The organism is Sphingobacterium sp. UDSM-2020, from assembly GCF_016132525.1.
GTDB lineage: Bacteria > Bacteroidota > Bacteroidia > Sphingobacteriales > Sphingobacteriaceae > Sphingobacterium > Sphingobacterium anhuiense.
Genome location: NZ_CP066166.1, coordinates 2778023 through 2866315 on the forward strand (window position 1 = coordinate 2778023; position 88293 = coordinate 2866315).

Genomic DNA, 88293 nt, shown 5'->3' on the forward strand with positions numbered 1-88293 from the left:
CGACCAATCTTCCTTCAGGAGTAGTTTTTGCTGTGGGTGAAAGGATACTCCAGAAAAGGGAGTGATTATAATGACCGCCTCCATTATTACGCACCGCTGGACTGTATTTACTGATATGTTTAATTAAATCAGGAAGTTCCAGGTTTTTGATGTCGTCTTGTTCAAGTGCCTTATTTAAATTATCCACATATACTTGATGATGGCGACTATGGTGGATGGTCATAGTCTGGGTGTCAAAGTGTGGCTCTAGTGCTTCGTAGGTATAGAGAAGGGCAGGGAGTTCAAATTTGCTCATAGTATAACTGTTTTAATTAAATCCTTGAACAAATTTAAAGAGATTAACTTAATAAAGCAAGTTTAATCTTGTTTTATTATGGAGCTAGAAATTATGTTGATATAGGCTTCAATTTGGCACGTAAAAATTACAGCTTGTTGAGCAGCGAAGAAGAATTGCAACGATGTACCTATAGAAAAACTGTTCTTAAATTCAAGTATGGGTGCTCATGGCATGGAATATTCGGAGTTTAAAATCTTGAGGAAAGCAAATTTAAACGACAGTTTTTAGATATTATTAAAGGTATAATGTTTTATTTATCTTAATATAGATTGCTAAGTATAATTCAATAGATTTGGATTCACATTAAATTTAGTTGTTTTAGTCTATCAAAAGTTTCTGGGAATGATATTACTTGTTTAGCACTTGCTGTGGAAAAAATAAAGTTAAATATTTTTTTCAAAGCAAATGCTACTTGCGATACCTGTATATTGACCATAATTAGGAATAATAGTAAATGCATGTTTTTTATATAAACCAATGGCTTCAATCATCTTATCACCGGTTTCTAAAATACATCGTTTATAATCCAATTCTTTTGCCCAATGCTCCAATTCTTTTAATATTGTGCCGGCAATTCCATTTCCCCTTTGTTCAATAGAAACAAACATACGCTTAATCTCGATCGTGCTTTCCTCATATTCTTTTAATGCACCACACCCCACAGGTTCGTCATTTATATAAACAATGACAACATGCTTAATCAATTCTATTTTGTTGTACTGCGCAAAAAAATCATTTATATCACCATTTTTAATAGCGAGATCTTGGTCTAATTGGATTGTTAGAGTTTTAAAATCTTGATGATCTGAATTTGTTCTTAATATACTCCACATATGCTTGCTTATAATCTATAAATAACTATTATTTTCCTTTTAAATCTAACTTCTTAGTCTTTTAACTTATTTTAATGGTAAATTCCATCGCTTTTTTAGGCCGTATTGTAGTTGATATATAGCCGTTTTCAGGCTTTCTGATATAATCCAGATAGTCCTGCATAGAAGGCTGAAAGCCCTTGACATCATCGACTATAATAACTGCACCCTTTTTTAGATTTGGTTCCAATAACTTGAAAATAGGAAAAACAAGATCCGGCCATCCGTCAAGAAGTACAAAATCAATAGGTTCGTTTATGTTTCTTAAAGTTTCTCTAGCATCGCCCTCCCATATGTCTGCGTACTCGGATAATCCTGCTTCTTCAATATTTTGTCGCGCTATTTTGACTTTATGCGGCATATATTCTGTGGATATCACTTTTCCACCATTATCTTTTGCCGCTTTTGCAAGGTAGATCGTTGAAATCCCAAAAGAAGTTCCGAATTCGACAATGTTTTTGGCATTTAATGCCCTAGCCTGCATATATAAAAATGTACCTTGGTAAGGCAATATGGGGATATATTTGTCATCATAAAAAGATTCTTTTTCCGTTTTCCAATCAATTCCTTTTCCAAACATTTTGAATGCTTTTGGTAGGAAATGAAATACCATTGACCATCCTTGTTTCAATGCTTCTGTATATAGTCTGGAAAGTGTGGCTTCTATTTTTGAATCATCTAAAAAAGCGAATAATTCCGGTTTTACTTTAGGCATATTATTTTGGTTAAGCGTAAATATTGTTTTTCAATTAATGAAGCAGATTTCTTTAAATGCTAACTTTGATTTCTATACGTTTTTACGGAAATTTGTGCTCCGCTTGCTCATGGACATATTAAAGGTAGTTATTTTTATGACATGCGTTTACCTTATAAATTAATGCTAAATTGATTGAATTCGTTAATGTCGTGATAACCAAAAACTTTTATTTCAGGATTTTGAGCGACAAACTGACGTATGTTGTTTAATGTTGCTATTCTGAGCTCATTATTGTCGGCTCTATTTTCCGCGAGCTTACACACCGGATGAGTATCATCCTTTAACTCCTCTCGAAGATAATAGGCATCTGCAACGTAAAAAAGGCTACTCGAATCAAGATCTATTGCTATCCCGCAATGACCGTGGCTATGTCCAAACAAAGGGATGAACGATAAGCCTATTGAACCGACGTTGATGGGTCTGGATTCAAGCCCGTACCAATTACTTTCTGATGGCCCATAAGTTACGATCTTTGGATTATGGAGCAAGGGTGTTTGCAGATATCTCGGGTTTCCAGAATTGAAATTAATATATTCTTCTAAACCAACATGAACTGTTGCGTTCGGAAAGTCGGGAAGACCTCCAATATGATCGTTGTCCAAATGTGATATAATACAATCGGTAACTCTTGAAGGATCTAAACCTAACTTTTCGATTTGACGAATAGCAGTTTGAGATTCGTCAAACCGGTAGCCAACCATTTCAATAGCTTCTTTACCAATCCGTTCGATAGGATTTTGTATGTCAGCTAATCCAATTCCTGTATCGATCATTATGAGTCTATTTTTAGCTTCCAATAATAGGCAGTGACCTATAGCCCTAAGATCCATTGGAGACTGGATTTCTACACAATTTAGATGATGTATTTTTATTTTTTCCATTATGAGTTGTTCTATAAGACAAAGAAAAGGTCCCTGTTGCTGGTATCATAGAACTGTAGCGACATTATTGTTAATGTTTCATAATACGCAGTGGGCCTATATCTTCAATTTTGTCAGTTTCATAAGTATTTTTGGGCAATTGTAATTCTAAAAACTCTTTTGGAGAAAAGCTGGAAAATAATTTAAATTCTCTACAAAAATGTGAGTGATCTGCATATCCAAGTTTATATGCAATATCACTTAGTCTATTGTACTGCCCGTTTTTTAATAACTGCAGGGATTTCTGAAATTTAACAATTCTGAAATATGATTCAGGACTGACACCTACTTCTTCTTTGAATTTACGCTGAAATTGCCTTCTGGATAGACAATATTGCTGAGCCAATAAAGCGGAATCAATGTTACTTTCACAATTACGGATTCTATGGACACTTTCTTGGATGATGTGCTCCTTTTTTGCCCGTAAGAGCTTTTGATAAATTTCTTGACTGAATAACTCAACAAGATGCTGGACAGATCTAGCTTCTAATAATCTTTCGGTGAAGGTTTTTGAAAAAAAAATATTCATATCCACCAGTGAATCGGTCAGTTCGTAACTGTTAATCGAAAATAATTGTTTGACTGTGGCAGGTTGAAAACTGACGCCAAAGATGCTAGATTGTCCATGTATGAAGTTGGTACAAGGGCTGGCGCTCTTTTGACCGTACATAAAAGTAACGGGTAGCGGGACAGTATCCCTATATAAGTTTGAATTTCCGTTGTTATGCTGAAAAATTATACCAGGTGCTCCGTCAGCAAAGATTTTATAGGATTCAATAGCGGAAGAGGAATTAGGGACAACAGTGTGCCAGAATTCATAAACTACACTTCTTAGATCCGGTGGAGGTTGTATTTTTGATATTTTCATATTTTGACCTTTAAAATGAATTTGTTGTATTATGCATGGGCAAAAAGCATTTTAATATTGTCTATGCAATTCTACACTAACCAAATCTGAAATAAGGGGTGTTACAAGTAAATCACCCCTGTGATAATCATTTAACTAAGATAGTTATTGCATTCGTTTTTATCATTTTTCACTTTCATTTTCCTCATGTCTTTCTGTGGCCGATTTATCTTCTGCTACACCAGATTTCCAGTAGGAGTACGCATAAAGTTCTTCTTGTTTCCAGCCTTTTTCTTTTCGTAAATAATGACGTATTTCTTTCACAGAAGAAAATTCTGCCGCTACATAACCCGAGCGGGAGTGCTCTGGAAGTGATTGTTGTTTAACAACTGTTGCTATGTTACTACCTAATTGAGGACTGGAGTTGTAGAGCCAAATAAATTTGATATCCGCTTTGGTCGATAATTGCTGTTCATCCTCTTTGCTGTGTACTTCGATGATACAGATACCTTTAGCTGTCTCGGGCAGATCCTCTAATATTGCTCCAAGTACCGGAATGGCAGTTGCATCACCTACTAGGAGATAATTCGCTGCTTTACCGTATAATTCACTTTTACCATCTTTCATTAAAACACCCAGTAGATCACCTTTTTGAGCATGAATGGCCCAAGAAGATGCAGGTCCTTCATCACCATGTGCAACAAAGTCAATATAAATTTCTTTTTTTTGAAGATTGATACCCCTATGTGTGTAGGTTCGAACTATAGGGCGAATCTCATCGGGTTGGGGTTTCCACTGCTTTTTGTCATAATCAAATTCTGGAAAATAAACAGTGCCGATCCCCGCGGGAGGTATAAGTATCTTGTTATTGACTCCGATTGTCGTATTACTGAATGATGGAACACTTTCGCCCGTGAGGTATATGCGAATATAATGCGGTGTAATATATGCTTTACGGCTTACCGTTAATGTAGCCTGTAGGGGTTTGAAATTTTGTTTACTCATTTTATACGTTTAATTAACTTATTTGCTTAATGGTCTCTTGAAAATCTGCAACGTGATTATTCATTTTGGGCATCTGCATTTGATGGGAATAATGATAAGCCGAGCGTTGCATATTCAATCTTACTATTAAGAATAATTCTAAATAATTTATATATTTGTGCAAATATAAGAAGTTAATTACCGTAAAAAGGTCTGTGAAAAGGAATAAAAGATCCGCGAGAAGGAGAAACTGAATCAAAATTTAACATATAATGACGCTACGATTGTACAATACCGATATCTCTAATTTGCTTTTGGAAAAAGAGTATCCGGATGTTTTACCTGCATCGGATGGTGGAATACAGGAATATACAACTCATCTCGAACTTCCAATCGGAAAGGGATGTTACCGTGAAATATATTTTGAGGGAGTACATATTGGTTTTGGTGATGCTATTTTGTCCAACAATCTAATGCTGTACTTTGAAAGTGATTTTGAAACAGTAGAGATGCATTTTGCTCTAAAAGGTAAAAGTACTGCGATCACAGAGCATTTTAAAAAAGAGGTAAGTTTTGATTCTCACCAACATAATATCATATATGCCAACCAGCTACATGGGAAGATGAAATGGGAAAGTGATGTTTTTCAGTTATTTGAGATTAATTTGGCTCCGTCATTCTTTAAAAGATTTCTTCCGGAGGATACTCTTTTATTTGACAGATTTCGAAATGCAATTGAGAAGGGATATTCTGAGACAATAAATGTGGAAAATAATCGAATTAGTCGTCAGATGTATGAGATTATAGATGACATTATGAACTGTCAGAGAAAAAATGTTTTTAAAAGAATGTTTCTCGAGGCAAAGGTAATTGAGCTCCTATTGTTGCAGTTTGAACAACTGAGCGAAGTGGCTCACATCCATGTTTCTTTAAGAAAGGAAGATATTCATAAAGTGTATGCGGTGCGGGAGTTTATTATGAATAATCTCAATAATGCTTGTTCATTGATTGAGCTGGCACATCATGTGGGTACAAATGAGTTTACACTTAAAAAGGGTTTTAAAGAGCTGTTTGGAACAACAGTTTTTGGATTTTGGACGGATGCTAAAATGAATCAGGCTAAACTGATGATTACCGAACAGGATATGAGTATCAGTGAGGTTTCGGACAGTATAGGATATAAAAATCCACGTCATTTCTCGGCGGCTTTTAAAAGAAAATTTGGTGTTATCCCGAGCCAGTTTAAAAAGTAAACTACATCGGTCTCATTTTTAGCTGAATACCATCCTCACATAATGTGTTAAATTTATTCACTATTGTTAATAGTAAATAAAGGTTTAGCGTACAAATATGTAAAGCACCGATATCGTTTCTTATTATTTATTCTGTACCGCGGTTTGTCTTCTTCATTAATATTCTAGCTTTTCTTAATTGCATCGTGGCATGATGGAGTAATTTGGCATTATATAAAATCCATCCGCCTATCATTCCGATGACGCTTCCGATAAAAATATCGATCATACGTGCAAAAAAGATCTCGTTAGTGTCTTGAGTTAACTGTTTACCTGATTCGGAGAGGAAAATAGTTAGGATCGTAATAAAAACAACAGCAATTGCATAATTCCGTACGACTAAGAATTCTACGATGACTTGCAATAGGGTAATGCTTATGACCATAATAAGTGGCGTTGGATTTCCGGACGCAATTAGCCAGGTAATTCCAAGACCAACTAATGTTCCGGTTATACGCTGTGTTGCTCTGAGCCAAACATGCTTAGAGCTGCTTCCCTGCATTACCGCTAAGCAGGAGATGGGGATCCAATATGGTTTTTCAATGTTTAACGAAAATGCTACAGCTAAGGAGAAAGCCATAATGAGTCCAAAAATGAGAGATTCTATAATATTGGTGTAACTCGATTTACGATGAATGCTATTTTCGGGCTGATTATTCTTTTTTAGAGTCAGTAAACTATATATTAAGCCGATACCACAGGTTAATATGGTTCCCATTGCAACGTAACCAATTTTTTCGGCTATATTTTCAGGTTGAAAGGGAGAACAAATGGCAGTAGATGCCAGCATGATGAAGAAGAAATTGCCTGGAGGACGGGTAAGTTGAAGCTTATCCAGGGAGTAATGTACTCCGAAGGAGAAAAGACCCAATGCAATAGGAGCAATCATTGGGTTGAATGAAAATAACAATCCAACAGAAAAAGATAGCATAAGGCCAAAACAACAAGTCATCAGTAAGATCATGCGTTCGATAAGCTTATCCGATTGAATGTATAAGATTGATAGTCCAGCTAGAGATCCCAGCTTTCCAGCTTCAATGTTGTTCATATACCAGCCCAGAATCATAGGAATGCCTACACTTAATCCTGCGACGATAGGAAGATGCCATTGTCTATTTGTTTTGTTAAATTTAAAAAACGATTCCATGATTTCTTCTATTTGATCCGGTTTCTCTAACGAATTAGTTTTTCGCTCTAATGTGAAAACCAAACAAAGGTAATGATGTTTTTTATTTCTAATAATTTTCCATTCTCATATTAGTTTGTTGACTTTTTAAGCAAGAAACTGGAAATAGTAGCTTGTGTTCTAATTGAATATCTATAATGGAAAGCTCCTTGTTAGCCTGCTCTCTTTAGTTTATTTCCGATTATTAATAAAGTTAAACCTATACAGAGGGATAAGATAAAATAGCAGATCGCTAATGTCTGTTGGTCACCAACATTCAATATACTGACCAGGCTGTAGCTGGCAAAAGAAGTCACGATATAAGCCCCGCCACTGGTTAATCCTCCTGCTGCGCCAGCATATTGTGGGAACCGTGTCAAACAATAGGTGAAGTAGATATTGTACATAAATCCCATCAGGAAATGCATTAATAAGGCAAAAAACATCAGAGAAAATAAGCTGTAATACCAGAATGCTGTTGCAAACATTAAACAGGCTAATGTGGCTTGTCCGATTGTTGCTAGCCGTAGTTTTTTTAGCATAGGCTTTGCTAACATAGCTTTACTCAGTAGGCCTCCGAACAGTAAAAATAAGCCAGAAAGAAGAGACATATTTCCGGTCATGACAGGAGAAAAATTAAAATCATGCTCGATCATAAAAGGTGCAGACATCCCAAATACAATAGCCATAGCGTAACTGAATCCCAATAGCATGATGCCCATGCTGAAGTCTTTAGCGCTCAACATCACTTTAAAAGCATTAACTGTACCCGAAATGCGGTAGGGTTTTTGTTCTTTTAGTGTTTCTCCTGTAAACCGGTACTCCAATAAAAACATGATGAGTGCATAAATAGCAAGGAAATAAAAATTTCCTTTCCAGCCAACATAATTTTGCAGAAACCCGCCTAAGAATGGTGCAAGAATGGGGGCGGATGACCATACAATAGATAGTAATGAGGTGTAATTTTTTAATTTATCACCGTCATAAACATCCACGAGAAAGCTACGTTTGGATACCATAATAATAGAAATGACTAAGCCTTGGATGGCCCGCATACCGATTATAAAATAAATATTGGAAGAGTTGATCAGTAAGATATTGCTCAGGATAAATAGTACTAATGCTAACATGTTTAATCTGTAACGGCCATAACTGTCCACTAAACTTCCTAGAAGAAGTTGTCCCAGGCCATAAAAAATGAGATAAACTGTCAGGGTTAATCGGACACTTGATATGGAGGTTCCTAATGCGGTTACCATATCCGGAAAAGAAGGAATGTAAATGTCCATTGCAAAACCGGAAAGCGGTATAAGCATAAATGTCAAAATAGTACTGATACCCTCGTGTTTCTTTTCTTGTCTTCTCATCCTAAAATCATATTATCTTGGTCAGCCTGTTTCCTTAAGGCTGTCAGCAAAATTAAGGGAAGATTGATGTATTAAAAAGACAGGATTCAAAGTTATTTTTACGAAAATCAAACTTGTCTGATAAATCTTTCCCGGTGAATTTTGGGCGTAATAAGCGCATGCTTTTTAAAGAAGGAAGTAAAGTGTTGCGGATATTCAAAACCTAGACCCTGACCGATCTGTCCGATGGTCCAGTCGCTATTTTCCAATAGTTTTTTACCCTCTAATAATAAGCGTTCCTGAATATGCTGAGAAGTCGACTTTCCGGTCATTGCTTTAAGCAGATGGTTGAGATGATTGATATGGGTATTTAAACGATTGGCATAATCAGCAGGACTTTTTAAATACAGAATCTGTTGCGGTGACTCTAGAGGAAACTGATTGTTTAATAGGGTGAAAAACTGATGTACTAATCGATTGCCTGCCGGAATGCGCTGTCCATCGATGGTTTCGCGATGTACTTTGATTACGTTGTATATAATGAGACGCAGTAAGCTGTCAATGATTTCATTCTTAAACATAAGTCCATCCATATGTTCTGACGCAAGCCTTTCAAAATAAAAAAAGAGCTCCTGGAATTTTGCCTGATCGAGATGGATATAGGTAAACGGTTTCGCTATCATCTCTTCATGCACACGGTCGAATTCTAGTTTCATTTCTTTGGTTAAAAATGATTCATTGAAAAGACAGACGTAACCGTCCTGATTTGCAGCAAGTGGTTCCCAGCCATAATTGACTTCAGGGCGTGAGAAGAATATGGTGGGCCGGTCTACTTTAAGCTCACCCTGATCTGTAATTAAAATTCCGGGATTCTGTGTGAGTGTTATTTTGTAATAGTCTCTGCGTGCATAGGGGAGACTTAGCATACAGCTCTCCGTTTTGATGACATTGAAATGTAAAGCATTCCGTTGAGAATGTATGAGATCTAAAGGGATTTCTTTCTTTATATTGGTATAATAACCTAATAAATCTTCTGTTTGCATCGTTTTAATTAATTACATAATTCAAAGATAGTAAATTGTTTTTCGATGAGGAGAGAGTAGTTGAAATGTTGTAAATTTATTGCAGACGCTTTCATAGTTTAATTATTTTTTAGGAATTATTTCTATCCATTTTTTTTCCAAGTATAGGGGTGTTCCTTTGATTTTGGTGACATCTAAAAATGTGGCTTGAACAAAGTTTCCAGTGATATTTTTATATTGTAATTTTAGGCCTTTCTCATCCCACCGGAAGTTTCAGAATAGGCGCCTAATGGAAGTTTAAAGGGATTTTTTTTAACATGGTTGGTGAAAATGGATAGTAAAAAAATAGTCCTTTGCAATTGCTGTCAGGTTTTTCATAGCCAGATATACGGTGATCAAGTCTCATATTGGCGTGCAACGATGGGATGCCGCTTTTAACATGTAATGCTGGATAATTAATTTATTCAAGTGTTTTATTTGCTTCAAGTATTAAGTTGTTGATACTTTGATTTATAGAGCGGATAACGGCTTGTAACTGGTTGATCATAGCTGCTCTGGAGTGTAAATCATCAGCAAAGTAAATGCCTCCATCCGAAAATATAACAGAATGGTTTCCCTGATTTTCGTTGCTATCAAACTGATAATCGATCCATCGTGTTTTGAGATTGTGCAATAGTGAGCTATTACCATCGTTACTAAATTCTTTCTCACTCAGCATATACCAGATAAAAGGTGAAAAGCTTTGATCCGAATCATTTTCTGTCCACACATTTCGTAATAGGTTATGAGGATGAAAAAACTCAACCTTTTTTCCTTTGGGATTTAAGGTGAAAAAACCAAGGCCTCCACCAAGAACCCCACCTGTAATACCTACAGCATTATTGACATTATTATTGGTAATGAGAGCTCCGGCTATTGAGGCAGCCGCACCCAGTGCAATTGAGCCCACGACAAGTTTATTATTTCTTGAAGCATTGATATTATCTATATATCCAGCGACCTGATCGACGCGTTCTGCTTCACAATCTAGTTCGGCCGCTGCAGCATTGATATCTGATAGTGCTAGAAGCAGTGTTCGATTGACCTTATTGTTGATCGTTAGCTTACGTATTTCTGCACTAACACTAGTATTGCCTTTAAGTTTTTGTATTTCTTTTATCTCCTTGTTCAGTCCAAGAGCATAAAGCATAAGGATATTTTGCCTTGAGAATACACTGTTTAATTCATCGTTGACGGATAAAGAATCTATTGCGTCATTAGGTAATGTCTGCTCTGCCTTTAGAAAGTAGGTGGGTGGTATGCAATAACTATTTTTAAGGGTCAGCATAAATGCTGTATTCTTATTAACGGAGCAGGACGTCATAAGCCCCATAAATAAGGCCGTCATGATAATTTTCGATTTGGTTGCTAAAAACATAATGATGCTGATTTTGTATATTATTGGCTCAAATCACTATAATTCTGTACGGTTAATAATAACTGAATATACCGAATTTATTTTATTACTGTTGCTTATCGATAAAATATCTATCAGAAATTGTGTTTGTCATGAATATGGATTTAATATGTAGGTTGTTTTAGTTGAGTGATTTGGATGAAGTAAAAAGCAGATAGGCAGGTAAGTGGTATTAATAAAATGTGAATTTCAGGTTTCGTTATTTAATAGCAGGCTGCGTAATGCATGATATTTAATCACCATGATGATACATTTATTAGCTATAATCATATAGCATAAGAATTATTAGTTTTGGAAAAATAGGTTTACATTAGAGAAAGTGAAAATATTTCTGGGCTATTTGACCGATACATAAAATGAACGGTGTGAAAATTCAGTACGATGTGAATATCAACTGTGATTCGTATTGAAGATGAGTCATAAAACATAAAAATCAATGGAAAAAAGAAAAGTACTTGTATCAGGCGCTAGTATTGCTGGTCCGGCTTTAGCATTTTGGTTACATCGATTTGGTTTTGATGTAACTATCGTAGAACGTGCAGAAGAATTGAGGTTAGGAGGACAAAATATAGATGTTAGAGATGAAGCTCAGAAAGTAGTACAGTTAATGGGGCTCGAAGATGAAATCAGAGCCGCAAATACAGGTGAACTAGGAATTCGGTTCGTTGATGTCAACAATCATACTTTCGCTGAATTTCCTAAAACTAATGGTGGATTTGGAACAGCAGAACTGGAGATTTTGCGTGGAGATCTTGCACAGATATTTTTTAATGCGACGAAAGAAAATATTCCCTATATTTTTGGAGATCACATTTTAGCTTTAGTAGAAGATAAAGATAAAGTTAATGTCACTTTTAAAAATGGTGCTCCGCAATCTTTTGATTTGGTTATTGCTGCTGATGGTATTCGGTCGTCAACAAGGAAGCTAATGTTTGGAGATGAGCCCGTGATCAAATATATTGGAGTTTACTGCTCTTATTTGACTATTCCACGTATTGATTCTGACACGTCATGGGCTTATTGGTATAATGCACCAGAATCAAGGGTCTTAAACCTAAGACCAGATAATGTGGGAACCACCCGTGCATCATTTTCTTTTCTATCGCCAGAGAAAGGGTACGAAAAACTTAGTTTGCAAGAGCAGAAAGGAATCTTGAAGCAAAAGTTTGCTGATGCAGGTTGGCAGGTAACACGTCTGCTACAAGGATTGGAGGAAAGTAAAGATGTTTATTTTGATAGTATAAGTCAAGTGAAAGCACCTCGATGGACCAATGGAAGATGTGCTATGGTTGGGGATGCAGCTTATTGTCCAACTCCGATGTCAGGAATGGGGGCAAGTCTTTCTATAGTTGGTGCATATGTATTGGCTGGAGAATTGTCAAGACACCAGAATCATCGAGATGCCTTTGAAGCTTATGAAAAGTTAATGCGCCCTTATGTTGAAGATATTCAGAATCTACCCCCGGGAGTACCATGGCTAGCACATCCGAAAACAAAGTTTGGAATCAAAGTGTTCAATACTGTCCTAGGAATTGCATCAAGTAAATTAGTGAAAAAAATATCAAAGCTCTTTGGCGGAAAAGGGAAAAAAGAAATAAAAGAGCGTATCCAATTACCTTCTTATAACACGTAAATAGATTCGTATATAAGTAAATTAATTTTAAAGCTTTTATATATTTTATAATGAATAGAATTGTATCTAAATTTATGAAATCGCTTATAAAAATAAGGCATGATCAATGTGTAAATTGTTTTGAAGATAGACTCTTATATCCTGAAAACGAAATTTTTATTACGCATAAAGGGATACCACGATCTATGAATAGGTGAACGAAATAAGCGCTAATCGGGTTGATAGCAGAGCTTCCTTTAAAGATTGGAAGTTAGGGGTAAAAAAGAGCGGAAAAAGGATACTAATGTAGAGTGTAGAATTCGTTCAAGCATACTGATGAAGCTGACAAAATAGGATGCAGATGTCTCTTACTTTAATCAATAAAGAGACGCGAAAATTTAAAATATTTTATGATCAGGATAAGAAAATAAATTGTTTGCAGGATCTCAGTTATATAAATAAATATGAATTGACAGAGTTTGAAGGAGCGAACCTGCGATCTAGTGGTATAAAAAAATAGGTATTTTTAAGAGAACATAACTTCTTTTAAATATTAAGAATTGATACCGCTGCTATCTTTGTAGTGAGTTTGCCTAAAGTTATAGTCAGTTTAAAGGTCAAAGGAAAAAGAGCTAATTCATATCAATCTGATTTAGCTCTTTTTTGCTGTTGTACCTATGGTAAAGATCGGTGAATTGAGATATTTAACTGAATACTTACGAAAAAGTTATATCGTGAAAATCATCGTTATCAGCGATTGAAAATTCTTTTTTGAAATGATCATATTTATATAATGAAGTGCCATAATTCAACAAGGATCTGCCATTATCGTAATTGTTTTGGTAGAATATCGGCGCATAATATAACGTAATACCGATGTTTTTAAAATCATATCGTATACCAGTAGTGATATAAGTCAGAATCATTTTTTCTTTTTGATCACCGGTGAAGGGTTCTATTTCCATATAGCTATTTTCATTTTCCCAGTTTTCTATCTCTTTGACCAAAAAATTAGCATCATCACGGTTAAAAAAATGTCTTTTATACCCTAAGTTTTGAATATTTTCAGTCAATTCAATTTCAGCCACTATTTGTGGAGGCTCAGGATATTTTAAACGATAATCTTGAAGTTCTTGAGTGAATCGGTCATTTTTTTCCTTTTCCTTTTGCTCGAAGAATTCTTCTAGAGTAATGTTCTCAGCATCAAGTTTATCCTGAATTTCTTTTTTTAATCTTAATTTTGGCTTTCGGTTTTCTTCTTTATTCATAATACTGGTTATTTATAGGTAACTAAATTTTTGCTGTACCTCGGTGTATCAAAACTTTTCAATCATTAAATAAATGGCATATGATCGTGAATCCTTTATAAATCGAGTCATGAATCCTCTTATGATTCTCACACACCATGTGAAATATAAACTTTAACGTGTTTGTTAGATTTATTTTAAAAATAGTATATAATCGCATGGTTAATATACGAAATATAATTCAATGATTTATCTTATGATGTAATTATTGATACTTATTAGAAACTATCTATTTTGATTTTAAATTGTTGTACAGCGGTTTCTTTCAGGAATAATGATGTTCGTGCAAAAAAATGTCTTCTTTTTTATTTAAGAAAAATAAAAAGCTTATCTATTTATAGGATTTTCCAATCAATGTATCTCTGGTAATTATACTTCGCTGAATCTTAATTTATTAGGAAGATCTAAAGATGAGATAAATTTCATTTGATATTTTTTTTTGTTTAAATTTAGTTAATTGAGATAACCAAAATAGAACGTTAATTTTTGAAAAATTAGAAACCCATGGAAAACGAATTCAATGACATTAATAAGTGTCCATTCCATAATGGAACATTGCGTAAGGCTGTTGCTGGTGGAGGTACAACAAATCAAGATTGGTGGCCAAACCAGTTAAAAGTTAATTTATTGCGTCAACATGATGTAAAGTCTGATCCTATGGGTTTAGATTTTGATTATAAAAGAGAATTTGAAAGTTTGGATCTTGCCGCAATAAAAAATGATTTAAAGGAATTAATGACACAATCTCAAGATTGGTGGCCTGCGGATTTTGGTCATTATGGACCATTATTTATTCGTATGGCTTGGCATAGTGCAGGGACTTACCGTGTTGGTGATGGACGTGGGGCGGCAGGTCGTGGACAACAACGTTTCGCACCTTTAAATAGCTGGCCAGATAACGTGAGCTTAGATAAAGCAAGACGATTGTTATGGCCAATAAAACAAAAATATGGACGTAAGATTTCTTGGGCAGACTTATTGATTTTAACCGGGAATATGGCTTTGGAATCTATGGGCTTTAAAACTTTGGGTTATGCAGGAGGACGTGAGGATGTTTGGGAAGCAGATCAGGATGTATATTGGGGCTCAGAGAAAACATGGCTTGGTGGCGACGTTCGTTATGCAGATGGATCTGAGGGAGTAAAGGAAGGACATGGCGTATTGGTATCTGACGATAATGCTGACGGCAAGATTCATAGCCGAAATTTAGAAAACCCATTGGCCGCAGTTCAAATGGGTTTAATTTATGTAAATCCGGAAGGACCTGATGGTAATCCTGATCCTATTGCGGCAGCAAAAGATATTCGGGATACTTTTGGACGTATGGCCATGGATGATGAAGAAACGGTCGCATTGATTGCCGGTGGACATACGTTTGGTAAAACGCATGGAGCTGCTTCTGCTGATCATGTTGGTAAGGAACCTGAATCTGCTGGTTTAGAATCTCAAGGACTCGGGTGGGAAAATTCTTTTGGTACAGGGAGAGGTGGAGATACCATTACTTCAGGTCTGGAAGTGACTTGGACAAGTAGACCTACTGAGTGGACAAATCTGTTTTTTGAAAACTTGTTTGATTTTGAATGGGAGTTAACAAAAAGTCCTGCTGGAGCTCATCAGTGGGTAGCTAAAGATGCTGGTGATATTATTCCGCACGCGCACGATCCGAATAAAAGATTAAAACCGACTATGCTGACCACAGATCTGTCTTTGCGTTTTGATCCTGAATACGAAAAAATATCACGTCGCTTCAAGGATAATCCACAAGAGTTTGCTGATGCATTTGCTCGTGCCTGGTTCAAATTAACGCACCGAGATATGGGACCCCGTTCGCGTTATTTAGGTGCAGATGTGCCTCATGAGGAGTTTAAATGGCAGGATCCACTTCCTAAGGTTGATTATGCTGAGATTGATGAGACAGATATTCAATCTCTAAAAGCACAGATTTTAAATACAAGTCTATCAATTTCGGAACTGGTATCTACAGCATGGGCTTCGGCCTCAACTTTTCGTAATTCGGATAAACGGGGAGGAGGAAATGGAGCTCGAATCCGATTAGCTCCGATGAATACCTGGGAGGTCAATAATCCGATGCAATTAAATAAGGTATTAACAATATTAACAGACATTCAAACACGGTTTAATAATGCACAGTTTGGAGGGAAAAAAGTTTCAATTGCTGATCTGATTGTTTTATCGGGTGCTGCTGCTATTGAAAAAGCGGCACACCAGGCGGGTTACGATGTGGAAGTTCCTTTTATTTCGGGACGTACAGATGCTACTCAAGACCAAACTGATGTAGAGTCGATTGCCTTCTTAGAACCACTAGCAGATGCATTTAGAAATTATCGTAAATTAAAAAACAAAGCAGTATCTACCGAAGAATTATTGATCGATAAAGCGCAATTATTAAATCTTTCAGTTCCTGAAATGACTGTTCTAATAGGAGGTCTTCGTGTACTTGATATCAATTTTGACGAATCTAAACATGGTGTATTTACCTCACGTCCAGGACAGCTGACCAATGATTTTTTCGTAAATCTTTTAGATATGGCAACGCAGTGGAAACCAATGGATGAAACGAAAGAATTGTATTTAGGTACTTGCCGTAAATCGGGTCAACCGAAGTGGACTGCGACACGTGCTGATCTGGTATTTGGTTCGCACGCTGAACTCCGGGCTGTTGCAGAAGTGTATGCCGAGTCCGGCAATGAAAAGTCATTTGTGGATGCTTTTGTAAAAGCTTGGAATAAAGTGATGAATGCCGACCGTTTTGATAAAATGTTATAAATAAGGGTTTAATCTATACGCTTTAGAGCATATTGATTTGCTTTGGCTTGGATGAAGTCATTCAGTCACCGATATTATTTAATTCCTATTTATACAGAAAATCCTCTCATTTAATTTGGGAGGATTTTCTGTATAATGCTATTCGAAACCTTTTGCAGAAGATACGATACGGTATGCGCAACGTCTCGCGCCCGCTATGATATGATCGGTACGTTGTACGGAAACGGATTCGCCTAAGACGGATTGAAAAATCTGAAGTTCTGAAGCACAAAATCCTTGGCAGACTTTAGCCGCTGCACAAATAGGACAATGATTTTCTACTAGCAGATATCCCTCGTCATCTTCAGTATAATCTGCCATGTAGCCCTCCCGGGTACGAATGGAGACTAATCTTTCAATCTTAGACTTTAGATTGGGTAAAGGGTCGATCTCTTCGTGATATCTTTTTTTTCCTGTTGCTTCATTGACTTCAATGATCGTCTGTAAAGCTTCTGTCCCTATTGACTCTTTAATTATTGTCAATAATTTCACCGTTAACTCTGCATGGGTATCCGGAAATTTGCTGTTTCCGAGTTCTGAAATATTGAAATATTTTTGTGGCCGCCCGACTCCCTTTGATTCTGTCTCTACTTCAATCAAGCCTTCATCCATAAATTTAACCAGCTGTTGCCTAACACCTTCTTTGGTTATTTTTAATTCATGGGCAATGTCGAGTGCCGTTAACGGACCTCGCATTTTCAGTAACATTAAAATTCGGTTTGTCGTCATAAAATAATAAAACAAGTATTTGGTTGTTTTATTATTCAAAATTACTACTTTTGTCACACTTATCAAAATCGATACCTGTAAGTCTACTTCTTCTGATTATCAAATTTGGTAAATGCTAAGTAAGAATTGTAATAATTATTTTTATGTGGATAGATACACCAGAAATACACCGTCCGAAAAAGATTGCTCAGTCAGCATTTCTTGCCTTTACAACTATTGTTCCCTATTGGAATATACTGAAGAGGTAATTTCACTACTATAAAGATTAAAATCTCGTTTTTATCACTAGAAAAGAGTAAAAATATCCCCAAGCTAAATACAGGTTTGAGCGGGGAGCGGGATTCCTATGTCTAGTCTTTTGACGATAATATGTATGGAATCTCAGGCAAAAGCTCATGCCTAGTTTATTACTTATTGTTTCATTACTAAATTATTATCATGAAAAAAATGCACTTATATCTATTGTTATTTCTCGTCTCGGGAATGGTCTCCTGCGATTCAAAGAAAGAAACAGCAACAAGTGAAATAATTGCCTATCCTGTACTTACACTAAAATCTGAAAAAGCGACTCTGTCGGTAGAGTATCCAACGACGTTAGAAGGATTGCAGACAGTAGAGATTCGTTCAAAAGTAGATGGTTATATAGAGGAAGTCTTTATCGAAGAAGGCAGTCTTGTGCACACTGGGCAAAAGCTATTTAAAATAGATGCCAATCGATTTGTGCAGGATGTGAATCAACGAAAAGCGGCAGTATTAGCAATGGAAGCAGCCCTAGAAACGGCTAGTATTCAAGTGTTGAGAACGCAGTCTCTTGTGGACAAGAAAATCGTAAATTCATTTGAACTGACGACAGCGAAGAATGTAGAAAGGGTTAAAAAGGCTGAACTTAATCAGGCAAAAGCAGCATTGTCAGATGCACAATCACAACTAGCATTTACACAGATTGTTAGCCCAATATCAGGTATAGTAGGACGGTTGCCACTTAAAAAGGGCAGTCTAGTCAGTAGTACTTCTGAAACTGCTTTGACCACAATTGCGAATACGAAGGAAGTATATGCGCATTTTTCTTTGAGTCAGAAACAGCTTAATAGCTTTCTAAATCAATATCCAGGTAAGAGCATGGCTGAGAAGTTAAGGAATATACCTCAAGTTAATTTACGGACTGCTGATGGAAAAGATTACGGGTCTAAAGGAAAAATTCAGAGTCTGAGCGGGGTCATAAGTTTAGAAACCGGATCTGCAAATTTTAGAGCATTATTTCCAAATCCTGATGGTTTATTATGGAGCGGAGCGAGCGCAACTTTACAGCTCCCGACAACAATTGATGAAGCAGTGAAGGTTCCTAAAAAAGCGGTTTTTGAAATGCAGGGAAATCACTATGTCTACACGGTAGAGGCTAAAAATACCATACACCTTACCGAAATAAAGGTATTGCCGATAGCAACAGAACAACACTATGTGGTGCAATATGGGCTTGCGCCTGGTGATATGGTTATCACTGAAGGAATTGGAAACCTAAAAGATGGTATGCAAATTCAACCTAACCCTGTATCCACAAAATAATAGAGAAGAAATGCTGAAAAAATTTATAGAAAATCCCGTTCTATCGACGGTAATATCGATAATAATTGTGATGCTGGGAATCCTGGGACTGATGTCACTTCCTATTTCACAATATCCAGAAATTGCACCTCCGACAGTTGTTGTAACAGCCTCTTATCAAGGAGCAAACGCGAATGTTGTAATGAAAAGTGTGATTATACCCTTGGAGGAACAGATTAATGGTGTAGAGAATATGACTTACATGACTTCTACGGGTAGTAATAATGGTACTGCAACTATTACCATCTTTTTTAAACAGGGAACGAATGCAGATATGGCCGCAGTGAATGTACAGAATCGGGTCAGTAAAGCTACTAGCTTGCTACCAGCGGAGGTTATTAAAGCAGGAATTACAACAAGCAAGCAGTTGAGCAGTACGGCTTTTAGTTTTTTGCTTTACAGTAAAGATGGAAAATACGATAGGAAGTTTCTGGATAACTACCTGCGTATAAATATTATGCCTCAGATGAAAAGGGTTGAGGGTGTTGGTGCTACAGAGATTTATAGTGATCAGGAATACTCGATGCGTATTTGGTTGAAACCGGATGTTATGGCCACTCATGGTCTTATACCGGAAGACATTATGGCAGCATTAAGGGAACAAAATATTGAAGCTGCACCGGGAAAAATAGGTGAAAATAGCCGTCAATCATTACAATATGCATTGAAATATACGGGGCGCCTCGAAGATCCTGAACAATTTGAAAATATTATCTTGAAAAGTGGTGTTGCGGGCGATTACTTACGTTTAAAGGAGGTCGCAGATATTGAATTTGGCGCCCTGGATTATACGACATCGCTAATTACGCAGGGAAAACTTTCTTCCGGAGGTGCCATTAGCCAGATTTCGGGATCTAATGCAAGAGATTTGATCATTGCTTGTGAAAATATTTTAAAAGAAGCGTCAAAGGATTTTCCTCCAGGAGTGGAATATCATACTTTCTTGAATGCAAATGATTTTTTGGATGCTTCGGTTGAGAAGGTTATTTATACAATTATTGAAGCATTTATATTGGTTTTTTTAGTGGTCTTTCTCTTTTTACAGGATCTGCGTTCGACTTTGATTCCAGCGATCGCAGTACCGGTCGCCATTATAGGAACGTTTTTCTTTTTAAAGCTTTTTGGTTTCACCATCAACCTCCTTACTTTGTTTGCACTGGTGTTGGCCATAGGCATTGTGGTTGATGATGCTATTGTGGTGGTCGAAGCAGTACATGCAAAATTAGATCAAGGGGCTAAATCTGCCAAGAAAGCTACATTGCATGCCATGAGCGAAATCAGTGGTGCCATTATTTCAATTACTTTGATTATGTCGGCGGTTTTTGTACCAGTCACTTTCATTACAGGATCTGCTGGAGTATTTTACAAACAGTTTGGACTGACATTGGCAGTGGCAATTATTATTTCAGCAATAAATGCGTTAACATTAAGTCCCGCTCTATGTGCTTTACTCTTAAAACCCCATGTAGCAGATGTTGAAAAGCCAAAGGGTTTCTTGCCAAAGTTTTTTGCCAGTTTTAATGTGGCTTTTGAAGTAGTAACCAATAAATATATTGGTGTCGTACGTCTTTTAATCCGTTATAAATGGATTTCATTTGCAGGTATTGCAACATTTGCGCTGGTATGTTATTTCTTGGTAAAAACAACACCGACAGGTTTTGTCCCTAATGAAGATGGTGGTGCTATCTTTGGAAATGTGGTTTTACCGCCGGCATCTACTCTAGAACGTACGGAAAAGATTGCATTTGAAGTCGACAGTATTGCGCGCAGTATACCGGAAGTTGAATTATCTTCTACACTCTCAGGCATGGACTTACTGCACGGTACTGGAGGTTCCTATGGAGCATTGTTCATTCGGTTAAAACCCTGGAAAGAACGTGCCGGGAAAGAGCAAAGTGCCGCAGCTGTTGTACAGAAGTTATTTCAAAAAACTGCTCATATCAAAGAAGCAAATATTATTTTCTTTGCTGCACCGACATTGCAGGGGTTTGGTAATAGTAATGGTTTTGAGTTGCAGCTACAAGATAAAACAGGTGGAAATTATCTACAGTTTAATAAAAATATCGATACGTTCATTGGTGCTTTAAATCAACGCCCTGAAATCAATTATGCTACGAGTTCTTTTAATATTGGTTTTCCTGAGTTAGAAATTAATGTCAACGTAGCCCAATGTAAGGCCGCAGGTGTAAGTGTTAATACGGTACTGACGACACTTCAGGGATATTTTGGAGGTATCTACGCCTCTGATCTTAATCGCTTTGGAAAGCAATATCGTGTCATGATGCAGGCAGGAGCTGATTATAGAGCAAAAGAAGAAGATATTAATAAGATTTATGTGCGGACTTTTAAAGGCAATATGGCACCGATATCTGAATTTGTTACTTTGAAGAAGACGTATGGACCTGAATTTATTCAACGTTTTAACTTATTTACTTCAAGTACCATAACAGGGATACCGAATGAAGGATATAGCTCTGGAGATGCTATTAAAGCGATAGAGGAGACAGCAGCTCAAACCTTAGACCGTGGCTATACCTATGAGTTTTCGGGTTTGACCCGCGAAGAGCTGTCTAGCGGTAGTCAAACAGTATTAATATTTTCACTGTGTCTTCTTTTTATCTATTTCCTTTTAAGCGCTCAATATAAGAGTTACATCCTGCCACTTTCCGTTCTTTTATCATTGCCAATCGGTTTAGCAGGAGCTTTTATTTTTGCGAAGTTATTTTCGGTAGATAATAACATATTCTTACAGATCAGTCTCATCATGTTGATCGGTTTATTGGCTAAAAATGCGATTCTTATTGTGGAGTTTGCACTTTTGCATCGATTGAGCGGAAGAACTTTGGTGCAGTCCGCAATCTATGGCGCAAAATCAAGGTTACGACCTATTTTAATGACTTCCTTCGCATTTATTTTCGGATTGATTCCATTGATGTTAGCTACTGGTGCTGGTGCATTGAGTAATAAATCTATCGGAACTGCGGCTGTAGGAGGGATGTTGATCGGGACTGTATTTGGTGTGTTTGTTATTCCTATTTTATTTATTGTTTTCCAGGCATTACAGGAAAGACTATTTGGTGTAAAGGAGCCAAGCCATACACCTCGTATATTAGAAGATGAACATTAACATGCTAGATTTCGACTTATTCGGTCGCTTAATAAAATAAATAAAATTTTCGTGCTTAGCGCATATAGTCTTACGCTAGCTTCATATTGATCAAACAGAAAAAGGCTAGTGTGAAAATTTAAAAATTAAGATATGATACATTATTATAGTCAATTGAAAAAAAAATCCTATAGATTGGCATTCATGTCAATACTGGGACTTTTGACCTGGAGTTCTTGTCACGTAACCCGTCCCTATAGTTTGCCGGAAAATAAAGTTAAAGACAGCTTTCGGTCACCTACTTATAGTGCTCTTGATTCAGGTTATGTGAAGAATATAGCTCATGAGACGATCAATATAGCTACTGTGAAATGGTCTGATATGTTTACAGATACTATGTTACAGCAATTGATCACAGAGGGGTTACAAGCGAATATAGACATCAAAATTGCAGTTGAGCGGATTACGGAGGCGCAGGTAAATGTGCGATTAAAAAAAGCGGCATTTTTGCCTTCATTAGAAGCTAGTATCTCTGCCAATACACAACAGATGCCCGCTTTTCAGAGTTTTGGTTATCCGCGTAATAATACCCAATATGATATGCGATTATATACGGATTGGGAAATTGATATTTGGGGTAAACTTGGAAGCGCTAAACGTGTTGCGTTGTCACAGCTTTTAGCGACTGATGCCGCAAAGCGTGCGGTACAAACACAGTTAATTGCCAATATTGCCTCAGATTATTACGAATTACTGGCTCTGGATCAACAGTTGATGATAATTAAAAAAACTGCTGAGAACCGTGCTGAAGATGCGGCCGCAATAGCGGAACTTTTTGAAAATGCAATGCTTAATGGCGTAGCGGTAGTACAGAGTAAAGCAAACTATTATGAAGCAGAACTAGATGTGCCGGATATTGAGCAAAAGATTAAAGAAACTGAAAATAGGCTTAGTTTTTTAGTAGGCCGACATCCTGGTGCCATCCTCAGACAGTCTCTCATGCAACAACAGGTGAATTATGATTTAAATCCTGGAATTCCCGCACAATTGCTCGCGCACCGTCCTGATGTTCAAATGGCAGAATTTAATTTTAGATCGGCATTTGAGGAAACGAATATAGCACGTACATATTTCTATCCTGCATTATCTATAACAGCTGCTGGAGGTTTTTCAAATCTTGGTTGGAATCAGTGGTTTTCGAGTGCTAGTTTATTTGGTTCTATAGCAGGGGGGATTGCACAGCCTATTTTCAATAAAGGTGTCAATAAAGCAAGGCTGTCAACTGCTCAAGCAAGACAGCAACAGGCGTTGTATCAATTCGAGAAATCTCTATTGGTAGCCAGCAAGGAAGTTTCTAATGCGCTTTTTGAATATGATACGGCAATCAAAAAAATGAAATCCCGCAAAAAACAACTTGAAGCATTAACGCAGGCCGTTGCATTTAATAAAGAATTGTTTCTGAACCACCAGAACACCAATTATACCGATGTACTAACAGCAGAGCAAAATCTCTTACGTGCAGAATTGAAAAATATAGCAGATCAAAGTCAAAAATTGTATGCTGTGGTTCAATTGTATCGAGCCCTTGGCGGCGGTTGGAATTAACGGCTAATAATAAAGGGCTACCTGAGATAATGGTAGCCCTTATACTATTGACTGTAGGCTATTAAGCTCCTAAAAAGTCTTTTTCTAAATCTAAAGGGGCAATATAGCTTCCATTTTTGTATACGCGCATATTTCCACCTGAAATCTCGTCGATTAATAATAGATCTCCCGTAGCTTTATCTCTTCCGAATTCCAATTTGATATCGTAAAGTTCTAAATCTTTCTTTGCCAATTCTGTTTTTATAATTCCACAGATTTTTTTTGTTAAAGATTTTAATTCTTGATAATCTGCTTTTGATAAAATACCTAATAATTCCAAAGCATCATCCGAGATTGTAGGATCGCCTCTTTCGTCATCTTTAATTGTTACTTCCACAAAAGCATCTAGCGCATCACCTTCTTGGCAATAAGCAGCGTATCTTCTCAAGAAACTACCTACAGCACGGTATCTACAAATGACTTCCAATCCTTTCCCAAATGGAGTCGCTTCTTTAACCACCATACTAACCTCATCTAAATCAGCGGAGACATAATGTGTTGCAATACCCTGTTCAGCTAAACGCTCGAAGAAGAACTGGGTCATTTTAAGACCTGATTTTCCAGCACCATCAATGGTTAGCCCAACAGTATTTGCTCCAGGATCAAATACACCATTTTCACCAGTTACGTCGTCTTTAAATTTCAATAGTACTTGATTTTGTTCTAGACTGTAGACATCTTTGGTTTTACCCTTGTAAATTAAATTCATAAATAATAAGAATAGATCAATGTAATTAGCAAAAATAATGTAAATATTATAAAGAAAGTTGGTTCTAGATGATAATTATGAATACTGGAGGTTTTGAATTGATTAAAAGTCGATATACAACTTTAAGATTATATTTAATGCTATTATATTGCGGATGTAATCAAAATTATCTAAGTTTAGCATTTATAAACCTTTATAATCTTAAACTAATGTCACCTCTATTCAATTTAGTAAATAAGGAGCACTTTGTAAATATTGCCAAGAATGGGAGGGGACAGTGGAACTTTAATTTTATTGATTAAAAATTGAATTTATAACCTAATATTATTTACAAAGGCAGTGATCAGTTGTATGTCTCACTGTCCTTAAAAAAGAGGAATCTTAAAATATGTTAAAAACTATATTATTGATCAGTGCAGGGCTTTTAATAGGGCAATCTCTGTTTGCACAAGAATCTATCAAGTTGAAAGATCTGGATCTATCTCATGCTTGGCAGGAGTATGGTATTTTGCAGAAGGGAAGATCAGTTACAGGCGAACCTGTAACGATTAATGGGACAGTTTATGATGATGTGCTTGGAGTGCAAGCGAAAAGTATTATCAAGATTAAGTTGGAAAAAAATGCAACGCGTTTTGTTGCTCAAGTAGGTATAGCTGAATCTACAATTGATGTTAAAGATAAATCTTTGACCATTATACCATTAGTCGACGGTACCAAATTGCATTTCATTGAAAAGCAAGGACAGAAACAGTTTGTCGGTGTCACAAAAAGTAATCCTGTCTTAGAAAAAGGTTCCGTAAAATTTACTTTGAAAGGTGATGGTAAACCTATTTTTGTAAGTTCAGTAATTAAAGGAGGAGATCGTCCTCAGCAGATTGACGTTCCTTTAAAAGACGTTATGTATCTTGAACTTGTGGCCGAAACAACTGATGATGGTCCTAGTGGTGATCACGCCGTTTGGATTGCACCGAAGATTGATTATAAAACTATAAAACCCCAACTTGTTGACGTTGGAATAGTGGGCCCTGGTGCTAATATGGATGCTAGAATTAGTAAGAAACTTGCTGCGAAAATCAAAGCATTGCCACTAATGAAACAATTGTCATCAGATAAGACGGCATTTGATTGGTTAATTACTCCTCAGAAATCTAAAGCTGGAATTTACACTTCGGCAGATGGTAAAAATATCATAATAGCAAATGCGATGGTGTCACGAACTTTTCGGATTTTCCCTAATTTGGCGACGGTAGATATTACGAACCGTATGTTAGGGGAAAGCTTGATCAGGGCAGTAAGCAGTGAGGGAACGATACAGATTGACGGTAAAAAATGGAATATCGGCGGTTTAAATGGTCAAGAAGAAAGGGGATATCTTAAGAATGAGTGGTTAGATAAAATGACAACATTACCGGAATCGTTTATGGTAGAAGATTTCGAAATAAAACCACTGGAAGAACGAATCAAATGGGCCCGCAATCGCTGGGCACTTAATAAAGAACCGGTATCAGGTCAGCAACTTGTATTTACCCTTCGTGGTGAACGAGAGTTGAAGGATGTGAAAGTGAAGCTTTATTTTAGCATCTATGATCATATTCCGGTAATTAGTAAAAGAATGGAAGTGATTAATGAATCTACATTACCAATCAATATTGACTTCTTTCAATTGGAATATTTGGCATTCTCAGAACCTGAGTCACCCGGAGATGGTGATCCTTCAGTTTTTAGATTACCCAATATTCATGTTGAGAGTGATTTCGCCGCAGGAGGGGCCTTTACTGAGAAAACAACCGATATTACAGAAAAATGGGTGACAGATCCTGCTTACACCTCGCAACGTAATTATCTCCTGGAGACCCCTTGTGTATTGGATGTATCACCTAAGCTTGGTCCGAATTACAGCTTAGAAAGTAAAGGTACTTTCCAATCATTCACTGTTCATGAAATGCCATTTGATAGTGATGATCGGGAGCGTAAAGGATTGTTTACGCGTAAGATGTATCGGACTATAGCGCCATGGACTAGCGAGAATCCTATCTTTATGCATTTAACATCCACAGATCCTGAAGTGGTACATAGAGCCATAGATCAGTGCGATTCGACAGGTTATGAGATGATTATACTTAGCTTTGGTTCGGGGTTAAATGCGGAAGATATCTCCGATTCAAACATCGCGAAATTTAAGGGGTTTGTTGATTATGCACGTAGTAAAGGCATTGATATGGGATGTTATTCCCTTTTAGCCAGCAGATGGATCAGTGATGAGGTCGATGTGATTAATCCCGAGACAGGTAAACGTGGAGGTATGCGCTTTGGAAGTTCCCCATGTCTTGCTAGTGATTGGGGGTATGAATATTTTGAGAAAATAAAATACTTTTTTGAAAAGACAGGAATGAAGTGTTTCGAGCATGATGGTTCTTATCCAGGAGATTTCTGTGCTTCGACTACCCATGCACATCACGATGGTTTAGCAGATTCACAGTGGAAACAATTTCATAAGGTTACTGAACTTTATCACTGGATGTCTTCCCAAGGAATATATATGAATGTACCCGATTTTTACTTTTTGAATGGATCTAATAAAGTGGGAATTGGCTACAGAGAGGCTAATTGGTCTTTACCTCGCGATCGTCAGCTCATGCATGCACGCCAGTTAAATTATGATTGTACATGGGATAGAATTCCCTCTTCTTTATGGAGTTTTGTGCCCTTAGTAGAATATCAGGGAGGAGGAAAAGATGCGACTTTAGAGCCATTGAATGACTACCTTCATGAATATAAGATGCATATGATCCAAAATTATGGCGCAGGTGTGCAAGCATGTTACCGAGGGCCTCGTCTTTACGATACACCAAAAACGAAAGAAATGGTTGTCGATGTGATTAAATGGTATAAGCGTTATCGCAATATATTGAACAGTGATATCATCCATTTACGTAAACCTGATGCTCGGGACTGGGACGGAATGATGCACGTGAATCCTGATGAAAAAGAGAAAGCTTTTGCATTATTTTATAACCCTACAGATAAAGAAATCGTGCGTAAAATTCAAATACCACTTTATTATACCGGATTGTCCACAACAGCAAAAATTAGAGAACAAGAAGGTAATTTAATATCTTACAAACTGAACCGTGATTATACAGTAGAATTGACGGTTAAAATACCAGCAAATGGATATACTTGGTATGTGGTAGAATAACCTATTTTAATTAAAATTTGAGAGCGCTAAAGCAAGATCTCTGCTTTAGCGCTCTTTTTTATATACATATTTTTCTAAAATTAATGTGGCTTGTTAATTTACATTTTAGAGAGTTTGCGATAGGTCGAATTTTATATCAATTTTTAAACATTTTAAGAATAATAAGTAAAAGGATTCATTGATTTTTCCGATAATATAATGAATTTTTACAAATATAAGAGTAGTAGTACTTCTATATTTGTTCCATATTTAATACAATCAAATAGAATAAAATTCCAATGAAAAAATCAATTTTTATAGTGATCGTTGCAATAATGGGAGGTGCTTTTCATACTCAAGCTCAAAAGAACAGTAGGCACGAAGTAAGAATAGATTATAGTGATGCTACACCGCTGGTAATAGCAGATGTATTTACAAATGCTTTTGTAAGTGCAATATCGGGAAGCGAAAGTTCAAATGAAAAAGCATTTGGTATGTTATCTACGGGATATCGCTATGCGGTGAGTAATCGATTATCTATAGGAGCCGATCTGAGCTATGCTAATGCTTCATCAGATATGAAAAATAAAAGTACAAATGAGATTACCTACAGAAAGAGTAATTTCTATATGGTATTGCCTACTGCGAAATACTCTTATATAAAACGAGGAATAATTGATTTTTATGGTACAGTTGCTTCTGGAGCAATATTGACAAACGGAAGTGACAGAATCGATCAAGAAAAGACCACTACCAATGATGTAATCTTTGCTTTTCAGGTAAATCCATTAGGTTTGCGAATTGGTAAAAATTGGGGCGGTTTTTTTGAAGCTGGTTATGGTTTTAAAGGCATTGTTGCACTAGGTGCCAGTTACCGTTTCTAATGATGCATTTTTTACGAAATAAAGGCTATTTTCAAAAGAGAGTAGCCTTTATTTTTAGAGTTATGTTCTAGTAGAGATTGGAACTAATAATCAATTTCATCTTTACTTTTACTGTGCTATTTTTCTTATCTTGACCTGCTGATTTTTTAGACCATTTATCCAAAACCTTGATATTCATATGATGAATTCTTTTTTGACAGTTGTGTTTTTATTGATTTATTGTAATAATATATTTGCTATTGCTCCCCCTATTATTCTACCGACACCCCAAAAATGTGAAGTACTAACAGGTAAGTGTCCATTGTCTCAGATTAAAAATTTGAAACGTTTTCATGATGCAACAATTCCTGCAGAGGGATATCGTTTGAAGATAGAAAAAAAAGGTGTTAACATATGGTGTTCGGATGACAGTGGTTATATATATGCGAAACAGACGCTTAAGATGCTAGCGTTTCAGTATGCAACTATAGGTTATATACCGTGTTTGTCGATTGTAGATGCACCTCGAGTCAAGTGGCGTAGTTTTATGATGGATTCCGGCAGGCAGTACCAGCGGGTGAGTACGATAAAGAAATATATTGATATGATGTCTATTCTGAAATTTAACCGTTTTCATTGGCATCTGACGGAGGGACTTGGTTGGCGTCTAGAAATTAAAACTTACCCAAAACTAACTTCGATTGGTGCCTATGTTGGAAAAGAGAAGGAACAGCAGGGCTATTATAGTCATGAAGATGTACATGAAATCATAACTTATGCTAAGGAAAGAGCCATAACTGTCGTGCCGGAAATCGATATTCCAGGACATGCAGAAGCCGCCCTCAATGCCTATCCACATTTGGGTTGTTTTGGTGAAGTACCTTTGGTGCCAAAAGAAGGGTTTACCCAGCATATATTTTGTGCTGGAAAGCCTGAAACGATCAATTTTCTTAAAAATGTTATTGATGAAGTATGTGATCTTTTTCCTTCAGAATACATTCACTTAGGTGGTGATGAAGCTCCAAAAGGTAATTGGGATAAATGTTCAGATTGTCAAGGTCGAATTAAAGAATTGGGGTTAAAGGATAGCCATGATCTCCAACTATGGTTCTCGGCCGAGATGGCTAAGCATCTCAAAGCCAAGGGAAGGAAAGCAATCTTTTGGGGCGATGTTGTTTATACTAATGGTTACCCATTGCCTGATAATACCGTAATCCATTGGTGGAATTGGAGAGGTCACCAAGATCTTGCTTATCGCAATGCGGTCAAAGGCGGACATTCTGTTATCGCTGGCACAAATAATTATAGTTACCTTAATTTTCCGTTATCACCTTGGCGCGGGTACCATGCAGATCGAACTTTTGATATCGAGGATATTTACAGAAGTAATCCCTCTAATATAAAAGAAGGTGATGCGTTACTCATAGGTATGAGTGCAAGTCTATGGACCGATTATAATGTTACGGAGAGTATGATTGACCGTCGATTATTCCCGCGTATATTTGCTTTGGTACAACAGATGTGGTCACAAACGAATGATATATCTTTTGAACAGTTTTATGGAAATGTGAAGATGCTGAAGCCTTTCTTTGAAAAATTAAATTATGAATTTGGTCCAGGCCTTAAATCCGAAGTGCCAAGTAATTATAGTTGGGAATAGTTTGTAACTTATTTAATATATAACGCAGGTCAAGCGGCGCCTCTAAGTATGGTTTTTTCTATTAAAAACTATGTAGTATTTGAGCTCAGGTAAATTAACAGGCTTTTATATATAAAAACTAATAAAAAGGACTTACTAATTTATAAAAGTGCTCTCGCTTAGTCTGTTTGTGTCTCCTTTTATTTTTTATATCTTAGGAAGAGTAAACTAAATATGAACCTGAACTCAATTGTTTTATCATATCCTGATCCTTTAAGGTTAAATTATTCATTTTAATTGATGGGGATAGTTATAGGTAAACTTTTGTAATGGCAATCAACGCCTACATTATGATGAATAGACAAAAATTTATTAAAACCTCTACATTATTAGCGGCATCTGCATTATTTTTTAAAAGAACAAAGGTGTTGGCAGATTCAAAAAAAATACGCATTGGTGTAATCGGTGTAAATGGGATGGGATGGTCCAATCTCACCGCAATATTAAAAAATACAAATGTCGTATGCACTGCACTTTGCGATATCGATGAAAATGTTCTAAATAACCGTGTTTCCGAATTGAAAAAGCGTGATATAAACGTTAAGACATATATTGATTATAAGCAATTATTAGCAGATAATAATGTTGATGCTGTGATTATAGGAACTCCCGATCATTGGCATTGTTTGATGATGGTGGATGCCGTTACGGCGGGGAAACATGTCTATGTAGAAAAACCGATTGGCAATTCGATCAAAGAGTGTGAGCTCATGGTGGCCGCCGCTCAAAAGTATAATGCTATTGTTCAAGTAGGGCAGTGGCAACGTAGTCAACAGCATTTTGAGGATGCTATAAAATTTCTACATGCTGGTAGTATCGGTAAGGTAAGAATGGTTAAAGTATGGGCCTACTTAGGTTGGAAGAAAGATGTTCCAATTGTCCCGGATTCAGCAATTCCAGCAGGTGTACATTATGATAGATGGTTGGGCCCTGCTACAAAAAGGCCTTTTAATGTAAATCGTTTTCATTTTAATTTCCGTTGGTTTTGGGATTATGCCGGCGGTCTGATGACAGATTGGGGCGTGCATATGCTGGATTTTGCGTTGATCGGTATGAAAGTTTCGGATCCACGTTCGATCATGGCTGCAGGAGGAAAATTTGCTTATCCCGATGATGTTGAGGAGACACCAGATACTTTGACAACTTTATATGAGTTTGATGGGTTTAATGTGCAGTGGGAACATGCAATAGGTATTGATGGTGGACCTTATAACAAAGGCCATGGTGTGGCTTTTATCGGAAACAATGGTACTTTAGTACTGAACAGACAGGGGTGGGAAGTATTACCAGAAGGGGATCGAATGGCTGCGGTACCATTTCAAAAATCAAAAGATAATGGTTTGGAAAGGCATATGGACAACTTTGTTGAAGCAATTCTTACGCGAAATAAAAGTATTCTGAAAGCCCCTGTTGAAGCGGGTGCACATATCGCCATTTTATCTCAAATGGGAAATATTGCATACAGAACGGGTAAAAAATTGTACTGGGATAAGGACAAACGTCAGTTCTCAGATAAAGAAGCGAATAAGTATTTGGCAGCAAATTATCATAATGGTTATTCGTATCCTAAAGTGTAGATATTTAGGATTGCTAGTTACTGTTGGAAATAATATTGAAGAATTGTTCAATACTTGTTTGTGTTAGTCTATTATTCTTTTGTCAAAAAGGATTTTTTGAATTTCAAAAATAGCCATGAATGTAAAGTACTATTGGTTAATGTTTACATCATATTTTTCTTTATTAAAATCTAGTTGTTATATTTAGATCAACCAAATAATAAATTTTTGTAAAGTTTAATTCTAAACATGCTATGAAAACTCTCCAATTTAATGTGCCGACAACGCAAGGACAAAGTTTAACGATACAAGAAGATGTGATGGATTCATTTTATCCGCATTTGCACAGTCATCAAGAAGCACAATTAATGTGGATTAAAAAGGGTGAGGGCGTTTTGGTTGTCGAAGATACTTTGCACCCTTTTAAAGAAAATGATATATTTTTTTTGGGAGCCAATCAACCTCATGTATTTAAATCGATGTCTCAAGATGGCTTGTTCAATGAATCAAGATCAATTTCTATTTTCTTTGATCCGCACGGTAAGTTGAAGTCCTTGTTTTCATTAGGTGAGTTTGAATCCCTGAATCATTTTATTAACCGTAATTCATGTGGATTTAAAGTGCCAGAGGCTTATTTTAATCAAATTTCTGAAAGAGTAGTACAATTAAAGAGTGCTGATGAGCTGGATAAATTAATGCAGTTCTTTTATTTGTTACGCTCATTAGCTTCAATTTCTAAAGAAACAGTTCCACTTTGTGCTGAAAGAATTGAATCAGCTATCCAATCCAACGGAAATGTAAATCGAATGACTTTAGTTTGCAATTACATAAAAGAAAATTATAAAAAAGAACTTACATTGGAAGATGTCGCTAACCATGCCAATTTAACTCCGCAGGCCTTCTGTCGGTACTTTAAAAAACATTGCGGAATTACTTTCGTATCTTACTTAAACCGCATCCGCATAAAAGAAGTCTGCCATAAATTAAATGGAGATCACTTAGACAGTGTGTCGTTTATTGCTTTTAGCAGTGGTTTTAATAGTATAACTAATTTTAATCGCGTTTTTAAACAGATCATAGGATGTAACCCAAAGGAATATACAAACAACTACAGACAGACTATTTTTACAGAAATTTAAAAAATCTTTAGTTGTGAAGATCTTCTAATGATCTCCATAACCAACATCATCCAGTTTACCTTTAAACACTTTAAATTGAATAATGAAATAAACAATAACCAATACAGCGGCGATAGAAAACCAGCCCAGTCCAACAGATAATCCATACTCGTGTGCGGCAACGTTTTGCACCGTTAAAGATGGGTTTACGGTATTTGTCGATGGAAGTAAGATTGGGAACATAGATGCTATAGTAGAGCCGAAACTTCCGAAGATAAATAGAGAGGAAAATATAAATCCTGATAAGTCTTTTTTGAATTTTTTAATTTGAAACTGCCCAACTAGTCCGATAGAAGCAATGATCGGGAAAATCCAAAGCCAGTAATAAGTTTCAAAATTATGTAGTGAAATTGGTTTTACATAGTGCCACACAAAAGCGGATAAGATTACTAAAAATAATAAGACAAAGTTGAGCTTAAATATGACATCTTTTAATCGCTGGCTTAAAGAGCTAGAAGTTTTTAATATAATCCAGTTAGCGCCGTGGATAGTCAGTGTAACAACTGCGACTAGGCCTAATAGTATGGTGAACCAGTCAATGATACCTTGATGTTCTGCCAGTGGATCAAATGTTGGGTTCCAAAGTGCCAGAAAGAAATAATGTGGTTCCTGTGTAGAGACACCATTTTCAACCATACCAAGATTTACTCCCCGGACAACATTACCTAAAGCCGCTCCAAAGAATAAAGCAAGCAGGAGACTGGCTAAACCAAAAGCCTTGTCCCACAGTGTTTCCCACATGCGGTTATGTACCTGGCCTCTTAATTCTAAACTTATTGCTCGAAAGATAAGCAACCAGAGAACAAGCATCAAGGGTAAATAGAAGCCACTGAAAGCTGAAGCATATAAAGTTGGGAAGGCAAAAAATAAGACCCCACCCGAAGCGATGAGCCATACCTCATTAGCATCCCAAAAAGGTCCGATAGAATTTGTTACTGCTTTTCTTTCTTCTTCTGTCTTTGCAAAAAAGAGATGAACAATTCCTGCTCCAAAGTCATAACCATCTAGAATAACATAGATTACCAGCATGATCATTAATACAATAAACCAAAATATTTCCATGATCAATTACGTTAAGGAGATTTGAGGCTCAGGACCTTTTCTTATTATTTTTAACACAAGCATTAAAAATAATAATCCTAATAAAATATATAATCCAACAAACCCTAGTAAGGTAAATAGGGCATTGCCAGAAGAAACGGTTGGAGAAACGCCATCTACCATGCGCATCAGGTTGTACACAAGCCAGGGTTGTCTTCCTAGTTCAGCTGTATACCATCCGGCAGTATTAGCGATGTAGGGGAAAGGAATCATAAACATGATGATCCAAAGCAACCATTTTGTCTGAAATAATTTGTTTTTCCAAAGTAAAAACGTGGCCGCTACCATTATTGCAATAAAAATGGTGCCTAGGCCCGCCATGATATGATAACCATAATACAGTCCAGGTACATTGGTAGGATGTATGGATTCGTCAAATTCATTCAAACCCTTAATCTCTGCATCCCAACGTTGATAGGTAAGAAAGCTAAGGACATTTGGAACAGCAATTTTGTTATCTAATTTTTTATTTTGCATATCTGGCTGACCAATAAGTACGATTTCTGATCCCCCTTTTTCGGTCTTAAAAATACCTTCCATAGCCGCAAAGGTGACCGGTTGATATTTGACAACATTCTTAGCAGCCATATCACCTGTTGGAAAAGCAACTATAATAGAGGATATAACACCGAAAATGACACCAGTTTTAACGAACATTTTACCAAATTTGTTGTGTTTATTACTCAATAAGTAAAAAGCACCTATAGACGCTACAAAGAATGAGCTCGTAATCAGAGAACCTGCCTGATTATGTAAATAGGAAGGCCATAGCCATGGATTATTAAAAAGCGCTGTAAAATTATTTAATACAAATTTTCCATTTTCTAATATTTCATATCCTACTGGATACTGCATCCAGGAATGGGTTGCAATGATGAGAAAACCGCTCGCCCAAGAACCGATAAATACCATTAATCCAGAGAGGAAATGGAGTTTATGTCCAAGTAACTTTTCTCCAAAAAGAAACATCCCAAGAAAGGACGATTCTAGAAAGAAAGAGAACATGCCCTCCATGGCTAATGTTTGTCCGATAATACCACCCGTTAATTCGGAAAATTTTGCCCAGTTGGTACCAAATTGGAACTCCATAGGAATTCCCGTGACGACACCCATGGTGAAGTTCAAAGCGAATATTTTCATCCAGAATTTTGCAGCATGATTGTAATCTTCAATTTTGGTTCGTAAGAATTTCCATTTGAAGTAAACGATCATCAGGGAGAGGCCCATCGTTAATTGCGGAAACAGGTAATGAAAGGTAATGGTGAAAGCAAACTGTAACCGATTGTAAAGTATCATGTCTTCCATACGACATTATATGAGGTTAAAATATAACCTAAATATAATTGTTTTTTATATGGGAAACAATAAAGTGCTTTTACTTATTTGTGATGATTTTTATAAACCATCCTGCAGACTGAGTGGGCTACGGAATGGCTATTATATAATATGAAGTGCTTGTTGATTTTAAGGGATTTATTGGCTGAATAAAGCTTATCAAATAATAATTCCCAGTAAAGCAATATAGTTGCATTTGTAATATTATTTATTATATTTGCAACATAGTTGCGTATGTGGCGACTTTGAATTGTTTTACTTAAATCAAAATCTAATCATGAAAATGAAATTTATCAAATGTATTACTGTAGTACTATTGGCGTCAGTAGGGTTATTAATTGGAGTCAGCTCTTGTAAGAAAGATGAGCATGTCCCTGTTGCAGGTGAAGAAGTAAGGGTATCTCTACAGTTTACTGAGCTTCAGGGAACCAAAGGAGCAGGTCATGGGGACCATTTTCACGGTGTTACTACCGCGAAAGAGGGTGCCGTGATTACTGTAAACTTTGATGCATCAGGAAACTCTCTAACAAAGGGTGCGATTAATTTAGATGCTGAGCTCGCCTACAAAATAGATTTAAAAGTTTACGATGAAAAAGGAATAGAAATTCAAGATAATTTTGTAAAGAATCAGGCGACAGCCGGCGAATACAAGGCATTTTTAATAGGAGATAAATTAATCGCAAATGCAAATACGGAGACAAATGGAGGTGCTATTTTTCAACCACGCGAAACGGATTATGCTGATGGAACTAAAGTTAATGGTAAATATGAGATGACAGGCCTAAAGGCATTTTTTACGTTGGGCTCTGAAAATAAGGGAAAAACTAAAAAATTAATTTATTCCTTGCGTAAAATAGAGCCTGGAGTAAAAGCTACGATTGAACGCGTCGATTTACTTGATCCAGGCTATGCAAACAAATTTAAAGGTGCAAACGTGCTCGAATTAAAATTTGATATTAAATAAAAGACCTTATTTAATCTGAAAAAGGCAAAAGAGGTGTAACCATTTTGATTACACCTCTTTTAAATCATATTGCGTTACTTTAAGAAGTAATTTTTCTGCTAGTAGGATGTATGACTGTTATAGTTCCTAAAAATCATTAGCCCTGTGATTTTTCTAATAGTGAAATCGCATCAAACAATACGCCAGCTTCACCTCTAAAGGTGCCTGATCCTTCAGGTTTATTATCCTTTGTGTACCACTCATAAAAGCCTTTATTTTTTATTACGCGATCCAACATCGGTTTCATTTGTTCATATGCCTCCTTTTCGTAACCATTTTTCACCAACTGTTGTATCATACGGCCACCAAACCAAGTCCAATCCCCACCGTTTTGATATCCATATGGATACATACCTTTATTTTTGAATGAACCTGCAGGGTAAGTCGGATAGATCGTCAAGCCGATTGTAGCGGCACCGGAATCTTTCACATTTTTGACCATCTTATCTAAGGCTGTTTTTATTTGCTCCTTACTCAGTAAATTGGCTTCGATAGCAATAGCAGTACCACCATGATAGTAGATCTGATTCTCATCGAAATCCGAAGAAAATGGTGATCCGTTGATGTAAATATGGGGGATAAATTTTTGATTTTTCTCATCCCAAAGATGCTTCATTGTATTGGCAGCGATTTCATCGCGAATGGGTTTCCACTGGGATGCTTTTTCAGGAATAAGTTCCATATAGTTATCCAATGCAATTAGAAACATTGCATTATCATAAATGTCTAATGCAATATGAGAATTTTCATCTAAATGGACACCCCAATCATGTTCAGGTTGTACATCACCCCAATCAACCGTGGTTGCACCCCAAAGTAAACCATAAGTTTTATTGTATCGTTCATTCATTAAGAATTGGAGGGCATTTTCCATTTTGTCTTTAACGATACTATTACCCACCTTGGCCGATAAGAAAGATGTATCCTGTGATGCGTTCACATACTTGTAAACAGCCTGAATCAAAGAAGTTTCCTGATCTGTTTCTACTGTATTTTTATGCCCCGCATAATCTGGAGCTAATACATTTGTTATCGTATAGTAGTCAGATGTGCCATTTTTTAAGCTCGCTTTTTTAACAAAGCCATCTGCAATATTCCCATCAGGCCCCTGTAGTTTCAGAAATATAAGCAATTGATCTTTGATTTGCTCATGAGGATGCACTTGTGTAGCTAAATTGATAAAGGTATTGTAATCTCTGATCCATACCTCTCCATATCCATCTCCAGCATTGAAACCGGATTTTATGGTATTGGTTGCCATATCTTTGACTAGTTGAAAACTACTGTCTTTTTTCATGTCGGCCTGCCAACTGTTTTGTGTTCCTTTGCTTCCACTTGGATTGCAGGAAAATAAAAGGGCAGAGGAAGCTATTGCAAAAAATAAGTTTTTCATATTTTTAAATGTTTAGTTTAAAATTGGTTGCATTTTGAATCTTTAACGTATGACTGGATCACTTTTGCCGGCTGTTTTCCAAGGTTACGAAGTGTATATGATCCTGTTGCAGCTGGAATGGCAAATGTCTCAACATAATTAAAAACTTCCCTCATACCATTTGAAGTTGTTAATTCCACAGCCTCCCCTTCAACAAGCATCAGAATATGACACTGATTTTTTGTTTCAATCGTTACCTCTTGATCAAAGTCATAGCGTACGACATCATAAAAATGATCTTCATGTGTAGCTAAATGAACTTTAGTTGCTTGATTATCAATTTTGTGGAAAACAGGTTTCGCAATTAAGGTATCGTTGACCACTTGTCCTTTTCTTTCAAAATTAAGATTGTCAAAAGCACGGTCGATATTTAAAGGACGTGGTTTGCCATCCAAATCCGGTCTTACCCAATCATACATTTTAAAGGTGAAATTGTATGGAGTCGCACTAATTTCTAAAACTAAATTATCGATACCAGATGAATGCACTGTACCATGCGGTATCAAGTATAACTCATGCTTTTTAGATTCAAATTTTTGAATATATTGATCTACCTCAATGGCTTCTCCGGTTTTAAAACTATGTTCTAAAGCACTTTGAAATTCATCTTTATTGATATCATCTTGAAAACCTAGATATACCTGTGCATCTCCTTTTCTGTCTACAATGTAATAGGTTTCATCTTGGGTAAAGTTTTCTCCAAATTGTGACTTTGCATACTTCGGGCTAGGGTGACACTGTATTGATAAATTTCCTCCATCAAAGGTATCTAAGAAATTAAATCTAATTGGGAAATCTACACCAAATCTTGGTTCAGCCAAGCCTAGGACATTTTTGCTTTCAGTGAACATCAATTGATCAAATGAAATTTCCAGAAGTAGATCATTAAATTTTAATGACAAGCCATTTTCCGGAACAATCATCTCGAAGGACCAGGCGTAGTTTTTTGCACTTTGATCTATCCCTGTTAGATGATCTTTCATCCATTGTCCACCCCAAACACCAGATTCAAATGTAGGTTTTACTCTAAAATAATTGACAGACATTTGATGCAAGGTCTGTCTTAAATCAGATCCCTTTATCCAAGGTAATGTGTTGTCAGATTGCTGATCTGCCATGATTTCTATCTGAGATAGAATTGAATTTTTGTGGCTATTTAACGCTTGCCAATCCACAAAATAATATCGTTTGTAAATCTGTTTTGGATCTTTTGAATTGCTGCATCCTAAGTTCCATGCTTTTCCAGCTCTCATGCGCTGAATTAGAACACTTTTAGGCAAATCAACATACATGATAGAAGCTTCATTATCTAAAAGAGCTGCTCCAGGTCCGTAAAAGATGATATACTCTTGGTTATTTACGAGCATATCATGGAATTTCGCTAATTTTTCAGCGTTAAAATAAGATGATAATGGAAGAGGGGATTTTTTTCCAAATAAGGGATCATTACCACCAAGATAAGGTGCTACCTGATTATTAATAATCTCTTCTGATAAAAGTGCCTCATCAATAGCGATGAAACGTGGTTTAATATCGTAATTTTTAAATTCTTTTGAAATCTCTCCAATGACAAATTTCCAATCTACACCAACAAAACCATCGATGATACGTATATTATTGTCGTGTAGTACACGAACTAATTTTTGAAATGAGCTTGAGATTTCACCTGTAGCAGGGAAAGCGGGCATAATATTGTACTGGTCTATTGCTGAGTCTTTAGTGGTATGCATATTTAATTATTTTATTGAAATCTGTTGAATGTATAGCTAACTTATTTACGGGCTTTATCTTTCCAATATTTCTCTATTTCTTCCAGGGGTTTACCCTTAGTTTCAGGTAAAAATAGGAGTACGGTTATAAAAGCAATAGCGCAGAAGAATGCAAATAGCCAAAAGGTGTAGCGAGCTCCCCAAGCATCTAGTATGATGGGGGTCAATTGACCGATAATGGCATCTGAAATCCACATAACCAAGATACTGATACCCATGGCGCGCGCTCGGATGGAATTTGGGAAAATCTCTGAAGCAACTACAAATTTTAAAGGACCAATAGAAAAGGCAAAGAAAAACATAAATGAAAGTATCGAAATGATTAAAGCCGTATTGTTAATCTCTTGATTTGTTGCAAATAGAAACCCGGTCACAATTAAGCTGAGGGTAGCCCCCAATGTTCCAAATACATATAGAGGTCTTCGTCCCCAGTTATCCACTTTCCATATTGCAAAGCATGTGAAAAGTACGTTTGCAAGACCAAAGAACAATTGCGCATGATAGGAATTGCTCATCGAAATGCCCGAATCCAGAAGAATCGTCGGACCATAGTAAACAATGGCGTTAATACCACTAAGTTGTGAGAATAGCGGTAGGAGTAAGCCCAGTAAGAATGCTTTTCTGTAAACTGGAGAAAAAAGGTCTTTTAGTTTTCCTTTTGTTTCAGGTGGGCTATCTTGTAAATTTTGGAGATTAAGTTTAGCACTTATTTCAGCTACCTCAGCATTTCTTCCAACTTTTAGTAACCAACGTGGGCTTTCTGGAACAAAGTATGCTCCAATAGAAAGTAATATTGCAGGTATTGCACCAACTAAGAACATAGTCCGCCACTGTTCATGAGTTTGTGAAGGAAGATGTTGAATAATCAGATAATTACTAATATAAGCGATCAGAATACCAAAAGTGATTGCCAGTTGATATGAAGTCACTGCCCGGCCTCGAAATTGACTTGGGGATATCTCTGCAATGTATAGTGGAACAACGATAGAAGCAATGCCGACACCGACGCCACCAAGTCCACGAAAAAGAATAAGCATCATATAGCTCGTGCTTAGTCCACAGCCTATTGCTGATACTAAAAAGAGAATAGATGCAACGATAAGCGCAGGCTTGCGGCCGTACTTATCGCTAAAGCTACCTGTAAAAATCACGCCCACTATACAGCCAATTAAAGCTGAACTGACAAATATGCCCTCTTGATTTGGTGTTAATCCAAAAAATTGCTTTACTAAAGGTAATGCTCCTGCTATAACGGCCATGTCAAATCCGAAAAGTAGCCCCCCTAGCGACACGATACATAGAATAAGGATGAAAAATTTATTCATATTAAGGTTTTATAATTAGTATGTATATACATACAAACATATATTTATTTTTTTAATAATGCAAAAAATCTTACTTTAGCCTAAGTAATAAATATGATGAATCTTAAAATAGACCATAAAAGTCCGATACCATTACATATACAGGCCGAGAATTTGTTGCGTGAACTGATCAAGCAACCGGAATATATTGATGGGAAATTATTGCCAAATGAAATTGAACTGGCTAAGCGCTTGGCAATTTCGCGTTCAACATTACGGCTGGCAATCAATAAGTTGGTTTACGAAGAGCTGTTAATCAGAAAGAAGGGGATAGGTACCAAGGTAGCAAGTGCTAAATTTAGTTCAAAGTCTAAAAATTGGTTAAGTTTCTCGCAAGAGATGAAAAATCGGGGTCTCGAGGTGAAAAATTTTGAACTTCATGTTAGTTGGGAAATTCCTGATAAAGCAGTTTCACAATTTTTTGATGTACCAGAAGATTTGAAGTTACTTAAATTAGAACGTTTGCGAGGTAAAAAAGACGATCCGTTTGTTTATTTTATCTCTTACTTCCATCCACGTATTGGTTTGACCGGAGATGAAGATTTTAAACGTCCGCTTTATGAAATATTAGAAGCCGATTTTCATATTGTAGCCGATCTGTCTCAGGAAGAACTGGATGCGATGGCAGCTAATAAATTTATCGCCGACAAGCTTGAAATAGCTATTGGTGCACCTATTTTGTCAAGGAAGAGATTTGTATTTGATCAATCAGGAAGGCCTATTGAATACAATCTTGGATATTATCGTGCTGAGAGTTTTACGTATACTGTAGAAAGTAGACGCGATTATTAGTATATAAAATGAATCTGGATAATTAATTATCCAGATTCATTTGTAACAAAGTTTTTAGTTTTTATCTAAAGTTTCTTTAGCCCAATCGTTCATTAATAGAATCGCTTTGCTTAAAACTCCGGCAGAGCCTTTGAATTTACCAGAACCACTAGGAACATCATTTTTTCCATACCATTCGTAAAATCCTTTATTTTTGACCACTCGGTTTATCATCGGTTGAATCTCTTCATAGGCTTCTTTTGGATAGCCGTTTAATACTAATTGTTGTATCATTCTACCACCAAACCACGTCCAGTCTCCACCATTTTGATAGGCGTAAGGTTTTGACATCCAGCCTTTGAAAAATCCTTCAGGATAAGTCGGATATAGTGTAAGGCCGATACTTGGCATGCCAGATAGACGTACATTTTCCAACATTTGATCATTGACTGTTTTAATTTCTTCTTTACTTAAAAGTCCCGATTCAATAGCTATGGCTGTTCCACCGTGGTAATGAATTTTATTCTCATCAAATCCTTCAGGCAGTGGTGAATCTTTAGGGTAAATATGCGGAATGAATTTTTGTTGTTTTTTATCCCAAAGGTGTTTCATGGTGTTGATCTCAATTTCCTTTTTCAGACTTTTCCATTCGTTTATTTTTTTTGCGTCGGGCATAATATCAATAAGTGTTTTAAGAGCAATGATGTACATGGCATTGTCGTAAACATCAATCGCTTCATTGGATAGGTTATTCCAGTCACAACCAAAATCATCATGTGGTTGGACATCTCCCCAGTCTGCGGTCATTGCTCCCCACAAGAGTTTGTATTCTTTATTGTATCGCTCACGATGTAAATAATCCAGCATCAGTTGAATGCGGTCCTTTACAAGTATACCACCGATGTTTTCTTCAAGGATACTATGATCTTTTGTTTTTGTAATGTATTTGCCCAGAAGTTGAATAAGCGAGGTTTCTTGATCAGTCTCTACGGTATTCTTAAAGCCCACATGTTCAGGGTCGTTCTCCGAATAATAAGGAGTATCATCGTGCCAGGTGAAGTCTTTTTTCAAGACGTAACCATCAACCATTTCGCCATTCTTTTGTTGCATCTTAAAGAATACTAAGATAGCTCCTCTTACCTCCTCTTTAGTACGTTCTTCTAGTGCGGTTTCGATAAAAGTATTCAAGTCGCGCGCCCATATTTGCGAGTAGCCGCTTCCAGCATTGAACCCCTCTTTAATGACCTGTCTCGCTAGGCTGTCAACAAAAGCTAATTTTTGATCAGCTAAAATAGTTTTTGCAAGTTCAATATCTTGACTTTTCTGTTTCGATGTGCAGCCTGCTAGCAGTAGCGCGAAAGTAAGGATCGGTATGCATCTTTTCATAACGGATTAAATTTTGGTTTATTCTTATGTATATACATTCAAAAGTATAAAAAAACAATCTTTAATTCCAAATTATCCTGCTTTAAATTGTTTGGTATTCATAATTTTACAATTATTCATATCTGTTTTTATTTTTTAATGCTTTATTTTTTGATCTTTAATTTTAATCTATGTCTATACATTTGAAATTTATTTTATAAGTTTGTGTGTAAACCTTATAAATAAAGATGATAAAAAATATAATCATGTATTGCTGTGGAGTATTGACCTTTATTACATGCTCTTACGCACAGCAAAAACAACATTTAACCCAATATGTTAAACCCAATATAGGTTCGGTTCATAGTCGGTATTTTTTTTATACTCCAGCGGCAGTGCCTTTTGGAATGGCTAAATTAGCACCTAGTACAGATGGTAGTTATGGAAACCGCTCCGGTTGGGAGGCTGTTGGTTATGATGATAGACATCATTCAATTGCAGGATTTCCTCATTTTCATGAATTTCAAATCGGTGGAGTTGTCTTTGCACCAACAGTTGGGGAAATAAAAACCAATGCTGGTAAAGTGGATATGCCCTATAGTGGTTACCTTTCTTCTTTTGATAAAGTAGATGAATTTGCCACATCAGGATATTATCGTGTAAAATTAAAAGATTATGGTGTTCAGGCAGAATTAACGGCCACAAAAAGGGTAGGGTTTCATAAATATACATTTCCTTCAACTGATTCAGCAAATGTAATTTTTGATATTGGTCATGTCATGGGGGAAAGCGGTCCTGTCATTGATGCTGAGGTTACTTACGATCAGAAACATGTATGGGGTTATGTGATAACAAGTCCGCTTTATGTACAGAAATATCAAAAAGGAGCCGATATAAAAATGTATTTTTTTGCTGAGATTGATAAATTGCCTGTCGCTTATGGTACCTTTCTAGATTCAGAAATTTTTGCGGATAAAAAAACGATAAAAGGTAAAGGAGCAGGTCTCTATTTACGCTTTAAGACCAAAAAAGGGGAAGCGATTGAACTAAAGACAGGTCTATCCTATACTTCGATTGAAAATGCTAAATTGAACCTGCTTCAGGAAGCTAAAAAGTTAAATTTTGAAGAAGCTAAGAAGAATGCGATTCAGATTTGGGATGCCGAATTGGGGCGTGTTCTTGTTGAAGGAGGTAAAATTGAAGACCGGACTAAGTTCTATACAGCGCTTTATCATGCCTTATTGGGAAGAGGCTTAGCCAGTGATGTCAATGGTGCATATCCTAAGAATGACGGTAGTATCGGACAGATTCCTTTAAATGGGAAAGGTATTCCGGTACATCATCATTATAATACTGATGCAATCTGGGGAGCTTTTTGGAATCTGACACAATTATGGTCTATTGCATATCCTGATTATTATAATGATTGGATCCAAAGTCAATTGCTCGTATATAAAGATGCAGGTTGGTTAGGAGATGGTATTGCTAATAGTAAATATGTGTCAGGTGTGGGTACTAATTTTACTGGTTTGGCAATCGCTGCCGCATATAATGTCGGAATCAGAAATTATGATGTTGATTTAGCCTATCAGGCAGTTAGAAAAAATGAATTAGAATCTAAAGATCGGCTTCCGGGTGCAGGCAAACTGGATGTAGGGGTTTTTGTCGATAAGGGATACTCCCCTTATATAAAAGATGAAACAGGTAATCCAGAGCTCTTAACGAATGGGTCTCCATTTGGTGCTTCGCATACTTTAGAGTATGCCTTTTCAGCAGCAGCAGCGGCACAATTTGCCAAGTCTTTGAAACATGAGTCGGACTACAGTGTGCTCAATAAATTATCAGATGCATGGCGGACATTGTATGATCCTTCAACCAAATTTATGAGACCTAAGGATAGTGAAGGAAAATTCATTCAAAATTTTAATCCCTATGAATCATGGCGCGGTTTTCAGGAAGGAAATGCCTGGCAATACACTTTTTACGTTCCACACGTACCGCAGGAGTTAGTAAAACTTGTCGGCGAAGATTTGTTTAATCGACGTCTGGATAGCATCTTTACAATTTCGCAAAAGAATATCTTTGGAGGAGGTGCGCATATTGATGCTTTTGCGGGGATTGAAAGCCTCTATAATCATGGTAATCAACCTAATTTACATATTTCCTGGTTGTTTTATTTCTCAGGACGACCAGACCTGAGTCAGAAGTGGGTACGTGCAATCTGTAATGAATTCTATGGTACAGAAGCAATACACGGTTACGGTTTTGGACAAGATGAAGATCAGGGACAATTGGGGGCCTGGTACGTCATGTCAAGCATAGGGTTGTTTGATGTAAGAAGCTTAACCGGTGAAAACCCATCTTTTCAAGTTGGGGCTCCTCTTTTTGATCGTATAACCATCTCGTTGCCTAAAACACTACGCAAAAATAAATTTGAGATCGAAGTTAAAAATCAAGATACAAGTAGGATATATCTGGATCAGATCCAATTGAATGGAAAGATCTTGTCTGGTCAGGAGTTGCCGTTTCAAGACTTGGTAAAAGGAGGGAAGATGAGTATTGTTTTAAAAAATAAATAATTTTTTAGTTTCATCGTATATTTAGATTAAATCATTCCGCATAATATTAGATTATCTTTTATCCAAAAAAACAGCCCCAAAAATTGAAACATTTTGGGGCTGTTTTTTTGGATATCAGAAATGATATCAGAGAAATAGAAAGTAATATTACTGAGGATAGACATTCATAATATATTGCATGATAATCATATTTTTATCCATTTATTAGATTTCAATACTTGGTTACATTTGTAATAAGAGTTTAATTTATATTCACTGATTATTATGATAAAACAATACCTAGGGATTTTTCTGTTCCTATTTTCGCTACATTTTTCTGCTACAGCCCAGGAACATCAGAAATTGGATGGGGTATGGCGTTTCCGGTTGGATGAAAAGAATGTAGGGCTGGCACAAGGTTGGCAAAAACAAGATTTAGATAAACGTATTACTATTCCGGGGACAACCGATCAGGCCAGGTATGGTGAAAAAACTACGGGTTCAGATTTTGGGATCTTGACCCGAGCTTATAAATATTACGGTCCCGCATGGTATCAAATGGACTTTGTTGTACCTGCGAATTGGAAAGATAAACGTTTGTATTTAAACTTAGTACGTGTTATGTGGGAATCTAAGGTTTTTATTGATGATAAAGAAATTGCAACGTACGATGCGTTAAGTTCTGCACATCTTCATGACCTTGGATATATATCACCAGGAAAGCACCGATTGACAGTACGTGTCAATAACGATATGATCCATAATATAGGGGATAAAGGTCACGTTTATACAGAATACACACAGAGTATCTGGAATGGAATGGTTGGTAAGGTAGAATTAATTGCTAAAAATGCGACAAGATTTCAAAATCCACAAATATTTACGAAGATCTCTCCAAAAAAACTACAGATAAAAGATACACTTGTAAATGAAGGCGGAAAGAGTAGAAATATTTCGCTATCCATTATATTATCAGATCGTAAAACGAAGGATAAAGTCTTTGAGACAAAAAAGAATATTGATCTGCGGGGCGTAAGACAAGTATTGGATATAGAAGAGCAGATGCCGGATTTAGTGAAATTATGGGATGATATGAACCCAAATTTGTATACGCTTTCTATTCAAGTTCTAGATAAGAAAGGCAATTTACTGGATAGGAAGGAAATGGAAATAGGGTTTCGTGAGATCACAGCGTCTAAGTCAAAAATTACGGTTAATGGCAAACCTGTTTTCTTTCGCGGGAACCTAGATTGTGTCCATTTTCCTTTGACTGGATATCCAGCAATGCACGTTGAAGAATGGGAACGTATCTTTAAAATATACAAGGATTATGGTTTAAATCATGTTCGTTTTCATTCTTGGTGTCCTCCTGAAGCCGCATTCCAGGCAGCAGATCGTCTAGGCTTATACCTACAGCCTGAAGTAATCTGGTTAGACTGGTGGATGGCCACAGATAACCCAGGCCGTGAGGAGATGAATACAAAAGGAAGACCGCAAGGGCTGGGCAGTAATCCTTCAGCAGATGCTTTCACACAGAAAGAGATTTACCGTATGTTTGCATCTTATGGTAATCATGCATCTTTTGCAACGATGTCTATCGGTAATGAGTTGGGCAATTCAAATTTCGATGTGATGGAGTCATGGTTAAAACCTTATAAGGAAAATGATAACAGAAGATTGTATGCAGTTTCATCCGCACGTAAGATCACTGATATGGACCAGTTTATCGCGACACATTATATTGATAAGCTTGGTGGCACGCGAGGTATACTCGGAGCGCACACCGATTGGGATTTTGAAAAAGTATACAGTCAGTCTAAAATACCTGTCATTGCACATGAAATTGGGCAGTGGCCCGTATATCCGAAATGGGATGAGATAAAGAAATATACCGGAGTATTAAAAGCACGCAATTTTGAAGAATTCAGACAGCAGGCGCGCAAAAACAATATTGAGGAACAGAATGAAGAATTTGTTCAGGCATCAGGAGCGTTGAATCAAATCATGTATAAACATGAAATCGAATCTTTCTTACGAACGCCGTCTGCGGCAGGTATACAGTTGTTAAGTATGCAGGATTATCAAGGTCAAGGCGAAGCACTGATAGGCTGGTTGGACGTATTTTACGATAGTAAGGGAATCACAACACCCGAGAAATTTAGAATGCATAATGATACCACTGTTACCCTCTTGCGTATACCCAAATTTGTATGGAAGGCCGAAGAACCATTTTTAGCCAAAGTGCAACTGGCACATTATGGATCAACCGATATACAGGATGGTATCTACTGGAGTATCAAAGATGAAGAGAGTCGTGTAATTGCAAAAGGTACCTTTGCAAAAAGAACATTTGCTAGAGGCACTTCAGATCTAGTTGGTGAAATTAAAACCAATTTATCTGCGGTTCAAAAAGCAGGTAAATTAACCGTCGAAGTTGGTTTGGAAAATAGAGCCAATAAAAATGAATGGCAAATATGGGTATATCCTACAGTTAAAAAAGAGGAAACGAAAAAGGTCTATGTTGCAAATAGGTTTGATGCAAAAACTGAAGAAGTCCTTAAAAATGGAGGGACGGTATTACTGGATGCTTCCGATCTTGGAAACTTAGAGACCTCCGATATCATCAGTTATTATCCATTGTACTGGTCATTAACGTTCTTCCCGGGGCAAGGGAAAAATACCATTGGTATGATCGTAAGAGATAAGCACCCTGCATTCAAAAGTTTTCCTACAGATTCACATAGTGACTGGCAGTGGCAGCATATTTATGGTGGAGCAAGAGCATTTTATATCAATGAGTTTCCTGCCTCATACAGACCATTGGCACAACCTGTAGATGATTTTCATAGAAATAATAAATTGGCATCTATATTTGAACTGAAAGTGGGGAATGGAAAGTTGTTGGTGACAGGTTTTAATATACAAGATGAAAAAAATATTGTAAGTCAGCAACTTCGTTCAAGCTTATTAGCTTACGCAGCTTCAGATGATTTTGATCCTAGTTACGGTCGTGATGCTTCTTTGTTACGTAAAACGTTTACTTATATCGAGCCCTTAAAGACAGCTGTACCCGTTGAATTTTCAAAGGCAGTCTTATATGTAGAAGCAGGTAAATTGTCTAAGAAAATCAATCAAAATATTGACTGGACTAAAGATCTAGATCAGAGTGAGAGTAAAAAGGGGACAACCTATACTGTTAAAGCAGATGGTGTTTGGAAGGACGAAACAAGTGCCGCTTGGCAGGGAAAGGAAATAGAGGTAGACCTAAAAGTACCACAAGGCATGATCGGTTCTCTTTATCTGTTTTTCCATGACTGGAATAGTAATGGACGTGAGGCAGATATCAATTTTGAAGGACGAGACTATGTGCTCACACGCCATGATAAAGAGGGTAAATGGGTTAAACTTCATGTAATGCGAGAAGATTCTAACGATGGAAACTTAAAGCTTAAGATAAAAGGGACCAAAGGACCTAATATTATGCTATCTAAGTTATCACTAGTTGAAGATGTCGAATAATATATATCGATATGTTATAAAAGGCCTTCCCATTCGGAAGGCCTTTTTACGTATCATCCATTTGTGATCGATAGAAATAGCTTTCTCGACTAAAAATCATCATTCCTTTAACTTTTGATGGCTAGATTTAAGTATGGGTAGTATCTCATTATTTATTGGGTAAATAAAGATATATTTAGTTTTGCTAAACAATTTTCATTTTTAAATATGTAATTGACTGTTTTTTAATATAAAATTCACATTAAAGTTTACTTATATTAAAATTTTGTTTATAAATTTGAAGTTAATCCATGTTGTTTTTTGTAGCTCATTTACATCTGTAGATGGAACGAACTACAATTAATGGCAGTTAACGTAATTAATGAACCAAATATTTATGATGAAAATGAAAAAAATAATCGCAATTAATTTATTGTTGATTTTGATTACTGTTTGTACAGCACTAGCAGGTGGACCTAAAAGCAAACGAATTGTGATGATCGCATTAGACGGAATCTCTGTCGAAGGATTCAAGCAGGCACATACACCAAATCTAGATGCTTTAATGGCAGAAGGAGCATTATCAATGACTACAAGGGTGGTCATGCCATCTGTCACCCTTCCCAATTGGACCAGTCATCTTACCGGAAGTGGACCAGAACAGCATGGAGTAGTAGATAATGGCTGGCAGATCGATAAATTCAAATTACCAGCAGTGGTAAAAGATGTTCAGGGTTATTACCCTTCTGTATTTACCGTTGTCAAAGAACAAATGCCGCATGTTAAGACCGCCTTTTACTATAACTGGATAAATCTTTTCTTCCCGCATAATCAGAAAAATTTTGATGAGGTTAGCTACTTAAAAGACGATGCCTATATTGAAAATTATAATAAAGCGTTTGATTTTATTGTGAAAAATAAGAAAGATCCAACTCTTGTATTTCTTTACTCAGTACATACCGATCACGCCGGGCATAGCCATAAATGGATGTCTCCAGAATACATCAAATCGATTGAAGAAGCTGACGTGCAAATAGGCATATTTTTAGAGAAAATGAAAAAAGAAGGTTTATATGAGAGTACCAATTTTATGTTCTTATCAGATCATGGTGGTATTGAATATGGACATGGTGGTGTATCTGTCGATGAAATGATTGTACCATGGGGAGTCACAGGGCCGAAAATCAAAAAAGGATTAAAAATTGAAGAGCCTAACAATACCGTAAATACGGCAACTATGATCTTGCATTTGTTTGGACTTAAAAAGCCTTTAGCGTGGACAGGGGAAGTGTTAGATTCGGTATTTAAATAAAGAAATAGTCTTAGTGATGAAAGCCAGTCAAAGGAAATCCATTTTCTTTAACTGGCTTTTTTTGATTTGTATGTTAAATGGGCATATTTTAATGTCAACATAGCACTAATAGATGATAAAATAGTGTCTTTTACTTTTAGTGGAAAGCACTATTTTAGAAGTAATTGGAGAAACACTATATGAATAAAATATTATGCCAGGCGATTATATTTTTTATGGTATGCGTGGTAGCGGTTGGTCAGGAGGCAGTTGCCCAGATAATTCAAGCAAATGAGCATGGGATACAGCCCAATACATTTGTAGATGCATCTTCGGCGATGCAACAGGTGCTAAAGCAGTGTAAAGAGACAAAAGCGAAGAAACTTGTATTGCAACCGGGGCGGTATGATTTTTGGCCTGAGAAAGCTGCACAACGAAAATTATACATTACCAATAGTTCTTCAGAGATTGAATGGCCGGATAAGACCAAACATATCGGAGTGCTTATTGAAGGTATGAATGATTTTGTGATTGAAGGAAATGGTGCAGAATTTGTATTCCACGGTAAAATGACTACATTTTCCATTATCCGAAGTCAGGATATTCGTTTGCAGGATTTGACAATTACCTTCGAACGTCCATCGATGTCCGAAATGACTATACAAGAAGTAGGATCTGGATATTTGGTAGCTAAGGTAAATCCCACCTCTACTTATACCTTAAAGAATGATAAATTATATTGGTATGGGGAGGGTTGGGCACCCGGAGACCATTTGCATACGATGATGGTTGATACGGCACATGGCATAAGTCTTTATAGTAAGTATGAGCCATTGGCAAAGGCCAACGTTAAAGAAATAGCGCCCAATATCTTACATTTTGAGGGGCAACTAAAGGCTGATTATAAAGTTGGTAGTATTTTAAGTATGCGCAATACCGTACGCGATGAAGTCGGAGGATTTATATATCGTTCTAAAAACATTAAGCTTTTTAATCTGACTATGAATTATATGCATGGAATCGGTATTACTTCCCAATTCTCCGAAAACTTGGACTATGAGCAGGTCAAAGTCGTTCCTGCCAAAGGAAGATCTATTGCCGCATTTGCGGATGGAATGCAGTTCTCCGGATGTAAAGGTAAGATTAAAGTATCTAATTGTCATTTTAAAGGTCTACATGACGATCCTATAAATATTCATGGCACGTATTTACAGATTGTAGAAATTGTGTCTCCGCAAGAATTAATAGTTGAATTCAAACATCATCAATCCTATGGTTTTGATGCATTTATTTTAAATGATACCATCGGTATTGTAAGCAAGGAGGCGATACAGCCATTAGGACAGCTCATAGTGACAGGTGTGGAAGCGTTATCTTTGACCAAAATTCGTCTAAAACTGAACAAAACATTACCCCTGAATACAAAAATAGGAGATGCTGTTGAAAATTTGACCTGGACTCCAGAAGTTGAGATCCGTGATAGTCGTTTCGAAAGAACAAATGCTCGAGGCATATTGGTGACAACGCCGCGTAGAGTACAAATTGAAGGTAATACATTTTACCGAACAGGTATGCACGGTATTTTGATTGCGGGAGATGTGAACAGCTGGTTTGAGTCGGGGGCAGTAAGAGATGTTACCATTAAAAATAATTCATTTGTAGAATGTGGCTATAACCTACCAGGAAATAATTATGCAATAGCTATTCTTCCAGAAAATAGAGCGCAGATCAAAGGACATTTTGTACATCATAATATTAAAATTGTCAATAATGATTTTACATTGTACTCGCCACATCTCTTAATCGCCAGAAGTGTCACTGGATTGACTTTTGAGAGCAACCATATAACGAAGAGTACGTTCGATTTTCCATTTACAAAAGATTTAGATATGCGGGCTCCAGCTGTCGTATTGGATAACTGCCAAGAAGTGCTAATCAAAAAAAATACAGCAACAGATGAGGAACTGTCACTCGGTATCCATAATATGCGTAAAAGTGATGTGAAAACAGACCTTAAAATTTATTAATTAGCCATGGAGCTCAGATTGTTTTAAACATTTGAAAGCAGTTCAAGCAGCAGGATAAGAATCGGCACATTCTGATTGGTTATCATAAAGATATTTTAGTTGTATAGGCAATAATTTTGTTGAAAAATACCTGACTTTTCTCCGAATTGGCTTCGATTTTACTTTGGAACTGCATTGAGATTAGCTCGTAATTCCTTCGACTGGTCTTCGGCTGTTGTTCGGCAAGTTGTCGAAGCCGACCCGAAGCCGACCTGAAGCCGACCCGAAGCGGAGTCGAACAGCACTCGAACGAGTCTCGAACAAGTCTCGAACAGCACTCGAAGAACAGTCGAACAGTACCCGAAGAATCTTGAAAATATAACTAGAAAATTCAAATAAGTACTTTTAAGGCTTTGAAATTATCAAAATGAGTACATGGCTATTTTTGTAATAACAATCTGTTGGGAAGCCGGAAAAGGGGCTTAAACAACAGGTAAATACTAATTGATGATTATTGAAGTAAAGTTTAAAATTATGAAGTTTCAAATTTATAAATGACGACAATTAAAAGCAAATGAGAGGATTGTCAATCTTGTGAAATATTGTTGATGCAACTATTGTATTTTGTAAACACCATTTCAAGGTTTATATGTTTTGCTGTAATGCTATCAGGTATTATTATAGCAATAGCTGTAAAGCATGGTTTGAGTTTGCCAAATCCAAATATAGTATTTATCCGTGATTTTATTAATCGTAGCTCTTGTCGTTACAGGCATAATACAGTCTGGGTTTATCAATTCCATACACACCTAAACAAAATGCATGGTTGAATAGTGTGTAAATACGATAGGATTATTAATAAAAAAGAGAGCGGGCTGAAATATGTTCGGCCCGCTCTCTTTTTTTATAAATGTTATCTTACTTAAGACTATCGACCTGTGTCGCATCTAATGCTTCAGCAATCCTTTTATAAGTGCCTGCTAGCGATCCGCCACCCGAGCAGTAATAATTTAGGATTCCTTCATCTTCAGATTTTTCTGGTGCTATCGTTAAAGAAGTACCATCGAAAGTAAATAATACATTTTTTCCTTGAAGTGAAGCCTGATAAACTCCCTCTTTAATTTTGGTTGCATTTTTATCAAGTGTACAAGTCGGTTTTTTCTTGTCAGCTCGAGATCTTACCTGTATCGTGATACTGCTGTCTTGCTCGCTTTTAATCGTGACACCAACCCAGTCAAATCCTTCTGCTCTTTTTTCATATTCAGCAGTAACGTAATTGCCGTCTATTGTCAATGACGGGGCAGTTTCAGTCGTTGCTGCATGGGCTTGGGTTTTGGATGTTGGTTGGTTACAGCTGTTAAGTGTCAAAAGGAAAAATCCGGACACAATCATGCTTTTTAAAATATACATTTTGAAATAATTTTTATAGTTGCTAAAGTAGAGCAAAATGCCGACCAAAATGATGTCCAAATAAAAAAAAGGACAAATGCTGATTTTATTATTTCCTATAGCTTTTATTTATGAAGATCGGACAATATAACATCACATTGGGTTAATATTGTTTCATGGAGTTATTTTCTATCTGTCTAACTTTACACTAATAATCAATAATTACCTGTGGAAAATAAATCACATTTAATGCGATCCGCCTTAATCTTGTGCATTTTATTATAATCAAATAGTAATCATAAACAGCAAAAAAAGCAATAAGCTATGAATAATAAAAATAAAATATTGATGATGGTGCTACTGAGTATTGGTTTTTCCACCTTTGGACAGTCAAAGGTGCAAGTGCCGTCATCATCTACACAGCCTAGCAAATACCAACTGGAGCAAATTAAACGTAAATATGGCATGTTCATTCATTTTGGTATCAATACTTTTCATAATGAGGAATGGACAGACGGATCAAAACCAGCTTCCTCTTACAATCCGACCACAATTGACGCGAAGCAGTGGGTAGCTACAGCCAAAAATTCGGGAATGAAATATATTATTCTAGTTGCAAAACATCATGATGGTTTTTGTCTTTGGGATAGTAAATATACGGAGTATGATGTTGCCAATTCTGGTAATAAAACCAATGTTGTAGAAGCTATAGCTAAGGAATGTGAAAAACAGGGAATACGTTTGGGACTTTATTATTCACTATGGGACCGAAAAGAAAATGGAGAGGTAAAGAATGTTAAAGCCGACTTTGCTTACAATAAATATATGCTGAATCAAATCAATGAGCTACTGGAGTTGGCGCAGAAACATACTAAAGTGGTCGAGTTATGGTTAGATGGAGGTTGGGAAAAAGAAAATTACCGTTGGCCTATTCAGCAACTTTATTCAAATGTAAAAGAGCGTGCGCCGCAATGTCAAGTAGGAGTTAATTGGACCATCGGTTCTCCAAAAAATGTTGACCAGCATCCTGTACTTCCAATTGATCAGGAGGAGTACTTCCCGATCCGTTATTTTCCGAGTGATTTCCGCTTAGGGGATCCCTATCTTCCTAAAGATCCAGATCCAAAATTATTTGTTAACCAAGGGCAGGTTTATTATATGCCGTTCGAAACAACAGTAGTTTTGGGAAAAAGATGGTTCTACCATACGGATGATAATACGCCTCGTCCTGTTGCAGAATTAGCCGATCTATATCATAAAGCAACTGCCCAGGATAATATTTTGATTCTAAACGTAGGTCCAAATCGTGAAGGTCGTGTCAAAGATACTGACGTTGATGTACTGCAAAAATTAAAAGTAAATCTAGGGTTGTAATAACATATTTTATCTAACCAAAGGAATTGACATCATCAAAGAAGGGACATAGCGACTACTATGGGTCTTCTTTGATGATGTTTTTTTATAGCATCGTATATTACCTAAGGCAGACTTTCCATTTTGAAATTAGAAAATTTACCTATTCCGGAAAACATAAGATTGGCACCTAAGATATTGCCGATTGAGTTTTCATAATGGGTTTGAAATACTTTTTGACCTTCAATATATAGCGTAACCACTTTGTTGATAATGGTGAGCTTAATATGTCCTCCATTAGAAAGATTATGTCCTAAGGCCCGTAAATCTTCAGATTTGCCACTTTTATATTTCTCCGAAAACTTGTATGAGCTCCATGCCGTACATTCGGGTTTCATAAGTGATAATTCGTGCCGGTCTTTTTCTCCATATATCGTAATATCCACCTGAGAACACCTTACTCCGGGTCTTTCTTTAGAAGTTGTAATGAAAGCCTCCAGCATCATATTATCGCCAGATATTGCTGTTGGTTGCATGTTTGCATAATGTGTGAAAAAAGTACGTACGGTATCAACTCCAGCGGTTAATATTTGGTGAATACTAAGGTTAGGGGGAATCTGGCGATTAATACTTTTGGGTAATAAAATTGGATAAACACGGGTGGTGTCATATTGGATCTGAGCTGTAGCCTCCCAACCATCAGTAGCTAAAAAAACTCTTGCTGTATCGATTATTCTATTTTTATAATATAGTATAGGAAAATAAACTCCAGGTAATTCGTAGTAATGTGTTAAAGTGCTGTCTGAAAACCTAGACCGGTCCCGTTTTCCATCTTTAAACTCAATTTCGTAGTCTGATAAACGGATATGTTCATCGTCTTTTGGTATAAGTTTAAATATTGCCGAGTGTGGGGTATGGCCCTCCGGATTCAGACATTTCAAATAAACAGCTGTTTTTTTTTCACTTCTTGGCCACCATGTCCAAACAGCAGTAAGCAGTACGAGAGCAATTAAACACGCAAAAATAAAGAAACGATTAACACCTGTTTTTTTTGATGGACTTATTTCATTTGTTTTCGTTTCAGGAGCTATTCTATTATCGGCAACTTCCAAAGGTTCGAAAGTTTCTTTAGCATTTTGGACTTTCTCAAACTCCTGCCAATCCCGGAATCCGACAAATACAGCAAGAGCGTCTCTTGTCGCTTTTTGTGGATAATAACGTTCAGTCGTTTTGAGTTTTCCAAAGATTCTTTTTAACGTGTTTTCACTGATCACTACTTTCGTTTCCCGCCTCAGCTGTGCACTCAATTGAACATAATCACTATTCTTCCATAGTTCACTTTTCGTCTTTCCAAATTTGGAAGCAACCTCTTGACAACAAAGCTCCAACAATCTGAAGTCATTACCAATTTTGTCTTGTCCAAAGTTGTTTTTACTCATGATTAATTTACTGGTAATAAGGGTATTAAGTTGTTGTTAATAATGGTTTTTGTTTGTACAAAAATGGCTTCCTTAATCAGGATAATCTTAATTAATTTTGCTCGTAGGATGATCGTTCCATGCGTTATATCCTGATTAGTACAAACCAAATATAAGAATTAAAAACTTTTATTATAAGCCACTTTAATACATGAATCACTCAATGACTGAATTAACGAAAAATCGAATCGTTTCTTGGAAGAATAAGGTAACTTTTGCTTTAATCTTTTCAGGTGCACTGGTTTATCAAAATGCACATGCGCAACAAAAACAAAGCTATAAATCTGTAAGTGGTATTTATCCACATTTGGCGATGTATAACGAAGAAGGGGAGGCTGGTACTGGAGCTGTTATGTCATGGGCTGGTAAGCTTTGGGCGATTACTTATGGGCCTCATTTACCGCACGGATCTTCAGATAAATTGTATGAAATTGATGCCAACCTCAATCAGAATGTTCGTAAAGAAAGCATTGGCGGTACTCCTGCCAATCGCATGATCCATAAAGAAAGCAAGCAACTTTTTATGGGCCCCTATGCCATCAGCGGAACAGGTGAAGTACGGGTTATCCCAAATAAAGAAATGCCCGGCCGGCTTACAGGAAATGCACGTCACTTGACAGATCCTGCCAATAAGATCTTCTACGGTACAATGGAGGAAGGATTTTACGAGGTTGATGTACATACTTTGGGCGTTAAGTGGCTTTATTCCGATACAAATCTAAAACCCTCTGACAGACGCAATGTCCCAACGGCAAACTTACCCGGTTATCACGGAAAAGGATTGTTTTCTGGGCAAGGCGTATTGGTCTATAGTAATAATGGCGAATATGGAGATAAGGCGCTTACGCAATTTGATACACCTTCTGGAAGTTTATCTGAATGGGATGGGACGAATTGGAAAATAATCCGCCGAAATCAATTCGTTGAAGTGACAGGTCCTGGAGGTGTGGAAGGTAATGCAAATCCACAGACAGATCCTGTGTGGGCAACAGGTTGGGATCATAAGTCCATATTACTGGGTGTACGTGGAGAAGGGAAATGGATCTTCTTTAGATTACCAAAAGCAAGCCGTAGTTACGATGGTGCTCATGGTTGGAATACCGAGTGGCCTCGTATTCGTAATGTGGGTAAAGAAGGACAGAACGACTATATCATGACCATGCACGGTATGTTCTGGTCATTCCCGGGGACATTTACTAATAACACGACAGCAGGAATACGTCCCAAGTCAGCTTATCTAAAAGTAATTGGTGATTTCACAAGATGGAATGATAAACTTGTCTTTGGTACCGACGATTCTGCGCAAAAGGAATTTTTAAATAAAAGAAAAGCAAAAGGAAACTTGGAAGGACCCGGGCAGTCACATTCCAATCTTTGGTTTACCGATCGCAGTACGATTGATCATTTAGGACCAAAAGCCTCAGAAGGTTCAGTATGGCAACAGGACGATGTAAAAGCTGGCGTGTATTCCGATCCGATGTTGTTCGCAGGCTGGAACAATCGTTCATCATGGATGCACAACCACAGTGAGAAAGCCATTGTATTGACGGCAGAGGTCGATCTGAAAGGGGATGGTAAATGGTCTAAAATAGGAGAGTACCCTTTAAAGGCAGGTGAAACGCTTCATAAATCTTTCTCCTCAAAAGAGCAGGGCGAGTGGATTCGTCTCAAATCGGACCAAGATGCTCAGTTAAGTGTGCATTTTACCTATCACGATGCAGATAAGCGTGAAACAAAAGCGGATAAAATATTTACAGGTATATCTACAGATGGAGAGTTTTCCGGTGGTCTTTTGTACAGTTTGGGGCAAAATCGCAGAAGTTTAGGCTTATTAGCATACGATTATAATCATAAGGGACAGAAGGAGAAAGTCGGCTATTATGAAATGGATGATAAATTCAATTTAGTTCCAAAATCGGATTCAAAAACAGAACAGTTAATAGAGACAAAGTACAGCATTCCACAGCAGGTCGTTCAAATTGAATCTTCATCGGCTTTGATTGTCGATGACAAGGGGCGTCGTTGGAGATTGCCTTTAGGAGACGACTCTTATACGTCATTGACCAATGAAGCAGCTTTGCGTATCTGTAGAGAAGTTGCAACCGAGCGCGATTTGTTTAATCTGCACGGTACATTTTATGAACTTCCTGCTGAAAATGCAGATGGATATGCAAAAATACGTCCTGTATCATCACACAATCTGAAAATAAATGATTACGCTTCTTATCGCGGTATGCTTATCATGACGGGGTTAGATCTGGAAAAAGCAAAATCCAATTCAGAGCACATCTTTGTTTCAACTGATAAAAAAGCTGCGGTATGGGCAGGTGCCATTGATGATCTTTGGAAGTTGGGTAAACCAACTGGGCATGGCGGTCCTTGGTACGAAACTGCCGTTCAAAAAGGAACTTCTTCAGATCCTTACCTGATTGGTTTTTACGATAAGAAATCATTAATATTATCCCATAATGAAAAGGGAACCGTAAACATAACGTTGGAGGTTGATCCTGGCGGAGATGGTAATTGGATGGCTTATAAAACACTATCGGTGAAAAATGGACAGACACTCAAATTTGATTTTCCGAAGGACTTCCAGGCAAGATGGATCCGTTTTGTAAGTGATCAGAATTGCGAAGCGACAGCTTGGTTAGATTATAAATAATATGCATAATTCTATTTTCAGTTATAGGACGATTATCATCCTGTAACTGAAAATATGGATTAAAACAAAATTTATTAACATCCGGAACATATTAAATTATTTAATGGCTTAAGTTCACACAAATCTATTTATATAAGACTATTACTATTTGCAAGGGCTTACGTATTTTATGGTCTTTTTATAACATAAAAGGTTTTATGACCTAAAAAAGAAAATAATACACCGACAACAGATTTTGCTGACGGACAAGATTATTTTGTGTTCAATAAAAACTTTATTTTAGTGACTTCTTAGAAATGATATATTCTTGGATATTAATTATTCTTCCGGATTGTCCGAAACTTTTTCATATTCTAATGTTCCGGTTTTGTCACTGCTGATAATTCTTTTTTTAGCATCGAATTGATCTACTTTGAAAGTTATAGAAATGATGCTGATTTTAATTGTAAGTGATTTATTGTCATCAGAAAGTTTCCATTTTCCTTTACGGGAATTTTCTCCGCTAACTCCTTTAAATGTTCCCCCTTCCATAAATATTTGGTAGGTTTCTTTTGGATTTGTCACGACTCCATTTTTAGTCTCTTTGACGAGTTTCCATTTTCCGATGAGCTCTTTTGAGGTTTGACTGTAGCTAAATAAGCCAGTCAAACATAGGATAAGTGTAAATAAAGTTTTCATAGACTGCATAATATTGTATAGGCAATTTAAGATTTTTACTTTAATTTTCTTATAAGAATCTTAATATTTTGGGATTAGCGATCGTTTAGTTTTTTTTGGTAACAGGAAGATTCACAGTGTTTTTTCGTTGTGAAATGAAAAATTGAAACTGCAGTTTATTTTACCTTAAGTGCAGCTCATGGAAAAGAAACATTTCAAAGTTAATGTTAGAGTCTTTTAAACATCAGCTTATGTCAGCTCTGTGTTTGCTTTTGAGCTTAAAACCATTTATTTGTCCAAGATTAGGTAACTTGCAAGGAAATTTTAAGAAAGAAAATAGTGACGCATCAGGAACGGACAAGTAAAATTAGAAAAGAGATAATAGAATCTTACAAAGCATTAAAATGTAAATACCCTTTGCTAAAATATCAAAATGCAATCGGACTCAGTATTTTTTTGCTCTGTGTGGGATTGAGTCTACTCATGGGATATCTGTGGTATATTGATGTTGTTCCAGCATGGATTTTAATCGTTGTAAATGCATTTTTATTTGGAGTCTTGCATGAATTGGAACATGATTTAATTCATTATATGTATTTTAAAGGTAATAAAGCCATTCATAATCTGATGTTATTTTCTGTATGGATTTTACGACCCCTTACTTTAAATCCTTGGTTTAGGCGTACTTTGCATCTACATCACCATCGTTTTTCGGGAACCTTACATGATGTCGAAGAAAGAGGTGTTACTAATGGTGAAAAATGGACATTGAAACGCCTATTATTTACCCCCGATTTGGTTTTAGGGAATTTACTTCGCGTAAGAGGATTGTTTTCCGATATCAAACGTGAAGTAGACAATGGAAATTTGAAATTTGAAACTGCTCATAAACTTAAGCTTTGCGGTGTCTTTGGATTAATTCCACTGACAATCGTTTCACATATCCTCTTATATTTTTTTGGTGCAGATTTATTACTTGACTTTTTAAATCGAAAATTTGATATTGGCTTTGTTTTCCCAATAGTGATTAAATCAATATTAAGTTGGTGCAATCCTATCATCTATATTATTCTATTACCAAATTTATTACGTCAGTTCTGCCTCCATTTTATCACTTCAAATTTACATTATTTTGGAGATGTAGAGAAAGGAAACGTAATCGAACAGACGCAGATACTAACCGTCTGGTGGACTTATCCATTTCAGATATTCTGTTTCTTTTTCGGATGGACACATGGTATTCATCATTTTGTCGTTAATGAATCTTTCTATGTAAGGCATATCGCCCGTAAAAAAGCACATGAAATTATGAAAGCACATGGTGTCCGTTTTAATGATATGGGAACATTTAGAAGAGCAAACCGTTTTAATGAAATAAGTTAGCTTTTATAAGTCTATGAGTTGCGAATGAAATTGATTGATGGCGCTTGAATGTAGGTCATATTACTATCTACCTGTGCCATTATCTTCCTTGAAGTAAACCACTCGTTGTCGCTTTCTCTTTCGCTTCTTTTAACTTTTCTTTTTCATTTTTATAGTTGACTTTTAACTTCTCGAGACGTATTTTCTTTTCGCTTTTACTTAATGAATGGTCATCCTCAATGGATTTTTTGTCGGCATCATAACGGTCTTCCAGCTTTTTTAATGCCTGATCTGCCTGATCTGTCACATTATCCTTAATGGAGGCTCGTTCATCACCATATTTTTCCAACCAGTTTTTTTGTTGTTCCGCAGTTAATACGTTAAAAATTTCTTTCTTATGTTGCAATGCAAGCTCACGTTTCTTTTGTCCCTTTTGATAGCCAGATAAAGATGAATTGCGACCTATTGCTTCAAACTTAGACGCTGTACTTTTATTTATCGCATTAATTTTTTCTTCCTGTTGAGGAGTTAGTCCGAGCTCTTGATCATGTTCCAGACTATCGGTGTATATAGCCGTACTTTCCTTTTTTGCTCCATTTTGTTGCGCGCATGCACTAAAACTGAGTGTAAAAAGAGAGATACCTGTTAATAGAATAAGTTTCATCATATTAATTTGTTGAATTTAAGTACGTTGAAAATCGTGCCAAACATCCCTAATTTAATCTTCAGTTGATACATTTTGCAGTGATGGCGCATAGCATGCAAAGAAATGCTATAGGGGGGGCAAAAGTGGAATCAGTAAATTTTACAAATCAAACTCAAAATACCGTAAAATAGCAAGCTCAACTTTTGCTCATCTTTGTATTGTCCTTTCGATAGTAGATATTTAAGTAGGACGGAAAACAAAAAGGTAGATTTCAAGATTTAATCTACAAACACTATGCATATATGAAAAAATTTAAAATTATATTTTTAGGGTTGACGGCCATGACAACAGTCGCAGCTTGTAACAATCCCGGAAATAGTAAAACAGAAACAATGACAGCACAACAAGACTCAACTCACAATCACGAACATACTTATGCCTGTACTATGCACCCTGAAGTAACAGGACATAAAGGTGAAAAATGTACCAAATGCGGTATGGAATTACAGCCTATTCATAAGGAGGATGCGGCTAAGTTAGCGGTCAGTATTTTAGCTTCACCGCAGCCTATAGAAGCTGGAAAAACAACAGCACTTTCGATCTCAATAAAGGAGAATGAGAAAAATGTAGGATTAGAGGAAGTTCATGAAATGAAAATGCACCTCTTGGTAGTAAGTGAAGATTTATCCTGGTTTGATCATATTCATCCCGAAGAACAGCAGGATGGTAGTTATAGTGTGAAAGAAATATTTCCTGCCGCAGGCAACTACCTGCTGTTTACAGATTACAAACCTAAGGGATTGGCTGGAGAAGTTGAGATGAAGAAACTTGAAGTAACGGGTACTGCGGGTGCCACTTCTTTTGAATTGAAGCCAAAAGCAGTTTCAACAATAGCAGGATATACCGTTACTTTGATTAATGCTAATGATCTAAAAACAAATCAGACACAGGATCTGCAATTCTCAGTCGAAAAGAATGGCAAGAAATTAAAGGAAAGTGATTTTCAAAATTATTTGGGAGCAACGGCTCATATTGTTATGATCGGAGCAAAAGATAAAGATTTTCTTCATATTCATCCGGTATCAGACAAGCGCTTTCCGATATATGCGCAAACCAATATTAAAAAAGCGGGATTATACCGGATGTGGGCACAGTTTAAAATTGACGGACAAGTGCACACAGCAGATTTTACTGTCGACGTAGCCCAGGGAGAGAAAGGTAATGAGGAAGGAAAAAACCATGGACATCAACATTAAATGAGCATAAATAATTAATGTAAGAACGCCTAACTTATTAATTAAAGTTAGGCGTTCCTGTATTAATTTTCATTCTGTGAATAACTATCTGGATTGAATTCTACAGTACAATAATATTTCCGAAAACAAAAGAGATAATAATTTGTACGCTAGTTTATGATGACAGTTTATGCAATAATATCTTTATTTTTTTTATTTGATTTAGCTTCCAGATAGGGATTGTGATAACGTTTGTAAAACAATTTCTTGTCATCTCTATAGCTGGAGATAGCTCCCATTTTATGCAATAGTTTGATATAGTACCATGCGAGATCTACCTGATGAGGTTTGAAACCACTGCGTGCACTTTTAGGAAATAAATGGTGATTGTTATGCCATTCTCCCGCAACAATTCCGGGCCATACTTGGTTGATAGATTTGTCATTCACACTGAAATCTGATCCTTCCCGTTGCTTATCTTCTCCCTTGGCATGTCCTTCATAATTAAAAGTACGTACACCGATTCCCCAGAAAGCTGCCGCACCAAACAGGCTACATGCAAGTGCATGACCACCTATTAGAAAAAAAGTAGCATACCAAAATACCCAGTTTAATAATGATGCTACTATAGCATAAACAGGAGATACATATGAACCCCATTTTTTATATTGATGATAAGAGTTCGCCGGTACACCTGTATGTAACATCAGGGATTTAACTCTATTATAATCCTGCTCATTCAGGTTTTTTGATATCGGCTGGTGATTAACATCTGCTAGGAAACAGTATAAAAAACCCGCCTGGGCATTATAAGGGTCACCCGGCTGATCTGATTTTGCATGATGTACATGATGTGATATGACATATATCTCTTCCGGAATAACACTGATCGTAAGATTTTGGGTAATAAATCGCCAAAAATTATTTTTAAACTTATAGGATCCATGTGTACAGTAGCGGTGGTGCCAGATAGTTCCATGGGTTCCCATGATGATCATACTGTATACAAAGGCCGCTAGAACTGTCCACCATGTCAGATAATTCGTTAAAAAAATAAAGAAAAAGGGAATAAGGCAGGCAATCTTGAACCAGCTGAAAAAAGGAAGCCAATTTCTACGGTCCTTAAAGATGTTAAGTCTCCTAAAGAATTCAGTAATGATTTCTTTGTTACTAGGCTTAATAAGTTTTCCTGTAGCATCTTGCCACCCATAGGAAGGTGGTTGAAGTACATGATCTAAAAATGATATGTTATTAATAAATTTATAGTTTAGTTTGTTAGTAATTATATTTTTCATTGCAAATCATCATAGTGATCATAATCCTTAAAATATGTACAATTGAAAAATAGTAGTGTAGATCGATAAATGGAGTTCCTCATTTGTTCAATATGGGATTTGATCTGTTGAAGTAATTAATGCAAGTATATTCTTTTGGAAATTAATCACAAGTACATGATAAATACCATTCTTGTCGTGGTTGATGAAACTGATTTAAGATGGGAGAGGTACATTAAAAAAATGTAGTTAATTAGCACAAATGCTAATTACTACATCAAAATACCGAGAATTAAGATAATTCCCGAATTCTTTTATCTTGCTATGCGTACATTAAATGCGTTAACACCTTTTTGACCGTTTTCTACTTCGTAAGTAACTTTTTCGTTTTCGCGAATATCATCCATTAGACCTGTTGAATGTACAAATACATCCTGACCACCGTTTGCTGGTGTAATAAAACCGAAACCTTTAGTAACGTTAAAGAATTTTACTGTTCCTTCTTGCATTATATTATTGTTTTTATTAAAAATTATTTAATTCTGAACTCCTGTAAAAGACATAAAATATGACTTTCAGAAGTTAATCGATCTGCTAGAAAGAAAAAGGATGTGTGTAAATTGAAAGTTGATTGGAGTCAAACTCTAAGAGTACTGCGCACTTTTTATGAATAACAAAAATTAGCAATTGACAGGACTAAATAGACAATGTAGGGAAAACCTACTGCTTTATTAACCGCAATCATGCTTGATTCTATAACAAAGATAAGTATAAATTATTTTAAATCAAAATATTTTTTCTTTAATAAATTTTTTTTATTATTTATGAAATTTTAAAACTGTTAATCAACAATACATATATAGTCTTAACAGTTTTAGTACGAGAGGGAATTAGGATTTTCTGTTTTATAGCCGAATTCTATTGAATTTAGTATCAAATTGACGGGAAATATTTTGAAATGCAATCTTCCGATAAAAACTGTCCAGGTATCTACGAACTCATAGGCGAGGTATTTACAGATTATTAGCAACAGCTGTTGGATACTAAATCAGGGATATTCCTGATTCCTTCTTCGGAGTGGTTAGGCCAGAAGGAGGAAAACTTTATACCTTGAAATTTTTCATAATGCAGAGGTATAAGATGCTACTTTGGTAGGTACGAGTAATCCTTTTTAATATGGGGTGGCTCGTGATATTAAAAAAGGATGTAAGTTTTAACAAGTACCAGTAATGCGACAGGCCTCATATTGGTGTAAATAAGTAAAAAGAATATGATATAGTTTAGATGAAAGCCCTCTTTATGAACTGAAAGGCATTTTTTTAGAAGTTTATTGCTAAAAGCATTTCAATTCCTAAACAATGTTAATAATACATGCAAATCGGATAATTTAAGATGTATTACGGAGCTATTAATTCAATAATTTTAGGGCAACAAACCAAATGCAAAGTAAAGCATTGTATTATAACAATTTCAGGCTTCACTTGCTTGATAGGCTTGTTATTTATACTGAAAACTGTTGTTCCTCTTTGTTTATTATATTGTGATGAGTAGCGATCTGAAATACGATGCCAGATCCATTTATAGTTTGGAAAAACTAGTTAATTATACTTTGTGTAAATTTTGTTAAATTGGTTTCGAAAACTTTAATCGTGTTGCTAACCTGATGTAGTAATTGATCATCATAAATCTTATGGATAAGAAGAATGGAGATGTACGAAGGATTTTGTTTGTTTTAAAAAAAAATAGGATCCAATGTTTTACAGTCTGTTTTTCGAGAGAACAGCCTATTGGATATACAAAAGAAGCTTCTGAAGAATTAATGGAATGGCGTTTGGGAGCACCTGTTTTTAATGAAACGTGTATTAATGTTATTTTACGACAATTGAGAAGGTAGTCCAATTTTTAACTACCATAAGCTAAAAACTATAACTTATTATAAAATAATCAATTTAATAAATTTTTCATCTTATGAATTATGTTCTAACGTATTTTCCTCGAATATTGGTAATACTGCTAATTAGTGTCGTTTGGAAGGGGAGTACCGCTATTGCTCAGTCTGTTGTGACTAAAAAAATCTATATTGCCAAGTCGGGTAAAGACAGCAATCCAGGGACTGTAGATAAGCCTTATGCAAGTCCTTCTGCGGCGATAGAAAGTGTTGCTAAATTAAAAAAAACTGGTTATAAAGGAGCAGTTGAAATTTTGATTAGGGAAGGCAAATACAATATAAATAAACCGCTTCTAGTTGGAGCTGAATTGTCTGGTACTGCAGCCGCGCCTTTTACGATTAAAGCATTTGATGGCGAGCCTGTTACCTGGAGCGGGGCTGTGCCACTTAAGCTATCCTGGACAAAAGGTGCTAACGGCATTTGGCAAACTCAGGTACCAAAAGGAATGAATTTCCAAAGCCTATTTGCAGATGAAAAGCAGTTAATTCGTGCAAGATATCCAAATTATGATCCAGCAATACTTCCGTTCAATGGGTATGCCGCTGATGCCATTAGTTCAGAACGTGTGAAGAGCTGGAAAAATCCTGTAGGTGCCTATGTACATGCGTTGCATATCGGCCGATGGGGTGGGTTTCATTACCGTGTTGTAGGTAAGGATGCTGAAGGTAAACTGAAACTGGAAGGGGGCGAGCAGAATAATAGACCTAGCGCTATGCACGATACCTATCGTTTTGTCGAGAATGTTTTTGAGGAGTTAGATGCAGTTAATGAGTGGTATCTGGATGAAGGTGCCGGTACATTATATTATTATCCTGCCACAGGAGTAAATCCTAATAACCTGCAATTTGAGGCACCGCAGTTGGAGAATATCTTAACCATTCAGGGTAGTTTATCGCAACACGTGCATGATGTACATGTAGCAGGTATTCGTTTTGTCTACACGACGCCTACTTTTATGAAGACTGCCGAGCCTTTACTGAGAAGTGACTGGACTATTTATCGGCAGGGAGCGGTTAAAATTGAAGGTGCTGAGCGCTGTGAGATCAAGGGATCGGAATTTGTTGACTTAGGTGGTAATGCCATCTTTGTCAGTAATTACAATCGGGATGTGAAAATCTCAAATAACTTGATTGAAAGTATAGGCGCTGGCGCAATCAATTTTGTGGGAAATCCTGATGCGGTGCGATCGCCGTCTTTTCGTTATGAAAATTTTGTAACGGCAAATGAAATGGATACGGTTCCAGGTCCTAAATCGGAGGATTATCCAATGAATTGTGAGGCTAGTGACAACTTGATTCGTAAAATAGGAACGATCGAAAAACAGGTTGCTGGAGTTCAGATCGCAATGGCCTCGTCTATCAAAGTATTGCACAATACTATATATGAAGTTCCTAGGTCGGGAATAAATGTAGGAGATGGAACATGGGGTGGCCATGAAATTGCTTACAATGATGTATTTTATACTGTACTTGAAACCAGTGATCATGGTGCATTTAATTCTTGGGGAAGAGACCGGTTTTGGCACCCTGACCGCCAAGTGATGGATCGACTAGTAGCGTTACATCCTAATTGGGTAAAGTTAGATGCCGTGAAGACGACAATTTTACATGACAACAGATTTCAGTGTGATCACGGTTGGGATATTGATCTGGATGATGGTTCGACGAATTACAAGATTTATAATAATATTTGTTTGAGCGGTGGCCTCAAACTTAGAGAAGGATTTTATCGAAAAGTATATAACAATGTCATGATCAACAATGGTTTTCATCCGCATGTCTGGTTTAAAAATAGCCATGATGTATTCAGAAATAACGTGGTTATGAGGGCTCATCAGGATATCCAGGTTAAATTTTGGGGAGATACGGTTGATAATAATTATTACACAAGCAACCAGGCATTGTTAAACGATCAATCAAAAGGAATAGAAAGCAATGGAAAGGTAATCTTAGCTAAATTTAAAGATGCTACCATTGGTGACTTTAGGTTGGATGTTGCTAAACTTGATGGCTTTGAAAATTTTGACATGCTACATATGGGAGTTCGTAATCCTAGACTTAAAGCATTAGCCGAAGGGCCCCAAATTCCTAAGGTAGCAGAAACGATAGCAGATGCTAAGAAAGATATTTATATGTGGAAAGGAGCAACGCTCAAATCTATTGAAAGCTTAGGTGAGCAATCTGCAGCTGGCCTAGCGTCCATAGCTGGTGTATTGGTACTCAAGGTAGATGAAGGTAGTGCAACATATAAAAACGGATTGCGAATAGGGGATGTGATTATAGCGTGTCAAGATGAAAAGGTAGATCATCTGGCCGACCTACAACGAATTTTAAAACGCGATGAAGCTAAAGATTCTTTTTCTTTGAGTGTTCATAGGAACCAAAATAAACAAATTATTGTGATCAAATAGTTGATTATTAAAAGCTTATTGTTGCTGTTTCTGCTGAAAGTAAACCACTTGCGAGTGATAATTTTTTATAATATAGATTAGATCTTCATACGGATGACCATGAAAAGCCCCCTGATAGTGATTTCGGGGGGCTTAATTTACATACAATAGGTTATTTACGGCAAATGATATGTGGTTATTTCGGTATTCTCGTTCATTGAATCTTTCCTATTTACAATTCACGTAGAGTAATGGTGAAGGTGTTGCGTTGACCTGCTGTTGGCTTTATGGTTATAGGCAATTGCATTTTTTTGTTATAATGTGTGTGCGTTTTAGGATTTTGAGCATCACTGAAATTCTGTAAGACAATTTTGTCGAGTTGAATTTCAAAATTAGTAATATCGGTTGTTCCTAATGTATAAAAACTTGCTACTTTGACGGAATCACCTGAACTGATATTGTAGTTATTCCATTTTGAGTTATCCAAAGTGCTTACGGTTGGATTCTTAAGAGATTCGATTTGATCAGTAGCGAGATTAAAAGTACCCCCTTTTAAAACTGTTTTGTCAACAGGTGATAATGATATATCTATAATTTTACTTTTCATTTTTCGCGCATCAAATATAAAGGTCAAAGCAGCGGTTTTTCTTTGAAAAGTGAAATTTACATAGTTATTTTGTAAAGAGGTCGTCACTTTTCCACTGGCTGCCATAAACTCTGATGTGACATCATCCATTGGCATCGTGGTTTGATCATATGTGAGAGAGGGTAATGATTTTTCTTGATTATATGAGCCAGCATACCAATTATACGTGACATTGCGATTGCTTGTGACCCAGTTATTTGTTGTTCCTGATACTGTCCATGTCGCAGCCCAAGAATCCCACTGTTGACGATTATCAAATAACATGAACCTATAGTACGTTTTAGGAGAGATGATGATATTGGATGCACTTAGTGATGCGCTATTTTTACTCTTGAGTTGATTTACCGTTTGATTGATTTGGGTATTAGGTATTGTTTCTACTTCATTGGTTAGGCTGATATCAGCAGCGATATTATCAAAATAAACTGTTTTAATCAGAGATGATCGTGTATTTATTTGATTAGTAGCTTTTTTCGAATTGCTTAATTTGATTATTTGATTGCTGTAATCTTTTATCGCTATTACATTTGGAATAATTGTAATGGTTTTTTCCAAAGAGTCGCTTTTTTTAGAACAAGATACGGTTAAAAGGCTTGCGTATGCTAATATAAAAGAAGTGCTATATACATTGCGAAATATCATGTTAATTTTGTTTCTAATATTCATAATCATTATTTATAAGTTCCAGTCAAAACTATCTTGAATACCTGTATCTTGCCAATCTGCAATTGCAGGTCTTTCATTGAGTGTTGGACCTCCTGGTTTGAGGGTTGCTGAACCTGCTGCGATACTTTCCTCAAGTTCGATTATGTCGACTTTGAGTTTGGGAGTTAAATATTTTTTTTTTTCTTTCATTTTTAATAACAGATATTGTCGAATATTTTTGCGTAATACTTAGTGATGAAGTATAGTTAGTTTACTGCTGTAATCTAATTGTAATAAACCGGAGGTTTGATTTAATAAATTAAAAATATAAAACTAAATAAATAAATGTTTATCTAAGTTTATTGGGGGGGGACAATTAGGGGACAAAATTAAATTGTTAAGATAACTTTTATAGATTTTTGTAGTTAAGTTTTTGTAGATCAATTAGATGGTAGGGGTGTGTTGGATGCGTCCATATTCTGGATCTAAAAAGAACTAGGTATAATATTAAAAAAAAATGAAAATTGATTTTTACAAGTGGTAACTAAATGCTTCAAGAAAGTGATCAAAAAAATTTAAGTAGGAAGGTTAAGGAAGTGGTTCAGGTAGATTTAGAGGTCATCAGTTTTGTTTAAATTTTCGAGTTAAGACAAACGATCATGCTACAAGTGTAGACGTTGAGAAGGATTTTTAATGGTAGTTTTTTTAAGAACATTAGCAAGCCCCCTGATATTATTGTCAGAGGGTTAAACAGGACTGGCTCAAGTATACATAGAGCGTCAAGCCACGCTCTTCCTTTATTTTAATTTCTTGGACAAAGACTAATCTATAGCTATGTGTTAGGACAATTGCTGCCCTATGATTTGCCGCTTTAATGTTATGCGTTAAATATTTAATTCAATTTGACATCTCGGCTTATTTAGATAATTATTCGAGATGTTTATAGATTTTGTGTCAAGATATTTGAGGCTATTTTTACAGACCTGTATTATCGTTTGGTTTTAGGTACGCTTGATGGTTTCTCTAAATCTTTGTCTATTTCAGCAATGATTACATTCATTTGTTTAATTAAATCAGTTTCATCCAGGTAATTATCGGGCTCAAGAAGATTCTCTTCAGTAAAATTTGGTCCAAAGATCGCTATGATAGTTTTTAAAAAACTTAGAGAATCAATCCTGCTGTTTTTTTCTAACTGTAGATTTACTTTATTGATATAATGGAACAAGGTAATGATATTGTTTCGATTCACGGTCGTTGGCTCATCACTGTCTTCAGCCATATTGTCTACAATCCTATTGGGGTACTTTGTTAATATTTGTTTTCTGCGCTCCACATATTGCGTGAGGAGTATAGGGAGACGCTCGTTTACGGGGTCATAGTACAGTTTGGGATCATAGCTGGCAATACGCAAACGGAAAAGAATCATAATCATTTCATTCATTTGTTCCGTCATTGACATATTCTTCAGTTTACAGTCGATTATATCGCAACAGCGATTGAAAAACCCCATGTGATTGAAATTGATATCAATCATTGTTTCCATAAAGCACTGTAACCAGTTTTTGCTGATTGTATCTTCAGCAATGCATTGTAACTTATCTAACAGTGTCTTGAAAAATAGGTTTTGGTGATAATGAAGATTTGAATTATGGCTTTTGAATTGATTGTTTATAGCTGTTTGGACTTCAAATATCAAGAGATAAGGAACCTTTTTTTTGTAAAGGCTCTCTTTTATATTCGGGAATTTTCCGATAAGTTCTATTTTAAAAAGATGATATTCATAATCACTCACTAAGCCATTCAAATCCATTTTGTTACGGAAAAGATCTTCAAAGCATTCAAGCACATTTTGAAACTGTAAAATAACAGCATCAACTTGCTGATTTTTTAAATGGTAAACGATGTTGAAGGTACTGCGTAGCTCACTGTAAAAGGTTTGGAAAGTTTGTTCGGTGGTATTTACCAAATCAGAATGAAATAAAGCATCCATCTCGAAATTAATAAGTGCATCTAAAAGTTGCTGTTCACTATCATTTTCTTGATGTAGAGAGCCATACACTACTATGGCTTTCTTTAAGTTAGTTAATGCACTAATCATATGGTTATGAATTGGTTTGTTATTAAAGTTAAACAATAATCATTGAAAAAAAACAAGTTTACCTATGAATTTTAACACCTCGTGAGCTATTGATCAGTATGTTGAGGTTATGACAGAAGGTCAATTGGCAGGAGTAGCGCTATTGTTTACAGATGCTTTTAATCAGAAAGTACAGGTATCAGAAGATAAAGGTAATAACCGTTCAGAAGAAATCTAATTCTGGAAATATTTTGCTGAAAGAGTTTATTGTTTTGTCAGCAAGAGACTTTCCTTACTTTTGCTTGAGTAGGCAACAGTAACTCAATTAGTTTTACGAAGGCTTTGGGTTTATATATTTTGAATCCCGAAGGGATCTATCTTTCCATCAAGATAAATTATATATGATATTTTTTTTGTTAAAAGCGAAGCTGAGGTTAAAAGGTATGGATCTTACCATCGACCAGCTTGAAAAGCTGAAAAATAAATTAAATAGATCATATGTTTTATATCATCCTTACGGCTTCCCGTATTTTTTAATCAAACTGATCACCACAAAAATCCCATTTCAGCAACAGCTGTTATAGGAGCCAATGCTTTGAGTGCAATCCGGAGCCAGCTTCGTGGCGTTTGCTTCGCAGATCACTTCGGGATTTTTCGGTGGGCGCTCCCGCAATTATGAAAACAAATTACAGGAGCTATATAAGAGCGTAGTGGAGTCTTTAAAGCAAAATGCAGATAGCTTTTAACAGATGCCGTTATAGGCTTCAGTGTCAATATTGATGAGATCTCGGGCAAAGGAACGCCAATCGTTCATGATCACCGCTATCGGTACACCTGTATTGCTCAATGAAATTAAACATATACAAGCAGAAGCGGCAGGTGGAGATATCGATGGATCTGTTATTAAGAACAAAGTCAAAGCAAGCTTGATCATAGAACGCTATACCGGTATCTATGCGATGGACAATGCTACAGCGGAGTTTATAGCCACATCCCGATTGACCGAATTTGTACCCCTGCTATTCAAAGCGATGAATGAAACAGGGGATGATCAAGTATTTATAGACCGTCAAGCCATGCTCTTCCGTTATTTTGATTTTCTGGACAAAGATCAAGCTATAGCCATACTTTATGGACAGTTGCTATCCGCTGATTTAACCCATGCGCAGTTTAAGATCATTAGCAAAGCTATCGTCAGTTCCAATCTTATCGATTACGATCAAGTGGCGAAACTGTTAGCAGGATCTTTATTGGCAAAAAAAGCAGCATTGAAGGTACTCACCTTAGACAAAGACTGGTATTCAACTCCAGATATTGCCTATCTACAGACATTGAGAGGAGAGAGCTTAGTACAGCTATTTTAAGAGGTGGTTACAGTTAAACAATTTAAAGGATTTTTCTCTTCAAATAAAGAAGTTTGGGAATGCTCATGTGGCATTTGGTCCTATTGTTCACTTATGAACATGTTATGTCCGATTATGGTCGACCAATCATAATAACATTTTTATATAATACTGTTTATCAATAAATTATACTTTTGGCAAAATCCTTGATATTGAAACCATACTATAGGACTAAAAAAGATATAATAAAAAATGATTGAAAATATTATTGGCCCTACTATTAGAAAGATCTCTAAACATGTATTGATTATTCTATTCAGTTTGTTGTTTACGTTAACATATGGTCAACCTGGAAAAATTATGGACAAACCTAAGGTTGATGAACGTATTGAGATTCTTAGTATTGTATTTAGATTAGCCGGTAACCGCGAATACAGTTCTGAAGTCTTTAAAACTTATACAGATCGCATTGCAGCGCATTATTCACTTTATAAAGACCATGAATTGATAAAATTTATCAAACAGATTAAGCAGGAGAGTGGTATTGGTTATGATGCTGTAATGAGTATGGCAATCCATCTTGATGATGAGCTAAATCTTAAATTAGAATATATCGACGGTTCTCTTGACAAACGATGGAGTAAAGAAAATGCGATCAAATTTTCAAATTTATTAAAGCAGTTTTACAGGATTAGTCATAGCAAAAAATTTTTTCAACAAAATAAAAATACCTATCGTGAAGTCGAAAAACGGTTCTTGCCAATATATCAGTCTATCGATCTAAGCTGGTATTCGCGGTTTTACGGTAAAGAGCCTACAGAAAAGTTTTTGATTGTTAATGGATTAGGAAATGGTGGTAGCAACTTTGGAGTAGCAATGAATATTCCAAAAGGTAAAAAAGAGCTCTACGCTATTATGGGAACTTGGAGTGTAGATAGTATGGGAATACCGAGCTTTTCAAAGCAAGATTATGTGCCAACATTGCTTCATGAATTTAATCATTCTTTTGTTAATTATTTATTAGATAAAGATCCGTCAGCTTTTACAAATAGTGGAGAAAAATTATTTAACATCCTAAAAGAAAAAATGGAACGTCAGGCTTATGGTAGTTGGGAAACGATGTTAAATGAAGCTTTGGTTCGAGCTGCAGTAATAAAGTATATGAATGACCATCATTTTAAAACAGAAGAAATACAGCAAGAGGTAAATGAACAATTTGAGCGAGGTTTTCTTTGGATTGAGGCACTCGTTTCTGAGCTTGAAAAATTTGATAACCAAAGAGATAAATATCCTACATTAGAGAGTTATATGCCCAATATTGCCAAGGCTTATCATTCCTATGCTATAGATATTCAATCTTTTATTGATATCTATGAAGCTAAAAAACCAAAAATAGTTTCTTTTGAGGAGCTTCAGAATGGACAGGAGAATGTTAGCAACACATTAAAGCAACTTAAGATCAATTTTGACAGACCGTTATTGGGAAAAGGTCGTTCCTTTAATGGGATTTCTAAAGAAAGTTTTCCAATTATAAAAAAACATACTTATTCTTCTGATAAGAAATCTGTTACTATTTATTGGGATTTAGAAGAAAAAAGGAGCTACGAAATCATTTTTACGGGTAAATCCTTTAGAACTATGGAAGGTATACCAATGAGTGATTATCTTTTGAGGTTCAGTACAAATTAGATCGAAAAACTGAAATAAATCTCAGATCATATAAAAAAAACGTATAAAGCCATTCTGTCAAGAATGGCTTTATACGTTTTATCCCACCCTTACGGCTTCCCGTATTCTTTAATCAAACCGATCCCCACAAAAATCCTATATCAGCAACAGCTGTTATTGGAGCCAATGCTTTGAGTGCAATCCGGAGCCAGCTTCGTAGACCTCTTCGGTGGTCGTTCCCGCAATTATGAAAACAAACTACAGGAGCTCTATAAGAGCGTAGTGGAGTCTTTAAAGCAAAATGCACGTAGCTATAGGGCAGATGCCGTTATAGGCTTCAGCGTTAATATTGACGAGCTCTCGGGCAAAGGAACGCCGATCGTTTATGATCACCGCTATCGGTACACCCGTATTGCTCAATGAAATTAAACATATACAAGCAGAAGCGGCAGGTGGAGATATCGATGGATCTGTTATTAAGAACAAAGTCAAAGCAAGCTTGATCATAGAACGCTATACCGGTATCTATGCGATGGACACTGCTACAGCCGAGTTTATAGCCACATCCCGATTGACCGAATTTGTACACCTGCTATTCAAAGCGATGAATGAAACAGGGGAGGATCAAGAATTCAAAGACCATCAAGCCACGCTCTTTCGTTATTTTGATTTTCTGGACAAAGATCAAGCTATAGCCATACTTTATGGACAGTTGCTGTCCGATGATTTAACCAGTACGCAGTTTAAGCTCATTAGCAAAGCTATCGTCAGTTCCAACCTTATCGATTATGATCAAGTGGCGAAACTGTTAGTAGGTATGCAGCCTAGTAACTACATATTACTGTATTGCTCCCTACGGTTCCGTTCAACGGGCTTTCATCTCTAGCCCTCTGGGCAAGACGAAAGCTTAGTTATTGTCGGCTGGTTTTATGTCTGAATACCTGTAATATAGTCTTACTAGTTTTCAAGAATCTTCTCGGCTGTTATTGCACCAAATATTTTATTATCAATTTTCATCTGAAAAAAATCAATTTCTTTTTCTTCTTTAATTTCTTCCGGTGTATTATCTATTCGTAGGTATTTATAAGATATGGACTTGCAAATAAAATCGGCAGTATGAGTTAAGCAGTTTTTTTAAGATTTTGTTTTTTGTTATTAAATTGCTCTATGGTCAGGTTTCCCAGCGTAGAATGTCGTCGCTCCCTATTGTACCAACTTCTATGTATTCAAACAAATCCGTCTTCATTTGCTCTTTTGATACCAATTTGTTGCCATATATTTGTTCTGATTTTAATGTTTTAAAGAAGCTCTCCGCAACTGCATTGTCCCAGCAATCACCTTTTCGACTCATACTTCTAGTTACGATTTTATACGAATCTACCGTATTGCCGAATTTTTCGCACGCATATTGTACACCACGATCTGAATGAAAAATAAGATCAGGAGACAATTTGCGGTTCTTGATTGCCATTTTCCATGCAGCCAATGAAGTTTCTTCAGTCCTCATTGTTTCACTGATACTCCATCCAATACATTTACGGTCATATAAATCGAGCACTGTGGTCAGATATAAGAAGCCTTCTTTGGTATGGATATAAGTAATATCCGAGACCCAAACTTTTGATGGTTTCGAAGGTGTGAAATTACGATCTGATACATTGTCCATTATTTTATGGGAATGTTTTGAATCTGTTGTTACCTTAAATTTCTTGCCTATTTTACTACGTAGTCCCATCTTTTTCATATACTTAGCAACTGTAACCCTAGATGCAGCAACTCCATCATCTAATAGCTCTGCAGCTATTCGTGGGCTGCCATATCGTTGCTTTTTCTTGAAGTAAATAGCTTTTATCTTATCTTCAAGTACTGCAACTTTAGAACCGCCAGCGGATTTAGAACCATTTTTCCAAGCATAATAACTTCTGGAACCGACTCCCATAACTTTACACATCTTTTCAATCGGATATTTTTGTTGATGCAGCCTGATAAACTTATATATTACTGATCGTTCTTGGAACTGCGAAGCAATCATGAATACAATTAAAAAACAATAATTTATGAATAACAGATGCCTATGACCTTTTTTAATATCTCAAGTTCAAGCTCTGAATCTTTAAGCTTTTTCTCTAAGGCACTTATACGTTCCTGCTCTGGTGTCTGTTTAATATTGCCATTGCCGGGGAAGCTGTCTGATCCGAATTCTTCTGATTCTTTACGCCATTTATATAATTGGGCTGCTGATACACCTAATTCTCGGCCTAGCTCAGAAATGTTTTTCCGGTCTTTACTCAACTCAACTGCACTTTCTTTAAAGGTGCGATCGTATTTTTACGAATTTTAGTCATTGTTTCAAATTAAGATAATTATTGTTCTTAACTTACACTGCCGACTCAGTTAGCAACTCCAAAGCCTTTTCTGTGTTTAAAAAATACGCTAATGAATATAGCATCAATAAACCACAAAAATATAAAAGAGCTTTACCCACAGAACTTCACAAAATCAACTGACATGTAGTTCGTAGGGCGGATACGGTGGCCCGATATCATAGCAGGAGAGTTGGATCTTCTCTAGAAGAGGATGATTGAATATAACGTATTGTAAAGGGATATTTTTATCAAAAATTACATAGCATCAGGAATTAAGAGAGTTAACTCTATTTTTTATAAGAAAAAGGGTCTATAGACATCAATCGTTATTTAGTTCTTATCATAACTGTTTGAAGATATGTTAACGGGTAATTTAAATTTACATAATTATAATATTTATACGGTTTCCCGTATTTTTTTAATAAACCAATAATCTAACTTTGAATATTTGAAAGAATATTTCATATAAAACAAGGTTTTTGTTAATTTAATTGGCTTTTATACAGGTATTTGTGTTGTTTTTTAATATGAAATTTTATATTAATATATATATATAAGATCTGTAAGTTGTTTTTAACTTAAAAAAATAATATATCTAAAATACTAATTTGTGATAATTATTTCGTCTATGATAATTTACATATATTATTTTTTATTGAATTTAATTACATTATTAACTCATTATTAGGTATATATATTATTTTATTATAATAAGCACATTTATTTTTTTATGTAGTGACATAAACTAATGTTATTTTAGGATTGTTTCATTAAATAATTGTGTTTTTTTTGATGGTAAAATAATTAATAAAGAAATTTTATTTGTACTTTTTTGTCATGTATGGATATTGTGTTGTTTATTGTTTTTTTAAAATAAATAGTTTTAAATTATGTATTAATAATATTTTTTCTTATAATTGGGAATATTAATAAATAAAGAATTAGATTATGAAAAAATTAAGCTTAACAGAACTTAAAGCAATGTCCACTAAAGTGAATGCTTTACAAAATCTTGAATCAATTAAGGGTGGTGCAATGGCTAGTTGTCATCAAAAAGAAGGATCACTTATTAAAACTGTAAAACCTGGTGATGTTCGTCAACAATAATACAGTTTTAGTTTTTTTTAGAAAAAGCCGTTATTACGGCTTTTTTGTATTTCTGTTGATAGCTTCCTCTTGTAGTGTGTCGAATCATGAGACATCATTAATTAAAGAGGCATGGAAAAATTATTTGTATCAATTGCAGATGGACTCGCTTAATTATACCGAAAAAAGTAATTGGATATCATCTCAAATTGCTGCGGACCTTCCTTTATTTACAATTCTAACAGAGACAGATTTCTTTAAAATACGGCCAGAAATATTAAGTGTCAAAACTAATGATTCTATTACAACCATTCGGACAAAATTTTTTTTAAAAAATGGAGATGTCCATAGTATTTATGTATCTCTTGCTAAAAAAATACATGCAAATGATACAATCTATTTTTTACCATATTTTGATGATTACACTTCGAGGTTTTCTAAAAAGACAATTGGCTCTATAAGATACTTTTTCAATCCTACTGAATATTCAATAGATTCAGCGGAAGCTAATCAAATGTTAGTCTTTAATAAAAAAACAGCTAAATTATTTAAAACCAAAGAAATTGAGTTTGATTATTACATTTTCAAAAATACTGAAGAGCGTTTAACTGCTGAAGGATATGAATTTCATTATTTAACAAAAAAACTATTAAACCACAGTGCTCATGCTGATTTAAATAATAATGCTATTATAGTTGGGAAACATACAAGCACTTATCCCCATGAAGTAATTCATCTTTATACTGCACAATATTATCCACAAGTTCATACTTGGTTTGATGAGGGGTTAGCAGAATATCTTGGAAATGATGGCAAAAAACTTCAGAAAAACCGTGATATTATAAAAAAATTTTTAGAAGATAGCACTATTAATACTAGGGATATTTTGAAGTTAGAAGATAATTTAGCAAAACAAGGAACATCTTTGAAATATGATCTTGGGTCATTAATAGTTGAGAAAATACAGGAAAGGGATCCCGAAAGCGGACTATATGACATTCTTCGTAATGGTTCAGACGACAAATCTTTTTATAAATTGGTTGAATCAAAGCTACATATTAAACAAGAAAATTTAATGGATTCACTTCTAATTTGGATCAAATAAAATAAATGCATTATGCAAATTGGAAAATTTAATCTTTATAAAGATGAGCTTATTAAGCACAAACAAGAACTTCTAGACAAATATAGACTTGCACTCTATCAACTTAAACCTGAAATATTTGAAAATATAGATTTCAATAGTGATAAAATTTTCTCTTTTCCACCTTTGATTAATTACGTTTTATACCCTGATGAGAACGGTGATATTGATTCGCTTATATTTCCATTTCTAAATATAAATTCAGTATGTTCTATTAGAAGTGATTTTGAGGGAGTTATTGAAATTCCATCAATTGGATATTGGAGGGGAGTGGCAAACACTTTATATAAATTTATCAAGATAGATGATGAAATTAAGCCTATAGAATCCGGGCTCAAATTTGTGCCATATACTTATTATAATAATATTAAGATAAGTACAAAACTTACGAATTATCAAAATGGACCTTTTCTAAATCATCCAAAGAGTATTCAGGGCCTTGTATCAGAATATAGCACAGAATTAGTGAAAGCCTTAGAAATTTTAGATTCTCATTCAGATATTCTATATGATCTGATTAATACTTTGCAGCTGGAGATTCAATTATTTGATCTTCCTAATCAAAATTCTTTTGCCACTACGGACTTCTTTTTTACAGCATTTTTAAATGTAAATAGTAAATTTCAATCTTTTGTGTTTTTTATTGATGATATCGCTCACCAATGCGGACATATACTTTTCTTTCTATTAACATTAGAAGTTGATGAATTCATCTTTGGGGGTAAAGACCTTCAGCTATCAGATTATTTTGAAGATGAAGAAAGAAAAGCATATTCAGCTTTCCATGGTTTGTTTACATATACATGTATACTCCATGCACTAGCAAGTTCTAGGTCTTATCATAAAATTGAGAATAATGAGCTGTTAGAAATTTATGCTAGAATAGGATTTTATAGTAACTACTCAGGTTATCCAGATTATTTATCTTAAAAATTCGGTTATTCTAGATTGATAGATTGCTTTTCCAAAAAACATCCATTTTTATTCACATCTTACTGTATAACTTTTGCTTTTATTTCTAGGTTTAGATGGATTAAAGTCAGTTTTTTGTAATACAGAAAGAACGGATGGATAACACTAATTTTCAGTTATTACTTAAGGTGCTCGAGCGAGAGTCATCCGCCCGTATTGCTGCTGAGGAAGCTCGTGCATTAGATAATTCAGCCAGATCAGCAGAGAATCGTAAGTTTCAGCAGACAATCGAAGACTTAAACAAGACGATTAAACAGCTAAATGACACCATTGGTCTGCTGCTTGAAGAGAATAGGTTGTTAAAGGGGCCAAAAAAGAACAGTAATAATAGCTCTATCCCACCATCCAAGGATCCCAATCGTCCCAATCGCACCAGTAGTTTACGCAAGTCCAGTGGAAAATCCTCTGGTGGACAAACCGGGCACGATGGCAATACTTTACAGATGTGTGCAACACCAGATGTGGTGATTGATTATAGTCCCGATTTTTGCAACTGTTGTGGATTTGACTTGATAGATCAGCCAGCAAAACTGACCAGTCGTCGTCAGGTTGTCGATATTCCAACCATTACACCGGTATATACCGAGCATCGTGTATTCCAAAAGAAATGTACTTGTGGGCATAAGACGAGTGGCAGTTTTCCTAACGGAGTTGCTGCGCCAATTAGTTATGGTGCACAAACTAGTGCGGTAATTGCTTACCTGCATACACGTCAGTTTGTTCCTTTAGCCAGAATCAGTGAGTTTTTCACGTCTGTTTACCATATGCCTATCAGTCAGGGTACCATTTGTGGTATTCTGGATCGTTTAGCAAAAAAAGCGCAGCCAGCATTTGAGCTCATTAAACAGGTTGTTTGTAAATCCAGTGTAGTTGGTTCTGATGAAACTGGTGTTAAGGTTAATGGAGAATTGAACTGGATCTGGACCTGGCAAAGTCAAAAAGCTACTTATATCACGTTTTCTCCCTCCAGAGGAAAACAAACCATACATGGTAATTTCCCTGAAGGATTCGATAATGCAATTTTGGTGAGCGATTGCTTGGCCAGTCAGCTGGGAACAAAAGCTAAAGGCCATCAGATCTGCACAGCACATCTGTTAAGAGAGCTACTTTTTTTGCAAGAAAAGTACCAGAGTAACTGGGCGGATCGCTTTGCTAGTATGTTACTTAGCAGCTTAGAATTGAAAAAGAATATTCCAATTGATACTTACCAAAAACATATAAAGGAACGATCAGATATCGAATCAATCCTAGCATGTTTACTAAATGAAAAGATAGATCCCCGCCATGTAGAAGTATTGACCTTTCAGAAACGAATAATCAAGCTCAGAGATTATATATTCACTTTCCTGTATCACAGCGAAGTTCCTGCCGAGAATAACGCTTCGGAAAGGGCAATCCGCAATATCAAAGTGAAGCAAAAAGTATCCGGTATGTTCAAAGCAGATACTGGAGTAAGAAACTATACCATATTTCGATCAATCGCAGATACATGCATTAAAAACACTCAGTGCATACTGAATGCCTTTTACACAGTCGCAACTCTATAGAACCTGAGTAGTTACATTTTATATGCGAAAATTTTATTCTGATTTAAATTTATTTAAGCAAATAAACATTTTCACATTTAATGGTCAGAAATACTTTGAAAAACTTGACGCAGGCTATAATATGTTTGAAAATGAATTAAAAGAATATTACGAAAGATTTTCTTATGAAGATCAACCATATAACTTTGATTTCAATATATTCTTAAAATATAATAAATGGTAAAATTAGTATCGTGTATAATTTTGGTCTTCATTTTAATTGGGCAGAGCACAGGATTTGCTCAAAAAAAAGATTTTTATATGAGAAATTTGTCTTCTGCTATGGAAATTTTGAAAGGCAAAACGAATGAAAATTCAGTGATTAATGTGTTTAACGTAGATGGAACGTATTACATTCAAGGCCATTTCGAAAAACCCTTTGAATCCAAACCTGCGCAACTAAATGGAATTTACAAACTTGATATTTATAGCAATTTTTTAGATTATTACGGTAAAGCTATTTTTGAAGGAAACGATTTTGTTCAAAAAATTAAAATAGAAAAAGATTCTGTATCATTTTTAGATTACGGTGACGATACTCCACGAATATCAAGTGATATTGGAAAGCATTTAACTGAGGCATGTCTTCTTCATCCAAATCTTATCTTCTTATTAGCAGATAGAAATCGTAATAGTCTTGGAATGAGCGTTGATAATATTTTTAATGAAAGAATCTTAACATTCACTGATTTAGTTAATAGAAAAATCATGGTATTTTTATCTAACGATAATGTACCAATTAGAACTGAATATTTAGAGTATGATAAAATGTTCGGCGATGTTCTTACGAAGTATGAGTATTCAAATTTAACTGAAAGTGGTCATAATGTCGTTGTTTCAAAAAATGGTATAAAGCATTTTGATCTAAATATTCATAACGTTAGTAGATCAATGAAAACTACGAACCAAATCTCAGATATTTTATTTGAGGTTGACACTATTGCAAAAAATAAGTATCTACTAAAATTCACTGAAACTGAAAACAAATTACTTATTACTACTGACGATACCTCTGTTTATATTTTCGAAGCACCAGCTGCAGTCAGTAAATCTGTCATAAACTGGTGTAAAAGAAAAATCATAGGTAAAGAAATAAAAATGATTATTCCATCACATCATCATCCTGATCATGCCGGTGGAATAAGAGAATATTCACTTGCTAATATACCTGTTGTCGTTCCTGATAATATGAAACCTTATTATAATCAAATTTTGGAAGCAACTCATTATCTTGGAGATAATCGTAAGATTAATACTCCTAAGTTTTTGCCTATTAAAAACTTTCCATACAATTTGATTACTACAGAAGAGAAAATAATACTTTATGATGTCCCTGGAAATGGTCATTCCGAAGATTATATTATATCTTGGTTTCCAAAAGATAATATACTATTTGTTGGTGATCTTACATTTTTTGAGGTGGAAGAAGACGAATTTTATAAAAGTAGCAGAGCAAAGTCTGTTCTTAATGTTATCGAAAAATACAGGCTGGATGTTAAATACATTTATACTGGATGGCCAATCGCTGGACAGAGAGACTTTGGAACTATTGAAAACTTAAGAAAAATTTCAAATTAAAACTATTAATGATGTCAAAATTTCCATTTTATAAACAAATGGATACGATGGACTGCGGTCCTACCTGTCTAAAGATGGTTGCAGAACATTATGGAACAATTGTTCCTTTAGATGTTCTTCGAGAAAGATCTCATATACTAAGGGATGGTGTAAGTTTATCAGGTCTTTCAGAAGCAGCCGAGTCGATTGGTTTTGGAACATTGGCTGCATCGGTTAATTTTGATACTCTTAAAGAGGATATTCCTTTACCGTGTGTTGTATATTGGAGGAAGAGACACTTTATTGTAGTTTATGGTTTCAAAGGTGATAAAGTTTTAGTTGCTGATCCAGCATTTGGACATATAAAATACACAAAACAAGATTTCATCAAAGGCTGGATAGCCTCTAAAGGGGCTCCTAAAGATGATGATGAAGGTATAATCCTAGCATTAGAACCAAATGGAGAAGATTTGCAGTTTGAAGATTTTAGTGAAAATGAAACAGTAAAAAGCAGCTTTTCAGGACTGTTTTCTTTATTCGGGCCATACAAAAAATATCTTATCCAAATTTTGGTCGGAATCGTATTCTCAATTCTAATACAGCTTTCCTTACCGTTCCTGACTCAATCTATGGTGGATATTGGTGTCACAAATAATAATCTGGATTTTGTATATATGGTTTTAATGGCACAACTAGTATTTTTTCTTTCCGAATCATTAATCAGAATGTTTAGAAATTGGATATTGCTTCATGTCACCAGTCGGGTAAATATAAAGTTATTGTCCAATTATCTTGGGAAAATGATGAAACTTCCTCTCTCATTTTTTGATTCAAAAAATATTGGAGATTTATTACAACGCATTCAAGATAATGATAGGATTCAGTTATTTTTATCCTCTCAGAGCCTTTTAATGGTTTTTTCTACTTTAAATATTCTTGTATTTGGAACAGTTTTATGGTGGTATAATCCCTTTATCTTTTTTGTATTTATCGTTGGAACAATGCTTTATATACTTTGGATATCATTTTTTATGAAGAAAAGAAAAATATTGGACTACCGTTTTTTTGATGAGGCATCAGGAAATCAAAGTAGTATGATACAGCTCATCAATGGAATGCAGGAAATAAAATTAAACAATTCTGAGAGAAAAAGACGTTGGGAATGGGAAGCTATTCAGGTACGTTTATTTAGATTATCCATCAAAAGCCTTTCGATTTCGCAAGCACAGGATATTGGAGGTAATTTAGTAAATCAGGTAACTAATATCCTGATTACATTTCTTTCCGTTAAGCTGGTTATAGACGGGCAGATTACTTTAGGTATGATGCTCTCCATTCAGTTTATCTTAGGACAGTTGAATGTGCCCATTACCAATTTTGTTCAATTTTTCAGAGAACTACAAGATGCTAAAATATCATATTCTAGAATGCGCGAGATATATGACAAGAAAAGTGAAGACGATACTGATAGTATCTCAAATATAGGTGATGATTATAAAAGTATAGAAATTTCTAATATGTCTTTTAGGTATGGTGGAGAAACAAGCCCATTGGTACTAAAGAATATTAATCTTTCAATTCCAAAAGGTAAAGTAGTTGCAATCGTTGGAGAAAGTGGCAGTGGAAAGACAACTCTTTTAAAGATGCTTCTTCAGTTTTATTCACCCACAAAAGGGAAGATAGCGATTGGTGGCATTGATTTAAAATTCATTTCGCACTCTTACTGGAGATCAAAATGTGGTATAGTAATGCAAGACGGTTTTATTTTCTCCGATAGTATCGCTAGAAATATTGCAGAATCTGATCCAAATGGGTTAATTGATCATCAAAAAGTCAATAAAGCCGCCGAAATTGCAAACATTTCATCCTTTATTCAGGATCTTCCTGAAAGCTATAATACAAGAATTGGTTCAAGTGGAATATCTCTTAGTGGTGGGCAGCGACAAAGGATTCAGATCGCGAGAGCTGTTTACAAGAACCCTGAATTTATATTTTTTGATGAAGCTACTAGTGCATTGGATTCTAATAATGAGAAGATTGTGATGAAGAATCTCCAAGAATTTTATAAGGAAAAAACTGTTCTAATAGTTGCCCATCGATTAAGTACAGTAGTAAATGCGGATTTAATCATTGTACTTAAAGATGGAGAAATAATTGAACAAGGGAACCATAGTGCACTTGTTCACTGTCGAGGACATTATTATGAATTAATTAAAAATCAATTGGAATTAGGGGGATAATATGGATGAATTAGATGATACAGAAAAAAGTGAATATGTCAAAGATGTATTATCCAGGATGCCGAATGGAGCTGGAAGATATGGTATTTGGATAGTTTGTGCAATTTTATCAGTATTTTTTATAATTATGAAGTTAATCAATTATCCTGAAGTTATTAATGGAAATGTAGAGATTATTTCAAAATCTGTACCTGTTGATATAAAACCTGCAATCTCAGGTAGATATATTTCTTTGGTTGAAGGAGTTAATTTAATGAAAGTTGATAGCGGACAAATTTTAGGTTACATTTATAGTCCATTGGATTTTCGAATAGCAATTTCATTAAAGGAAGATTTGTCGAATCTAGGGGATTCAAAAATAATTAAAAAATATTCTAAAATTTACTTTGCAGATCTTCAATCTGATTATAATGAATTTAAAAAAAGTTTTTTAGATCAGGATAGTTATTATACATTAAGACCTGATTCAAAACAGAAGATATCATATAAAAATCAAATAACAAGTTTATCCAAAACTATTAGTAGCAAGCAAAAGGAGATTGAATTAATTGATGATCAGTTAAAACTACAACAGAAAGACTTAGATCGGTATAAATTTCTATTTGAAAAATCGGTTATATCTTCACAAGAGTTCGATAATGTTCAAAGAAATTTCATAAGTTCAAAAAGGGATAAAGAAAATCTTATTAGTAGTTTAAATGAGTCTAAATCTGCCTTACTTGCCTTAGAAGGCAATATGAATCAATCCCAAATTTCAGATAATATACAAACGGATAGTAGAGATGATGCACTTTTTAGTGCAAAAAATAAATTAATGGCAAATCTAATAAAATGGATTGATGAGCATGTTATTTATGCTCCATTTTCAGGCCAATTAGGTGGCTTTAAATCTTTGGCAAAGTGGTCTTCAATTACTCCAGATGACGTGATTTATATTTTATCTCCCGAAAATAATGAAGTTCTATATGGATTGGCTACAGTATCAAACATTAATGCAGGTAAAATTAAGTTGGGACAAAAAGTTAATGTCAGACTTAATGATTTCCCTGTTTCTGAGTTTGGTTGGTTAAAAGGGACTTTGCAAAATATTTCATTGAGCAAGAGAGATAATAATTATGTTGCTATTATTAAATTAGACTCTTTCATTACCACCTATAACATAAAAATTGAGCTGAAGCCAGAAATATCTGGAACAGCAGAGATTATTACACAAGATTACTCTTTATTAGATCGATTATTTTTCGGGATTAGAAAGGTTTTTTCAGAGAGAATTGTCCGATCTCAAAGTGTTCAGTAGTTTGAAATAAATCAAGATGATGAACCCCGTCTTCTCTACGTTCCTGAAGTATCTTATCAATTTAGTGTACTATTTCCACAGCTCTAAAGCGAACACTCAAATTAATAGAAATTGATATTATTGATATAGGCCAGAACTGTCATATCTGAGTTGATAAGGATAGCGTTCATAAATAACATTATCTTCATTGATTGTGTACCCATTTTTTCTATCTTGTTGAGCTTCCTCTAGTAATTTAGAGGCAGCTTCTGTTTTACCAAGATGCACTAAAGAAACGGCCTTATAATATTTTGCATCAGAAAACTGTTGATATTGAACCAGGGCGCGATCAAATGTTTTTATTGCCATATCGTATTTTCCTTGCTCATACTGCGAGATGCCATAATAAAATAGGTCAAGATGATGAACCCAGTCTTCTCCATGCTCTTGAAGCATCTTATCAACTTCTTGTTTGAAAATAGCTTCTGCTTTTTCAAATTCATTCAACTGTAATAAGCTCAATGCGATGTAGAATCGATATGAGTGGTCCATCACATGACTGTTACCATGTCGGCTTATTGCTTCTTCAAAATCAAAGATTGCTTCCCGATAGGTCTTAGCAAAAATACATTTGATAAATCCCCGATAGTTTAGGTAATTATCTTTATCGTGGATATACTGGTGATATTGACCCCTCTGCTGGACATACTGACCCCTCTGTTGAGGATTTCTTCAGTCCAACTGATGACCTGACAATATTACTTCTTTTTTCTTAGACTTTCGCCTTTTAACT

The 88293-nt window shown here is 35.8% G+C and carries 64 protein-coding genes and 1 pseudogene (1 of these 65 running past the window's edge); 34 read left to right on the forward strand and 31 right to left on the reverse strand.

Annotation, left to right across the window (positions count from 1 at the left end; translation table 11 throughout):
- From JAZ75_RS11705 to JAZ75_RS11730, 6 genes are all read right to left on the reverse strand, one after another.
- Nucleotides 1–295: the beginning of a superoxide dismutase gene (locus JAZ75_RS11705; protein ID WP_208702010.1), read on the reverse strand. 329 nt of this gene lie to the left of the window's left edge; only the first 295 of its 624 coding nucleotides appear in the window; its start codon is at nt 293–295; its stop codon lies beyond the left edge, outside the window.
- A 425-nt stretch (nt 296–720) separates the two neighbouring features.
- Nucleotides 721–1170: a GNAT family N-acetyltransferase gene (locus tag JAZ75_RS11710; protein ID WP_208702012.1), complete on the reverse strand. Its 450-nt coding sequence runs from the start codon at nt 1168–1170 to the stop codon at nt 721–723.
- Between the two features lie 61 nt (nt 1171–1231).
- The gene (locus JAZ75_RS11715; protein WP_208702014.1) at nt 1232–1924 is read right to left on the reverse strand and encodes an O-methyltransferase; all 693 of its coding nucleotides are present in this window, start codon (nt 1922–1924) and stop codon (nt 1232–1234) included.
- 152 nt (nt 1925–2076) lie between these two features.
- Nucleotides 2077–2847, reverse strand: coding sequence for an MBL fold metallo-hydrolase (locus JAZ75_RS11720; protein ID WP_208702016.1), 771 nt, complete (start codon nt 2845–2847; stop codon nt 2077–2079).
- Nucleotides 2848–2917: 70 nt separating this feature from the next.
- The gene (locus tag JAZ75_RS11725) at nt 2918–3754 is read right to left on the reverse strand and encodes a helix-turn-helix transcriptional regulator (protein WP_208702018.1); all 837 of its coding nucleotides are present in this window, start codon (nt 3752–3754) and stop codon (nt 2918–2920) included.
- A gap of 162 nt (nt 3755–3916) precedes the next feature.
- A complete protein-coding gene (locus tag JAZ75_RS11730) occupies nt 3917–4738 on the reverse strand; it encodes a siderophore-interacting protein (RefSeq protein ID WP_208702020.1) in 822 nt (273 codons plus the stop codon).
- Between the two features lie 251 nt (nt 4739–4989).
- Here JAZ75_RS11730 and JAZ75_RS11735 point away from each other — a divergent pair, with 251 nt between their 5' ends.
- A complete protein-coding gene (locus JAZ75_RS11735) occupies nt 4990–5970 on the forward strand; it encodes a helix-turn-helix transcriptional regulator (RefSeq protein ID WP_208702022.1) in 981 nt (326 codons plus the stop codon).
- Nucleotides 5971–6097: 127 nt separating this feature from the next.
- Here the strand turns inward: JAZ75_RS11735 and JAZ75_RS11740 are convergent, their stop codons facing one another.
- From JAZ75_RS11740 to JAZ75_RS11755, 4 genes are all read right to left on the reverse strand, one after another.
- Nucleotides 6098–7156, reverse strand: a complete 1059-nt coding sequence (locus JAZ75_RS11740) for an FUSC family protein (RefSeq protein WP_208702024.1) — start codon at nt 7154–7156, stop codon at nt 6098–6100.
- A gap of 191 nt (nt 7157–7347) precedes the next feature.
- Nucleotides 7348–8541, reverse strand: a complete 1194-nt coding sequence (locus JAZ75_RS11745) for an MFS transporter (protein ID WP_208702025.1) — start codon at nt 8539–8541, stop codon at nt 7348–7350.
- 107 nt (nt 8542–8648) lie between these two features.
- Nucleotides 8649–9563: a helix-turn-helix domain-containing protein gene (locus tag JAZ75_RS11750; protein ID WP_208702027.1), complete on the reverse strand. Its 915-nt coding sequence runs from the start codon at nt 9561–9563 to the stop codon at nt 8649–8651.
- Between the two features lie 439 nt (nt 9564–10002).
- Nucleotides 10003–10959 carry a hypothetical protein gene (locus JAZ75_RS11755; RefSeq protein ID WP_232789419.1) on the reverse strand — a complete coding sequence of 319 codons (957 nt, stop codon included), beginning with the start codon at nt 10957–10959 and terminating at the stop codon, nt 10003–10005.
- Nucleotides 10960–11434: 475 nt separating this feature from the next.
- On the opposite strand from JAZ75_RS11755, the gene JAZ75_RS11760 reads away from it, so the two are divergent.
- Entirely contained in the window at nt 11435–12631 is a 1197-nt protein-coding gene (locus tag JAZ75_RS11760) for an FAD-dependent monooxygenase (RefSeq protein WP_208702029.1), read from the forward strand.
- A gap of 695 nt (nt 12632–13326) precedes the next feature.
- Here the strand turns inward: JAZ75_RS11760 and JAZ75_RS11765 are convergent.
- The gene (locus tag JAZ75_RS11765; RefSeq protein WP_208702031.1) at nt 13327–13878 is read right to left on the reverse strand and encodes a hypothetical protein; all 552 of its coding nucleotides are present in this window, start codon (nt 13876–13878) and stop codon (nt 13327–13329) included.
- A gap of 543 nt (nt 13879–14421) precedes the next feature.
- Here JAZ75_RS11765 and katG point away from each other — a divergent pair.
- Nucleotides 14422–16704 (forward strand): catalase/peroxidase HPI, encoded by a 2283-nt coding sequence (gene katG, locus JAZ75_RS11770; RefSeq protein ID WP_208702033.1) that lies wholly within the window; start codon nt 14422–14424, stop codon nt 16702–16704.
- A gap of 138 nt (nt 16705–16842) precedes the next feature.
- Here the strand turns inward: katG and JAZ75_RS11775 are convergent, their stop codons facing one another.
- Nucleotides 16843–17451 (reverse strand): helix-turn-helix transcriptional regulator, encoded by a 609-nt coding sequence (locus JAZ75_RS11775; RefSeq protein ID WP_232789420.1) that lies wholly within the window; start codon nt 17449–17451, stop codon nt 16843–16845.
- Between the two features lie 459 nt (nt 17452–17910).
- Between JAZ75_RS11775 and JAZ75_RS11780 the strand changes: the two genes are divergently transcribed.
- The 3 genes from JAZ75_RS11780 to JAZ75_RS11790 all read left to right on the forward strand — a co-directional run bounded on the left by JAZ75_RS11780 (nt 17911) and on the right by JAZ75_RS11790 (nt 23785).
- Nucleotides 17911–19035, forward strand: coding sequence for an efflux RND transporter periplasmic adaptor subunit (locus JAZ75_RS11780; protein WP_208702035.1), 1125 nt, complete (start codon nt 17911–17913; stop codon nt 19033–19035).
- 10 nt (nt 19036–19045) lie between these two features.
- On the forward strand, nt 19046–22201 hold the full coding sequence (locus JAZ75_RS11785) for an efflux RND transporter permease subunit (RefSeq protein ID WP_208702037.1): 3156 nt from the start codon (nt 19046–19048) through the stop codon (nt 22199–22201).
- 132 nt (nt 22202–22333) lie between these two features.
- Nucleotides 22334–23785 carry an efflux transporter outer membrane subunit gene (locus JAZ75_RS11790; RefSeq protein WP_232789421.1) on the forward strand — a complete coding sequence of 484 codons (1452 nt, stop codon included), beginning with the start codon at nt 22334–22336 and terminating at the stop codon, nt 23783–23785.
- 61 nt (nt 23786–23846) lie between these two features.
- Here the strand turns inward: JAZ75_RS11790 and JAZ75_RS11795 are convergent, their stop codons facing one another.
- Nucleotides 23847–24533 carry a phosphoribosylaminoimidazolesuccinocarboxamide synthase gene (locus JAZ75_RS11795; RefSeq protein ID WP_208702039.1) on the reverse strand — a complete coding sequence of 229 codons (687 nt, stop codon included), beginning with the start codon at nt 24531–24533 and terminating at the stop codon, nt 23847–23849.
- 388 nt (nt 24534–24921) lie between these two features.
- On the opposite strand from JAZ75_RS11795, the gene JAZ75_RS11800 reads away from it, so the two are divergent.
- From JAZ75_RS11800 to JAZ75_RS11820, 5 genes are all read left to right on the forward strand, one after another.
- A complete protein-coding gene (locus JAZ75_RS11800) occupies nt 24922–27732 on the forward strand; it encodes an NPCBM/NEW2 domain-containing protein (protein ID WP_208702041.1) in 2811 nt (936 codons plus the stop codon).
- A gap of 278 nt (nt 27733–28010) precedes the next feature.
- Nucleotides 28011–28595 carry a hypothetical protein gene (locus JAZ75_RS11805; protein WP_208702043.1) on the forward strand — a complete coding sequence of 195 codons (585 nt, stop codon included), beginning with the start codon at nt 28011–28013 and terminating at the stop codon, nt 28593–28595.
- 178 nt (nt 28596–28773) lie between these two features.
- Nucleotides 28774–30234: a beta-N-acetylhexosaminidase gene (locus tag JAZ75_RS11810; RefSeq protein WP_208702045.1), complete on the forward strand. Its 1461-nt coding sequence runs from the start codon at nt 28774–28776 to the stop codon at nt 30232–30234.
- Nucleotides 30235–30563: 329 nt separating this feature from the next.
- The gene (locus JAZ75_RS11815; protein WP_232789422.1) at nt 30564–31850 is read left to right on the forward strand and encodes a Gfo/Idh/MocA family protein; all 1287 of its coding nucleotides are present in this window, start codon (nt 30564–30566) and stop codon (nt 31848–31850) included.
- Between the two features lie 233 nt (nt 31851–32083).
- Nucleotides 32084–32968 (forward strand): AraC family transcriptional regulator, encoded by an 885-nt coding sequence (locus JAZ75_RS11820; protein WP_208702047.1) that lies wholly within the window; start codon nt 32084–32086, stop codon nt 32966–32968.
- Nucleotides 32969–32992: 24 nt separating this feature from the next.
- Here the strand turns inward: JAZ75_RS11820 and cydB are convergent, their stop codons facing one another.
- Both cydB and JAZ75_RS11830 read right to left on the reverse strand, forming a co-directional pair.
- On the reverse strand, nt 32993–34069 hold the full coding sequence (cydB, locus tag JAZ75_RS11825; protein WP_208702049.1) for a cytochrome d ubiquinol oxidase subunit II: 1077 nt from the start codon (nt 34067–34069) through the stop codon (nt 32993–32995).
- 6 nt (nt 34070–34075) lie between these two features.
- A complete protein-coding gene (locus JAZ75_RS11830; protein ID WP_208702051.1) occupies nt 34076–35413 on the reverse strand; it encodes a cytochrome ubiquinol oxidase subunit I in 1338 nt (445 codons plus the stop codon).
- A gap of 313 nt (nt 35414–35726) precedes the next feature.
- Between JAZ75_RS11830 and JAZ75_RS11835 the strand changes: the two genes are divergently transcribed.
- On the forward strand, nt 35727–36407 hold the full coding sequence (locus JAZ75_RS11835) for a hypothetical protein (protein ID WP_208702053.1): 681 nt from the start codon (nt 35727–35729) through the stop codon (nt 36405–36407).
- 136 nt (nt 36408–36543) lie between these two features.
- On the opposite strand, the gene JAZ75_RS11840 is transcribed toward JAZ75_RS11835, so the two are convergent.
- From JAZ75_RS11840 to JAZ75_RS11850, 3 genes are read right to left on the reverse strand one after another with little or no spacing between them, the layout of a single operon-like run.
- On the reverse strand, nt 36544–37839 hold the full coding sequence (locus JAZ75_RS11840; RefSeq protein ID WP_208702055.1) for an amylo-alpha-1,6-glucosidase: 1296 nt from the start codon (nt 37837–37839) through the stop codon (nt 36544–36546).
- Between the two features lie 17 nt (nt 37840–37856).
- Nucleotides 37857–39608 carry a class I mannose-6-phosphate isomerase gene (locus tag JAZ75_RS11845; protein ID WP_208702057.1) on the reverse strand — a complete coding sequence of 584 codons (1752 nt, stop codon included), beginning with the start codon at nt 39606–39608 and terminating at the stop codon, nt 37857–37859.
- A 41-nt stretch (nt 39609–39649) separates the two neighbouring features.
- A complete protein-coding gene (locus JAZ75_RS11850; protein ID WP_208702059.1) occupies nt 39650–40972 on the reverse strand; it encodes a sugar porter family MFS transporter in 1323 nt (440 codons plus the stop codon).
- Nucleotides 40973–41065: 93 nt separating this feature from the next.
- Here JAZ75_RS11850 and JAZ75_RS11855 point away from each other — a divergent pair, with 93 nt between their 5' ends.
- Nucleotides 41066–41803, forward strand: coding sequence for a GntR family transcriptional regulator (locus JAZ75_RS11855; protein WP_231576925.1), 738 nt, complete (start codon nt 41066–41068; stop codon nt 41801–41803).
- A 54-nt stretch (nt 41804–41857) separates the two neighbouring features.
- On the opposite strand, the gene JAZ75_RS11860 is transcribed toward JAZ75_RS11855, so the two are convergent.
- Nucleotides 41858–43168: a hypothetical protein gene (locus JAZ75_RS11860; RefSeq protein WP_183911858.1), complete on the reverse strand. Its 1311-nt coding sequence runs from the start codon at nt 43166–43168 to the stop codon at nt 41858–41860.
- A 227-nt stretch (nt 43169–43395) separates the two neighbouring features.
- Between JAZ75_RS11860 and JAZ75_RS11865 the strand changes: the two genes are divergently transcribed.
- The 4 genes from JAZ75_RS11865 to JAZ75_RS11880 all read left to right on the forward strand — a co-directional run bounded on the left by JAZ75_RS11865 (nt 43396) and on the right by JAZ75_RS11880 (nt 52521).
- On the forward strand, nt 43396–45726 hold the full coding sequence (locus JAZ75_RS11865) for a GH92 family glycosyl hydrolase (RefSeq protein ID WP_208702061.1): 2331 nt from the start codon (nt 43396–43398) through the stop codon (nt 45724–45726).
- 264 nt (nt 45727–45990) lie between these two features.
- Entirely contained in the window at nt 45991–49224 is a 3234-nt protein-coding gene (locus JAZ75_RS11870) for a sugar-binding domain-containing protein (RefSeq protein ID WP_208702063.1), read from the forward strand.
- A 376-nt stretch (nt 49225–49600) separates the two neighbouring features.
- Entirely contained in the window at nt 49601–50515 is a 915-nt protein-coding gene (locus JAZ75_RS11875; RefSeq protein WP_208702065.1) for an alkaline phosphatase family protein, read from the forward strand.
- A gap of 179 nt (nt 50516–50694) precedes the next feature.
- Nucleotides 50695–52521: a right-handed parallel beta-helix repeat-containing protein gene (locus JAZ75_RS11880; protein WP_208702067.1), complete on the forward strand. Its 1827-nt coding sequence runs from the start codon at nt 50695–50697 to the stop codon at nt 52519–52521.
- An 897-nt stretch (nt 52522–53418) separates the two neighbouring features.
- Here the strand turns inward: JAZ75_RS11880 and JAZ75_RS11885 are convergent.
- Nucleotides 53419–53910, reverse strand: coding sequence for a hypothetical protein (locus tag JAZ75_RS11885; protein ID WP_208702069.1), 492 nt, complete (start codon nt 53908–53910; stop codon nt 53419–53421).
- Nucleotides 53911–54213: 303 nt separating this feature from the next.
- Here JAZ75_RS11885 and JAZ75_RS11890 point away from each other — a divergent pair, with 303 nt between their 5' ends.
- Complete coding sequence (locus JAZ75_RS11890) at nt 54214–55263, forward strand: alpha-L-fucosidase (protein WP_208702071.1); 1050 nt, start codon at nt 54214–54216, stop codon at nt 55261–55263.
- A gap of 104 nt (nt 55264–55367) precedes the next feature.
- On the opposite strand, the gene JAZ75_RS11895 is transcribed toward JAZ75_RS11890, so the two are convergent.
- A complete protein-coding gene (locus tag JAZ75_RS11895; RefSeq protein WP_208702073.1) occupies nt 55368–56681 on the reverse strand; it encodes a hypothetical protein in 1314 nt (437 codons plus the stop codon).
- A 190-nt stretch (nt 56682–56871) separates the two neighbouring features.
- Here JAZ75_RS11895 and JAZ75_RS11900 point away from each other — a divergent pair, with 190 nt between their 5' ends.
- Nucleotides 56872–59382, forward strand: a complete 2511-nt coding sequence (locus tag JAZ75_RS11900; protein WP_208702075.1) for a hypothetical protein — start codon at nt 56872–56874, stop codon at nt 59380–59382.
- Between the two features lie 318 nt (nt 59383–59700).
- Here the strand turns inward: JAZ75_RS11900 and JAZ75_RS11905 are convergent, their stop codons facing one another.
- Entirely contained in the window at nt 59701–60060 is a 360-nt protein-coding gene (locus JAZ75_RS11905; RefSeq protein WP_208702077.1) for a lipocalin-like domain-containing protein, read from the reverse strand.
- A 318-nt stretch (nt 60061–60378) separates the two neighbouring features.
- Here JAZ75_RS11905 and JAZ75_RS11910 point away from each other — a divergent pair, with 318 nt between their 5' ends.
- A complete protein-coding gene (locus tag JAZ75_RS11910; RefSeq protein ID WP_208702079.1) occupies nt 60379–61422 on the forward strand; it encodes a fatty acid desaturase in 1044 nt (347 codons plus the stop codon).
- A gap of 79 nt (nt 61423–61501) precedes the next feature.
- On the opposite strand, the gene JAZ75_RS11915 is transcribed toward JAZ75_RS11910, so the two are convergent.
- The gene (locus JAZ75_RS11915; protein ID WP_208702081.1) at nt 61502–62068 is read right to left on the reverse strand and encodes a hypothetical protein; all 567 of its coding nucleotides are present in this window, start codon (nt 62066–62068) and stop codon (nt 61502–61504) included.
- 281 nt (nt 62069–62349) lie between these two features.
- Between JAZ75_RS11915 and JAZ75_RS11920 the strand changes: the two genes are divergently transcribed.
- A complete protein-coding gene (locus tag JAZ75_RS11920) occupies nt 62350–63303 on the forward strand; it encodes a heavy metal-binding domain-containing protein (RefSeq protein WP_232789423.1) in 954 nt (317 codons plus the stop codon).
- Between the two features lie 167 nt (nt 63304–63470).
- Here the strand turns inward: JAZ75_RS11920 and JAZ75_RS11925 are convergent, their stop codons facing one another.
- The gene (locus JAZ75_RS11925; RefSeq protein WP_232789424.1) at nt 63471–64577 is read right to left on the reverse strand and encodes a fatty acid desaturase; all 1107 of its coding nucleotides are present in this window, start codon (nt 64575–64577) and stop codon (nt 63471–63473) included.
- A 293-nt stretch (nt 64578–64870) separates the two neighbouring features.
- On the reverse strand, nt 64871–65065 hold the full coding sequence (locus JAZ75_RS11930) for a cold-shock protein (protein ID WP_132841998.1): 195 nt from the start codon (nt 65063–65065) through the stop codon (nt 64871–64873).
- A gap of 1181 nt (nt 65066–66246) precedes the next feature.
- Here JAZ75_RS11930 and JAZ75_RS11935 point away from each other — a divergent pair.
- Both JAZ75_RS11935 and JAZ75_RS11940 read left to right on the forward strand, forming a co-directional pair.
- Nucleotides 66247–66450 (forward strand): hypothetical protein, encoded by a 204-nt coding sequence (locus JAZ75_RS11935; RefSeq protein ID WP_208702083.1) that lies wholly within the window; start codon nt 66247–66249, stop codon nt 66448–66450.
- Nucleotides 66451–66524: 74 nt separating this feature from the next.
- Nucleotides 66525–68915: a PDZ domain-containing protein gene (locus JAZ75_RS11940; RefSeq protein WP_208702085.1), complete on the forward strand. Its 2391-nt coding sequence runs from the start codon at nt 66525–66527 to the stop codon at nt 68913–68915.
- Between the two features lie 211 nt (nt 68916–69126).
- On the opposite strand, the gene JAZ75_RS11945 is transcribed toward JAZ75_RS11940, so the two are convergent.
- From JAZ75_RS11945 to JAZ75_RS11955, 3 genes are all read right to left on the reverse strand, one after another.
- Nucleotides 69127–70206 carry a hypothetical protein gene (locus JAZ75_RS11945; protein WP_208702087.1) on the reverse strand — a complete coding sequence of 360 codons (1080 nt, stop codon included), beginning with the start codon at nt 70204–70206 and terminating at the stop codon, nt 69127–69129.
- 9 nt (nt 70207–70215) lie between these two features.
- Entirely contained in the window at nt 70216–70395 is a 180-nt protein-coding gene (locus JAZ75_RS11950) for a hypothetical protein (RefSeq protein WP_208702089.1), read from the reverse strand.
- Between the two features lie 778 nt (nt 70396–71173).
- Complete coding sequence (locus JAZ75_RS11955; protein WP_208702091.1) at nt 71174–72283, reverse strand: hypothetical protein; 1110 nt, start codon at nt 72281–72283, stop codon at nt 71174–71176.
- Nucleotides 72284–73041: 758 nt separating this feature from the next.
- On the opposite strand from JAZ75_RS11955, the gene JAZ75_RS11960 reads away from it, so the two are divergent.
- The 4 genes from JAZ75_RS11960 to JAZ75_RS11975 all read left to right on the forward strand — a co-directional run bounded on the left by JAZ75_RS11960 (nt 73042) and on the right by JAZ75_RS11975 (nt 76159).
- The gene (locus tag JAZ75_RS11960; protein WP_208702093.1) at nt 73042–73626 is read left to right on the forward strand and encodes a hypothetical protein; all 585 of its coding nucleotides are present in this window, start codon (nt 73042–73044) and stop codon (nt 73624–73626) included.
- Between the two features lie 231 nt (nt 73627–73857).
- Nucleotides 73858–75294, forward strand: a complete 1437-nt coding sequence (locus JAZ75_RS11965; protein WP_208702095.1) for a DUF4932 domain-containing protein — start codon at nt 73858–73860, stop codon at nt 75292–75294.
- 174 nt (nt 75295–75468) lie between these two features.
- Entirely contained in the window at nt 75469–75696 is a 228-nt protein-coding gene (locus JAZ75_RS11970) for a heavy metal-binding domain-containing protein (protein WP_208702097.1), read from the forward strand.
- Nucleotides 75659–76159, forward strand: a complete 501-nt coding sequence (locus tag JAZ75_RS11975) for a hypothetical protein (RefSeq protein ID WP_208702099.1) — start codon at nt 75659–75661, stop codon at nt 76157–76159. The genes JAZ75_RS11970 and JAZ75_RS11975 overlap by 38 nt, the downstream gene beginning before the upstream one ends.
- A 285-nt stretch (nt 76160–76444) precedes the next feature.
- Here the strand turns inward: JAZ75_RS11975 and JAZ75_RS11980 are convergent, their stop codons facing one another.
- A complete protein-coding gene (locus tag JAZ75_RS11980; protein WP_208702101.1) occupies nt 76445–77305 on the reverse strand; it encodes an IS3 family transposase in 861 nt (286 codons plus the stop codon).
- A gap of 23 nt (nt 77306–77328) precedes the next feature.
- Nucleotides 77329–77589: pseudogene (locus JAZ75_RS11985) on the reverse strand (transposase); the annotation flags it as partial.
- 998 nt (nt 77590–78587) lie between these two features.
- Between JAZ75_RS11985 and JAZ75_RS11990 the strand changes: the two are divergent.
- The 7 genes from JAZ75_RS11990 to JAZ75_RS12020 all read left to right on the forward strand — a co-directional run bounded on the left by JAZ75_RS11990 (nt 78588) and on the right by JAZ75_RS12020 (nt 87521).
- Complete coding sequence (locus tag JAZ75_RS11990; protein ID WP_208702105.1) at nt 78588–78746, forward strand: hypothetical protein; 159 nt, start codon at nt 78588–78590, stop codon at nt 78744–78746.
- A gap of 139 nt (nt 78747–78885) precedes the next feature.
- On the forward strand, nt 78886–79830 hold the full coding sequence (locus JAZ75_RS11995; RefSeq protein ID WP_208702107.1) for a hypothetical protein: 945 nt from the start codon (nt 78886–78888) through the stop codon (nt 79828–79830).
- 12 nt (nt 79831–79842) lie between these two features.
- A complete protein-coding gene (locus tag JAZ75_RS12000; protein ID WP_208702109.1) occupies nt 79843–80799 on the forward strand; it encodes a hypothetical protein in 957 nt (318 codons plus the stop codon).
- 137 nt (nt 80800–80936) lie between these two features.
- A complete protein-coding gene (gene tnpC / locus JAZ75_RS12005; RefSeq protein ID WP_208702111.1) occupies nt 80937–82388 on the forward strand; it encodes an IS66 family transposase in 1452 nt (483 codons plus the stop codon).
- A gap of 216 nt (nt 82389–82604) precedes the next feature.
- The gene (locus tag JAZ75_RS12010) at nt 82605–84005 is read left to right on the forward strand and encodes an MBL fold metallo-hydrolase (protein WP_208702113.1); all 1401 of its coding nucleotides are present in this window, start codon (nt 82605–82607) and stop codon (nt 84003–84005) included.
- An 11-nt stretch (nt 84006–84016) separates the two neighbouring features.
- Nucleotides 84017–86224 (forward strand): peptidase domain-containing ABC transporter, encoded by a 2208-nt coding sequence (locus JAZ75_RS12015; RefSeq protein ID WP_208702442.1) that lies wholly within the window; start codon nt 84017–84019, stop codon nt 86222–86224.
- A gap of 1 nt (nt 86225) precedes the next feature.
- Nucleotides 86226–87521 carry an HlyD family secretion protein gene (locus tag JAZ75_RS12020; protein WP_208702115.1) on the forward strand — a complete coding sequence of 432 codons (1296 nt, stop codon included), beginning with the start codon at nt 86226–86228 and terminating at the stop codon, nt 87519–87521.
- Between the two features lie 117 nt (nt 87522–87638).
- Here JAZ75_RS12020 and JAZ75_RS12025 read toward each other — a convergent pair whose 3' ends face one another.
- On the reverse strand, nt 87639–88175 hold the full coding sequence (locus JAZ75_RS12025) for a tetratricopeptide repeat protein (protein WP_410528627.1): 537 nt from the start codon (nt 88173–88175) through the stop codon (nt 87639–87641).
- Nucleotides 88176–88293: the final 118 nt, after the last annotated feature.

What these genes read in the sequence shown, in the direction of transcription:
- JAZ75_RS11710 (WP_208702012.1), bottom strand. Translation starts at nt 1,170, where the DNA reads ATGTGGAGTATATTAAGAACAAATTCAGATCATCAAGATTTTAAAACT.
- JAZ75_RS11715 (WP_208702014.1), bottom strand. Translation starts at nt 1,924, where the DNA reads ATGCCTAAAGTAAAACCGGAATTATTCGCTTTTTTAGATGATTCAAAA.
- JAZ75_RS11720 (WP_208702016.1), bottom strand. Translation starts at nt 2,847, where the DNA reads ATGGAAAAAATAAAAATACATCATCTAAATTGTGTAGAAATCCAGTCT.
- JAZ75_RS11725 (WP_208702018.1), bottom strand. Translation starts at nt 3,754, where the DNA reads ATGAAAATATCAAAAATACAACCTCCACCGGATCTAAGAAGTGTAGTT.
- JAZ75_RS11730 (WP_208702020.1), bottom strand. Translation starts at nt 4,738, where the DNA reads ATGAGTAAACAAAATTTCAAACCCCTACAGGCTACATTAACGGTAAGC.
- JAZ75_RS11735 (WP_208702022.1), top strand. Translation starts at nt 4,990, where the DNA reads ATGACGCTACGATTGTACAATACCGATATCTCTAATTTGCTTTTGGAA.
- JAZ75_RS11740 (WP_208702024.1), bottom strand. Translation starts at nt 7,156, where the DNA reads ATGGAATCGTTTTTTAAATTTAACAAAACAAATAGACAATGGCATCTT.
- JAZ75_RS11745 (WP_208702025.1), bottom strand. Translation starts at nt 8,541, where the DNA reads ATGAGAAGACAAGAAAAGAAACACGAGGGTATCAGTACTATTTTGACA.
- JAZ75_RS11750 (WP_208702027.1), bottom strand. Translation starts at nt 9,563, where the DNA reads ATGCAAACAGAAGATTTATTAGGTTATTATACCAATATAAAGAAAGAA.
- JAZ75_RS11755 (WP_232789419.1), bottom strand. Translation starts at nt 10,959, where the DNA reads ATGTTTTTAGCAACCAAATCGAAAATTATCATGACGGCCTTATTTATG.
- JAZ75_RS11760 (WP_208702029.1), top strand. Translation starts at nt 11,435, where the DNA reads ATGGAAAAAAGAAAAGTACTTGTATCAGGCGCTAGTATTGCTGGTCCG.
- JAZ75_RS11765 (WP_208702031.1), bottom strand. Translation starts at nt 13,878, where the DNA reads ATGAATAAAGAAGAAAACCGAAAGCCAAAATTAAGATTAAAAAAAGAA.
- katG (WP_208702033.1), top strand. Translation starts at nt 14,422, where the DNA reads ATGGAAAACGAATTCAATGACATTAATAAGTGTCCATTCCATAATGGA.
- JAZ75_RS11775 (WP_232789420.1), bottom strand. Translation starts at nt 17,451, where the DNA reads ATGTTACTGAAAATGCGAGGTCCGTTAACGGCACTCGACATTGCCCAT.
- JAZ75_RS11780 (WP_208702035.1), top strand. Translation starts at nt 17,911, where the DNA reads ATGAAAAAAATGCACTTATATCTATTGTTATTTCTCGTCTCGGGAATG.
- JAZ75_RS11785 (WP_208702037.1), top strand. Translation starts at nt 19,046, where the DNA reads ATGCTGAAAAAATTTATAGAAAATCCCGTTCTATCGACGGTAATATCG.
- JAZ75_RS11790 (WP_232789421.1), top strand. Translation starts at nt 22,334, where the DNA reads ATGATACATTATTATAGTCAATTGAAAAAAAAATCCTATAGATTGGCA.
- JAZ75_RS11795 (WP_208702039.1), bottom strand. Translation starts at nt 24,533, where the DNA reads ATGAATTTAATTTACAAGGGTAAAACCAAAGATGTCTACAGTCTAGAA.
- JAZ75_RS11800 (WP_208702041.1), top strand. Translation starts at nt 24,922, where the DNA reads ATGTTAAAAACTATATTATTGATCAGTGCAGGGCTTTTAATAGGGCAA.
- JAZ75_RS11805 (WP_208702043.1), top strand. Translation starts at nt 28,011, where the DNA reads ATGAAAAAATCAATTTTTATAGTGATCGTTGCAATAATGGGAGGTGCT.
- JAZ75_RS11810 (WP_208702045.1), top strand. Translation starts at nt 28,774, where the DNA reads ATGATGAATTCTTTTTTGACAGTTGTGTTTTTATTGATTTATTGTAAT.
- JAZ75_RS11815 (WP_232789422.1), top strand. Translation starts at nt 30,564, where the DNA reads ATGATGAATAGACAAAAATTTATTAAAACCTCTACATTATTAGCGGCA.
- JAZ75_RS11820 (WP_208702047.1), top strand. Translation starts at nt 32,084, where the DNA reads ATGAAAACTCTCCAATTTAATGTGCCGACAACGCAAGGACAAAGTTTA.
- cydB (WP_208702049.1), bottom strand. Translation starts at nt 34,069, where the DNA reads ATGGAAATATTTTGGTTTATTGTATTAATGATCATGCTGGTAATCTAT.
- JAZ75_RS11830 (WP_208702051.1), bottom strand. Translation starts at nt 35,413, where the DNA reads ATGGAAGACATGATACTTTACAATCGGTTACAGTTTGCTTTCACCATT.
- JAZ75_RS11835 (WP_208702053.1), top strand. Translation starts at nt 35,727, where the DNA reads ATGAAATTTATCAAATGTATTACTGTAGTACTATTGGCGTCAGTAGGG.
- JAZ75_RS11840 (WP_208702055.1), bottom strand. Translation starts at nt 37,839, where the DNA reads ATGAAAAACTTATTTTTTGCAATAGCTTCCTCTGCCCTTTTATTTTCC.
- JAZ75_RS11845 (WP_208702057.1), bottom strand. Translation starts at nt 39,608, where the DNA reads ATGCATACCACTAAAGACTCAGCAATAGACCAGTACAATATTATGCCC.
- JAZ75_RS11850 (WP_208702059.1), bottom strand. Translation starts at nt 40,972, where the DNA reads ATGAATAAATTTTTCATCCTTATTCTATGTATCGTGTCGCTAGGGGGG.
- JAZ75_RS11855 (WP_231576925.1), top strand. Translation starts at nt 41,066, where the DNA reads ATGATGAATCTTAAAATAGACCATAAAAGTCCGATACCATTACATATA.
- JAZ75_RS11860 (WP_183911858.1), bottom strand. Translation starts at nt 43,168, where the DNA reads ATGAAAAGATGCATACCGATCCTTACTTTCGCGCTACTGCTAGCAGGC.
- JAZ75_RS11865 (WP_208702061.1), top strand. Translation starts at nt 43,396, where the DNA reads ATGATAAAAAATATAATCATGTATTGCTGTGGAGTATTGACCTTTATT.
- JAZ75_RS11870 (WP_208702063.1), top strand. Translation starts at nt 45,991, where the DNA reads ATGATAAAACAATACCTAGGGATTTTTCTGTTCCTATTTTCGCTACAT.
- JAZ75_RS11875 (WP_208702065.1), top strand. Translation starts at nt 49,601, where the DNA reads ATGATGAAAATGAAAAAAATAATCGCAATTAATTTATTGTTGATTTTG.
- JAZ75_RS11880 (WP_208702067.1), top strand. Translation starts at nt 50,695, where the DNA reads ATGAATAAAATATTATGCCAGGCGATTATATTTTTTATGGTATGCGTG.
- JAZ75_RS11885 (WP_208702069.1), bottom strand. Translation starts at nt 53,910, where the DNA reads ATGTATATTTTAAAAAGCATGATTGTGTCCGGATTTTTCCTTTTGACA.
- JAZ75_RS11890 (WP_208702071.1), top strand. Translation starts at nt 54,214, where the DNA reads ATGAATAATAAAAATAAAATATTGATGATGGTGCTACTGAGTATTGGT.
- JAZ75_RS11895 (WP_208702073.1), bottom strand. Translation starts at nt 56,681, where the DNA reads ATGAGTAAAAACAACTTTGGACAAGACAAAATTGGTAATGACTTCAGA.
- JAZ75_RS11900 (WP_208702075.1), top strand. Translation starts at nt 56,872, where the DNA reads ATGAATCACTCAATGACTGAATTAACGAAAAATCGAATCGTTTCTTGG.
- JAZ75_RS11905 (WP_208702077.1), bottom strand. Translation starts at nt 60,060, where the DNA reads ATGAAAACTTTATTTACACTTATCCTATGTTTGACTGGCTTATTTAGC.
- JAZ75_RS11915 (WP_208702081.1), bottom strand. Translation starts at nt 62,068, where the DNA reads ATGATGAAACTTATTCTATTAACAGGTATCTCTCTTTTTACACTCAGT.
- JAZ75_RS11920 (WP_232789423.1), top strand. Translation starts at nt 62,350, where the DNA reads ATGAAAAAATTTAAAATTATATTTTTAGGGTTGACGGCCATGACAACA.
- JAZ75_RS11925 (WP_232789424.1), bottom strand. Translation starts at nt 64,577, where the DNA reads ATGAAAAATATAATTACTAACAAACTAAACTATAAATTTATTAATAAC.
- JAZ75_RS11930 (WP_132841998.1), bottom strand. Translation starts at nt 65,065, where the DNA reads ATGCAAGAAGGAACAGTAAAATTCTTTAACGTTACTAAAGGTTTCGGT.
- JAZ75_RS11935 (WP_208702083.1), top strand. Translation starts at nt 66,247, where the DNA reads ATGGATAAGAAGAATGGAGATGTACGAAGGATTTTGTTTGTTTTAAAA.
- JAZ75_RS11940 (WP_208702085.1), top strand. Translation starts at nt 66,525, where the DNA reads ATGAATTATGTTCTAACGTATTTTCCTCGAATATTGGTAATACTGCTA.
- JAZ75_RS11945 (WP_208702087.1), bottom strand. Translation starts at nt 70,206, where the DNA reads ATGAATATTAGAAACAAAATTAACATGATATTTCGCAATGTATATAGC.
- JAZ75_RS11950 (WP_208702089.1), bottom strand. Translation starts at nt 70,395, where the DNA reads ATGAAAGAAAAAAAAAAATATTTAACTCCCAAACTCAAAGTCGACATA.
- JAZ75_RS11955 (WP_208702091.1), bottom strand. Translation starts at nt 72,283, where the DNA reads ATGATTAGTGCATTAACTAACTTAAAGAAAGCCATAGTAGTGTATGGC.
- JAZ75_RS11960 (WP_208702093.1), top strand. Translation starts at nt 73,042, where the DNA reads ATGAGATCTCGGGCAAAGGAACGCCAATCGTTCATGATCACCGCTATC.
- JAZ75_RS11965 (WP_208702095.1), top strand. Translation starts at nt 73,858, where the DNA reads ATGATTGAAAATATTATTGGCCCTACTATTAGAAAGATCTCTAAACAT.
- JAZ75_RS11975 (WP_208702099.1), top strand. Translation starts at nt 75,659, where the DNA reads ATGATCACCGCTATCGGTACACCCGTATTGCTCAATGAAATTAAACAT.
- JAZ75_RS11980 (WP_208702101.1), bottom strand. Translation starts at nt 77,305, where the DNA reads ATGATTGCTTCGCAGTTCCAAGAACGATCAGTAATATATAAGTTTATC.
- JAZ75_RS11990 (WP_208702105.1), top strand. Translation starts at nt 78,588, where the DNA reads ATGAAAAAATTAAGCTTAACAGAACTTAAAGCAATGTCCACTAAAGTG.
- JAZ75_RS11995 (WP_208702107.1), top strand. Translation starts at nt 78,886, where the DNA reads ATGGACTCGCTTAATTATACCGAAAAAAGTAATTGGATATCATCTCAA.
- JAZ75_RS12000 (WP_208702109.1), top strand. Translation starts at nt 79,843, where the DNA reads ATGCAAATTGGAAAATTTAATCTTTATAAAGATGAGCTTATTAAGCAC.
- tnpC (WP_208702111.1), top strand. Translation starts at nt 80,937, where the DNA reads ATGGATAACACTAATTTTCAGTTATTACTTAAGGTGCTCGAGCGAGAG.
- JAZ75_RS12010 (WP_208702113.1), top strand. Translation starts at nt 82,605, where the DNA reads ATGGTAAAATTAGTATCGTGTATAATTTTGGTCTTCATTTTAATTGGG.
- JAZ75_RS12015 (WP_208702442.1), top strand. Translation starts at nt 84,017, where the DNA reads ATGTCAAAATTTCCATTTTATAAACAAATGGATACGATGGACTGCGGT.
- JAZ75_RS12020 (WP_208702115.1), top strand. Translation starts at nt 86,226, where the DNA reads ATGGATGAATTAGATGATACAGAAAAAAGTGAATATGTCAAAGATGTA.